The following is a 112,819-nucleotide window of genomic DNA, read 5'->3' on the forward strand; positions in this document are numbered from 1 at the left end:
ATGGCCTTGCGCAGCTTGCGCGGCAACAGCTCACGCAGCTTTGCGCCCGCCGCCGCGGCTTCCTCGCGCAGCGCCGGGGTGAGCACGTTGCGCTGGTAGTCGGTCATGGCCTGGAAGCGATGCGCCAGCAGCGCCTTCAGGGTCTCCGCATCGGGCATGTGGATGTTCGGACGCAGGCGCAGGGTGGGCGCCACCCGCAGCACCCGCGCCAGACGCAGCGCGGCCAGCAGCCGGATCACCGCCCAGCCGATGTCGAACTCGAACCGACGCAGCGCGAACTTCGCGCTCGAAGGAAACGCATGGTGGTTGTTGTGCAGCTCCTCGCCGCCGATCCACACCGCCCACGGCGTGAGGTTGGTGGCGGTGTCGGTGGTCTCGAAGTTGCGATAGCCCCACCAGTGGCCGAGGCCGTTGATGACGCCGGCCGCCCAGAACGGGATCCACGCCATCTGGATCGCCCACACGGCCACGCCCTTGAAACCGAACAGCACGAAGCTGACGATCAACAGCAGCGCGACGCCGGCATTGGCGAAGCGCGTGTAGAGATGGCGCTCGATCCAGTCGTCCGGGCAGCCCTTGCCGTACTGCGCGATGTCCTCGCGGTTCAGGCGCGCGGCGCGGTAGAGGTCGGCGCCGCGCCAGAACACGGTGCCGATGCCCTTGTGCATGGGGCTGTGCGGGTCGTCCTCGGTCTCGCACTTGGCGTGGTGCTTGCGGTGGATCGCCGTCCACTCGCGGGTCACCATCGAGGTGGTCAGCCACGACCAGAAGCGGAAGAAGTGCGCGACCACCGGGTGGAAATCCACGCCGCGGTGGGCCTGGCTGCGGTGCAGGTACAGGGTGACGGTGAAGATGGTGAGCTGGGTGACCACCAGCAGGTACAGCAGCATCTCGCCCCAGCCGAACTGGAGCAGGCCGCCGGCGAGGAAATCAATCATGGACGTGGACATCGGATGGCTCGTGGGACATGGGCGCGGATGCGCCAGCGCATGATGCCACGGCATGGCTGTACGCCGCCCGGCGCGGCATCATGGCCCCATGCCCGAGCTCCCCGAAGTCGAAACCACCCGCCGCGGGCTGCTGCCGCACGTGGCCGGGCGCCGCATCGAACACGTGCGCCTGCGTCGCGCCGACCTGCGCTGGCCGATCCCGCGCCAAGTGGAGGACCTGCTGCCGGGCCAGCGGATCGACGCCATCCGCCGGCGCGCCAAGTATCTGCTGCTGGACACCGCCGCCGGCAGCGCGCTGCTGCACCTGGGCATGTCGGGCAGCCTGCGGGTGCTGCCATCCGACACCCCGCTGCGCGCGCACGACCACGTGGACCTCGCGCTGGAGGACGGCCGCGTGCTGCGCTTCAACGACCCGCGCCGGTTTGGCTGCCTGCTGTGGCAGGCGCCGGGCACGCTGCACCCGCTGCTGGCCGGGCTCGGCCCGGAGCCACTGGAGGACGGCTTCGACGGCGACTACCTGTTCGCGCGCAGCCGCGGCCGCAGCGCCCCGGTCAAGGCCTTCCTGATGGACCAGGCGGTGGTGGTCGGAGTCGGCAACATCTACGCCACCGAGGCGCTGTTCCGGGCCGGGATCTCGCCGCTGCGCGCGGCCGGCAAGGTGTCGCGCGAGCGCTACGCCGCGCTGGCACGGGAAGTGAAGGCGATCCTCGCGCATGCGATCGCGCGCGGCGGCACCACCCTGCGCGACTTCCTCAGCCCCGACGGCGCGCCCGGCTACTTCGAACAGGAACTGCTGGCCTACGGGCGCGGTGGACAGCCCTGCCCGCGCTGCGGCCGCGCCCTGAAACAGGCCAGCATCGGTCAGCGCACCACCGCCTGGTGCGCGCATTGCCAGCGGTAAGCACGCCGGGACGCGGTGGCGGCGTGCGCGATGGGCGCTGCGCGCCGCGCACACCTGCCATTCGCTATAGTGCCGGCGTCCCCCGACACCCTCTGTTCATACAACCGACGATGACCCAAGCCGGCGATATCACCGTCCTGCTGGATGCCGCGCGCGATGGCGACCGCGCGGCGATGGACCGCGTGCTCGCCACGCTGTACCAGGAACTGCACGGCATGGCCCGGCGCCAGCTGGCCGGCCAGCACCACGGCCACACCCTGGACGCCACCGCGCTGGTGCACGAGGCCTACCTCAAGCTGGTCGGGCGCGGCAACGCCCGCTTCGACGACCGCGGTCATTTCTTCGCCTACGCCGCCTCTGCGATGCGCTCGGTGATCGTGGATTACGCACGCCAGCGCCTGGCGCAGAAGCGCGGCGGCGATCTGCACCGGGTCACCGACCTGCCGGAGGACCTCGAAGGCGGGCTGCGGGTGGACGAGGACATGCTGGCGCTGGACGCCGCCCTGCAACGCCTGTCGGCGCTGGACCCACGCCTGACCCAGGTGGTGGAGCTGCGCTATTTCGCGGGGCTATCGGAGCTCGAAATCGCCTCGCTGATGCAGCGCTCTGAGCGCAGCGTGCGCCGCGACTGGCAGAAAGCGCGGATGTTCCTGCTATCCGCACTGCAGGAGACGCCTCCGGCCTGACCGCGAGGTCGGGCAGGCGGTCACCGCGATGGACGCGCTGCGCTGGCAACGGATCTCGCCGCTGCTGGACGCCCTGCTGGACATGGCGCCGGACGCGCGCGCCGAGCATCTGGCGACCCTGCGCGCCGAGGATCCGGCGCTGGCCGATGAGCTGCAGCGTCTGCTTGCGCTGGAGGATGCACAGGACAGCCTGCTCGATACGCCGGCGCTGCAGCTGCCGCACGCCCCCATGGCAGGCGCCCGGCTGGGGCCGTACCGGCTGTTGCGGCTGCTCGGCGAGGGCGGCATGGGCCAGGTCTGGCTGGCCGCGCGCGCCGACGGGCTATACGAGCGCAAGGTCGCGCTCAAGCTGCTGCGCCCGGGCCTGGCCGATCCACAGCTGCGGCAGCGCTTCGACCGTGAGCGCGAAATCCTGGCACGCCTGGCGCATCCGTTCATCGCCCGTCTGCTGGACGCCGGCATCGACCAGAACGGGCAGCCCTATCTGGCGCTGGAATACGTCGAAGGCGAGCCGATCACCCACTGGTGCCAGGTGCGCCAGCTGGATCTGGCCGCGCGCCTGGACCTGTTCCGCCAGGTCTGCGAGGCGGTCAGCCACGCGCATGCCAACCTGATCGTGCACCGCGACCTGAAGCCGTCCAACATCCTGGTGACCCCGGCCGGGCACGTGCGGCTGCTGGATTTCGGGATCGCCAAGCTGCTCGACGTGCAGCCGCTGCCGGTGGAGCAGACGCGCACCGGGGTGCGCGCCTTCACCCTGCACTACGCCGCGCCGGAGCAGATCCGCGGCGAGCCGGTCACCACCATGACCGACGTGTACTCGCTGGGCGTGGTGCTGTACGAGCTGCTGACCGGCAGCAAGCCTTATCGGATCAAGCGCCAGACCGATGCCGAATGGGAAGAGGCGATCCTCGCCGGCGAGCCGGTCAGGCCCTCGCAGGCCGCAGCGCAAGCCGATCCCGAGCGCATCCGCCCGTACACCCCGGCGCGCCTGGCGCGCGTGCTGGCCGGCGATCTCGACAACATCGTGCTGAAGGCGCTGGCAAAACAGCCGGAGCAGCGCTACGTCTCGGCCGAAGCGCTCTCGCAGGACCTGCTGTGCCACCTGCGCGGGCGCCCGGTCTCGGCGCGCGGCCAGCGCATGGGCTACCGCCTGCGCAAATACCTGCACCGCCACCGCTGGGGCATCGCCGCTGCCAGCAGCGTGCTGCTGGTGCTGCTGACGGCGTTGGCGGTGGTCGGCTGGCAGGCCCAGCGTGCGCTGCGCGAGGCCGCGCGCGCGCAGGCGATGCAGCGGTTCGTGGCCGAGCTGTTCCAGGACGCCGGCGCTTCGGCCAAAAACTCGATCGATCTGCGCAGCCTGCTGGAGATGGGCATCCTGCGCGGCGAACGCAGCCTGGCGCGGCAGCCACAGGCGCGCGCCGAGCTGTACGGGGTGGTGGCGCGGCTGCGGCTGGAGCTGGGCGACTATCGCGAAGCAGACGCATTGCTGCAGCGCCAGGCGCACCTGCTGGCAGGGCTGCCGGAGGCCCCGGCCAGCCTGCGCCTGGAATCGGCGACCCTGCGCGGCAGCGCGCGCCAGCAGCTCGGCGATCCGGCAGGCTGTGTGCGCCAGATGCAGCCGCAGGAGGCGCTGGCCGCGCAAGAGCAGCAGCGCCTGCCGCTGCCGGCCGCCGAGTTCTTCGGCCAGCTCGGCCGCTGTCAGCATGCGCTGGGCGAGGATGCCGCCGCGCAGCGGCTGTTCGCCCGCGCGCTGGAGCTGCGGCGCCACGAAGGCGACGATGCCGGGGTCGCCGCCACCACCCTCGACCAGGCCCTGTTGCAGGCCGATGCCGGCCACCAGGCCCAGGCGCTGCACACCTTGCGGCAGGGCCTGGCGCACCTGCAGAAAGTGGCTGGCCCGCAGCATCCGCAGGCCATCGAAATGCTGCGCACCGTCTGCGCGATCGAGCGCGGCCTGGATGATCTCGACTCCGCGGTACACGACTGCCGCGCTGCGCTACGGCTAGCACAGGCACTGCACGGCGACGACCATCGCGCCAGCGTCGACGCCAAACGCCAGCTGGCGGCGCTGTACCTGGACCTCGGGCGACTGTCGGAGGCCGAGACGCTTTTCCTGGAAACCACCGCCTGGCTGCGCGCGCGCCTCGATCCGGATCACCCGGACCTGGCGCGCGCCTACAACAGCCTGGCGATCGCTGCCTGGGAGCGTGACGACGTCCAGCGCGCGCTGGCGCTACAGCAGCACGCCGTGACCGGCTGGCGCAAGTCCGGCAATCCCGCTCTGCTCGCCAGCGGGCTGTTCAACCAGGCGCTGATCCTGCACAGCGCGGGCCGCGACGACGAGGCCCTGGCACCGGCGCGCGAGGCGCTGCGCCTGCGCCAGGCCGGCGCCCAGCAGGCGCTGGTGGGCGACAGCCAGCGCCTGCTGGGCGAGATCCTGTGGGCACGCGGCGAGCGCGATGCCGCGCTGGTCGCCCTGCAGGCGGCGGTGCGCGCCACCCGCGCCGGTTTCGGCCCCGGGCATTCGCACACCCGCCGTGCCGAGATTGCGCTGGCACGCGCGCAAGCACAGCAGGGCGCACCGGAGGCCGTACTGCGGCTGCGGCGGCTGGCGCAGGCGCATAGCGACAGCCTGGAACAACGCAAGGCCACGTGGCTGGCGCGTGCCTACGCGGCCGCGCTGGACTGCGCGCAGCAACCTCGGCAGGCGCGCCTGGGGCTGGACGCCACCCTGACCGACATGCAGCTGGCGCTGCCCGAGGGCGGCGCGCTGCCGCGCGAAGTGGAGCAGCTGCGCACCCGCTGCGGAACGCCTGGCACCGACTGAAAATCGAACGCCGCGGCGACGACCGGCGAAACCTCCGCCCCTTTCATGCCGCCGACCTACAGCGGTAGCGGCGCCTGCAGCGGCGCGATGCTGCCCTCGCCGCGCATCACCTTCTTGAACTCCTTACGCGACACCGAGACGTAGCGCTCGTTGCCGCCGATCTCCACCTGCGGTCCGTCCTGCAGCGCGCGGCCGGCCTCGTCCACGCGCACGGTCATGGTCGCCTTGCTGCCGCTGTGGCAGATCGTCTTGATCTCCTGCAGCTCATCCGCCCAGGCCAGCAGATATTGGCTGCCTTCGAACAGCTCGCCGCGGAAATCGGTGCGCAGGCCGTAGCAGAGCACCGGGACGCGCAGCGCATCCACCACCTCGGACAGCTGCCAGACCTGCGGCCGGGTCAGAAACTGCGCCTCATCGACCAGCACGCAGTGCAACGGGCCGTGACTGGCGATGTCGAGTTCCACCAGATGCTGCAGATCGGCGTGATGATCGAACGCCAGCCCTTCGGCGCGCAGGCCGATGCGCGAAGCCACGATGCCGCTGCCGGCGCGCACGTCCAGCCTGGGAGTGAGGATGAGCACCCGCATCCCACGCTCGCGGTAGTTGTAGGCCGATTGCAGCAGGGTCGTGGTCTTCCCCGCGTTCATCGCGGAGTAGTAGAAGTAGAGCTTGGCCATGCACGGATTCTACCGGCGCACAAGGCTGGCATCGGACGCGGCCGGGCCGGACAATGGCGCCGATGTCTCGCGATCCTCTTCATGGCCTCAATCCCCCGCAACGCGCGGCGGTCCTGCATACCGAAGGCCCGCTGCTGGTGCTGGCCGGCGCTGGCAGCGGCAAGACCCGGGTGATCGTGGAGAAGATCGCGCACCTGGTGCAGAGCGGGCGCTACCCGGCGCGCCGGATCGCCGCGATCACCTTCACCAACAAATCCGCGCGCGAGATGCGCGAGCGCGTCGGCAAGCGCCTGAAGGGCGATGCCGCGCAGGCGCTGACCGTCTGCACCTTCCACGCGCTGGGGCTGAAGATCGTGCAGACCGACCACGCCCGGCTTGGCCTGCGGCGTGGCTTTTCGATCTTCGATGCCGACGATTCCGCCGCCCAGATCAAAGACCTGCTGCCGCCTGGACACAAACCCGACGCAGTGGCGGCGATGCAGCAGCTGATCAGCCGCGCAAAGAACGCCTGTCTGTCCCCGGAGCAGGCAGCACAGGCCGCGCGCAGCACCCGCGAGCGCGAGGCCGCGGCGCTGTACGCGCGCTATCAGCAGCGCCTGGTGGCATTCAACGCGGTGGATTTCGACGACCTGATCCGGCTGCCGGTGCAGCTGCTGGAGAACGACGAAGACGCGCGGATGAGCTGGCGCGAGCGCATCGGCTACCTGCTGGTGGACGAGGCACAGGACACCAACGACGCGCAATACCGGCTGCTGAAGGCGATCGCCGGCGCGGCCGGGCAGTTCACCTGCGTGGGTGACGACGACCAGAGCATCTACGCCTGGCGCGGCGCCAATCCGGACAATCTGCTCGCCTTGAGCCACGATTACCCGGCGCTGAAAGTCATCAAGCTGGAGCAGAACTACCGCTGCCCCGGCCGCGTGCTGCGCGCTGCCAACGCGCTGATCGCCCACAACCCGCACGAGCACCCCAAAACGCTGTGGAGCCAGGCCGCCGACGGCGAGCGCATCCGCGTGTGGGAATGCCGCGATGCCGCGCATGAAGCCGAGCGGGTAGCCGCCGAGATCCAGTTCATCGGCAAGCAGCTCGCCAGCCCCGAGCGTCCACCGCCGTGGGGCGAGTTCTGCATCCTGTTCCGCGGCAACCACCAGAGCCGCGCGCTGGAAAAGGCGCTGCAGCTGCTGCGCATTCCGTATCACCTCAGCGGCGGCACCGCCTTCCTCGATCGCGGGGAGGTGAAAGATGCGCTGGCCTGGCTGCGCCTGCTGGCCAATCCCGACGACGACGCCGCTTTCCTGCGCGCGGTGCAGGCGCCCAATCGTGGCGTTGGCGCCGGCACCCTGGCCAGGCTTGGCGAGCTGGCCCAGCAGAGGCATCTGTCCCTGGCGCGCGCCGCGGAGTCGCTAGCGGTGGCGCAGCAGCTGCCGGCACGCGCCGCGAACGCGCTGCAGGGCTTCTCGGCGATCGTCCAGGGCCTGCGTGCGGACGCACACACGCTGCCGCCGGCCGAGCTGGTCCGCCGTCTCAACGAACGTTCCGGCCTGTTGGCTGCGCTGCGCGCCAGCTGCAAGGACGAGGCCCAGTTCCAGATGCGGCGACGCAACCTGGACGAGCTGGCGGACTGGTTCGACGGCCCGAAAACCAGCGGCCCCGGCGAGCTGGCCGCCGCGCTGGCGCTGCTCTCGCATGCCGACAAAGGCGAGGCCGGCAATCAGGTGCGGCTGATGTCACTGCACGCGGCCAAGGGCCTGGAGTTCCGCTTCGTGTTCATCGTCGGAGTGGAAGACGGCAATCTGCCGCACGAGGCCAGCCTCGAAGAAGGCCGGCTCGACGAGGAACGGCGGCTGTTCTATGTCGGCATCACCCGCGCCAAGGAGCGACTGTGGCTGTCGTATGCGAAGGAAGCCCAGCGCTGGGGCGAGCGGCTGCGCCTGTCGCCCAGCCGCTTCCTGGACGAGCTGCCTGCGGACGACCTGCTGCGGGACGGCGCCGATCCCGAGGCGGAGGCCGCGCACAAAGCCGCACGCCGCCGCGCCAGCCTGGCCGAGATCCAGGCGCTGCTGGCGGACGACTGACGAGAGCTCGACGAACGCCGGCGCCTGCCGACATCGCCACGCCATGCGGCAGTCTTAGAATCGCCGTCTTCCTCTGTTTGGAGCCCTGCATGCGTCGTTCCGATCTCCTCTCCGCGCTGGCCGTCGCGCTGGCGCTGTCTGCCTGCCAGAGCATGCCGCACGCCGCGCAGGCGCCCGTCGCCGCACCGGCACCCACCGCAGCGGCCCCTGCCGCGCCCGCGCCGGCACCTGCCGCGCTGCCCAACGACAACCTCAACGCCACGGTATGGATGCAGCAGACGGTGGAATACGCGGCCGTCACCCAGACCGTGTACCGCGCGGCCGAGGCGCGTCTAGATCAAGCATTGAAGGACAAGACCTGGGATGCGCTGGTGCCGGAGGAGCGCGAAAAGCCGGCCGCGAACCTGCCGCCCGCGGTCATCGTGGACGTGGACGAGACCGTGCTCGACAACTCGCCCTACCAGGCGCGGCTGGTGCGCAGCGGTGGTGACTACGACGAAGCGAGCTGGGCAGCCTGGGTGAACGAACGCAGGGCGCGCGCGATTCCCGGCGCGGTGGCCTTCGCCCAGGCCGCGGCGGCGCGCGGCATCACCGTGCTCTACATCTCCAACCGGGCGGTGGATCTGGATCAGGCAACCATCGACAACCTGAAGTCGGAAGGCTTTCCGGTCAAGGACGCCAGCGTGTTCATGGGCCTGGGCACGTTCGTGCCCGGCTGCGAACAGAACGGCACCGAGAAGGACTGCCGGCGCCGTCTGGCCAGCCGCCACTACCGCATCCTGCTGCAGGTGGGCGACCAGCTGGGCGATTTCGTGCAGATCATCAGCAACACCCCGGAAGGCCGCGCCGCGCTGTTCAGGCAGTATCAGACCTGGTTCGGCCAGCGCTGGTTCATGCTGCCCAATCCGTCCTACGGTAGCTGGGAGCCGGCGCTCTTCAACAACGACTGGACCCAGCCGGCCGACGTGCGCCGCAAGGCCAAGCAGGACGCGCTGCGAACCGACTGAATCGCGGCATGCGGCCGGCGCGCGCATGCACAGCGCGCCCGGCGATCAGCGGCGCGCAGATGGCGGCTCGCGCCCGCGCCGCGGCGGCGTCAGCGCTCCAGGATCGCCGCCACGCCCATGCCGCCGGCCGTGCAGATCGAGATCAGGCAGCGCCCATGGCCGCGCTGCCTGAGCTCCTTGGCGGCCGTGGCGACGATGCGCGCGCCGGTGGCCGCGAACGGATGACCGGTCGCCAGCGAAGAGCCGTTCGGGTTGATCCGGTTGGGGTCGATCCGCCCCAGCGGGGCGGCGAGCCCCAAGCGGTCGCGGCAGTAATCGGCACTCTCCCAGGCGCGCAGGGTGCACAGCACCTGGGCCGCGAACGCCTCGTGGATTTCGTAGAAATCGAAGTCTTGCAGGGATAGCCCATTGCGCGCCAGCAGCTCGGCGACGGCCACCGTGGGCGCCATCAGCAGCCCTTCGCCGTGCATGAAATCCACCGCCGCCACCTGCGCGTCGCGGATGTGGCACAACACCTCGTGGCCATGCGCATTGGCCCAGTCGTCGCTGGCCAGCAGGCAGGCGGCCGCGCCATCGGTGAGCGGGGTGGAATTGCCGGCGGTCAGGGTGCCGCGTCCGGAGGTCTTGTCGAACGCGGGCTTGAGCGTGGCCAGCTTCTCGATGCTGGTGTCCGGGCGCAGGATGTTGTCGCGCGACACGCCGCGGAAGCTCACCACCAGATCGTCGAAGAACCCGCGCGCATAGGCAGCGGCCAGCTTGTGGTGGGAATCGGCGGCCAGCGCATCCTGCGCTTCGCGCGAGATGTTCCATTCCTTCGCCATGTCCTCGCAATGCTGGCCCATCGACTTGCCGGTGCGCGGCTCGGCCACGCCGGGGAACTCCGGCTTCAGTTCGGACGGGCGGAAGCCCTTGAACGCCGCCAGCTTCTGGCCGAAGGTCTTGGCCGCGGCCGCGCGCAGCAGGCGCTGGCGCAGGGTCTTGCCGTACACGATCGGCACGTCCGAGGTGGTGTCGGAGCCGCCCCCGATGCCGGCCTCGATCTGGCCCGTCGCGATCTTCCCGGCGATCAATAGCAGGCTGTCCAGCGAGGTGCCGCAGGCGCGCTGCAGGGTGATCCCGGGCGTGCGCGGCGACAGCCCGGAGGACAGCGTAGCCTCGCGCGCCAGGTTCCAGTCCGAGGAGTGCTTGATCACCGCGCCCATCGCCACCTCGCCCAGCTGCTGCCCGTGCAGGCCGAACTTCTCGACCAGCGCGCCCAGGGTGCGCACCGACAGGCCAAGATTGCCGACATCGGCATAGGCGGTGTTCTGGCGGCAGAACGGGATGCGGACGCCACCCAGCACGGCGACGGGACGACCATGTTGCATGCTTCACCTCGAGGACGCGCCCGCGGCGCGGGCATAATGGCAAGTGTAGCGTTGCCTCGCCGAGCCCGGACTCCACATGCCATTCGACGCCTCAGACCGCGCCGCATTCCGCGGCGTGATCGCCCTGGAACTGCGCGACGGCGCGCCGCCGGCGCGCGCCGCGCTGGACGCCGCCGGCGCCGGCGACGTGGCCGAGCGCCTCGGCCGCGACCTCGCCAAGCTGGTGCCGGAGGTGGCCGTCTGCGAACTGGCCCTGCTCGGCGCCCATTTCGACCCGGCCGAGGCCCTGCGCCCCGGCTGGCCGCTGCACCGGCGCGCGCTGGAACTGCTGCAACGCGCGCCAGGCAAGGCGCAGGGCGCGCGCATCGTCGGCTTCGGCGCGGACGCGCAGGGCGCAGTGCCGCTGCCCCTGCAAGCCGACCCCGCGCTCACCGGCGGCAGCCTGCGGGTGCTGCCGTTCGTGCTGCGCGGCGAGGCCGCGGAAGGCGTCGGCGAGGCGCTGGAGGCGCTGCTGCTGGACCGCGGGATGGCCGCCGCCGATACCGCGCTGGCGCTGCAGGACGGCCTGGGCGCAACGCTCGAGCACGCCCGCTACCTGAGCCTGCACGACCTGCTGGCGATGATGGCGCTGCAGTACCAGAACGTCGGCCTCGACGGGCTGTGGTCGCTGCTGGAGACCGCGCTGCTGGACCCGAGCGGCACCCGTCTGCTGGACGCACCGCCGGAGCCGCTGGCGCGCTATGCCGACGGCGAGGTGCGGATCGCCCTGCTCGACCCTGCCGCCTGGCGCCGGCGCAACCTGCCTGACGCAGCGGACGGCGCGCGCCTGGAGCGCGGCTTCGCCCTGTTCCAAGCCCGCCAGCGGCAGTACGCCGCAGTGCTGGGCGCGCACGCCATCGACGTCACCTTCGTGCACTGCGGCGACGGCGACCCCGCCTGCCTGCACTGAACCGGCGCCCCCGCGCGGAAGCGCCGTCAGCGGGTGACGCGGATCACCCCGCAGGCGATGCGCGCGCCGGCGTTGCCGGCGGGCTGGCTGCGGTAGTCGTCGGGCGCGACATGGACGACGATCGCGCGGCCGGCGATGTCGTTGGCCGCGCCGGTGCCGAGGCTGACGCCGGAGAGATGCACATCCACCCGCGCCACGCCGTTGCCATCGGCCGCCAGATTGTCGGCATCGCCGGCGTGGTGGGCGCCGTGGCCGGCGCGCCCGTGCGGCTGCGCGTCGGGGTTGAAATGGCCGCCCGCGCTGCTGGCATCCATCGCGCTGCAATCGCCTGTTTCGTGGATATGGAAACCGTGCTGACTGCCGGGCGTCAGACCACCGATCGTTCCCGTGATGTGCACACCATCGCCCATCGGCGCCAGCACCAGGCGCCCACTGACCAGGCTGCCGGAGGCCGCCGCGAGATTGGCCACGGCCTCGGGCGCGCTGCCGGCCGGGGCAACCACGGCCTGCGCCGGCGCGGGCGACGGCGCGCTGGCGCAGGCACCCAGAAGAACGCTGCAGGCGGCGGCAAATGAACTCGCAATCGGCTTCATGGGGAATCCTCCGCGAATGGGTCGCATCACTCTACCCGCACGCGCTGGAAACCGGCATGACGCCGAGGATCAGCGCCGAAAGCGCGACGGGCCCAACTTGCGGGTCAGGGTATTGCGGCTCAGGCCCAGCGCCTGCGCAGCCTCGCCACGATGGCCCTGGTGCAGTTCCAGCGCGGCTTTGAGCAGCACGCGGTCGAAGCGCTCGCGCGCCTGCGCGTGCAGATCGGGAGTCCCGGCCGCCAACTGCGCGCGCGCCCAGGCCGCCAGCGGCCGCGTCCAGTCCTCATCAGCCTCGTCCGCATGCGCGCCGACGGCACCCGGCAGCGCCTGCGTCAGATCTGCCGGGGTGATGGTTTCTCCCGGCGCCAACGCCGCCAGGCGCCAGCACACGTTTTCCAGTTCGCGCACGTTGCCCGGCCACGCGTGCGCGCGCAGGCGCTCCTGCGCAGGCGCGGACAGCCGCTTGGGCGGCAGCCCCAGGGTACGCGCGGCGTCCTGCAGAAACCGCGCAGCCAGCAGCGGGATGTCCTCGCGCCGCTCGCGCAGCGGCGGCAGCTGCAAACGCACCACGTCCAGCCGGTGCAGCAGGTCGGCGCGGAAGCGGCCCTGTTCCACCAGCGCTTCCAGCGGTTGGTGGGTGGCGGCGATCACGCGCACGTCCACCCGGATCAGCTCACGCCCGCCGACCCGGAAGAACTCGCCCTCCGCCAGCACGCGCAGCAGGCGCGTCTGCAGCGCCGCGGGCATGTCGCCGATCTCGTCGAGGAACAGGGTGCCGCCGTTGGCCTGCTCGAAGCGCCCGAGCTGGCGCCGGGTCGCGCCGGTAAAAGCGCCGGCCTCGTGCCCGAACAGTTCCGACTCCAGCAGCTCGGCCGGGATCGCGGCCGTATTGAGTGCGATGAACGGCTTGTGCGCGCGCGGCGATTCGTGATGCAGGGCGCGCGCCACCAACTCCTTGCCGGTGCCGGTCTCGCCGGTGATGAGCACCGACAGCGGCACCTGCGCCAGGCGGCCGATCGCCCGGAACAGCGCGCGCATCGCAGCCGACTGGCCGAGCAGGGCCGGCCCCTGCTCGAACCGCGCGGGCACGGGTGGCGGCGTGGGCGCGGTCTGTAGCACGCGCTGGACCAGTGCCACCGCCTCGTCCATGTCGAACGGCTTGGACAGGAACTCCTGCGCGCCGCCGCGGAACGCACCGGCGGTGCTGGCGATGTCGGTATGCGCCGACATCACGATCACCGGCAGCTGCGGATGCGCCGCCTTCAGCCTGTCCAGCAGCACCAGCCCGCTGTCGCCGGGCATGCGCACGTCGGTCAGCAGCAGGTCGGGACGCTGCCCGTCGGCCAGCGCCGCCAGCACCTCCGCAGCATTGGAAAACGCGGTGACGCGATAGCCGGCCTCGCCCAGCGCCGCGGCCAATACGAAACGCACCGAACGGTCGTCGTCCACGATCCAGATCTGCGCCGCCTCAGCCATCGGCGTGCTCCGTTGCGCCGCCCAGCGGCAGCATCAGGGTGAACACGGTATGTCCCGGACGCGAGCGCCAGGTCAGCGCCCCGCGATGCTCGCGCGCCACCTGCTGGGCCAGCGCCAGGCCCAGCCCGGTGCCGTCGGCGCGCCCGCTGACCAGCGGCAGCAGCACGTGTTCGGCCAGCTCCGGCGGCACGCCGCGACCGTCGTCGATCACGTCCAACCGCAGCGCCAGCGTTGGCGGCGCGCTGCCGATCCGCGCCGCGTGCTCGGCGCGGGTGCGCAGGGTGACGCTGCCGGCACCGGCCTCGATCGCATTGCGCACCAGATTCCAGACCGCCTGCGCGAGTCGATCGGGATCTGCGGGAAACTCCGGCAGCGAGGGGTCGTAATCGCGCTGCAAACGCACGGCCCAGCCGGCATCGCTCTCGGCCAGCCGCAACACGCGCTCCAGCACGGCGTGGATGTTGACCGGCGCGAACGGGCGCGGCGGCGCCGGGCTGAGCAACTGGTCCACCAGCGCCGACAGTCGCCCGACCTCGCTTTCGATGATGGCGGTCAGCTCACGGCCCTCCGCATCGATCCGCCGCGCCAGCAGCTGCGCCGCGCCCTTGATGCCCAGCAGCGGATTGCGCAGCTCGTGCGCCAGCCCTTTCAGCGAGGCCGCCAGCGCCGATGGCAGCAGCTGCGCCGGGTCCTCGCCGGGAAACTCGTCCACTGGATGCGCTTCCAGCCATAGCCCGCCATCCACCGGGCTCAGCCAGAGGTCGGCGAACTGCGGCCGCGCGCCTCCCGGCAGCGCCAGCCCGACCCGGCGCAGCCGCAGCGGGGCCTCCAGCCCACGCGCCAGCCCCGTGGCGAGCTGCTGACCGTCCTGCTCCAGCGCGGCCGCCTGCAAGCCCTGCAGGCGCCGCTGGCTCACGCCCAGCCAGCGCGCGATCGCCAGATTGGCGAAAGTCACCACGCCCCCCGCATCCAGCCGCAGCAGCGGCGTGGCCAGGGCATTGAGCAAGGCAGTGTCCGAAGGGTTGGCCATTTGCACTAATCTAGTGCAAACCCGATCGCCGCGCCGATTCAGTGGCGGCATTGGCTGCCGACAATACTGAAACCGGACCCCCGACGAGCCCTGCATGTCCTCTCCCTCGCGCCGGCCCGACGCGTCACCCGATCCGTTTGCCGCCGGTCGGCGGCGCCGGCTGCGGCAGGTGCTGTGGCTCCTGACCGGGGCCTTCGCGCTGGTCATCGGGCTGAATCTGGCCGATGCGGCGTACGCCACTGCCGGCCTGGAGGGAGCGATCATCGGCCTGCTGCTGCTCGCGCTGTGGCTCCAGCGTCGGCACTTCCACGATGCGGTGACGCTGACGGCGGCTTCGCTGCTTCTGGGCCTGGGCGTTCTGGTGGCGCACAACCAGGGCCTGTACGACGAAGCCGTGCTCGCGTTCCCCGCGCTGTTGCTGTTCGCGGGCATGTTCGGCTCGCGCCGGTTGCTGCTCGGGCTGATCGTCGCCGTGCTGGCCGCCCTCCTCGTCCTGTTCTGGCTGCATCAGTCCGGCCGCCTGCCGAGCGTCCCGAAAGTTCCAATGGACTGGCGGCGGCCGTTCGTGATCGGCCTGATCATGACCGTCACCGGGCTGTTCGTATGGATGGTCGTACGCGACCTCGAGGCCATCCTGCGCCAGCTGGAAGAGGAGAAAGCCGCGCTGGAACAATCGCACGCGCAGATCGAGATCCTCGCCCAGCGCGACAGCCTGACCGACTTGCCCAACCGCGCGCTGGCCAAGGATCGGCTCACCCACCTGCTGACCCAGGCCCGACGCAACGGCCGGATGGTGGCAGTGATGTTCCTGGACCTGGACAACTTCAAGACCATCAACGACTCGCTCGGACATATCGCCGGCGATGCGCTGCTGTGCCAGGTCGCCGACACCCTGCGCAGCTGCGTGCGCGAATCCGACACCGTGGCGCGGCTATCGGGCGACGAGTTTCTGATCCTGCTCGGGGATCTCCCGGATGAAGACGCGATCATCGCCGCCGTGGCCAATCTGACCCATCGGCTGGGGCAGGCGTTCCAGGTGGAGGGCGTGGACGTGCTGGTGACCGCCTCGCTGGGGATCGCGGTGGCGCCGCGCGACGGCAGCGATACCGACACCCTGCTCAAGCACGCCGACATGGCGATGTACCGGGCCAAGGATGCGGGCCGCAACACCTTCCGCTTCTTCGACCCGAGCATGAATGCCAACCTGGTCGAGGAACTGCATCTGACCGCCGCCCTGCGCTCGGCGCTGGGCAGCGAGCAGCTGATGCTGCATTACCAGCCGCAAATCGAACTGGCGAGCGGCCGCATCGTCGGCGCCGAGGCCCTGCTGCGCTGGAAACACCCGGAATACGGCTGGATCTCCCCCGCCAGGTTCATCCCGATCGCAGAGCGCAGCGGCCTGATCCACGAGCTCGGCGCCTGGGTGCTGCGGCAGGCCTGCCTGGACGCGCAATCCTGGCGCGAGCGGGGCCTGGGCGAGCTGGGCGTGGCGGTGAACGTCTCGGCCGCCCAGTTCCGACGCGAGAGCCTCGAGCACGACATCGCCCGTGCCCTTGCCGCCAGTGGTCTGCCGGCGCAGGCGCTGGAGCTGGAACTGACCGAATCCCTGCTGATGGCCGATGCCCGCCATCTCGCCAACGTGCTGCAGCGGCTCAGCGCCAGCGGCGTGAAGATCGCCATTGACGACTTCGGCACCGGCTATTCCAACCTCGGCTATCTGCGCAACTTCGCGGTTGACCGGCTGAAAGTGGATCAGTCATTCGTGCGCCAGATGACCCGCGATTCGCACGCGCAGGGACTGGTACGCGCGATCATCGAAATGGGCCACTGCCTTGGCCTGCAGGTGGTGGCCGAAGGCGTGGAAGACGCGCAGACGCTGGCGGGCCTGGTCGATGCCGGCTGCGAACGCGGCCAGGGCTTCCACTGGTCGCCGGCATTGCCGCCACAGGATTTCATCGCGTTCGTGCAGGGCCACCAAGCCCGCGGCTGAGCGTGGGTGGAGCTGCGCAGAACACGCCAGCGAAGATGGCGCGCCCGGAGGGGTGAGCGGACGCGCCTGCGAAGCGCCAGCTTCGCGCGGACGCGAACGCCCGTGCGCCTGCGGCGCATGGGCCGGGAATCACGGAAGAAGCGCCATCGAAGATGGCGCGCCTGGAGGGGTGAGCGGACGCGCCTGCGAAGCGCCAGCTTCGCGCGGACGCGAACGCCCATGCGCCTGCGGCGCATGGGCCGGGAATCACGGAAGAAGCGCCATCGAAGATGGCGCGCCTGGAGGGGTGAGCGGACGCGCCTGCGAAGCGCCAGCTTCGCGCGGACGCGAACGCCCGTGCGCCTGCGGCGCATGGGCCGGGAATCACGGAAGAAGCGCCATCGGAGATGGCGCGCCTGGAGGGGTGAGCGGACGCGCCTGCGAAACGCCAGCTTCGCGCGGACGCGAACGCCCATGCGCCTGCGGCGCGTGGGCCGGGAATCACGGAAGAAGCGCCATCGAAGATGGCGCGCCTGGAGGGATTCGAACCCCCGACCAACGGCTTCGGAAGCCGCTACTCTATCCGGCTGAGCTACAGGCGCGCAGAGGGCGATGGCGGGCATCGCGGTGCGCATTTTCGCACGATTGCGGCCGTTTGTGCCGCTGGTACGCTTTCTGAATGCCTATCCGATTGTCCACCTCGCCCCAACCCGCTCACTGGCGCCAGCGCCTGCGCCAGTACTGGCAACTGGTGCGCGGCGACCGCCCGATCGGCTGGCTGTTGCTGCTGTGGCCAACCTGGTGGGGGCTGTGGATGGCGGCCAAGGGCGTGCCGCCGGCATGGCCGCTGCTGGTGTTCACCCTGGGCGTGTGGCTGACCCGCTCGGCCGGATGCGTCATCAACGACTACGCCGACCGCTGGCTGGACGGCAGCGTGGAGCGCACCCGCCAGCGGCCGCTGGTGACCGGCGCGGTGTCCGCGCGCGAGGCGCTGGCCGTGTTCGCCGTGCTGATGCTGGTCGCGTTCGCGCTCGTGCTCACACTCAACCGGCTGACGGTGTGGATGAGCGTGGTCGGGGCGTTTCTGGCTGCCACCTACCCCTACCTCAAGCGCTACACCTACCTGCCGCAGGTGTACCTGGGGATGGCCTTCGGCTGGGGCATTCCGATGGCGTTCGCCGCGCTGACCGGCCACGTGCCGCCGCTGGCGTGGTTGCTGTACGTGGCCAACATCTTCTGGGCCACCGCCTACGACACCTGGTATGCGATGGTGGACCGCGAGGACGATATCCGCATGGGCGCGAAGTCCACCGCGATCCTGTTCGGCGAGCTGGATCTCATCGCGCAGGGCGTGCTGTACGCCGGCATGTTCCTGGCGCTGGCGCTGGCCGGCCGCAGCGCGGACATGGGGCCGTGGTACTGGGCGGGCCTGGGCGTGGCCGTGGCGCTGGTGGTCTGGGAGTTCGGGCTGGCGCGCACGCGCACGCGCGCGGACTGTTTCCGCGCCTTCCTGCACAACCAGTGGGTCGGAATGGCGGTATTCGCCGGGATCGCACTCGATCTCGCGCTGCGCGCGAAGGCGCTCGCCGTCTGATTTCGCACACCGCTCACGTCAACCGTCACACCACCCGCGCGCACACCCACGCCTCCACCCGCATCACCCCGGCCGCGCGCAGGGCGGCAGCGGCCGCGTGCAGGGTGGCGCCGGTGGTCATCACATCGTCCAGCAGCACCACGTGCTGCGGCAGCGGCGCGTGCGCGCTGACCACGAATGCCCCCTGCAGGTTGCGGCGGCGGGCATCGGCGTCGAGCCGGGTCTGCGCCGCGGTCGCGCGGCGGCGGTGCAGCAGGTCGGTGCGCAGCGGCAACCCGAGCGCACGCGCCAGCGGCCGCGCCAGCTCCAGCGTCTGGTCGTAGCCGCGCTGGCGCAGGCGCGCAGAGTGCAGCGGGACCGGCAACAGCGCCTGCGGCGCGGGCGCCGCGGCAAAGTGCGCGGCCATGCACGCTGCCAAGACCCGACCGGCAGCGAAATCCGCGTGGAACTTCAGGCGCGGCAGCAGCGCATCCAGCGGAAAGGCGTAGGCGAACACGGCCTGCACGCGCGCCAGCGGAAAATCGGGCGCGATCCGGCGACAGGCCGGGCACAGCGCGCCGTCGCCACGCGCACGCGCGCAGCGCGGACAGGCCTGACGCGCCGGCGGCAGCATGGCCAGGCACTGCGCGCACAGATCGCATTCCCGCACTCCGCGCGCGCCGCAGATCACGCAGCGCGGCGGCAGCAGCCAGCTCAGCAGGACGGCGTCAACTTTTGCAAGACGGAATCGGTTGACGGAGATCGGCATGCCCCCCAGACTGCCGGCCTGCCCGTCGTCCATTCAGTCGGTAAACCCCCATGCCTGAAGTCGCCGATTTCCCCATCCGCCACGACTGGAGCCGCGCCGAGGTCGAGGCGCTGTTTGCGCTGCCGTTCCCCGAGCTGCTGCATCGCGCTGCCTGCGCGCATCGCCAGCATTTCGATCCGACCCAGGTACAGGTGTCCACGCTGCTGTCGGTCAAGACCGGCGGCTGTCCGGAGGATTGCGGCTACTGCCCGCAGGCAGCGCGCTATCACACCGGGGTGGAAGCCACCAAGCTGATGGAAACTGCGGCGGTGGTCGAACGCGCGCGCCAGGCCAAGGCTGCCGGCGCTACCCGTTTCTGCATGGGCGCGGCCTGGCGCAGTCCGAAGGACCGTGACATCCCGAAGGTGGCGGCGATGATCCGCGAGGTGAAGGCGCTGGGGCTGGAAACCTGCGCCACCTTGGGCATGCTCAGCAGCGCGCAGGCGCAGGCGCTGAAAGACGCCGGGCTGGACTACTACAACCACAACCTCGACACCGATCCCGAGTATTACGGCGACATCATCCACACGCGCCAGGTGCAGGACCGCCTGGACACCCTGGCGCACGTGCGCGCGGCCGGCCTGAAGACCTGCTGCGGCGGGATCGTGGGCATGGGCGAATCGCGCCGCCAGCGCGCCGGCCTGCTGCAAACCCTGGCCAACCTGCCGGCGCATCCAGACTCGGTGCCGATCAACCGCCTGGTGCAGGTGGAAGGCACGCCGCTGCACGGCACGGTGGAGCTGGATCCGTTCGAGTTCGTCCGCACCATCGCCGTGGCCCGCATCCTGATGCCGAAATCGATGGTGCGCCTGTCGGCCGGGCGTGAAACCATGAGCGACGAGCTGCAGGCGCTGTGCTTCCTGGCCGGCGCCAACTCGATCTTCTACGGCGAAAAGCTGCTGACCACCGGCAACCCCGACACCGCGCACGATCAGGCCCTGTTCGCCCGCCTCGGCCTGACCCCGATGCCGGTAGCCGAGGCGCACGACGATTCGATCAGCGCCTGCGTCACCACGGTCCACGCCGGCATCACCGAAGCCACCTGAGCCGGTATGCCGCGGCCGCTGCTGACCGCCCGCGTCGCCGCGCTGCGCCAGCAGCGCATCGCGCAGCAACGTCTGCGCGTGCGGCGCGACGTGCTGCGCCGCGACGGCATGCGCTGCGAGGTGCGCCTGGCCGATGGCTCCACCCGCTGGCTGCTGGACTTCTGCGGCAATGACTACTTGGGCCTGGCGCGGCATTACAGCGTCAGCAGCACGCTGCAGGACGAAGCGGCACGTAGCGGCGCCGGTGGCGTGGCCTCGCACCTGGTCTGCGGCCACCACGCCGCGCACACCGCGCTGGAGCAGGCGGTGGCGGACTGGCTGCAAGCGCCGGCGGCACTGCTGCTGGGCAGCGGTTATCTGGCCAATCTGGCGGTGATCCAGGGGCTGCTGGGCAAGGACGACGTGTGTGTGCAGGACCGCCTCAACCATGCCAGCCTGATCGACGGCGCGCGTCTGGCCGGCTGCACGCTGCGTCGCTATCCGCATGCCGACCCCGAGGGCGCGCTGCGCCAGCTGCGGGCCGCGCCCGACGGCGCCGCGCTGCTCGCCAGCGACGGCGTCTTCAGCATGGACGGCGATGTCGCACCGCTGCGTGCGCTGGCGCTGATCGCGCGCGCGCAGCGCGCCACGCTCTATATCGACGAGGCGCATGCCACTGGGGTGCTCGGCGAGGAGGGCCGCGGCAGCGTGGCCGCCGCCGGGCTCGACCATACGGCGGTTCCGCTGCGGCTGGTGACGCTGGGCAAGGCGCTGGGCGGCTATGGCGCGCTGGTGGTCGGCGATGCCGACCTGGTGCGGCATCTGGCGGAGACCGCACGCCCCTACATCTACACCACCGCGCTGCCGCCGGCGCTGGCCGCGGCTTCGCTGGCGGCGGTCCAGCGCGCGCGCCGCGACGGCTGGCGGCGCACGCGGCTGGCGGAGCTGATCGCCACCTTCCGCGCCGGCGCGCGCCGGCTCGGGCTGCCGCTGCTCGATTCCGACACTCCGATCCAGCCGCTGCACTGCGGCGACGACGCCAGCGCGCTGGCGCTGGCGCAGGCGCTTGAAGCGCAGGGCATCTGGGTCGGCGCGATCCGTCCGCCGACCGTGCCGGAGGGCCGCGCGCGCCTGCGCATCACGCTGTCGGCGGCACACACCGAAGCCCACTTGCGCACCCTGCTGGACGCGCTGGCGCGCGTCCATGACCTGCTCGCTGGGGCTACAGCCCGCCCAGGCACAGATATTTGATCGACGTGTAGTCGTCCAGCCCGTGCTGCGAGCCTTCGCGCCCGAAGCCGGACTGCTTGATCCCGCCAAACGGCGCGACCTCGGTGGAGATCAGCCCGGTGTTCAGCCCGACCATCCCGCACTCCAGCGCCTCGGACACCCGCCAGGCGCGCGCCAGGTCGCGGGTGTAGAAATACCCGGCCAGGCCAAACTCGGTGGCGTTGGCCAGCGCAATCGCCTCGTCCTCCGTGTTGAAGCGCAGCAGCGGCGCCACCGGGCCGAAGGTTTCCTCCTGCGCCAGCCGCATGTCAGGCGTGGCGTCCAGCAGCACGGTGGGTTCGTAGAAGGTGCCGCCCAACGCATGCCGCCGGCCTCCCAGCGCCAGGCGCGCGCCCTTGGCCAGCGCGTCGGCCACGTGCGCCTCCACCTTGGCAAGCGCCTTGGTATCGATCAGCGGGCCCTGGTCGCTCTCGCCGGACAGGCCCGGGCCCACCCGCAGCTTGCGCGCCGCGGCGACGAGCTTTTCCGCGAAGGCATCGTAGATGCCCTCCTGCACCAGCAGCCGGTTGGCGCACACGCAGGTCTGGCCGCTGTTGCGGAACTTGCTCGCGATCGCGCCGGCGACCGCGGCATCGAGGTCGGCGTCATCGAACACGATGAACGGCGCGTTGCCGCCCAGCTCCAGCGAGATCCGCTTGAGATCGTCCGCGCACTGCGCCATCAGCCGCTTGCCGACCGCGGTGGAGCCGGTGAAGGTGAGCTTGCGCACCTGCGGATTGGCGGTCATCTCCTGGCCGATGGCCGCGGCATCCTGGCCGGTGACGATGTTGAGCACGCCCGGCGGCAGCCCCGCGCGCTCGGCGATCACGCCCAGCGCCAGCGCCGACAGCGGGGTCTGCAGCGCCGGCTTGCACACCACCGTGCAGCCGGCGGCGAGCGCCGCGCCGAGCTTGCGCCCCAGCATGGCGGAGGGGAAGTTCCACGGCGTGATCGCCGCCACCACGCCCACCGGCTGGCGCAGGGTGAGGATGCGCACGCCGTCCACGTGGCCGGGGATCACCTCGCCGTCCATGCGCTTGGCCTGCTCGCCGAACCACTCGAAATAGCTCGCCGAATAGGCGATCTCGGCGCGCGCCTCCTTCAGCGGCTTGCCCTGCTCGGCGGTCATCAGCCGCGCCAGGTCTTCCTGGTGCTGCAGCATCAGATCGGCGATCCGCCGCAGCACCTGCGCGCGCTGCCTGGCGGTCTTGGCCGCCCACGCCGGGAACGCCGCGTGCGCGGCGGCGATCGCGCGCCGGGTCTCGGCTGCGCCCATGTCCGGCACGCTGGCCAGCGGCAGGCCGTCGGCCGGGTCGCAAACCGTGCAGGTCCCCCCAGCATCGGCACCGCACCAGCGGCCATCGATCAACGCCTGCTGGCGATACAGATCGGGGTCGGCGAGCGCAAGGCGGGCCAAAGCGTCCATGGGTGTCCTCCGGGAACGATGACGATGCAGAAACGATACGCCGGCCGGCGTGAGCTTCGCGCGATAATGCGCGCTCGATTCAATCTCCCCCCATCCGCCGCGCACCGTCGCCGGCGGGACCACCCATGACCGATCCGATGGACGCATTGCACGTGGAGATCACGGGCGAAGGCCCGCCGCTGGTGCTGCTGCATGGCTGGGCCATGCACGGCGGCATCTTCGCGCCGCTGGTGCAGGCACTGCGCGCGCAGCGCACCCTGTATCTGGTGGATCTTCCCGGGCATGGCCACAGCCGCGACGCCGGCGTGCCGCTGGCGCTGGACGCCTGCGCGCAGGCAGTGCTGGATGCAGTGCCCGTCGCGCCGTGGTGCGGCTGGTCGCTGGGCGGACTGGTGGCGCTGCGCGCCGCGAGCCTGCAGCCGACGCGAGTGCCGGCGCTGGCGATGGTCTGCGCCACCCCGAAGTTCGTGCGCAGCGACGATTGGCCGCATGGAATGCCGGTGCAGGTGTTCTCCGAGTTCGCGCAGTCCCTGGCGCAGGACTGGCAGGGCACGGTCGAGCGCTTCATCGCGCTGGAGGCGTTCGGCTCCGATCACATGCGCGAGGAACTGCGCCTGCTGCGCGAGGCGGTGCTGGCGCGCGGTGCGCCGGCGCCGCAGGTGCTGGCCGCCGGCCTGCGCGTGCTGCAGGACGGCGATCTGCGCGCGGCGCTGCCGACGCTTTCGATGCCCAGCCTGTGGCTGGCGGGACGCCGCGATCGCCTGGTCAACCCGGCCGCACTGCAGGTCGCCGCCGCGCTGGCGCCGCAGGCGCGCTACGTGGAGGTGGCGCACGCCGGGCATGCGCCGTTCCTGACCCATGCCGACGCGGTGGCCACCGCGCTGCGCGATTTCCTCGACGGAGCATCGGCATGAGCGCGCCGCTGTTCGATACCCGCCAGGTGCGCCGCGCGTTCTCGCGCTCGGCCGCCAGCTACGACGCCGCCGCGCGCCTGCAGCGGCAAGTGGAGGCGCGCCTGCTGGAATCGCTGGACTACCTCGACGATCCCGCGCTCGACCGCGCGCCGCCGCAGGTGGTGCTGGACCTCGGCTGCGGCACCGGCCATGCCAGCGGCCTGCTGCAGCGGCGCTGGCCGAAGGCGCGCATCATCGCCCTCGACCTGGCGCTGCCGATGCTTCGCCACGCACGCGACGCGACTCGGCCCAGGCTGCCCGGGCTGCCGCTGCGCAATCCGTTCGCGGCCACCCCGCAGCCGGTGTGCGCGGATGCGCGCGCGCTGCCGCTGGCCGAGGCCAGCGTGGATGTGATCTTCTCGAACCTGTGCCTGCAGTGGGTCGAGGATCTGCCGGGAGTGCTGGCCGGCTTCCGCCGCGTGCTCAAACCGCATGGCCTGCTGCTGTTTTCCACTTTCGGCCCGGACACCCTGTGGCAGCTGCGCGCCGCGTTCGCACAGGCCGACGATGCGCCCCATGTCAGCCCGTTCCTGGACATCGCGGCCGTAGGCGATGCGCTGGTGGCTGCGGGCTTCTTCCAGCCGGTGGTGGAACGCGATCTGGAAACCACCTGGTATGCCGACCTGCCGGCCCTGATGCGCGAACTGCGTGCATTGGGCGCGACCAATGCGCTGGCCTCGCGCCGCCATGCGCTGACCGGGCGCCGCCGGTTCACCGCGGCGGCAGCGGCCTACGAAGCACACCGCGCGCCCAATGGCCTGCCCGCGGACTGGGAAATCATCAGCGCGATGGCCTGGGCGCCGGAGGCCGGCACCCCGATCCGCGAACACGGGATCGAACTGGCCGCGGTGCCGGTGGCGCGCATCCCGATCCGCCGGCGCAGGTGAGACAGCCTCACTCCTGGCGCGGCCTCACCCGAAAGATCACCCGTCCGTGATAGGGAGCTCCCAGCACCTCCGCCTGCCATCCCTGGCGCTCCAGCGCCGCCTGGACGGCAGGCAGATGCGATTGCGGGGTGTACCAGATCTGGTCTTGCTGAGGCTCGCGCAGATCCTCCGCCAGTGTCTGATCGTAAGGCGGATTGAACCTAGATTTGGAAGGCGTTGAAGCCAGCGCGATCTGCTCCACCGGCACGCCCAACGCCAGATGCAACCCGTAACGTGGCGCATCGTCCAGCGCATTGACCTCACTGATCGCGACCGGCGCACGCGCCTGGATCGCACGCGCCCAGGCCGCCGCGTCACGCCCGGTATCCAGACGCGCCGCCGTCAGCTTCAACCCCATCAGTGCCAGCGCCCAGAGCGCAATCCAGCCTCCCTGCGGAAGAGGGCGGCCGGCCGCCAGCCGCTGGCGCGCCACCAACAACGCCAACGGCAAAAATAGCGGCAACAAGTACAGCGGCAGGCGCGAACGCGCCAGGCAGAACACCAGCAGCGGCAACGACACCCAAAGCGCCAGCAGCAGCGCAGGATCTTGCGCGCGCGCCGATGCATCCCGCCGCCAGCTCCGCCATTGCCCCGGCAAGTCGCGCAGCCAGCCCCACAGCCAGGGCGTCCACGGAAGACTGCCGAGCAGCAACGTCGGCAGATAGACCTTGATCCAGCCATACCACTGGCCATTGCGCCCAAAATCGTCACTGGCCACGCGCGCCACGACTTCTTGGCCGAGGAAGTATTCGAGCAATCCGGGATGGCGGATCACCGCCACCACGTACCATGGCAGCGCGACCAGAGCGAACAGCAGGATCCCACTGGGCGCCAGCAACTGGCGCAAGCTATCGCGCCGAGGCTGCATCCCTTCGTATGCCAGCACCGCCAGCAACGGAAGCAGCCCCGGCGGCCCTTTGGTCAAGAATGCCAGGGCGAAACCGGCCCACATCTGCAGCATGCCCCGCCGTGCGGCTCTTGGCTCGAAGCGCGCGGCCACGTAGCCGGCCATCGCCACAGCTTGCGAGGCAGCCAGAAATGGGTCGGTGGTGATCAACTGCCCGCTGGCAAACGGGAGCAGCATGGTCGCATAGACCAGTGCCGCGACCTGCTCTCCTCCGGGCACAAGCCGCCGCGCGATCCGCGCGGCCATCCACACCAGCAGCAGGTATGCCAACGCGGAAGGAAGCCGCGCCGCGAACACGGTGTGCCCAAATACCGCCATGCTGGCGGCGAGCACCCAGTAAGTCAGCGGCGGCTTGGTCCAGTGCCCGACATCGGGATGTCGGTGTGGGTCGAGCCAGTCACCTGATGCCAGCATGTGCAGAGCGACATTGGTATAGCGCCCCTCATCCGGCTCCCACAGACCGCGCCAGCCGAGGCCGACCAAGGCCAGCGCGATGGTCAGCAGCGCAATCCAAATGAATGGCTGTCGCCACCGCGCAGTACCGGCAATCTCCAGCATGTCAGCGCACCTGCGCCAGCCAGTCTTCCAGGTTGTAGTAGTTACTGACCCGCGCGATGCGCCCATCGCGCAGGTCGAAGAACGCGCCGCCCGGCAGCAGGTAACGCTGACCGTGTGCAGGCGGCAGACCGGCATCCGTCTGCAGGTACTCGCCATGCACCACATACTCGGCCGCGGCGCGGGTGCCGTCCTCGCTGGCCAGCACCACTACGTCGCGCAGCTGCTCGCGGTAGCAGCGCGCCATCCGCTGCAGGAAGACGGCAAACGCCGCCTTGCCGGTCTCGCGCGGGCCCTGGTTGAGATCGTGCGCCACGTCCTCGGCCAGCAGCGCCAGCATGCCGTCCCAGTCGCCGCGGTTGAACGCGGCGTAGTAGGACAGCACCAGCTCGATCGCGCGATCGTGCGCGCGGCTACCGTCGATCTTCATACGGGTTCTCCAGCGATGGCGAACAGGCCAGGCAATGCGTCCAGATCGACGTTGCCGCCCGACAGTATGACCCCGACCCGCCGCCCCGCGAACAGCGCCGGATGCGCCAGCACCGCCGCCAGCGCGATCGCCGACGATGGTTCCACCAGCTGCTTGCTGCGCGTCCACAGCAGGCGCATCGCGGCGACGGTGCGCGCATCATCCACGGTCAGCACGCGCGCGCCCGATGCGCGCAGCAGGGCGAAGTTGGGCGCGCCCAGGGTGCCGCGCAGGCCGTCGCAGACGGTCTCGGGCACGCCGTCGTGGTCGAGCGCGCCGCGCGCGAACGAACGCGCGCCGTCAGCGGCGCCTTCGGGTTCGGCCAGGAACAACTCGCACCCCGGCGCCAGCGCGCGCACCGCCAGCGCAGCCCCGGCGGCCAGCCCGCCGCCGCCCAGTGGCACGACCACGGCGTCGAGGTCGGGCACCTCGCGCAGCAGCTCCAGCGCGGCGGTGCCCTGGCCTGCGATCACGCGCGCATCGGCATAGGGATGCACCACGCTGGCGCCGGTCGCTGCCTGCACCCGGGCGCAGGCGGCCTCGCGCGCGGCGATGGTGGGCGCGCAGGCGTGCAGCTGCGCGCCGTAGTGCGCGATCGCCGCCAGCTTGGCGCGCACCGCGCCCTCCGGCACCACCACGTGGCAGGGAATCCCGCGCAGGCGGGCGGCCAGCGCCAGCGCCGCGCCGTGGTTGCCGGAGGAATGCGTCACCACGCCGCGGGCGGCAGTGGCCTCATCCAGCGCGAACACCGCATTGCAGGCGCCGCGGAACTTGAACGCCCCGATGCGCTGCAGGTGCTCGGCCTTGAAATGGAGGCGCGCGCCGGCCTGGGCGTCGAGCGCGCGCGAAGTGAGCACCGGGGTGGCATGCGCGTGCGCGGCGATGCGCGCAGCGGCGTCGAGAACGTCGTCGAAGTCAGGCAGGGCCGCGTGCATCTGCCCATGCTAACCCGCGGCGGGTTGCGCAGCGCGGACGCCACTTTCGGCATGCCTCCGGACACAAGACGTGACGCAATCCGCAATTACGTCGAAAAACGTCGAAAGACTGACCGGATGCGTCACTTCGCGTCAAAACGCGTTAATCTAGTAGGGCCGGTGTCGGCAGGATTTCCCGGATCCCCCCTGTTCCGTCGTCCTGCCGGCACCGGCGCCTACGGGGCCAGCGCCGCCCGCTGCCGCAAGCGGGCAGGACTCCCACCGCGCGGAAGCGCGATTCGGCGTGCCGCGCGAAGATCGCCGATTCGCAAACGTTCGAAAAAAATCGAGGGCCGGCTGTCCCCCGACAACCGGCCCTCCCAGCATCCTCGCCCTGCGCAGAGTCGGCCCCTGTTCAGTCCGACCATCGCCTCACGGCGTGCCAGGGTGAGTGCCGGCCTGAATGAAGCAGGATGCGTGCCAAACCCGCGCCCTGCCCCGTCACGCCATAATGCCCTGCAAGATGAGCGACTCCTTCTACCGCTTCGACGTCATCGTGATCGGCGGCGGCCACGCCGGCACCGAGGCCGCGCTGGCATCCGCCCGCGCCGGCGCGCGCACCCTGCTTTTGACCCACAGCATCGAAACCGTGGGCGCGATGAGCTGCAACCCCGCGATCGGCGGCATCGGCAAGGGCCATCTGGTGAAGGAGATCGACGCGCTGGGCGGCATCATGGCGCGCGCCGCCGATGCTGCCGGCATCCAGTGGCGCGTGCTCAACGCCAGCAAAGGCCCGGCGGTGCGCGCCACCCGCTGCCAGGCCGACCGCGCGCTGTACCGCAGCTTCATCCGCCGCGCGGTGGAAACCCAGCCGAACCTCACCGTGTTTCAGGCGGCGGTGGATGATCTGGTCATCGAGCAGGAGGCCGTGCGCGGCGCGATCACCAACACCGGCCTGCGCTTCCATGCCCCGGCGGTGGTGCTGACCGCCGGCACCTTCCTGGCCGGCAAGATCCACATCGGCCAGACTCAGTACGCCGCCGGCCGCATGGGCGACCCGCCCTCCACCACACTGGCGCACAAGCTGCGCGAAGGCCGCTTCGCAGTGGGCCGCCTGAAGACCGGCACCCCGCCGCGGATCGACGGGCGCACGCTGGACTATTCGGTAATGGAGGAACAGCCCGGCGACGATCCGCGCCCGGTGATGTCGTTCCTGGGCAGCCCCGCCGACCACCCACGCCAGGTCAGCTGCTGGATCACCCACACCACCGAACGCACCCACGCCATCATCCGCGGCGCGCTCGACCGCTCGCCGCTGTACAGCGGCCAGATCGAGGGCATCGGCCCGCGCTATTGCCCGTCGATCGAGGACAAGGTGGTGCGCTTCGCCGACAAGCCCAGCCACCAGATCTTCGTCGAACCGGAAGGGCTGGACGTGGTGGAAATCTACCCGAACGGCATCTCCACCTCGCTGCCGTTCGACGTGCAGCTGGAGCTGGTGCGCTCGATCCGCGGCTTCGAGCATGCGCACATCACCCGCCCCGGCTATGCCATCGAATACGACTTCTTCGATCCGCGCGGGCTGAAGGCCTCGCTGGAGACCAAGGCGGTGGCCGGGCTGTTCTTCGCCGGCCAGATCAACGGCACCACCGGCTATGAGGAAGCCGCCGCGCAGGGCCTGCTGGCGGGGGTGAACGCCGCGCGCTATGTGCGGGATCAACCGCCGCTCACCCTGCGCCGCGACCAGGCCTACCTCGGCGTGCTGGTGGATGACCTGATCACCCACGGCACCAACGAGCCCTACCGCATGTTCACCAGCCGCGCCGAATACCGGCTGCAGCTGCGCGAGGACAACGCCGACGCACGGCTGACGCCGCTCGGGCGGGAGTTGGGACTGGTGGACGACGCGCGCTGGGCGCACTTCAGTCGCAAACAGGAGGCGATCGCCGCCGAACGCGCCCGCCTGGCGGCGCTATGGGCGGCGCCGAACAACGCGCTGGGCGCGGCGCTGGCGCGGCATCTCGGCCTCCAGGTCAGCCGCGAAAACAGCGCGCTCGACCTGCTGCGGCGGCCGGAGCTGGACTACGCCCGCCTGATGCAAGTGCCCGAGCTTGGCCCCGGCGTCGCGGATCCCAAGGTGGCCGAGCAGGTGGAAATCGAAGCCAAGTATGCCGGCTACCTCGAGCGCCAGCGCGAGGAGATCGCGCGCCAGCAGCGCAATGAAGCGACCGCGATCCCCGACGGCTTCGACTATGCGCAAGTGCGCGGGCTGTCCGCCGAAGTGCTGCAGAAGCTGCAGCAGGTGCGGCCGCAGACCATCGGCCAGGCCCAGCGCATCCCGGGCGTGACCCCGGCGGCGATCTCGCTGCTGCTGGTGCATCTGGAACGCGTCCGCCGCGAACGCGCCGCCTGAAGCCGCGGGCGCCCCGGCGCGGCGCAGTTGCGCGACAATCGGCGCTCACTGCCGGAGTGCCGACCATGCGCCTGCCCGCCCTCAGCTTCGCCGCTCTCGTCCTTCTGCTGTCCGCCTGCCAGCGCGCGCCTGCGCCGCCCAAACCCGGCAATGGCGACTACGCAGCGCAGACCTGGGTGCTGCCGGCCGACGCCGGCTCGATGGCGCCCGACCTGGTGGCCGGCCCCGGCGGACGCGTGCTGCTGGGCTGGATCAACCGCCGCGAAGGCCGCCGCAACGCGCTGCAGTTCGCGTCCTACAGCGAAGCCGACGGCTGGCAGAGCCAGCCGCGCACGATTGCCGTCGGCAACGCGCTGCAGGCGAACGCCGCCGACACCCCGCACCTGCTGGCCACGCCCGACGGCGCGCTGTGGGCGCAATGGGTGCAGGCGCAGCCGGACGCTGCCGGTGGCACCGACGTGGTGCTGGCGCGCTCGAAGGACGGCGGCATGACCTGGGCGCAGATCACCCGGGTCAACACCGACGGCATGCCTACCGAACACGGCTTCGCCGCGCTTTGGGCCGACGGCAGCGACGGCGCCGGCATCGCCTGGCTGGACGGCCGCGGCAAGCGCCCGGCACCCTTGCATGGCGGTACGGACGCGCATGAGGAAGGCGAAGGCGACATGCAGCTGCGCGCCAACCGCTTCACCCTGGACCTGGCGCGCGGCAGCGACGCGGTGGTGGATCCGCGCAGCTGCGACTGCTGCCAGGTCGCGGTGGCCATCACCAGCCGCGGCCCGCTGCTGGCGTGGCGCGGCCGCGACGCGAACGAGGTGCGCGACATCGCCACCGCGCGCTACCAGCAGGGCGCGTGGAGCGCGCCGCGGATCGCGCACGCCGATGGCTGGAAGGTGGAAGGCTGCCCGGTGAACGGCCCGGCGCTGGCCGCGCGCGACGCGGACGTGGCGCTGGCCTGGTACAGCGAAGGAAGCGGCCAGCCGGCCGTATACCTGGCCCGCAGCCAGGATGCGGGCGACCAGTTCGGTCCACCGGTGACGGTGGCCGCCGGCCCCAACGTGCTGGGGCGTCCCGCAGTGGCGCTGGACGCCCGCCAGGTGTGGGTGGCCTGGCTGGAGCAGACCGCCCGCGGCCAGCGCCTGCAGCTGGCACGCTACGCGCCGGATCTGTCGCGTCGCCTGCAGACCATCACTCTGGCTACCTTGGCGACCCGCGGCCTCGCCAGCGGCTACCCGCGCCTGCTCGCGGATGACGGCGGCGCGTGGGCGGCATGGACCGACGTGGACGCCAGCGGCATCACCCACCTCAAGGGCGCGCGGATCACCCGCTGACGGCGCAGACTAGCCTGCCCGGTGATGAGCCGGCCGGTCTGCGGCAATCGTCCGGGCGTTCGCCCATGGGCGGACCGAACCCGCATGCGCAGGCACTCGCGGTGCCGGCAGCCATCCGCATGATCCATGCCGGTGCGAAAATCACCCGGCAAGTCATCCGCTCATTCCGGCGCAAGCCACTCGCGCGGGCGCAGGTAGTCGGCCAGGCGGGCTTCCGGGCTGCCGGGTTCGGGGGCGTAGCCATATTCCCAGCGCACCAGCGGGGGCAGGCTCATCAGAATGGATTCGGTGCGGCCGCCGCTCTGCAGGCCGAACAGGGTGCCGCGGTCGAATACCAGGTTGAACTCCACGTAGCGCCCGCGGCGGTACAGCTGGAACTGGCGCTCACGCTCGCCGTAGGGCGTGTCCTTGCGGCGCGCGACGATCGGAAGATACGCCTGAAGGAATCCATCGCCCACGGCGCGCACATAGCCGAAATCGCGCTCGAAATCTTCGCTCAGGTCGTCGAAGAACAGCCCGCCCACGCCGCGGGTTTCGTTGCGATGTTTCAGGAAGAAATACTCGTCGCACCAGCGTTTGTGCGCCTGGTAGCGCGCCTGTCCGCCGAACGGCTCACACAGCGCGCGCGCGGTGCGGTGCCAGTGCAGCACATCCTCATCGAACGGATAGAACGGCGTCAGGTCGAAGCCGCCGCCGAACCACCACGCCACCGTTTCGCCGTCGCGCTCGGCGCGGAAGTGGCGCACGTTGGCGTGGGTGGTCGGCAGGTACGGGTTGCGCGGGTGGAACACCAGCGACACGCCGACCGCGCGCCAGGACGCGCCCGCGAGCTCGGGCCGATGGGCAGTCGCGGACGGCGGCAGGCGGTCGCCGGATACGTCGGAGAAGCCGATCCCGGCCTGCTCGAACACCGCGCCCTCGCGCAGCACGCGGGTGCGACCACCGCCGCGGATCGGCGAAGCGCCGGGCTCCTTCACCCACGCATCCTCACGGAAACGCGCCGCGCCATCGGCCGCTTCGATCGCCGCGCAGATGCGGTCTTGCAGACCAGTGAGGTAGTCGCGGACGGTGGCAAGCGGCGCAATGGCATTCATGCCGGCATTGTAGGGGCACGCGCGAGCCTGGCGTCACGCAACGGAAGCATTTGCGCGGATAATGTGCGCCGGAACCTTCTCCGCAGGGATCGCGGATCCGTCTCTGGGGAGAGAACTCACCATGCATCGCCGCAACCGGCGCAGGCTCGGGCTTGCCTGCGCGCTCGCTTTACTGTGCTCGTCCGTGATCGCGACCGATTTCGGGTTACCCGATCACTACGAGTTCAACGCCACGCTGTCGGTGCCGTTCCAGGTGCAGGCCGGCGGCTTCCCGATCCGGATCGACTTCGACTACCCCGGCGCGGGCGACGCCACCCGCGCTGCCTGGCTGGTCGAGGTGCTCTCGCCCACGGGCGAAGTGATCGGCAGCGACAGCGGCATCGCCGTCCTGGACCACGGGCGCGGCGTGCGCAGCGGACGCTGGAACGGCTTTGCCAGTGGCGGCCGCCGCCTGCCGGCGGGCTATTACACGGTGCGCCTGCGCGCGGTGCCGATGGTGGAGGTGCCCGCCGACGCGCGCCTGAGCGTGGATCAGCGCGTGCGCAAGGCGCTGGCGCTGTTTGCCGATGAAGTGGTGGAACAAACCTATGACGTGATGCTGGGGCAGGTACCGAAAGCGCGCCTGCGCGCGATGGCCCCACTGCCCACCGGCCAGATCAGCGCGCGCGCCACCGGCGCGCCGCTGCGCGCGCCGACGCTGGCCGCTGCCAGCGACGGCCTGCCCTACACCATCTACTACGGCAATCTGCACAGCCAGACCAACCACAGCGACGGCGGTACCCCGGTGGCCAGCTGCGGCGGCGCGGAAGTGCCGCAGGCCGGAACCTACGGGCCGGCTGACGCCTACGCGATGATGCAGACCCAAGCCGGCGGCGATTTCCTGCTCGCCTCCGAGCACAACCACATGTACGACGGCTCGACCGGCACCAACACCTCGGCCAGCCCCGCCACCGCCAACAACCTGTTCAACTCCGGCCTCGCCGCCGCGGCCAGCTACCGCAGCGCGCACCCGCAGTTCCTGGCGCTGTATGGCACCGAGTGGGGGGTGATCAGCAACGGCGGCCACCTCAACATCATCAATCCCGATGGCCTGGCCAGCTGGGAATACAACAGCAGCGGCCAGCTGATCGGCAGCGTCGCCACCACCAAGTCGGACTACGCGAGCCTGTACGCCACCATGAAAGCGCGCGGCTGGATCGGCCAGTTCAATCATCCGGCCAGCAGCGGCCAGTTCCAGATCAACGGCGTGTCGCTGGCGTACGACGCCAACGGCGCCGAGGTGATGGTGCTGGCGGAGGTGCTGAACAGCTCGGCATTCTCGACCAACACCACCATGACCGAGACCGGCCGCAGCAGCTATGAGGCCGCCTGGAACAAGCTGCTGGAAGCCGGCTACCGGCTCGCGCCTTCCAGCGACCAGGACAACCACTGCGCCAACTGGGGATTGAGCTTCACCAACCGCACCGGCGTGTTGCTGCCCAGCGGCACCGCGCTTACGCCGGCGGCGTTCTACGACGCCCTGCGCGCGCGCCGGGTGTTCGCCACCGAGGACCGCACCAGCCAGCTGGTGCTGACCGCGAACGGTCATGTGATGGGCGAGTCGTTCTCCAACACCGGCCCGGTGACGCTGATCGCGCACTACGCCAGCAGCAGCGGCCAGAGCGCGCAGCGGGTGCAGTTCTTCGAGGGCGTGCCCGGCCGCAACGGCACCGTCACCCAGCTGGCCGAAGGCAGCGGCAGCTACACCTTCACCCCCGCCGCCGGCAAGCACTTCTACTATGCGCAGGTGACCCAGGCCGACGGCCTGCGGCTGTGGTCGGCGCCGGTGTGGATCGATCAGGGCGGCGGCACACCCGCCGACACCACCCCGCCCACGGTCAGCGCCAGCGAATCCGGCAGCAGCGGCACCCTCACCCTGTCCGCTACGGCCAGCGACAACGTCGGCGTGAGCCGGGTGGAGTTTTTGATCGACGGCGTGCTGGTCGCCACCGATACCAGCGCCCCGTATGCGGTCGCCTTCGATTCCACCACCCTGTCCAACGGCAGCCATAGCCTGGTGGCGAAAGCCTATGACGCCGCCGGCAACGTGGGCACCTCCTCGGCGGTGAGCTTCAGCGTGAGCAATGCCGCCGCCGACACCACCCCGCCCACGGTCAGCGCCAGCGAATCCGGTAGCAGCGGCACCATCACCCTGTCCGCCACGGCCAGCGACAACGTCGGCGTGAGCAAGGTGGAGTTCTGGATCGACGGGCTGCTCAAAGGCACGGTATTGACACCGCCGTACACGCTGGCGCTGAACTCGACCACGCTCAGCGACGGCAGCCATACCCTGGTGGCCAAGGCCTATGACGCCGCCGGCAACGTCGGCACCTCCTCGGCGGTGGCCTTCAGCATCAGCAATGCCCCGGCCGCGGTGGAGCGGATCAGCAACGGCGGCTTCGAATCCGGCAGCACCGGCTGGACCGGCAGCAGCGGGGTGGTCACCAGCGATGCCACCTATCCGGCCAAGGCCGGCAGCTGGAAGGCCTGGCTGAACGGCTACGGCAGCAGTCACACCGATTCGCTGTACCAGACGGTGACGCTCCCCTCCACCGCCACCAGCGCGACCTTGAGCTTCTGGCTGCGGGTGGACAGCAGCGAGACCACCACCAGCCGCGCCTACGACACCCTGAAGGTGCAGATCCGCGACACCAGCGGCAACGTGCTCGCCACCCTGGCCACCTATTCCAACCTCAACAAGGGCAGCAGCTACGTGCAGCGCAGCTTCGACGTGAAGGCCTGGAAGGGCAAGACGGTGCGGGTGTACTTCCTCGGGGTGGAGGATTCCAGCCTGGCGACCTCGTTCCTGATCGACGAGGTGTCGCTGAAGACGCAGTGATGCAGGAAGGCGCGCCGGGGCGGCGTCACCGCCCCGGTTGCGCGATGAACGCGCATCGGCAGCCAGTGCACCGCGCATCCGGCGTGGGCCAGGCCGCCGCATGCTGCCTCGGCAACCGAGAAACCGCAAAGGGCACCGACATCGCGCAGTCTCGCATCGGGATCAGGACGGGATCAGGACGAGGCTTGCCGGCAACTCAGCCGCACAGCGCCGGAGGCCATGCGCGCAGCAGATCCGCGGGACGCGCGCTGGCGGCCAGCGCGATGCGGGTAAACCCATGTGCGCGCGCGACCTCGACCAGGCGCGCGCTGGCCGCAGCCACCGCGACAGCGCGCAAGCGCGGATCCTCCACCTGCGCCAGCAGCGCGGCCAGCGCCTCGCCGCTGCTCAGCGCCAGCAGCACCCGCTGCGGTCGCGTCAGCGCAGCCGCGAGCGCGGCCAACGGGTGCGCGCCCAGCATCACCGGCACCCGCGCATACACATCCGCGCGCCACACCTGTGCGCCGCGCGCCGCCAGCGCGGGCGCCAGATAGTCGCGCCCGCCCGGAGCGGTGACCAGCCCGATCGTGCGGCCACCCACGTCCGCCAGCGCCGGCAGCGCGAGCAGGCCCTCGCTGTCCATCCGCGCCGGGGCCTGCGCATTGATTCCCCGCCGCTGCAACGCGCGCCGGGTGCCGCTGCCCACGGCCAGCCAGTCCTGCCCACGGCACGGGCGCAGGGACGCCAGCGCCGCCGCCGCGCGCACCGCGTTCGGGCTGGTGAACAGCACCACCTCAGCGTCCAGGGCGGCGATCAGCGCGCGTCGGGTGGCATCGTCCTGGCGGATGGTGATCGCCTGGGTGGACAACGCCAGCACCCGCGCGCCGCGGCGGGCGGCGGCCGCGCGCAGGCCGCCGTGCTGGCCGCGCGGACGCAGCGAAAGCACGGTCCAGCCGTGCAGCGGCGGCGACGCGGACGACAGCCTGGGCGAGGGGACGCGCATGCGCCCAGCTTGGCACAGCCCCGTGCCTTGCGGCAGGCTTGGGCAATGGACGAGACCGCCTCGCGCAGCGTACTGGACGCCCTTTCCCGCCATCTGCACGGCATGCCGCCGGTGGCGGCCCTGCAACCGCGCATCCTCGCGTGGGAGGCGGGCCGGCTGCGCCTGGGCGCGCCGCTGGCGGCCAACGTCAACGACAAGGGCTGCGCGTTCGGCGGCAGCCTGGCTTCGCTGATGACGCTGGCGGCCTGGGGGCTGGTGACCCTGACCCTGGCCGAGGCCGGTTTGAGCGCGGAGGTGTTCGTGGCCGACAGCCACGTTCGCTATCTGCAGCCGGTGTTCGAAGATCTGGCCGTGGAGGCCACGTTCGAGGACCCCTCCGCCGCGGCCACGCTGGTGGCGGCGGTGCGCGACCACGGCCGCGCCAGCGTGCACCTCAAGGCGCAGGCGCGGCTGGCCGAGGGCGCGGTGGCGGCGACCTTCGCCGGGCGTTACGTGGCGATTGCGAAAACCACCGCCGCCGCCGGTTAGGATGACTGCCATCCGCCGCCCGCCGAGGATCCGCCGATGCCCCGTTTCCTGCTGCGCTGCCTGCTGCTGGTGCTGCTGCCGCTGCTGGCCTGGCCGGCGGGCGCCGCCAGCAGCCGCCGCGACGCGCTCGACCAGGCCCAGTACGCGTGGTCGGAGGCGATCCGCTGGGGCGATTTCGAGCGCGCCTGGGGCCAGGTCGATCCCGAGGTGCGCGCCGCGCACCCGCTGACCGACATCGATTTTTCGCGCTACAAGCAACTGCAGGTCGCCGGCTACCGCGACCTCGGCAGCAGTGTGGTCGGCGGCAGCCAGGTCCAGCGCCGGATCGAGATCACGGTGGTCAACCGCAATACCCAGCAGGTGCGCACCGTGCTGTTCCAGGAGCGCTGGCGCTTCGATCCGGCCAGCAAGACCTGGTGGCAGACCAGCGGCCTGCCCGACTTCTGGCAGGCGCAGGACTGACCACCGGCCGCGTGCCCGGCCACCCGCTACAATGGCGGCCCCGCTTCGACCGATATCAGCCGTGACCTTCGCCGAACTGGCCGCCTTCGCTGGCCGCAATCCTTTCCTGTCGCTGACCTTCGTCGGCCTGACCGTGGCCATCATCGCCAACGAGATCGCCAACCTGCTCAGCGGCATCAAGCGCATCAGTCCGGCCGAACTGACCGCGCTGATCAACCGCGACAACGCGCTGGTGATCGACCTGCGCGCCGCCGCGGATTTCGCCAAGGGCCACATCGCCGGTTCCAAGAACGTGCAGATGAGCCAGTTCGATCCTGAAAACAAGGCGCTGGCGCCGGCCAAGACATTGCCGGTGGTGCTGGTGTGCAACGTCGGCCAGACGGCGTCGATCGCCGCCAAGCGCCTGCGCAAGGCCGGGTTCACCCACGTAGCGGTGCTGGAAGGCGGCATCCGCGCCTGGCTGGCCGCCGAACTGCCGGTGGTCAAGGGCCGCTGAGCGGTCGCTCCCCGCGCCGTGCTTGGGGTTGCGAGCGTCTGCCCCAATCCCGCTGGGGTCGGCCCGGGATCGGTGCGATAATCCGGGCTTCTTTTCAATCGCCCGCCCCTTGCGGGCTCTCTGGAGTGTTCCATGTCCGATGAAACCCTGAACGGCGCTGCGCCGTCCGCCGATGCCCCGATGGGCCCGACCTTCACCGTGGAGAAGCTGTACGTGAAGGACGTGTCCTTCGAAGCGCCGCATGCCCCGCAGGTGTTCAACGAGCAGGGCCAGCCCGACCTGCAGATGAAGCTCAACCAGAAGGTGCAGCGCCTGGCCGAGACCGCCTTCGAAGTCAGCCTGGGCATCACTCTGACCTGCACCCTGAACGGCAAGACCGCCTACCTGGCGGAAGTGGAGCAGGCCGGGGTGTTCGGCCTGGCCGGTATGGACGAGCAGATGATGGACGCGATGCTCGGCATCCAGTGCCCCAACATCCTGTATCCCTATGCCGCCGCCGCCATCGGCCAGCTGATCACGGCCGGCGGTTTCCCGCCGTTCCCGCTGCAGCCGATCAACTTCGAGGCGCTCTATGCCGAGACCCTGCGCCAGCGCGCCGCGCAGCTGGGACAGGACGGCACCCTGCTGGCCGACGCCGAAACCGCCGGCAACGCCTGACCGTCGAGCATGGCGGCAACACCCAAGCCGACGGTTGCGGTTCTCGGCGCGGGCTCCTGGGGCACCGCGCTGGCCGCGCTGATCGCACGGCACGGCCACCCCACGGTGCTGTGGGGGCGCGATCCGGCGGTGACCTCCGCCATCGCCGACCGCCACGAGAACCCGCGCTATCTGCCGGGCATCGCCCTGCCGGAGGCGCTGCGCGCGACCACGCTGCTGACAGAGGCGCTGACCGCGGCTGATTTGGTGCTAGTGGTGGTGCCTTCGCACGCATTCGCTGAAACCCTGCGCGCGCTCGCCCCGCTGCGGCCGGCGCACGCCGGCGTGGCGTGGGCGACCAAGGGCTTCGAGCCGGGCAGCGGCCGCTTCCTGCACGAGGTCGCCGGCGAGCTGCTGGGCGACGGCGTGCCGCTGGCGGTGGTCACCGGCCCGTCGTTCGCACAGGAAGTGGCGCAAGGCCTGCCCACCGCACTGACCGTGCATTCCGACGACGCCGACTTCTGCCAGCAAGTCGCCGACGCGCTGCACGGCCCCGCGTTCCGCGCCTACACCGGCAACGACATGCGCGGCGCCGAGCTGGGCGGCGCGATGAAGAACGTGCTGGCGGTGGCCACCGGCGTTGCCGACGGCATGGGGCTGGGCCTGAACGCCCGCGCCGGCCTGATCACCCGCGGCCTCAACGAGATGCTGCGCCTGAACATCGCCCTCGGCGGCCGCCCGGAAACACTGATGGGCCTGGCCGGGCTGGGCGACCTGGTCTTGACCTGCACCGGCGATCTCTCGCGCAACCGCCGGCTGGGCTTGGCGCTCGGCCGCGGCGCGTCGATCGCGGACGCGGTGCGCGAGATCGGGCAGGTGGTGGAATCGCTGCAAACCGCCGACGAGGTGATGCGGCTGGCCAGCGCGCACGGCATCGAACTGCCGATCGCCGAAGGCGTGCGCGACGTGCTGCACGGCACAGTCACCCCGGCAGAGGGGCTGGCGCGGCTGATGGCGCGCGAGCGCAAAGCCGAATATCCGCAGTCGTTGTTCTGCTGACGGCGCATATCCTGCGCCGTGCTGCCCAAAGAAAACGCCCGGCGAATGCCGGGCGTTTGCATATCGCGGATGTGGCGGCGCTTACCAGGTGAAGCGCGGGCCGACGAACCACTGCTTGTCGCCGCCCTGGATCAGGCGCACGTCGGCGTTCAGGCCGAAGTTCTGGGTGAACATCACGTTCGCGCCCAGGCGGCCGTAGGCCTCACCGCTGGTCTTGTTGGTGTCCATGTAACCGACCTTGGCATAGCCTTCGACGTTCGGCATCAGCGCGCTGCGCACGCCGGTTTCGAGGCTGTAGCCCTCGGCCTTCGGGCCACCGTGCTTGACCTTGACCTGGTCATAGGCCACGTCGGCCACGAAGTCAGTGTTCTTGCCGATCGCGGTGTTGTAGCCGCCGCCGATGCGCCACTGGTCGAAGCCGGCGCTGGAATGCTTGACGTCCTGGTTGGTGTACTCGGCCAGCAGGTGGAAGTTCGGGCTGACGGCGATCGAGCCGTTCACGCCCCAACCGTCCGCATCCGGGCCGTTGGTGTTGGTGGCAACGTAGCCGCCCTGCACGTAGTTGTAGGTGATGCCGTCGGCCGCGGAAGCGGCGAAAGGCAGCGCAGCGGCCAGGGCCAGGGCAATGGCATGAAGCTTCATGGGGGATGACCTCCGTGTGTTTGTTGTTGTACGCCAGGCCGGTTTGGCCGGGCGTGGGGCCATTGTTGGCAGGCGCCCGCAACGCGGCCTGAATCCAGAGCTCTCCGGTACAGGAACCGTTCGGGAACGCAGGAGTAAACGCGCGCGCCCTTGCCGGGTGCGCGGCGCTCAACCGCCGCCGGCGAAACCGGCCTGGCGCCAGGCTTCGAACACCATCACCGCCACCGCGTTCGACAGGTTGAGGCTGCGGTTGTGCGGGCGCATCGGCAGGCGCAGCCGCTGCGCTTCGGGAATCGTCTCCAGCACGGCCTGCGGCAATCCGGCCGTCTCGCTGCCGAACAGAAACACGTCGTCGTCACGGTAGGCCGGCAGGTCGTAGCGCACGCGGCCGCGGGTGGACAGCGCGAACACCCGCGGCGGCGCGCCGATGTCAGCGGCGATTGCCGCCAGCGCGGCATCCAGATCGTCGTGCACCTGCATCCGCGCGTACTCGTGGTAATCCAGCCCGGCGCGCCTGAGCTGGCGGTCATCGAGGTCGAATCCGAGCGGACGCACCAGATGCAGCGACGCGCCGGTATTGGCGCACAGGCGGATGACGTTGCCGGTGTTCGGCGGGATTTCCGGGCGATGCAGGATGACGTGCGGCATCGCGGCATTGTAGGGCGGCCTACCAGGGCAGCGTCTGACCCTGCCAATCGAGGAACGTGCCGGACTGCGCAGGCGTGGCGCGCTCGATCACCCGTAGCAGCCCGGCCGCCGATTCCTGCACGCGCAACGGCGCCTGCGCGCCGCCCATGTCGGTCTGCACCCAGCCCGGGTGCAGCTGCAGCACCACGATGCCGCGCGGCGCCAGCGCCTGCGCCAGTTGCGCCCCGAGCATGTTCTGCGCGGCCTTGCCGGCGCAGTAGCTGGGCGTGCCGAAGCGGGTCACGCGCGCGATCGAGCCCAGCTGCGAGGAGAGGTTGGCGACGGTGGCACCGTCGCGCAGAAAGGCGGCCAATGCCTGGGTCAGCAGGAACGGGCCGATGGCGTTGACACGCAGGCTCTCCTCCAGCGCCGCCTGGGTCACCTGGCCGAAGCGTTCGCCGGAGTGCAGCACGCCGGCGTTGTTGAGCAACAGATCCAGCCGCGCCTCCCCCAGCACCAGCGGCAGCTCGCGCACCAGCTCGGCGCGCGAAGATTCGCTGCCCACGTCCAGCGGCAACACGTGCACACGGCCGGGATGCGCGCCGCCGAGTGCGTTCAGCGCCGTGGCTTTGCCGGGATGGCGGCAGGTTGCCACCACGTGCGCGCCCTGCGCCAGCAACTGCCGGGTGAGCTCCAGGCCCAGGCCGCGGTTGGCGCCGGTGACGAGGACGGTGCGAGACATGACGAAACCTCCCGAGTGGCTTTCGGCCTAGTGTAGGGCGTGCGGTGCGCGGCTATGATCCGGCGCTGATTTCCGTACTCCGAAGGAGATGTCGATGTCCTGGTTCCGTCCCGCCGCGCTGGCGCTTGCTCTGGCCGCCAGCCTGCCGATCGGCGGCTATGCGCCCTCGGCGCGCGCCGCCGCTGCCGCCACCGCCGCCTCGGTCGATATCCCCTACGAGACCTTCACCCTGCCCAACGGCCTGCGCGTGATCGTGCACACCGACCGCAAGGCCCCGATCGTCGCGGTCAACATCTGGTACCACGTGGGCAGCAAGGACGAACCGGCCGGCCGCACCGGCTTCGCGCACCTGTTCGAGCACCTGATGTTCAACGGCAGCGAGAACGCGCCGGGCGAGTTCTTCACCCCGTTCAAGGCGATCGGCGCCACCAACCAGAACGGCACCACCAACTCCGACCGCACCAACTACTTCGAGAACGTGCCCACCACCGCGCTCGACACCGCGCTGTGGATGGAATCCGACCGCATGGGCCACCTGCTCGGCGCGATCGACCAGAAGACCCTGGACGAGCAGCGCGGCGTGGTCCAGAACGAGAAGCGCCAGGGCGAGAACCAGCCCTATGGCCAGGTGTGGGACGTGCTGGGCAAGGCCATGTATCCGCCAGGCCATCCCTACCGGCACAGCACCATCGGCTCGATGAACGACCTCAACGCGGCCTCGCTGGAGGACGTGAAGACCTGGTTCCGCACCTGGTACGGCCCCAACAACGCGGTGCTGGTGCTGGCCGGCGACATCGACCTGGCCACCGCGAAGGAAAAGGTGGCCAAGTACTTCGGCGACATTCCGGCCGGCCCGACCATGGCCCAGCCCAAGGTGGACGTCGCCGCGCACACCGTCGATACCCGCAGCGAGATGACCGACAACGTGCCGCAGACGCGCATCTACCGCGTGTGGAACGTGGCCGAGTACGGCCAGCCCGACCTCGACCGCCTACAGCTGCTGGCACGCATTCTCGGCGGCGGCAAATCCTCACGCCTGGATCGCCGCCTGGTGCATCAGGACAAACTGGTGGACAGCGTCAGCGCCGGCGCCTACGGCGCGCAGCTCAGCAGCACCTTCCTGATCACGGCCACCATCAAGCAGGGCGTGGACGTGGCCAAGGTGGAAGCCGCAATCGATGAGGAACTGAAGAAGCTGCTCAAGGACGGCCCGAGCGCGGATGAAGTGGCGCGCGCGCGCACCGCGCTGGAAGCCTCCTGGATCCGCGGCATCGAGCGCATCGGCGGGTTCGGCGGCAAGGCCGACGTGCTGGCCGAATGCGCGGTCTATACCGGCAACCCCGGCTGCTTCCGCGCCAGCCTCAAGACCTTGGCCACGGCAACCCCGGCCACCCTGCGCGCGACCGGCAATACCTGGCTGGGCGCGGGCAAGGGCAGCCACACCCTGGTGGTCAAGCCCGGCAAGCGGGTTGCCCTGCCCGAGGATCCCAGCGTCACCCCGGCGCCGTTCAAAACGCCCAAACCAGATCCCAAGTACACGACCCTGCCGAGCGCGGTGGACCGTAAGGCCGGGGTGCCGATGCCGACCCGCTTCCCGGATCTGAAGTTCCCGCCGCTGCAACACGCCACCCTGCGCAACGGCACCAAGGTGATCCTGGCCGAGCGCCACGACGTGCCAGTGGTGCAGATGAGCTATGAGTTCCGCGGCGGCGCTGCTGCGAGCGCGCCCGGCCTGGCCAGCTTCGCGGCCGGGCTGCTGGACGAGGGGGCCGGCGATCTCGACGCGCTGGCCTTCGCCGACCGCGCCGAGGCGCTGGGCGCGCAGCTGGGCGCCAGTGCCGGCCTGGATTCCAGCAGCGCCTACCTGTCGGCACTGAAGCGGAACCTCGCCCCGTCGCTGGCGCTGTACGCCGACATGCTGCGCCGCCCGCGCTTCGCGCAGGCCGACATCGAGCGCGTGCGCGGGCAGTGGATCGCCGGCATCAAGCAGGAAAAGGCCAGCCCGAACGGGATCGTGCAGCGCGTGCTGCCGGGCCTGGTGTACGGCGCCGGGCACCCCTACGCGGCCCCGCGCAGCGGCAGCGAGGCCGAGATCGCGGCGCTGACCCGCGCCGATATCCAGCGCTGGCACGACACCGCCCTGCGCCCGCAGGACGCCACCCTGGTGGTGGTCGGCGACACCACCCTGGCGGAAATCCTGCCGCTGCTGGAGCAGACCTTCGGCGACTGGACGGCCGCCCCGGAGGCGGCCAGTGCGCCCGCAATCCCGCAGGTATCACCGCCACCCAAGCCGCGGGTATTCCTGGTGGATCAGCCGGGCGCGGTGCAGGCCAACATCGTCGCAGCCACGCTGCTGCCGTCCAGCACCGACCCGAAGACGGTCGAGTACGACATGGCCAACATGGTGCTGGGCGGTGATTTCACCGCGCGCCTGAACATGAACCTGCGCGAAGACAAGCACTGGTCCTACGGCGCACGCAGCGGCGCCGGCGGTGCCCTCGGCCAGCGCCTGTGGACCGCCTCGGCCCCGGTGCAGATCGACAAGACCGGCGAGGCGGCGGCGGAGATGCAGCGCGAGATCGCCGAGTACGCCGGTGGCCAACGCCCGGCCAGCGCCGACGAAGTGGACGGCATGAAGAAAGTGCTGACCCTGACCCTGCCTGGTGCCTACGAGACCGCTGCCGCGGTGATGAGCACCATCGCCAGCAACACGCTGTACGGCCGGCCCGACGACTACGTGTTCCTGCGCAAGGCGCAGATCGAGACGATGACCCCGGCGCAGGTGAACGCGGCCGCCAAGGCGCTGGATCCCCGCCATCTGACCTGGGTGGTGGTCGGCGATCTGTCCAAGACCGAGGCGCCCGTGCGCGCGCTCAATCTGGGCGAGGTGACCGTGATCGACGCCGACGGCAAGCCGGTGGCGAAGAAGTAAACCCCGGCCGGTCGCCGCGTCCGACGCGACAGCGGGCACGGCGACCGACTCCGCTTTTGCGCGATTCAGACGCGCCGGGCCACAATCCGGCGCGTTCCGCCTTTTCAAGGAGCTTGCGCATGCCTTTGCCGACCCGCGTTGCCACCCTTCTGCTGGTGCTGGCCCTGCCGGCCTGCACCTTCGTGAAGATGGCCCCGGGGGCACAGCAGGTGAAGGTGCTGGCGGCCGCCCCGGCCGGCTGCGAGGCGCGCGGCGAGGTGGTGGTCTCGGTGACCCACAAGGTGGGCTTCTACGAGCGCGACGCCCTGCGCGTGCGCGATGAGTTGGAGGTCCTGGCGCGCAACGAGGCGCCGCGCCTGGCGGCCAACCGGATCAGCCCGCTCGGTCCGCCGGCCGACGGCGAGCAGCGCTGGGCGATGTGGCGCTGCCGCTGAGACGGACGGCGCCCCGGCCGAACCGCCACGGCAATACGCAAGCGTACGGAAGCGAAAACCGCTATCCTAAGCGGTTCCGGCGCCGTCCCGGCGCCCGTGCGAGTGCTCTGCCATGTTGTTTCAACACGTTGCCATCGCCGGCCTGGCCCATATCGACGCACCGCGCCGGTTGACCTCCGAAGAGATCAATGCGCGCCTGAAGCCGACCCTCGATCGGCTCGGCATCCGGATCGACGTGCTCGGCGACGTGGCCGGGGTGCGCGCCCGCCGTCTGTGGGAAGGCAACGTGCAGGCCTCGGATGCCGCCACCCTGGCCGGAGTGAAGGCGCTGGCGGATGCCGGCATCGACCCCGACAAGGTGGGCCTGCTGGTCAACACCTCGGTCAGCCGCGACTATCTGGAGCCCTCCACCGCTTCGATCGTCGCCGGCAACCTGGGCCTGCCCGACACCTGCCAGAACTTCGACGTGGCCAACGCCTGCCTGGCCTTCATCAACGGCATGGACATCGCCGCGCGCATGATCGAGCGCGGCGAGATCGAATACGCCCTGGTGGTGGACGGCGAGACCGCCAACCTCGCCTACGAGAAGACACTCGAGCGCATGACCCGCGCCGACGTCACCGAGGAAGACTTCAAGAACGAGCTGGCCACCCTCACCCTCGGCTCCGGCGCTGCCGCGATGGTGCTGGCGCGCGCCGAACTGGCCCCGGGCGCGCCGCGCTACAAGGGCGGGGTGACGCGCGCCGCCACCGAATGGAACAAGCTCTGCCGCGGCAACATCGACGGCATGATCACCGACACCCGCACCCTGCTGGTGGAGGGCATCAAGCTGGCCACCAAGACCTTCGAGGTCGCCAAGCAGAAGCTGGGATGGGTCGTCTCCGAACTGGACGAATTCGTCATCCACCAGGTCAGCAAGGTGCATACCGCCGCCTTCACCAAGGCGATGGGCATCGACCCCAAGAAGGTCATGACCATCTTCGCCGAGCACGGCAACATCGGTCCGGCCAGCGTGCCGATCGTGCTGTCCAAGCTGCGCGAGATGGGCCGCCTGAAGAAGGGCAGCCGGGTCGCCCTGCTCGGGATCGGCTCCGGCCTGAACTGCTCGATGGCCGAAGTGGAGTGGTGAGTCCCGCGCAGGCGCACTGCAGCGCGCCCCTGCGCTGATCTCACACGGTTGATCACACGCCCCGCCCGGCTCAGCGGCGACGCAGCAGCGCCAGCGGGAAATGCAGCCAGATCGCGGCGAACACCAGGCCACGCTGCCAGCCCGCGCGGCGCGGCGCCTCGAAGCGACGGAAGTAGCGCCAGAGCCCGCGGTGTTTGTGCCATTCCACGAACAGCCGGCGGCCGCGCGAGGATACGCCGCGCAGGTGCACGGCCTGCACGTCGTTCGCGCAGGCGACCTGGATCCCGGCCAGGCGCGCGCGCCGGCACAGGTCGAGGTCTTCCACGTGCAGGCGATAGCCGGGGTCGAAACCGCCCAGCCGCGCGAACGCCGCGCGCGGCAGCAGCATCAGCGCGCCGGAGACGGCCTCCACCGGCTGCAGCGCGCGCTGCGTGTCCACCGCAACGCCCAGGCGCGCGCGCCGCAGGTCGCGCAGCATCGCCACGAAATCCGGATCGCGCCGGCGCGCGGCTGGGTCGCGGCGGCCGTCGGCATCCACCAGATCGGCACCGACCAGCGCGCCGCCTGCGGCCTGCGCATGCGCGCGCAGGCGGACCAGCGCGTCGGGCGGCAGGAAGCAGTCGGGATTGAGAAAGGCCAGCCACGGGGCGTCGCAATCGGCCGCGCCCTGGTTGCAGGCCACCGCGAAACCGGGGTTGTCGGCATTGGCGATGAAGCGCACCCGCGCATCCGCCAGGGCGTGCCGCTGCACGATCGACAGGCTGCTGTCGGCGGAGCCGTTGTCCACCACCCGCACCTGCACCACGCCCTCCGCGGCGCGCACGCGCAGCAGGCATTCGTCGAGGGTTTCCTCGCTGTCGTGGCTGACCACCACCACCGCCACGCCGTCGCTCATACGCGATCCGCGAACAGATCCGGTTGCGGCGAGGCTTTCTCCAGCTCCACCAGCGCCGTATGCAGCCGCGCGCGCAGGGCATGCAGCGGATCCTGCATCAGGCAGTGCGCGATGCTGGCATGCCAGGTCGGCCAGCGCGCCGCGAGCAGGTCGCCGTCGCCGGGATGCGGCGCGCCCTCGCGCTCGCGCAGTACGAACGCGGTCGGGCACAGCACATTGCGGCCGCCAAGTCCCGCCAGGCGCAGGGAGAGGTCGGCCAGCGCCGCCGGCCAGCCGCGATAGCTCTCGCCATCCACCCCGCCAGCAGCGACCCGTGCGCGCCCACGCAGCAGCACCGCATGCGAAACCGCGGCCGGCAGCGTCGGACAGGGACCCGGCAGCGTCGCACAAGCCTGCGCCAGCCGCGCCGGCGGGATTTGCAGCGGAACGATCTCACCGATGCGCGGCCACGCTGCGACTTCGCCGGCATTGCACCAGGGCGTGGCCGTGACGATGGCAGGATCCTGCGCCAGACAGTCCGCCAGATGCTCCAGCCAGCCGGGTGTCGGCTGCGCATCGCTGGCCAGCACCACCACGTCCGCCTCGCCGCAGGCACGTAGTGCGTCCGCCACGTGCGCGGCTTCGCCCACGGCCGCCTTGCGGCGGGTATGCGCGGCCTGCAGCCGGGTCTGCGTCAGCCAGCGCTGGATGATCGCCAGCCCGCGCGGGCCGGCCTGGGCATCGTCGGCCAGCCACACCCGGGTCCCCGCCGGCGTGGCGGCCTCGAGCGCCGCCAGGCATGCATCCAGGGCGTCCTCGTCGGTGCCCACCGGCACCAGCACGATCGGCAGGGCGGCGCCCGCTTGGCTCATTGCTTCTTCGGCGCGTAGATCGGTTCCAGCGCGCGGAAGCGGCGGCCGTATTCGTCGGTCAGGTTGCGCGCCTCCAGCGGATTGCGCACCACCGTCGGGGTGATCAGCACCACCAGCTCGTCGCGGGTCTTCTGGCTGCCCTGCTGGCCGAACAGGCTGCCCACGATCGGAATCCGGCTCAGCCCCGGCACCCCGGTGGAACTGCGGTTGCTGCCATCGCTGATCAGGCCGGCCAGCACGATGGTCTCGCCGCTGGGCGCCACCGCGGTAGTGGTGACCTTGCTGGTGTCGATCCGCACGTTGCCGTTGGCATCCGCGGTGCCGGTGGGCTTGCTCACCTCCTGCACGATGTCGAGGAACACCATGCCGTCGCGGGTGATGCGCGGGCGCACCTTGAGGATGATGCCGGTGTCCAGATACTGCACCTGGCTGTAGGTGCCGTTGCTGCCGCCGGCCGGGTTGAAGCTGACCGAGGCCACCGGGATGCGCTGGCCGACGTTGAGCACGGCCTCCTTGTTGTTCTGGGTGAACACGCTCGGCGAGGACAGCGTGCGCACGTCGGTGACGTTGTCCAGCGCCTGGATGATGGCCGCCGCGCTGCTGCCGAGGAAGGTCCAGCTGAGCAGGTTGCCGCCGCCATTCGCCAGCGGGCCGAGGCTTCCGCTGTAGCTGCCGTAGCTGTGGCGGCCGGTCGGATACGGCAGGCCCTGGCCGGTCAGCGCATTGTCGAAGTACCAGCTCACGCCATACTGCAGCGCGCCCTTGAGCGCCACGCTGATGACCTGCGCCTCGATCTGCACCTGCATCGGCATCACGTCCAGGCGCTCGATCACTTCCTTGATCGACTTCCACTGCGCCGGGCTGGCGCGTACCAGCAGCGAGTTGGTGTCCTCCACTGCCGACACCCCGACCTCGGCGCCACCAACCTTGAGCGTCACCCGGCCGTTGCCGGCGCGCGCCTGCGGCAGCGGCGCCCCTTGCCCAAGGCCGCCGGCGGAGGCGGAATCACCGCGGGGTTCGGGCGCGTCGCGCAGATCGGCCGCCTGCACACCCGGCATCAGCGCGGTGGCCTCGTCGCGCCCGCCGCCACTGCCGCCGAACACTTCGGCCAGGCGGTCGGCCAGATCGCGCGCCTTGATGTATTTCAGCTCATACGAGAACAGCTGGTTGTCGCCGCTGCCGCCCTCGATGCGGTCGATCCACTGGCGGATCTCGTCGAGATAGCTGGCCTGCGGGGTGATCACCATCACCGCATTGGTGGACTCCAGCGGCATGAAGCGGAACATCCCCGCCACCGGGGTCTTGCCCTGTTCGCCGAAGATGCGCTCCAGGTCCTGCACCACGTCCACCGCGCGCCCGCTCTGCAGCGGAAACACGCCGACCGACATGCTGGCCATCCAGTCCACGTCGAACACCTGGATGGTGCGCAGGTAGTTCTCCAGCTCGGCGCGGCTGCCGGCGATCGTGATCAGGTTGCGCGCGCCGTCCACGCTGACGATCGCGCCCGGGCGCGCGTACGGCTTGAGGATCTTCTCCATCTCGCCGGCGGCGATGTAACGCAGCGGCACCACCCGCGATTCGAAGCCGCGTGCCAGCGCGGGCGGAGCCGTACGCGGCACTACTCCGCTTTGCAGCGCCTGGTCGGCCGGCACGATGTTGTAGCGACCGTCGCTGTACACCATGCGCGCGCCGTTCTGCGCCAGCACCTGCTCCAGCAGCGCCAGCGCGCCGGCCGCGCCCACCGGCTTCTGGGTCGCCAGCGTCACCGTGCCCTGCACGCCCGGCGCGATGCTGTAGCTCTGGCCGAGCATGTCGCCCAGGATCGCCTTCACCACCGCCTGCAGCGATTCGCCCTCGAAGTTGAAGCTGGCCTGGCCGCTGCTGGCGATGGTCGGCGGTGGCGCGCTGGCCGCGGCGCGGTTGATGACCTCGCCGCTGCCGCGCCGGATCACCGGCTGCGGGCCGCTGTTGCCGAGCTCCTGCAGCACCTCGCTGCGCAGATCCTGCGCGGGCGCGGCTGGCACCTGCGCGGCGCGATGCAGCTGCGGCTGCGGGACGCTGGCACAGGCCGCCAGCAGCCCGGCCGCCAGGGCCAGCAGGAATGCGCGCGTGGAAGGAAACGACGGCTTGTGGTTCATGGGCAGAGGGTCTTCGTTCGTCATTTGCCGGGGCCGGACAGCGGCCGGGCGGAGCCGGCGTCGGCATCGGCCGGAGGGGATTGCTGCTGCAGCTGCGCGCGGCGGGCCTCGATCCGCCGACGCAGATCGTCCAGACGCTGCTGGTCGGCGGGCGCGTCGGCCCCGTCAGAGACCGGCGCCACCGAAGGCTCCGGCTTGTCGACGCCGGGCGGCGGCGCAGGCGCGCCGAACACCCGCAGCTCCAGCGTCACCTGCCCGCCGGGGCCATCGAACACTGCGCGTCGCGGCTGCAGCTCGACCAGCCGCCAGCCGGCCGCGCCCTCCGGCGCGGCGCCTTCGCGCACGCGCAGGGAGGCCCCGCCATTGCCCGGCTGCAATATCGCCAGACGCGCCTGCGGGCTGATCAGCACGCCGGTCAGCACATAGTCGAACGCACTGCCGCCAACGCCAGCGTCGGGGTCGACCGCATTCGCGATGAAGGCGCGCGGCCGCCGGTCCTCGGTGAACAGCGGGCGGGCCGCCGCCTCCGCATATTGCGCAAGGGGACCGATGCGGTCCGGTGCAGGCGCGACCGGCGGCGGCAACGGCCCCGGCGGCTGCGCGGCGGGCGCCTGCAGACGCCCGCCCATCCCGAGCGCCGCGCCCAGCCACAGCAGCAGCGCCCAGGCGCAGGCCGCGGCCAGCAGCCAGGTGCCGACACCGGCGCGGCGGAAGCGCTGCAGCAAGCCCTGCTCAAGCGCCATGGCGCCCTCCCGCCTGCGGCCGCAGGTAGCCGGACAGGTTGAAGCTCACATCCAGCCCGCCTTCCTGCGGCTGGTTGCTGCCGGGCACTGCGAAGTAGCGCTGCGCGGTGATGCTGAGCGCATCCACGAACAGATAGGGCCGCGCCGATTCCAGCGCGTGCAGCACCGCCAGAGTCTCGGCGTTGCCGCAGCGCAGCCGCACCTGCACGGTCACCCGCCGGTAGCGCCCGGGCTGGCTGGCATCGTCCAGCGGCGTGCGGTTGACCAGTGCGCAGCCGCGCCCGCCGGGACTGGCCTGGGCGACCACCGTTTCCAGCTGCTGCACCAGCGCCGCGGTCGCCAGTTCCGCGGTCGGCTCCAGCAGGAACTCCGGCTGGCCGCCGCCGCGCGCGTCCAGCGCCGCCAGCCGCTGTTCCACCTGGGCACGCTGCTGCAGCAGGCCGCGCAGGCGGGCATCGCGCGCTTGCAGATCAGCGATGCGCGCGTTCACCGCCTGCAGCGGGGTGCCCAGCAGCGGCCACAGCAGCGCCAACACGAGCACCAGCAGACCCAGCAGCAGCGCCAGCGCCAGCCAGCGGTCGCGCTGCGTCGGCGTCAGGTGCCTACCCGGCACGGCGCTCATGGCGCGCCTCCCGCCGGAGTGGCCGGCGCGCCATTCGGCGGCGCCTGCCGCCGCAGCTGCGCGACCAGGGTGAAGCGATCCATGCGCGTGCGCGAATCCTGCTGCAGCGCGCCGCTGAGCGCCGGCGCGCTCCACTGCGGCGCGCCCTCCAGCTTGCCGACCAGCGCCGCGGCCTGGTTGGACAGGCCGATCAGGGTGAGCTGGTCGCCGTCGATCGCGAGTTTCTCGAGGTAAGTGCCGTCCGGCAGCCGCTGCGCCAGCGCATCCATCACCTCCACCGCAGAGGGACGGCCGTTGCGCTGGGCGCGCAGCCAGGCGCCGCCTTCCACCGCATCCAGCAGGCGCTGGCGCTGCGCGGCCACCACCTGCGCCTGCGCCGCGCGGCGGGCGACCTCGGCCTGCAGGCGGGCGGCCGCGGCACGGCGGTTGTCCAGCACCTGCGCGAGCCCCAGCAGCAGCGCCAGCAGGGCCACTGCGGTCAGCGCCAGATTCCACGACCGCCAGCGATCGCGCGGCATCTGCCGCTGCGCGGGCGGCAGCAGGTTCACGCCCAGCGGCGCGCCGCCCGCGTCCACCAGATCCAGCCCGGCCAGACCGACCGCAGCAGCCCCGAGCTGCGCCAGCGCCGCCTGGTAGTCGCGGCGCGGCAGCACCACCAGCTCCACCTGCAGGCGGCCATCCTCCTGCACCTGCAGCAGGCGGCCGTCATGCAGGGCCTCGCCGGCAGCGAACGGGGTCTGGCGCTCGATCTCGAACGCCAACACGTCGCGCAGGCGTTCGCGCGCCGCCGCCGGCAGTAACAACGGACGGCGCAGACCGCGTCGCGCCGGCAGCAGCAGCCAGCGCGGCCACTCGGCCACGTCCTCGCGCAACAGGCGCGCCAGCGGATCCACCTCGCCTTCCAGCGGCAGCGGCAGCACCGCCAGCTCGCGCAGGGTGCCGGCGCTGGCCGCCTGCACCCGCAGCCGATCGTCCTCCACCTGCAGCAGCAGGCGATTCCCTCCGGCCAGGGCCTGGCGCAGGCGCGGCGGCAGCCAAGCCATCAGGCCCGCCCGCCACCATGCGAGGAAGCCACGCCAGCCGTGCACGGATCGCGCCCATGCTGATATCCGCGCCGCCTGCGCGCTCACGGCATCGCTCCTTCCGCCTGCCAGCGCAGCGGCGTGTACGTCGAACCCGGCAAACCACTTCCCCCCAAGCGAATGACCACGTCCAGCCCAGCGCTGCGTCCATCCGCGAGCCGGGCCCGGCTGTCGATACTATACGTGCCGCTGCCGGGCAGCGGCGGCGCATCCGGCGCCTGCGGCTCCGGCCGTGGCGGCAGCCCCAGCGCACGCCGCACCAGCGGATCGGCAAAGCGTGCGTCCGGCGTCCCCTGCCCGGAATACACGGTGAGATGCGGGGCGGCGCGCGCATACAGCGCCGGCGTCATGCCCAGCACCTGCTGCAGCTCGGACAGGTCCTCGAACGGCGCATCCTTGGCCCCCCAGGCCAGCCCGGCGGCGGCGTAATCGGCATCCTCGGCGCCACCCATCGGCTGGGTCAGGCTGTCGGGGTCGCGGAAATCCACCACCGCGCCGGCCAGGCGCGCGGCCGCCTGCGGCGCCTCGCCGAGGGCGATGAAGAAATCCCGCAGCAGTTCTGGCGAGGCGGCGTTGAGGTCGATCCTGGCGGCTTCATCGCGCACCCGCACCTGCACCTGCGCGCCGGCGAAATCGAAGCGCTGCACGCGACCATCCACCGGCCAGCGCCGCGCCGGGTCGGGGTCGAGCAGGCGATACACCGCGTACTCGATCCCGGCACGCGCCGCCTCGCGCGCGGCGAGCTGGCGCGCCACGCCATTGCCCTGCAGCGACTCGATCCGCGCGCTCAGGGCGTAGCCGGCCACCAGCGTGCCGAGCAGCAGCACGATCCACAGCACCAGCAGCAGCGCCGCGCCTGTGTGCGTCCGCCTCATGGCGACGCACCTCCGGCGGCGGCGGCGCTCGCCAGCGGCAGCGCCACCACCAGCTCCGGCCATTCACCGCCGGCATCCGCGATTCGCACCCGCACCTGCAGCGGCAGCGCCTCCGGGGTCTCCCAGCGCGACTGCCAGGGCGTCCAGCGCCCCTGCGCATCCAGCGTGCGGTAGCCCAGCTCGAACCGCCGCAGCCCCTGCGCCAGCGGCTCCGGCGCGCGCAGCGGCGGCCCCGCCTCGCCCGCCTGCAGCGGCCGGAACTCCACCATCAACGCCTTGCCGCCGGCCTCCTCGCGCAGCGCCAGCTGGTGCACCTGCGGGCCACCGCGGCCGAGATAGGCCGGCATCTCCGCCACGAACCGCAGCGCCTGCGGGCCGCCCTCGAAGCGCAGCGAGCGCCCGCTGCGCGGATCCAGCGCGAACACCATCGGCAGCGCGCCGCCGATGCGGCTGCGCAGAAAGCCCAAGACCGCGCGCACGTGCTCGTTGCGCGCGCTCATCAGCTCGCCGCGGGTCACCGTGGCCGAGGCCGCGCGCAGCACGCCGAAGGCCAGCGCCAGCGCCGCCGCCAGCAGCGTGGTGGCCAGCAGCACCTCCATCAGGGTGAACCCGCGCGCGGCCCGCCTCATGGCGCACCTCCGTCGTCGCCCGGCAGCGTCAGGCGCAGGCTGTCGATGCGCAGCCGCTGCGCCGGCCCGCCTTCGCCCCAGGCCACCTCCAGGCGCACCCGCAGCAGCCGCGCGGCGCGCGGATCGGCGTCCTGCGCCGCACGCTGGCGCGGGTCCTGCCAGGGCGTGATCTGCAACTGCCAGCGGTAGCGGCCGCCCTCGAACTGCCCCTGCGCCTGCTGCGGCTGGCGCGGCAGCAGCGCGCGCTCGGCCAGCAGCGATTGCGCATACAGCGCGGCGGTGCCGGCATCGCCGCCCTGGCGCAGCTGGCGGCTGGCGCCGGACAGGGCGCCCAGCAGCAGGGTCAGGCCAAGCGCGAGGATGCCGAAGGCGACCAGGAGCTCGATCAAGGTGAAGCCGGCCGCGGCGCGTTTCACGGTGCCTCCCCGATCCGGTGCAGGCGCACCTCGCCGGTCAGCCAGGCCACGTCCACGTCCCAGCCGCCGCCGGCCGCCGCCAGCCGCAGCTGGCCGCCGGTGGCCGCGCCGTCGGGGAAGAATCGCACGATGCCACGCGCGCGTGCGTCAGGCCCGCTCGAGAACTGCGCTGCGGACGCACCGTGAAAGCGCAGCTCGCCGACCTCCGGCAGCTGCCCGTGGCGGCCGCGCGGCGCCTGCCAGCGGCGGCTGCGGACATCCAGCACGAAGTCCTGCGGCTGCCCGCTGCTGATCGCCAGGGCGCGGGTGAAACGCAGCTGCGCCGCCACGTCCTTGGCCGCCGCGCGCAGGCGCATGCCGGGCAGTCCGCCGCTGAAGGCCGCCATCGCCAGCGCCATCGCCGCGGCGATCAGCACCAGCACCAGCAGCATCTCCAGCAGGGAAAAGCCCGCCGTGCGCGCGCGCATGCCCGCCCCGCGCCGCTGCTTACTCGTACTTGAGGTCGGCGTTGACGCTGTCGCCGCCCGGGCGGCCATCGGCGCCATCGCTGCTGAGTTCGAACGGACGCCCACCCTCGCCCGGCACCTTGTAGTGCAGCGGATGCATCCAGGCGTCGTTGAGATCACTGGGCTTGGCATACGGACCGAGCCAGCCGGACACCCCGGCCGGGGCGGTCACCAGCGCATCGAGGGTCGGCGGCAGCTGTCCGGTATCCATTTGATACTGCTGGATCTTTTCGGCCACGGTCTGCAGCTGCGCCTGGGTGAGCTTGACCTTGGCGCGATCGCCGCCGCCGAGGATGCGCGACGCCGCGAACGCCACGATGCCGCCGATCAGGACCACCACCACGATGATCTCGATCAGCGAGAAGCCGCGTTGGGCCGATTTCGACAGGGGACGCAAGAAGCGAGGCTGGGTCATGACAAGGTTCCGCTGGAGATGGGATCCGACCATGGTGCCTGCACGCACGTCAGGACACCACGTTGGTGAGATCGTAGATCGGCGCGAGCACCGAGAGGATCACCGCGCCCACCACCAGCGCCAGCACCAGCGTCACCGCCGGCACCAGGGCCGCCAGCAGGCGGTCGATCGCGGCCTGGGTGTCCTGGTCGAAGGTGTCCGCCGCCTTGAGCAGCATGCCATCCAGCGCGCCGGACTCCTCACCGACCTGGATCATCTGCACGGCCAGGCGCGGGAAGCGCTTGCCGCGCGCCAGCGCGGCCGCCAGCCCGAGACCGTTCTTCACCGCCTCGGCGGCGGCGTCCACGTCCTCGATCAGCAGGCGGTTGGTGAGCACGTTGCGCGCAATCCCCAGCGCCGTCAGCAGCGGCACGCCATTGCGCAGCAGGGTGCCGAGCGTGCGCGTCAGGCGCGCGGTCTCCAGCTTGGCCAGCAGCGGCCCCAACAGGCGGCGCTGCAGCAGCCAGCCGTCCAGCCGGCGCATGAAGGCCGGGTCGCGGCGCAGGCGCTCGAACCCGAGCAGGGCCAGCAGCGGCAGCGCCAGCAGCACGAACCACCACGCGCGCACGAACTCGCCGACCGCCAGCACGCTGCGCGAGAACCACGGCAGCTCGGCATTCAGGCTGGCATACATCGCCGCGAACTGCGGCACCACGTAGGCCAGCAGGAACAGCAGCGACAGCCCGACCATCGCCAGCAGGATGGCTGGATACACCAGCGCATTGACCACCCGCGTGCGCAGCGCGCGCGAGCGCTCCAGGTAGTCGGCCAGCCGCTGCAGGGTCGGGGCCAGGCTGCCGCCGGCCTCGCCCGCGCGCACCATGTTCACGTACAGCCGCCCGAACGCGCCGTGCTGGCGCTCCAGCGCCACCGACAGCGGCGCGCCGCCGCGCACGGCCTCGCGCACGTCGGCCACGATCCGGCGCGCGGCAGGGTCTTCCGGCAGCTCCATGAGGATGCCCAGCGCGCGATCCAGCGGCTGCCCGGCCGCGAGCAGGGTGGCCAGCTGCTGGGTGAACTGCACCAGGCGATCGCCGGAAAACGGCGGCGGCCGCAGCAGCGCGCGCAGCGCCGGCAGGCCGGCCTCGCCGGCATCCAGCCGTGCCTCCATCGGCAGATGCCCCTGCTCTTGCAGCCGCGCGACCACCTCGGCCTCGGCGGACGCCTCCATCCGGCCTTCCAGCAGTTCGCCGCGCGCGTTCAGCGCCTTGTAGCGGTAGATCGGCATCGGCTCAGGCGTCCTCGGTCACGCGCAGGACTTCCTCGATCGTGGTCTCGCCGCGCAGCGCCTTGGCGATCCCGACCTCGTACATGGTCGCCATGCCCGCCTGCCGCGCAAGCCGCTCGAGCTCGTCCATCCCGGCGTGGCGCATCACCGCGCGCCGCAGCGTATCGTCCATCACCAGCAGCTCCATGATGGTGGTGCGGCCGAGATAGCCGGTGGGCGACAGCGGCGAGGGCACCGGCCGGTACAGGAAGATCTCACCCTGCGGCTGGAAGCGGCGCAGGCCGAACTTCTCGATCTCCTCTGGGCTTGCCGGATAGCGCTGGGCGTGGGTCGGCTCCAGCCGGCGCACCAGGCGCTGGGCGAGGATGCCGTTGACGGTGGAAGTGAGCAGATAGTCCTCCACCCCCATGTCCAGCAGGCGGGTGATGCCGCCGGCGGCGTTGTTGGTGTGCAGGGTGCTCAGCACCAGGTGCCCGGTGAGCGCGGACTGGATCGCGATGCGCGCGGTCTCGAGGTCGCGCATCTCGCCGATCATGATGATGTCCGGGTCCTGGCGCACGATGCTGCGCAGGGCGCTGGCGAAATCCAGCCCGATCGCCGGCCGCGCCTGGATCTGGTTGATGCCCTCGATCTGGTACTCCACCGGGTCTTCGACGGTGATGATCTTGACCTTCGGGGTATTGAGCCTGGACAGCGCGGTGTAGAGCGTCGTGGTCTTGCCCGAACCGGTGGGACCGGTCACCAGCAGGATGCCGTGCGGCTGCTCCAGCACCTTGAGGAAGCGCGGCATGAACGCCGGGCCGAAACCGAGCCGCTCGAAGTCCAGCACCACCGTCTCGCGATCGAGCAGGCGCATCACCACCGATTCACCGTGCGCGGTCGGCAGCGTGCTCACGCGCAGGTCCAGCTCCCTGCCCTGGACGCGCATGACGATGCGGCCGTCCTGCGGCAGCCGGCGTTCGGCGATGTTGAGCTTGGCCATGATCTTGATGCGGCTGACGATGGCGGCGGCGAGATTGCGCGGCGGGCTCTCGCCTTCCTCCAGCACGCCGTCGATGCGATAGCGCAGCTTCAGCCGGGTTTCGAACGGCTCGATGTGGATATCGGAGGCGCGCAGCTCCACCGCGCGCTGGATGATCAGATTGACCAGCCGGATCACCGGCGCTTCCGAGGCCAGATCGCGCAGGTGCTCGATATCGTCGAGATCGCCCTCGCCCTCAGCCACTTCGACGATGCCTTCCATCGCGCTGCGGCCCTGGCCATACCAGCGTTCGATCAGCTCGTCGATCTCGCTGCGCAACGCCACTGCCGGGCGCAATGGGCGCCCCAGCGCCAGCTGCACCGCCTCGAGCACGTAGGCGTCCTGCGGATCCGCCAGCAGCACGTCCACCCCGTCGGGGTCGGCCGCGACCGCGACCACGTGGTGCTGCTTCATGAACTTCAGGCTGAGCGAGATCTCGTCCGGCGGCAGCTCGGGCAGCTCGCGCGTGCTGCGCAGCGGCAGCCCCAGCGCGGCCGCGCAGGCCTCGGCGTGGTCGCGCTCGGCCACCAGCCCCAGCCGCCCCAACAGCACCAGCAGATCGCCGCCGTCCTGCTCCTTGAGCCGGCGCGCGCGCGCCAGGTCGGCGTCCTTCAGCTTCTCGCGCTGCAGCAGCAACGCCACGATGCGGTCTTCGGCATCACGCTCGACGGATTCCTGTTGGGTGGCTACGGCATTCACGCGCACGACTCCTGCGATCCGCCGCGGACTTTAGCAGGCTGTGCGGATGCCGGAATGCCCGCTTTGGGCAGGCATCGCCCCGACGGCGCGCAGCTCGTCAGGCCGATGCGGCTTTCCGGCTCGCCCCACGCACCGGCCCGCTCACCCCAGCCAGACCCGGGCGTTGCGGAACATGCGCAGCCACGGCGAGTCCTCCGGCCAGTCGGCCGGAGCCCAGCTGAAGTTCACCTTGCGCAGGGTGCGCTCGGGATGCGGCATCAGAATGGTGACGCGGCCGTCGCGGCTGGTGACGCCAGCGATGCCGGCAGGCGAGCCGTTCGGATTGGCCGGATAGACCTCGGCGATGCGGTCGCCGTCCATGTAGCGCGCGGCCACGTCCACCGCGCCCTGGTCGATCGCGTCCGCGAACACCGCGCGACCCTCGCCGTGCGCCACCGCCACCGGGATCCGCGATCCCGCCATGCCGCGCAGGAACACCGACGGCGACTCACCCACCTCCAGCAGGGCCAGCCGCGCCTCGTACTGCTCGCTGACATTGCGCTGGAAGGTCGGCCAGTGCTCGGCGCCGGGAATGATCGCGCGCAGCTGCGCCAGCATCTGGCAACCATTGCAGATGCCCAGCGCGAGGCTGTCGCCGCGCGCGAAGAACGCGGCGAACATCTCGCGCAGCATGGTGCGCTCGAGAATGGACGTCGCCCAGCCGCGACCGGCGCCGAGCACGTCGCCATAGCTGAAGCCGCCGCAGGCGGCCAGCGCATGGAAATCCTTCAGATCGAAGCGGCCGGCGATGAGGTCGCTCATGTGCACGTCGTACGCGGCGAAGCCGGCGCGATCGAAGGCATAGGCCATCTCCAGCTGGCTGTTGACGCCCTGCTCGCGCAGGATCGCCACCTGCGGGCGCGCGCCGGTGGCGATGAAGGGCGCGGCGACGTCCTCGCCTGGATCGAAACTCAGCCGTGGCTGCAGCCCTGGCGCGTCGAACCGGCGCGCGGACGCGCGCTCGGCATCGGCGCAATCCGGGTTGTCGCGCAGCCGCTGCATGGCATGCGTCACCGACCACCAGGCATCGAACAGTTCCTCCCAGCGCCACTCCGCCAGCACGTCGTCGCCATCCGCGACCCGCACCACCGGCGCGGTGGTCGGCATCGCGATCCGCTGCGCGCATTCGACCAGGCCGTGGCGCGCGACCAGGTCGGCGAACGCCGCGCGCTCCGCCACCGGCACCTGCACCACCGCGCCCAGCTCCTCGTTGAACAGCGCGCGCAGCGGGTCGTCGCTGCGGCCATCGCCCCAGCCATCGAGGCGGATCTCCAGCCCAAGGTGGGAAGCAAACGCCATCTCGCACAGGGCGGCGAACACGCCGCCGTCGGAACGGTCGTGGTAGGCCAGCAGCAGCCCTTCCGCACGCGCCTCGCGCACCAGCTCGAACAAGGCGCGCAGGCGCTGCGGGTCGTCGAGGTCGGGGACTTCGCCGCCGAACGCCGGCAGCGCGCTGCCGTGATTGGCCTGCGGGTGGCACTGGGCCAGCACCGAGCCGCCCATGCGCTGGCGCCCGCCGCCGAGGCCGATCAGCCACAGCTCCGACTCCACGTCGCGCCGCAGCAGCGGGGTGAGCTGGCCGCGCACATCCTCGACCGGCGCAAACGCCGACACCACCGGCGACACCGGCGCCACGACCTTGTGCACCCCCGCAGCGTCCTGCCACTGCGCCTGCATCGACAGCGAATCCTTGCCGACCGGAATGCCGAGTTCCAGCGCCGGGCACAGCTCCAGCCCGATCGCCTTGACCGCGTCGAACAGGCGCGCGTCCTCGCCTGGATGGCCGGCCGCGGCCATCCAGTTGGCGGACAGCTTGATGCGATCGAGCGATGCGACCGGCGCTGCCAGCAGATTGGTGATCGCCTCGCCCACGGCCATGCGCGCCGCCGCCGCCGCATCCAGCAGCGCCAGCGGGGTGCGCTCGCCGATCGCCATCGCCTCGCCGGCGAAACCATCGAAGCCCGTGAGCGTGATCGCGCAGTCGGCCACTGGCAGCTGCCAGGGCCCGACCATCTGGTCGCGTGCGGTCAGGCCACCGACGCTGCGGTCGCCGATGGTGACCAGAAACGACTTCGCCGCGACCGTGGGATGCGCCAGCACGCGCAATGCGGCTTCGCGCAGATCGATCGCCGCGGTCTCCACCGGCGCCCAGCGCGGCGGCGCCGGATGCGCGGTGTCGCGGTGCATCTTCGGCGGCTTGCCGAACAGCACATCCATCGGCAGATCGATCGCCGGCCTCTGGCCGGCGCTACGCGCCACCAGCCGCTGCTCGGCGGTGGCCACGCCCACCACCGCGAACGGGCAGCGCTCGCGCGCGCACAGCGCGGCGAACTCGGCCACCCGCGCCTGCGGGATGCCCAGCACGTAGCGCTCCTGCGACTCGTTGCACCACAGCTGCATCGGCGACAGCGAGGGGTCATCGCGCGGGATCGCGTCCAGATCGATCACGCCGCCCACGCCCGAGTCGTGCAACAGCTCGGGAATGGCGTTGGACAGGCCGCCGGCGCCGACGTCGTGGATCGCCAGGATCGGATTGTCCGCGCCCAGCGCCACGCAGCGATCGATGACCTCCTGCGCGCGCCGCTGCATCTCCGGGTTGTCGCGCTGCACCGAGGCGAAGTCGAGCTCCTCGGCGGAATCGCCGGAGGCGACCGAACTGGCGGCGCCGCCGCCGAGGCCGATCAGCATCGCCGGCCCGCCGAGCACGATCACCGCGTCACCCGGCGAGAGCCGACGCTTCTCCACCTGGAGACGATCGATCACACCGAGCCCACCGGCGAGCATGATCGGCTTGTCGTAGCCGCGGGTCAGGCCGTCGGCCTCGTGCAACTCGAAGCTGCGGAAATACCCGGCGAGATTGGGGCGACCGAACTCGTTGTTGAACGCGGCCGCGCCCAGCGGGCCGTCGCGCATGATCTCCAGCGCAGAAGCCATGCGCGGGTTGAGCGCGCGCGCGCGCTCCCACGGCTGCGGCAGGGCCGGAATACGCAGGTGCGAGACCGAGAACCCGACCAGGCCCGCCTTGGGCCGGCCGCCGCGGCCGGTGGCGCCCTCGTCGCGGATCTCGCCGCCGGCGCCGGTGGACGCGCCCGGGAACGGCGCGATCGCGGTCGGGTGGTTGTGGGTCTCGACCTTGATGCAGAACGCCGAGTCGGACACCGGCTCGCTGCGGTAGCGCTGGGTCGCCGGGTCCGGGCGCCAGCGCGACGCCGGGTAGCCCTCCACCACCGCGGCGTTGTCGCTGTAGGCCGACAGCACGTGCTGCGGCGTGCGCGCCTGGGTGTGCTTGATCATGCGGAACAGCGAGGTCGTCTGCGCCTGGCCGTCGATGGTCCAGCTGGCGTTGAAGATCTTGTGCCGGCAGTGCTCGGAATTGGCCTGCGCGAACATCATCAGCTCGACGTCGTGCGGGTCGCGCCCGAGTTCGGCGTAGCGCGCGCGCAGGTACTCGATCTCGTCCGCGGCCAGGGCCAGGCCCAGACGCGCATTGGCCTCTTCCAGCCGCGCCAGCGGCACCACTTCCAGCGCTCCCGCGGGCGGCGCCGCGAACAGCGCCGCGCCGTCCGCGCGCGCCTGCAGCAGCGACTGCGTCATCGGATCGTGCAGCAGCCTGCCCAGGGCCGCGGCAGCGGCGGGCTCGCTAGGCCAGCCGGCGAGGTCGAGGCGCATCCCGCGCTCGACCCGGCGCACCGGCAAGCCGGCGCCACGCAGCAGTTCGGTGGCCTTGCTGGCCCACGGCGAGAGCGTGCCCAGGCGCGGCACCACGAAACGGGTGACGGCCCCCGGCGCGGGTTCGGCGAAGCCCTCACCGGCCTGCAGGATGCGGCGCAGCGCGTCCATGTCCGGGGTCGCGCCTGGTTCGGGATCGACCCAATAGCCATACCAGGTGCCCGTGATGCGCAGGCCGGGGGCAACGGCCTGAAGGCGGTCTTGCAGACGCTCGCGGCGGAACGGCGACAGGGCGGGCGCGCCCTCGAGGACGATCATGTCCGGCAATCGATGTGAACGGCCCGTCATTGTAGCCGAGCCGCGGCGCCGGCCTCAGCCGCCCTGCGCTTCCATCGCCTGCAGCCGCTGCAGCAGCCGCTCCGGGGGCAGATAGCCGCCGACCAGACGCCCATCCGAAGTCAGGATCATCGGCGTGCCTTCCAGCCCCATCCGCTGCCCGGCGCGGTACTGCATGTCCACCGGCGTGCGCGTGCAGGTCGAAGACAGCGGCACCGGGCGGTCGTTCTTGGCGTCGGTCAGCGCCTTGCGGCGATCAGGCGCGCACCAGACCGCGACCATCTTGCGGTAGTCGTCGCTGCCCAGGCCGGCGCGCGGGAAGGCCAGGTATTCGACCCGGATGCCGAGCGCGTTGTAGCGGCCGATCTCGGAGTGGAACTTGCGGCAATAGCCGCATTCGACGTCGGTCAGCACCACCACCGTGTAGCGCGGCGTGCCTTTGGGCGTGAACACGATGCGGTCGGCCTCCGGCAACGCCGCCAGGATGTCCTTGCGCACCTGCGCCATCGCGACTTCGCTCAGATCCCGGCGCTTGGCCACATCCACCAGACCGCCCTGGAACAGGTATTTGCCATCGTCGCTGACGTACAGCACGGTGCCGCCGGCCACCACCTGACGAAAGCCGGGAAGCGGGGCCGGGCCGATGCGCTCGATCGGCACGTCCCCGCCCAGCGCCAGCACCGCCGCGCGCGCGCGCGCCTCCGGGCTGCCGGCGGGGATGGCGTCCAGCTTCGCAGGCGGCACGTCGGCATCGGGCTTGGCGGACGGCGCGGCCGCACTGCCTCCGGACTGCGCGCAGGCGGACAGACTAAGGCCCAGCAACAGGGCGAGCACACAGGATTTCATCGATACTCCAAAGAATGGCGGGCGCAATCGACAAACGCCCATCAGCGGGGCATTGTCGCACGTCGTCTCAGGCGCGCGGGTGATGCTGCGCGTGCAGCTGGCGCAGGCGGTCGCGCGCGATCAGGGTGTAGATCTGGGTAGTGGACAGCGCGCTGTGGCCCAGCAGCATCTGCAGCGCGCGCAGGTCGGCGCCGTGATTGAGCAGATGGGTGGCGAAACTGTGGCGCAGCCCGTGCGGGCTGATCCGGGCCGGATCGATCCCGGCCAGCGCCGCATACCGCTTCACCAGCGCCCAGAACCCTTGCCGGCTGAGCGGGGCGCCGGTCGGCGCGAGAAACAGCCACGTGACCGCGGCTGGGGCGCGCGCGCCGGCCAGCAGCGCCGGCCGTGCCTGGTGCAGATAGCGCTCCAGCCAGTGCCGGGACTCCTCGCCCAGCGGCACCAGGCGCTCGCGGTCACCCTTGCCGCGCACCCGCACCAGACCCTGGCGCAGATTGACCGCGGCGCCCGGCAAGTTGACCAGCTCACTCACGCGCAAACCGCAGGCATACATCAGCTCCAGCATCGCGCGATCGCGCAGGCCCACGGGAGTGGCTACATCCGGCGCTTCCAGCAGCGCGGCCACCTGCGCCTCGGACAGCGCCTTCGGCAGCAGCCTCGGCAGCGTCGGCGATTGCAGCAGCGCGCTGGGATCGTCCTGACGCAGCCCGCTGCGGCAGGCGTGCGCATAGAACGCATGCAGGCAGGCCAGCAGGCGCGCCGTGCTGCGCGCCGCGTATCCGGCCTGCGCGCGCATCGCCAGATAATCGAACAGCGCCGCGCGATCGGCCTGCAGCAACGCAGGGCGTGCGGTCGCGCGCAGCCAGCGCGCCAGCGCCTGCAGGTCGGCGCGGTAGGCGGCCAGGGTGGCCGCGGCCAGCCCGCGCTCGGCCCACAGCGCGTCCAGGAAGCGCTCGATCGCCTGCGCATCCTCCGTCTCCAGCGGCGGCAGGCGATGAACATGGCGACGGCGGTCTGCGGCGGTCGGCATCGTGCGACAGCGTAGCGGCAAGCGCGCACGCCGTCTGTATCCTGTGCCTATGCAAGACCGTCTGCCGCCACTGATTGGCTGGCGCCTGCTGGCGCTGCTGTACGACTTGTTCCCAGTGCTGGGGCTGTGGTTCGTGGTCGCCGCGCTGTTCACCGCCCTGCATGGCGACGCGGTGCGCGGCGGGGCGCTGGGGCTGCTGGAGTTCGCCGCGCTGTGGCTGGTGGCGGGGCTGTACGCGACCTGGAGCTGGCGCCGCGGCGGGCAGACCCTCGGCATGCGGCCGTGGCGGCTACGCCTGGTCGCCATCGACGGCGACCGCCCGGGCTGGCGCGCGCTGTGGCTGCGCTATCTGCTCGGCGGGCTGTCGCTGCTGGCCGGCGGGCTCGGGTTCTGGTGGGCCTGGCTGGATCGCGACGGCCTGACCTGGCACGACCGCGCCAGCCACACGCGCCTGCTGCGCGGCCCGCCGCCATCGGCGCAATGAGCCCGTTGCAGCGCGCCTCAATCGCTGCGCCGGCGCAACAGCCACCACGACACCGCCAGCATGATGACGGGCGGCATCGCATAGGCGATGCGATAGTCCATACGAAACACGCCGGCAATTTGCACTGCCATCTTCTGCAGAATGAAGAACCCCAGCGCGAACACCATGCCGAGGAACAAGCGCTTGCCGTAGCCGCCACTGCGCAGCGAGCCGAACGCGAACGGCAACGCCGCCAGACACAGCGCCAGCACATTGAACGGGTAGAACCAGCGGCTCCAGTAGACGTTTTCGAACTCGGCCGCATCCAGCTGGTTGCGCCGCCGATAGTCGATGCTGGCACGCAGCTCGCGGCTGCTCATGTTGCCGGGGCGGGTGATGCTGGAAGCCAGCGCCGACTGGTCCAGCTTCGAATCCCAGCGCTCCTGTGCGATCCGCTGGCGCTGCACCGACTTGGCACCGAACACCGTCCGCTCGACTCCGTAGAGCCACCACTGCCCGCGGCGATGCTCGGCCCTGTCCACGCTGGCGATCGAGGCCAGGCGACCGTCGGGCGCGAACTCGAACATGCGCACCCCGCGCAGCTCCAGCCAGCGATCGTTGCCACGCTGCTTTTCCTCGCCGCCGTGGGCATTCAGGAACATGTCGCCCTCGCGCGCCCACAAGCCGCTATAGCGCGATACCGCCAGGTTGCGATGGCGGATGGCCTTGATCGCCTGCGCGCGCTCGTCGCCCCACGGCGCCAGGGTCTCGCCCGTGACCACCATCAGCACGGTCAACAGCGCCAGCGTTCCCAGCACCGACGCCGCCAGCTGCGCGCGCGACAGCCCGACCGCGCGCAGCACGGTCAGCTCCGAGTTGGCGGCCAGTTGGCCCAGCCCCAGCAGCATGCCAATCACCGCCGCGGTCGGAAACAGCATGTACATGCGGCTGGGAATGGTCAGCCCGGTGGCGGCGATGGCGTGGTTGATGGTGTAGCCGCCGCGCCCCAGCTCGTCCAGCTCGCCGACGAAGGCGAGCATCACGTCCAGCCCCAGCAGCACGCCCCAGGCCAGCAGCACGCTGACCAGCACGGCGCGCCCCAGATAGACATCGTGCACCCGCGGCCAGCGCCTCATCGCCGCCCCCCGGGCCGCGTCAGGCGACCATCGCGCGCGTACCTGAAGGCGGCCAGCGCCAGCAGCGGCAACAGCAGCCACCACAGCCCGGCCGCGGCAGGGATCCGCCCTTCGGCCAGCCATTGGGTCCCCAGCACCATCAGGAACAGGCTCACCAGATAGACCAGGAAGGCCAGCAGCATCGCGCCATGGCGCGACTGCCGCGGCCCGGTGCGGGCCAGCGGCACCGCCAGCAGCGCCAGCGCCAGCGCCAGCAGCGGCGGCGCGATCCGCCAGTGCAGCTCGGCCTGCGCCGCCGGGGCCGGGTTGCCCAGCAGGGCCGGAGTCGGCAGCAGCTCGGGATCATCCAGCCGTGGGGTATCACCGGAGGACGGCAGCTCCATCTCGTTGCGGCGGTAGCGCATCAGCCGATAGTCGAGATCGGGGCCGGCCGCCGGGCCTTCGACCCGGAATCCGTCCACCAGCGCCAGCATGCGCGCGCCGTGGTCGCGGTACAGCTCGCCGCTGCGCGCGGTGACCACGTCGAGGCGATCGGCGCGCTCGTGAAACATGAACACCCGCGCCAGCTGGGTGCCGTCATTCGACATCTGGCCGACATAGGCCACCCCGCCGTTCGCGAGCGGGGTGAAACGGCCGGGCTCCAGCCCCGCCACCAGCAGGTTCTTGTTGGCCTCGATCACCATCCCACGCGCCAGCCGGTTGGCCCAAGGCCCCAGCCATAGCGAGCAGACCGCCACCACCAGCAGCACCGGCAGCGTCACCACCGCCAGCGCCGGCAACACGCGCGCCGGGCCGACGCCGACCGCTGCCAGCGCGTACATCTCCGAATCCCGGTACAGCCGCCCCACCCCGAGCAGCAGCCCAAGCAGCAGGGCGAGCGGCAGGATCAGCGGCAGATAGCCAAGCAAACGCAGCCCCAGCTGCGACAGTAGCAGTACCGGCGGCACCTTGCCGCGCGCCATCTCGCCGATCAGGTCGGCGAACAGGCCGCCCAGGCTGACCATGACCAGCACCACCAGCGCCGCCACCACGGCACGGCTGAATTCGGCACTCAGGTAGCGGTCCAGCTTCGGCATCGGGCCCGGTTGCTTTAAAATCGACGATCCACTCTCGCGCGGCCTCGCCGCCCGAATGCAGGCCGCGCATTGTATGCCACACCGCCTGCGCTTCTTGCCCCCGGCACACCGGCCGGGCCCGCACCTGCCACAACGGATACGCTGATCGATGAGCCTCGAATTTCGCCTGAACCAAACCGCCCCTGCCGCAGCCAGCGTCGATTGCGTGGTCGTCGGCGCCTTCGCCGACGGCCGCCTGACCCCTGCCGGCCAGCAGCTGGATGCCGCCTGCGGTGGCCGCCTGGCGGCACTGATCGCACGCGGCGACATCGAGGGCAAGGCCGGCAAGACCGCGCTGCTGCACGATCTGCCCGGCATCGCCGCGCCGCGGGTGCTGGTGGTTGGCCTCGGCGAGGCCGGGAAGTTCGGCGCGGCGCAGTACCTGAAGGCGGTGAGCGCGGCCGCGCGCACGCTGAAGACCGGCCCGGCGGCCAGCGCGCTGCTGACCCTGACCGAGCTGGCGGTGAAGGACCGCGACGCCGCCTGGGCAGTCCGCCAGGCGGTGATCACCGCCGACCACGCCTGCTACCGCTACACCGCCACCCTCGGCACCGACAGCCCCAAGCGCAAGCACACCGGCCTGAGCCGGCTGGAACTGGCTGGCAGCGATGACACCGCGCTGGCGCGCGGGATTGCCATCGCCAAGGGCGTGGCCTTCACCCGCGAACTGGGCAACCTGCCGCCCAACATCTGCACCCCGGCGTATCTGGCCGAGCAGGCGCAGGCCTTGGCTGCGGCCCATCCCGGCGTGGAATGCGAAGTGCTGGACGAGCAAGCGATGCAGGCGCTGGGGATGGGCGCGCTGCTGGCAGTCGCGCGCGGCAGCGCGCAGCGTCCGCGCCTGATCGTGCTCAAGTACTCCAACGGCGGCGACGCCAAGCCCTACGTGCTGGTCGGCAAGGGCATCACCTTCGACACCGGCGGCGTCAACCTCAAGGTGCAGGGCGGCATCGAGGAAATGAAGTACGACATGTGCGGCGCCGGCAGCGTGCTCGGCACCTTCCTCGCCGCAGTCGAGATGCAGCTGCCGGTCAATCTGGTGTGCATCGCCGCGGCGGTGGAGAACGCCATCGACGGCAACAGCTACCGCCCGTCCGATGTGATCACCAGCATGTCCGGCAAGACCATCGAGGTCGGCAACACCGATGCCGAAGGGCGCCTGATCCTGTGCGATGCGCTGACCTATGCGCAGCGCTTCCAGCCGGCAGCGCTGATCGACGTGGCCACCCTGACCGGCGCCTGCATGATCGCGCTGGGCAAACATGCCACCGGGGTGATGACCAAGGACAGCGACGATCTCGCCCGCGAGCTGCTCGCGGCCGGCGAGATCGCGCACGACCGCGGCTGGCAGCTGCCGCTGTGGGACGACTACCAGCCGCTGCTGGATTCCGCCTTCGCCGACGTCTACAACATCGGCGGCCGCTGGGCCGGCGCGATCACCGCCGGCTGCTTCCTGTCGCGCTTCACCGAGGGCCAGCGCTGGGTGCATCTGGACATCGCCGGCCCGGCCTCCGAGGACGGCAAGATGGGCATGGCCACCGGGCGCCCGGTCGGCATGCTCAGCCAGTGGCTGCTGGACCGGGTTGCGTAAGCGCCGATGCCGCGCGCCGATTTCTACCTGATCGACAAGCCGCGCTTCCGCGCGCAGCCGCTGCTGCTGGTGTGCGAGCTGGCGCGCAAGGCGCATGCCAGCGGCCAGCCCACCCTCATCCTGGCGCGCAACCAGGCCCAGGCCGAGACGCTGGACGATCTGCTGTGGGCGTTCGATCCGGACGAATACCTGCCGCACCAGATCGCCGGGCTGGACGAGGACGAAGACGAAGCGCCGATCCTGATCGCCCCGCCGGAGATCGACGCGCCGCTGCGCCCGCTGCTGATCAACCTGCGCGACGACCCGCCGCAAGGCGCGTTCGAGCGCGTGCTGGAAGTGGTGCCGGCCGATCCGGCCGCGCGCGGCCCGCTGCGCGCGCGCTGGAAGCACTACCAGGCGCTCGGCTTCCAGCTCAACAAATACGACATGTAATCCCGCTCCGATGACCACCCTCGCCCCCGGTTACGACCCCAAGTCCTTCGAATCCCGCCTGTACGCGCAGTGGGAGGCCAGCGGCGCGTTCGCGCCGCAGGGCGATGGCCCGGCCTACACCATCCTGCTGCCGCCGCCGAACGTCACCGGCACCCTGCACATGGGCCACGCGTTCCAGCACACCCTGCAGGACGCCTTGATCCGCTACCACCGCATGCGCGGCTACCGCACGCTGTGGCAGATGGGCACCGACCATGCCGGCATCGCCACCGAGATGGTGGTGAGCCGCAACCTGGCGATCGAGGGCAAGGGCGAGACCCGCGATTCGCTGGGTCGCGAGAAGTTCATCGAAAAGGTGTGGGAGTGGAAGCAGCACTCCGGCGACACCATCGAGCGCCAGATGCGCCGCCTTGGCGCGTCCGGCGACTGGTCGCGCAGCGTGTTCACCATGGACCCGATGGCCAGCGCGGCGGTCACCGAGGCGTTCGTGCGCCTGTATGAAGAGGGTCTGATCTACCGCGGCCAGCGCCTGGTCAACTGGGATCCGGTGCTGAAGACCGCGATCTCCGATCTCGAGGTGGTCAACGAGGAAGAGAACGGCCACCTGTGGTCGATCCGCTACCCGCTGGCCGACGGCGCCGCCTTCGAATACGTCGAGCACGACGCCGACGGCAACGAGGTCCTGCGCGAGGTGCGCGACTACGTGGTGGTGGCCACCACCCGCCCAGAAACGATGCTGGGCGACACCGCGGTGATGGTGCACCCGGAAGACCCGCGCTACCGCGACCTGCATGGCAAGGCCATCCAGCTGCCGCTGACCGGCCGCCGCATCCCGGTCATCACCGACGCCTACGTGGACCGCGCGTTCGGCACCGGCGTGGTGAAGGTGACCCCGGCGCATGACTTCAACGACTATGCGGTCGGCCAGCGCCACGGCCTGCCGCTGATCAACGTGTTCACCGACGAGGCGAAGATCGTCGCCACCCGCGCAGACATTCCCGCGCAATACCATGGCCTGGATCGCTTCGACGCGCGCAAAGCGATCGTGGCCGACCTCGAGGCTGCCGGCCTGCTGGTGGAGGTCGCGCCACACAAACTGCAGGTGCCGCGCGGCGACCGCAGCGGGCAGGTGATCGAGCCCTTCCTCACTGACCAGTGGTTCGTGAAGATGGACGACCTGGCCCGCCGCGGCCTGGAACTCGTCGAGTCGGGCGAGGTGAAGTTCGTCCCGCCGAACTGGATCAACACCTACCGCCACTGGCTGGAGAACATCCAGGACTGGACGATCAGCCGCCAGCTCTGGTGGGGCCACCGTATCCCGGCGTGGTTCGATGACGAAGGCCGGGTCTATGTCGGTCGCAGCGAAGCCGAAGTGCGTGCCCGCCACGGCCTGGGCGATGCGCCGCTGCGGCAGGATCCAGACGTGCTGGAGACCTGGTTCTCCTCCGCGCTGTTCCCGTTCTCGACCATGGGCTGGCCGGATGCGCAGAACATGCAGGCGCGCGGCTTCGACACCTTCCTGCCGACCGCCGTGCTGGTCACCGGCTTCGACATCATCTTCTTCTGGGTGGCGCGCATGATCATGCTGACCGACCACCTGGTCGGGCGCGTGCCATTCCGCGATGTCTACATCACCGGCCTGGTGCGCGACAAAGACGGGCAGAAGATGTCGAAGTCGAAGGGCAACATCCTCGACCCGCTGGACATCATCGACGGGATCGATCTGGAGACGCTGGTCGCCAAGCGCACCACCGGATTGATGCAGCCGAAGATGGCCGAGAAGATCGAGAAGGCCACCCGCAAGGAGTTCCCAGAGGGCATCAAACCGCACGGCGCCGACGCGCTGCGCTTCACCATGGCCGCGCTGGCCGGTCCCGGCCGCGACATCAAGTTCGACCTCGCGCGCGCCGAAGGCTACAAGAACTTCTGCAACAAGCTGTGGAACGCGACCCGCTTCGCGCTGATGAACGTGGGCGAGGCCAGCTTCGACGGCGCGCCGCAGCCGCAGACCGACGCCGAGCGCTGGATCCTGGCCCAGCTCGACCGCACCTGTCGCGAAGCCGCCGAACACTTCGCCAGCTACCGCTTCGACCTGCTGGCGCAATGCCTGTACGAGTTTGCCTGGAACCAGGTGTGCGACTGGTTCATCGAGCTGGCCAAGCCGGCATTGGGCGGCGCGGAGGCCAGCACCGCGGCCAGCACCCGCCACACCCTGCTGTACGTGCTGGACGCGCTGCTGCGCCTGCTGCACCCGCTGATCCCGTTCATCACCGAGGAACTGTGGCAGGCGGTGGCGCCGCGGCTCGGCAAGTCCGGCAGCATCATGCTGCAGCCATACCCGCAGGCGGGCGCGATCGATGCCGACGCCTACACCCAGGCCGCAGCCGACATCGAGTGGCTGCAGGCGATGGTGACCGCGCTGCGCCGCATCCGCAGCGAACTCGGCGTCTCGCCAGCCAAACAGATCGCGCTGCTCCTGCGCGGCGGCAGCGCCGAGGACGCGGCGCGCATCGCGCGCTTCGACGCGCAGCTGCGCTTTTTGTGCAAGCTGGAGCGGATCGAGGCGATCACCGGCGAGCCGCCGGCCGCCGCGCCGGCGGTGGTGGGCGAGCTGCAGCTGTTCGTGCCGCTGCAAGGGCTGGTGGACCTCGACGCCGAGCGCGCGCGCCTGGACAAGGAGCTGGCCAAGGTCGGCGCGGAGAAAGCCAAGAGCGAGGCCAAGCTGGCCAAGTTCGGCCCCGGCGTGCCGGCCGCGGTGGTGGAACAGGAGCGCCAGCGCCTGGCCGATTGGAGCAGCAAACTCGCCGCGCTCACCGCGCAGCGCGCGCGGCTGGGGTGAGCGCGCGCGCCGCCGGCGCCCGTCACTCCGGCAGCAGCTCCATCGCCATCACGATCGCATCCTCGCGGGCATTGCCGGGCGCCGGGTAATAGCGCGGGCGGCGGCCGATCTCGTTGAAGCCGCTGCGCTGGTACAGCGCGAGCGCGCGCGGGTTGGACGGGCGCACCTCCAGGAACACCCGCTGCGCGCCGTGCCCGCGCGCGATTTTCAACAGCGCCTGCAGCATGCGCCGGCCCAGGCCGCGGCCTTCGAACTCCGGAGCCGTGCACAGGTTCAGCACATGCGCCTCATCGGCGGCGACGCTGAGCACGCCATATCCGGCCAGACGGCCATCGGGCAGCTCCTGCACCCACATCGCATAGCCGGCGCGCAGGCAGTCGCGGAAGATGCCGGGCGTCCATGGAAAGGCATAGGCGCGACGCTCGATCGCCATCACCGCCTCGAGATCGGCCTCGCGCATCGGCCGCAGCCGCGGCTGCACCGCGCTGGCATAGGCGTCGAGCGCGGTGCTCACGGGCGACCTCGACGCAGCGCGCGCAGGCGCGGCCACAACGCACGCTTGGCGGCCGGATCGTCGCGCAGGCGCGGCAGCAGGTCGGCGATCCCGGCCTGCTGTGCCAGCAACGCCTGCGGCGACAGCCGCGCCGCCAGCGCCAGCTTCGCCAGCAAGGCCGCATCACGCGCGTCCGGAGCCGCCTGCAGCGGTGCGACGGCGTGCTCCAGCGCGCGCTCGGGAGCGGCATTCGCCACCGCCGCGATCACCCGATACGGGACGTGGCCGAGCTCGGCCAGCACCAGGCGCTGGAACGGATCCCAGCTCAACCGGCGACCTCCGCCGGCAGACGCCGGCGCCTGAACCACAGCAGCGGACCGGACAGGGCATACAGGGTGCTGGCGCCGAGCAGGGTGATCGCCGGCGCGATCCACAGCGCGATCAGCCCCGCCAATACCAGCACCAGCGCAAAGAACGGCACGCGATCGGCCTTCGCCCCCTCGCGCCCACCCTTGAAGCTGTTGTAGCGGATGCGGCTGACCATCAGCAGGCCCGCGACCACCGTGATCGCCAGCGCGACGTAGCGCAGCTCTGGCCCCGGCCAGCCAAACTCATGGCAGACCCAGACGAAGCTGGCCACCAGCCCGGCGGCGGCCGGGCTGGCCAGGCCGATGAACCAGCGCTTGTCCACCATGCCCACCTGGCTGTTGAAGCGGGCCAGCCGCAGCGCCGCGCAGGCCGCGTACAGGAACGCGCCCAGCCAGCCGATCTTGCCCAGGGTGGGCCCGTCCAGCTTCAGCGACACCAGCGACCAGTGGTACATCAGCATCGCCGGCGCCATGCCGAAGCTGATCAGGTCGGACAGCGAGTCGTACTGCACCCCGAACTCGCTCTGGGTGTTGGTCAGCCGCGCCACCCGCCCATCCAAGCCGTCCAGCACCGCGGAAATGAAGATCGCGATGCAGGCCGCCTCGAAGTGCCCCTGCGAGGCGGCGATGATCGAGTAGAACCCGCCGAACAACGCGCCGGTGGTGAACAGGTTGGGCAGCAGATAGATGCCATGGCCGCGCGGACGCGGCGAAGGTTCCAGATTTTCGTTCATGGCCCCAGTTTACGGGGTTGCAGTGGAGACGGCGCGGTGCTGGAATCGGCCGGCATTCCCCCGGAGCCTGCCATGACCTTCAGCCGCATCCTCGCACTGTCCGTACTCGCCGCCGCGCTCGCCGCACCGGCTGCGGCCCAGCAACAGCAGCGCGTCTATCAGTGGAAGGACGCCAACGGCGTCACCCACTACACCGACACTCCGCCATCCGGCCGCCATCAAACGCGCGACATCGACGTGCGCACCGGCACCACCGCCCCCAGCGAACCCAAGCAGGCCGCCGAGAGCGAGCAGTGCACCAACGCGCGCGCCAATCTCAAGCGCCTGCAGAGCAATGAGCCGATCGGCTTCGACAGCAACGGCGACGGCAAGCCCGACCGCAACCTCACCGCCGACGAGCGCAAGGCGCAGACCGAACTGAACGCGGCCGCGGTCAAGGCGTTCTGCCCTCCAGGAAAATCCTGAGGACGCCGTGAGGCAGTGGATCTGGCTGGTGCTGCTGGCGCTTGCGGCCGCCGCCGCGGCCCGCTGGTGGTACACGGTGGAGAGGCCGCGCCGCGCGCTGGAGCAACAGGCCGCCGCCGAGGCGGCGGCGATCCGCGCCGAACGCGCCAACACCCTTTACCGCTGGCGCGACGCTGACGGCATCCTGCACGTCAGCGACACCCCGCCCAAGCACCATCGCTACGAGCGTATCCCCAAGCTGCCCAAGGCCGACCGCGCGAGCGACGAATCGCGCTAAGGACCCTCTGATCAACTCAGAGGGTCCCGTCGGCCATGGATGGCCGGCTGACAACGCCTGGATGGCGTTGTTCAGACCTTCCCTAAAAAGCGCGGCGGTCGGCGCGCGCACTCCCGGATCAGCGCCCGCCCTGCCCGCGCATGGCAGAATGCACGCTTCGTCCAGATTCGAAACGCCTGCATGCGCCTGTCGCAGTTCCATCTCCATACCGAAAAGGAAACCCCGGCGGAAGCCGAGATCGTCAGCCACAAGCTGATGCTCAAAGCCGGCATGATCCGCAAGCTGGCCGCCGGCCTGTACACCTGGTCGCCGCTGGGCCTGCGCGTGTTGCGCAAAGTCGAAGCGGTGGTGCGCGAGGAAATGAACCGCGCCGGCGCGATCGAAATGGCGATGCCCTCGGTGCAACCGAGGGAGTTGTGGGAAGAGACCGGGCGCTGGGCCAAGTTTGGCCCGCAGCTGCTGAAGATCCGCGACCGCAAGGAGCAGGAATACTGCTTCACCCCGACCGCGGAGGAAGCCGTCACCGATTTCTTCCGCCAGGAGTTTTCCAGCTACAAGCAGCTGCCGGTGAATCTGTACCAGATCACCACCAAGTTCCGCGACGAGATCCGCCCGCGCTTCGGAGTGATGCGCGCGCGCGAGTTTTTGATGAAGGATGCCTATTCCTTCCACATCGACGACGATTCGCTGCGGGCGGAATACCGCAACATGTATGACGCCTACACCCGCATTTTCACCCGGCTGGGCCTGAAGTTCCGCGCGGTGGCCGCAGACACCGGCGCGATCGGCGGCACGGCCTCGCACGAGTTCCAGGTGCTGGCCGATTCCGGCGAGGATGCGCTGGCCTATTCCGATGCATCCGATTACGCCGCCAACGTGGAACTGGCCGAGGCGATCGCGCCCGGCCCGCGCGCGGCCGCCACCGAACCTCTGCGCGAAGTCGCCACCCCGACCCAGAAAACCTGCGAGGACGTCGCCGCGCTGCTGGGCATCCCGCTGGCGCGCACGGTGAAATCGGTGGCGGTGATGGGTGTCGACGCCGCTGGCCAGCCGCAGTTCACCCTGGCGCTGGTGCGCGGCGATCACGTAGTGAATGAAATCAAGCTGGCCAAGCTGCCCGGGCTTGCAGAGTATCGCCTGGCCAGCGAGGCGGAGATTCTCGAATATCTCGGCAGCGAGCCGGGCTTCCTCGGCCCGCGGCATCCGCGCAAACCGATCCGGGTGATCGCCGACCGCACGGTGGCGGCGATGGCCGATTTCGTCGTCGGCGCCAACAAATCCGGCTTCCACCTTGCCGGCGTCAACTGGGGCCGCGACCTGCCCGAACCGGAAGTGGCGGACATCCGCAACGTGGTCGAAGGCGACCCCTCGCCGGATGGCAAGGGCACGCTGCGCATGGCGCGCGGGATCGAAGTCGGCCACGTGTTCGCGCTCGGCCGTAAATATTCCGAGGCGATGCGCTGCACCGTGCTGGACGCCAGCGGCAAGGCCGTACATCCGGCGATGGGCTGCTATGGCATCGGCATTTCGCGCATCGTCGCTGCCGCCATCGAGCAGCATCACGACGAGGCCGGGATCTGCTGGCCGCCGGCGATGGCGCCGTGGCAGGTCGCGGTGTGCGTGATCAACCCGAAGAACGACGCGGCCGTCACCGCCGCCGCCGAAGCGCTGTATGCCGAACTCGTGGCCGCCGGCATCGATGTCGCGCTCGACGATCGCGGCCTGCGCCCGGGAGCGATGTTCGCGGATATCGAGCTGATCGGCATTCCGCACCGGGTGGTGGTGTCCGCGCGCGGGCTCGAAGCCGGTACGTTCGAATATCGCGGGCGCACTGCCCGCGAATCCGAGCACCTGGATCGTGCCGCGCTGCTGGAAAAACTCCGCGCATGAACGAATCCTGGCGAAATCCCTCCCGCAAATACTCATCCATGAAATGAATGGAGTATGATCGACCAATCCAAGGGACTGGATACCCCTCCATTCCAAATAGCAGAAACCAACCATGAGCCTGAATATCGACGATCTCAGTCCGCAGGAGCTGGCCGCCCTGATCGCCCGCGCCAACAAGCGCAAGAAGCTGCTGGCCAAGCGTAAGCCCGCGGCGCAGGTCAAGGCCGCCGTGGCCAAGCTGCTCAAGAGCGCCGGCTGGACCTTTGAAGAGCTGTACGGCAAATCCGCCGGCGGTGGTAGCGCCACGCCGAAGAAACCACGCAAGGCCGCCGTCAAGCGCAGCGCCGGCAAGGTGCCGCCGAAGTACCGCAATCCGGCGAATGAAAAGGAAACCTGGACCGGGCGCGGGCGCCCGCCGCGCTGGCTGGCGGCGGAGCTGGCCGCCGGGCGCAAGCTGGAAGAGTTCCTGATCCAGCAGTAATCCCGCCTGCCACCCGGTGGCACGCGTAAAAACGCCGGCAGCCGCCGGCGTTTTTGTTGCTCACGCGCAACCCCGAAACTCGTATTCGATCACGCACGCCCAGGAGGTGCCGCCGACGAGTTTCGACGTCACAGATTGCGGCGCGCGCTCACCAGCAGATTTCCAAACAGGAGCCCGGCCAGCAGCGCCATCAGGGTATTCAACGCGGCCAGCGCGGCCTCCTGCCCGGCGCCCAGATCCTGCGCCTGGACCAGGGTGATCACCCCGCGCAGGGCCACGCTGCCCGGTACCAGCATGATCAGCCCCGGCAGCCGGACCAGCGCGCCCGGGCGGTTGAACCTGCGCCCGTAGAGATTGCCGGCGGCGGTGGTCAGCAGCGCCGCCAGGAACAGCCCGGCCTGTGGCCCGAACCATTCGCCGCCATAGCGCGAAATCAAATAGCCGGAAACCGCCGCCGCCATCACCAGCGGGTAGTCGCGGCGGTGCGCGCGGAACGACACCGCGAACGCGAACGCGCCCAGCGCCAGCGCTGTCCACATCACCCAGTCCGGCTGCGGGCGCAGGGCGCGCACCTGCGGCGTGATTCCCAGCTGCTGGGCCAGGCCAAGGGCGATCGCGGTGCCGATGGTGAGCTTGAGGATGGTGGTCAGCGCGCCGGCGAAGCGCGCGGTGCCCGACACCAGATGGTGGCTGGTCAGCTCGTTCATCGCGTTGGTCAGCGCCATGCCAGGCAGCAGCACGATCAGCGAGGCGATGATCACGGTATTGAGATTGAGCGGCCCGATCCAGACCGACGCCGCGATCGCCAGCGCGCCGGCCACCAGCCCGCAGATGGCCTCGAACGCCTCTCCCAGCTGCGGTCGCGCCTGCACCGCCAGCTCCAGCAGGCCGATCACCAGCCCGATCACGGCGGCGGTGCCGATGTCCAGCCACGGCAGCCGCAGCAGGCCCGCCACCGCGGTCGATGCCAGGGCAAACGCCAACACCTGCATCAGCCGCCCGCGGCGTCCGGCCACCCGCTGCAGCGCGCGCAGGGCCTGCCGTCCCTCCGCGATCTGCATGCGCCCGGCCAGCACGTCCTCGGCGATGCGGTCGGCCTCGCACAGCTTGTACAGGTTGGTGTCGCCGCCACCGAGCCGGATCACGCGGGTGGTCTCGGTCTCGCCCGGCGCGCGGCGCGGATCGCTGAACGCCAGGATCATGCCGGTGGGATTCACCCACGGCTCGCAGTCCAGCCCCAGCCGTTTGGCCACGCCCACGATCGCGCCCTCCAGACGCTGCGCGGTAGTGCCATAGGCGTGCAGGTGCTCGGCCAGCTCCACCACGAAGGCGACACGCTCGGTATAGGAAACGGCATCGTGACAGGCAGGTGTGCGCATCGTGCAAGCATGACATGCGCGCGCGGCATTCACACCCGCATCACGGCTTTGCGTATGCTTGTCCGCGCATGAGCCGCGCGCCTGACTCCCAGATGCCCACCGCGCGTCCCGATCCCGACGACCCGCAGGTCCTGCGCCTGGGCGGCCGCTGGACGCTGCCCTTTGCCACTGAAATCAGTGCGGCCTTGCGCGCGGTGCCCGCGGGCATCACCTGCATCGACGCGCGCGGCGTGGAACGCCTGGATTCGCTGGGCGTGCTGCAGCTTTTGCGCTGCGCCGACCGCCACGGCCTGACGTTCGACCGCTTCCGCTTCCGCGACGAGCACCAGGCGCTGATCAGCGCGATCGAGGATGTCCGCGACGACCGCCCCAAGGGCCGCCGCGACACCGGCTTCATCGCCGCGCTGGAGCGCCTGGGGCGCGCGATCGCGGGCAATGCGCGCGAGGTGCTGGCGCTGGTGGCCTTCCTCGGCGAGGTGCTGGTCAAGCTCTTGCGCCTACTGAAGGAGCCGCGCCGGCTGCGGATCACCGCGACCGTGCACCACATGGAGCAGGTGGGGCTGGACGCGGTGCCGCTGGTGGCGCTGCTGTCGTTCATGGTGGGCGCGGTGATCGCGTTCCTGGGCGCCACCGTGCTGGCCGATTTCGGCGCCACCCTCTACGTGGTGCAGCTGGTCACCATCGCGTTCCTGCGTGAATTCGGGGTGCTGCTGGCGGCGATCCTGCTGGCCGGGCGCACCGCCAGCGCGTTCACCGCGCAGATCGGGATGATGGTCAATCGCGAGGAAGTGGACGCGATCCGGGTGCTCGGGCTCGATCCGATCGACCTGCTGGTGATCCCGCGGGTATTGGCGCTGCTGGCGATGCTGCCGCTGCTCGCGTTCATCGCGATGATGGCCGGCCTGTTGGGCGGGATGGCGGTCGGCGCGCTGGCGCTGGACATCCCGGCCGCCGCCTATCTCACCCGCATGCAGGAGACCATGAACATCCACCATTTCGTGGTCGGCATGGCCAAGGCGCCGTTTTTCGCACTCACCATCGCGCTGATCGGCTGCCTCGAAGGCCTGCAGGTCCAGGGCACGGCGCAGTCGCTGGGCGAGCGCACCACCTCCAGCGTGGTGCAGGCGATCTCGCTGGTGATCGTGCTGGATGCGCTGGCCGCGCTGTGGTTCATGGAGATCGACTTCTGAACGCGCACGCCGCCAGCGAAGAGCGCACGGCCGCGCGGGATGTCGTCGCCGACGCGGACGCACCGATCATCCGCGTGCGCGGCCTGGTGAACCGATTCGGTCGCCAGCTGGTGCACGACGGGCTGGATCTGGACGTGCGCCGCGGCGAGATCCTGGGCGTGGTCGGCGGCTCCGGCAGCGGCAAGTCGGTGCTGATGCGCACCCTGCTCGGGCTGCTCACCCCGAGCGCAGGCGCGATCGACATCCTGGGCGCGGATGCGCGTTCGCCAGACCCTTCCGTGCGTCGGCATATCCGGCGCAACATCGGCGTCCTGTTCCAGGACGGCGCGCTGTTTTCCTCGCTCACGGTCGGCGAGAACGTGCAGGTCCCGCTGAAGGAGTACTACCCCGAGCTGCCCGACTCGCTGCGCTACGAGCTGGCGCTGCTGAAGGTGAAGCTGGCCGGGCTGCCGGCGGATGCGCTGGACAAGCTGCCCGCGCAGCTGTCGGGCGGCATGCGCAAACGCGCCGCGCTGGCGCGCGCGCTGGCGCTGGATCCGCCGCTGCTGTTCCTGGACGAGCCCACCGCGGGGCTGGACCCGATCAGCGCGGCCGCGTTCGACCAGCTCCTGCACACCCTGCGTGCGGCGCTGGGGCTGACCGTGTTTCTGATCACCCACGACCTCGACACCCTGTACGCGATCTGCGACCGGGTGGCGGTGCTGGCCGACCGCAAGATCGTCGCGGTGGCGCCGCTGTCCGAGCTGGAGAAGCTCGACCATCCGTGGGTGCAGGACTACTTCAACGGGCCGCGCGGACGCGCAGCACGCGCCGCCCGGACGTGAGCCGCATGCACGCCCCGCACACACCCATGCCGTAAAGTCAGAACCATGGAAACCCGCGCCAACTACGTGCTGATCGGAAGCTTCGCCCTGCTGGCGACGGTGTTCCTGCTGCTGTTCGTGCTGTGGGCCACCAAGTTCGGCGCAGACCGCAGCTGGCAGCGCTACCAGGTGGTGTTCACCGAGCCGGTGGTGGGCCTGACCGAAGGCGGCGGCGTGCAGTACAACGGCATCTCGGTCGGCACCGTGGACAAGCTCAGCCTGGACCCGGCCGACCCGCGCCGGGTGGTGGCGCTGCTGAAGCTGAAGGCGGATATCCCGGTCAAGGTGGATACCCGCGCCAAGCTCTCGCAGCAGGGCATCACCGGGGTGCCGTTCATCCTGCTCAGCGGCGGCAGCCCGAATGCCCCGCTGCTGCAGCCGCCGCCCGGCAGCGACATCGCGGTGATCCGCACCGAGCCTTCCGCGCTGCAGAACATCGCCGACAGCGCGAACCGGCTGGTGGCGCGGCTGGACGAGCTGCTGAGCGAGGACAACATCCAGCACATCAACGCCACCCTGGCCAACCTCGAGCAGACCAGCGCCGCCCTGGCCGCGCGCCGGCAGGACATCGAACGGCTGATCGTCAACGCGCGCGATGCCAGCGCCGCGATGAAGACCACCCTCGATACCGCCAACGGCACCCTGCAGGGCCTCGACCGCAATCTCGTGCAGCGGCTGCCGGCGGTGCTGGACAGGCTCGACGCCAGTATCGCCAAGCTCGATGCGGCGGCTGGCAATGCCAATGCGATGATTGCCGAAAACCGCCCGGCGCTGCGCAGCTTCACCCACGACGGCCTGCCGCAGCTGGAGCCGACCCTGGTGGAACTGCGCGGCCTGGCGCGCGACCTGCGCGCGCTGTCCGGCCGCCTGCAGAGCAACCCCGCGCGCTACCTGCTGGGGCGCGACGCACCCAAGGAGTACGAACCGAAATGAACGCCCCAGGCCGCGCCCCGCGCGTTCTCCTTGCCCTGCTGGCCGGGCTGCTGGCCGGCTGCAGTAGCCTGCTGGGCGGTGCCCCGCGCCAGGCCACCCGGGTGTACGACCCCGCGCCGGCGCTGCAGCCGGCGGACCCGGCCTGGCCGTCGGTGGGCTGGTCGCTGTCGCTGACCGCCAGCAGCGACTCCGCGCTGCTGGACGGCCAGCGCCTGCTGGTCAGCCCCGGTGGCGAGGAGCTGCAACCCTATCGCGGCGTGGCCTGGGCGCGCGCGCCGACGGCCATGGTGGAATCCGCGGTGCTGCGCACGCTGGAGGACAGCGGCAAGATCCTGGCGGTGGCGCGCTCCGGCAGCGGCCAGGCCGCCGAGTACCGCCTGCTGCTGGAGGTGCGCCGCTTCCAGGCCGAGGTCGCCGGCGGCCCAAGCGTGCGCATCGAGGTCGGCGCCAAGCTGCTGAAGGTGGACGCAATGGCGATCGCCGGCAGCCGCAGCTTCGAGGTCCGCCAGGCCGCCGCCAGCGACCACGCCGACGCGCTGGCCGCCGCGTTCGCATCCGCGCTGGGCAGGCTCGGCCACGACATCGCCGGCTGGACGCTGGCCACCGGGCAGGCGCCCTCCGCGCCACTGCGCTGATCGCGCGCGCAGCGCGCCATACGCCGGCGGATTGCCCGCCTCCGGCAAACCTCGGACAATCGCAGGTTCGCCACAGGAGAATGCCGCATGAATGCCATCGCCCCGGAGAGCATCGAACGCGAATCGATGGACTACGACATCGTCGTGGTCGGCGCCGGTCCGGCCGGGCTGGCCTGTGCGATCCGCCTCAAGCAGCTGGCCGCCGCGGGCGGGCGCGAGGTCTCGGTGTGCGTGCTGGAGAAGGGTTCCGAGCCGGGCGCGCACATCCTCTCCGGCGCGATCATGGATCCGCGCGCGCTCACCGAGCTGTTTCCGGACTGGCGCGAACGCGGCGCGCCGCTCAGGCAGGCCGTCACCCGCGACGAGTTCCTGTTCCTGAGTGAAACCGGCGCCAGGGCCACCCCGCACTGGCTGCTGCCGGACTGCTTCAAGAACGAGGGCAACTACATCGTCAGCCTGGGCGCGGTGACGCGCTGGCTGGCGCAGCAGGCCGAAGCGCTGGGCGTGGAGATCTTCCCCGGCTTTCCCGCCGCCGAAGTCCTCTACGACGACGCCGGCGCGGTGAAGGGCGTGGCCACCGGCGACATGGGCATCGGCAAGGACGGCCGGCCCACCGCGCAGTTCCAGCGCGGCATGGCGCTGCACGCCAAATACACGATCTTCGCCGAAGGCGCGCGCGGCCACCTCGGCCGGCAGCTGATCGCCCGCTACCAGCTCGACGCGGGCAAAGACCCGCAGAGCTACGGCATCGGCATCAAGGAGCTGTGGCAGGCCGATCCGGCCAGGCACCAGCCTGGCCTGGTGGTGCATACCGCCGGCTGGCCGCTGGATGCCGACACCTACGGCGGCTCGTTCCTGTACCACGCCGAGGACGGCAAGATCGCGGTCGGCTTCGTGGTCGGGCTGGACTACAAGAACCCCTGGCTGAGCCCGTTTGGCGAGTTCCAGCGCTTCAAGACCCATCCGGCGATCCGCAAGCACCTGGAGGGCGGCAAGCGCATCGGCTACGGCGCGCGCGCGATCACCGCCGGCGGCCTGCTGAGCCTGCCGAAGACGGTCTTCCCGGGCGGCGCGCTGGTGGGCTGCGAAGCCGGCTACCTCAACGCCAGCCGCATCAAGGGCAGCCATGCCGCGATCAAGACCGGCATGCTCGCGGCCGAAGCCGCGTTCGCGGCGCTGGGCGAGGGCCGCGCGCGCGACGAGCTCAGCGCCTATCCGGCGGCGTTCGAGGCAAGCTGGCTGCATGCCGAGCTGCTGCAGGCGAAGAACTTCAAGCAGTGGTTCAAGAAGGGCCGGCGCGTCGCCACGGTGATGACCGGCATCGAGCAGTGGCTGCTGCCGAAGCTGGGCATCCGCAATCCGCCGTGGACGCTCCACCGGCAACAGCCCGACCACGCCTGCCTGCAACCGGCGGCGACCCAACCGAAGATCGAGTACCCCAAACCTGATGGCGTGCTGACCTTCGACCGCCTCAGCTCGGTGTTCCTCTCCAGCACCCACCACGACGAGAACCAGCCGGCGCACCTGACGCTGAAGAACCCGGCGATCCCGGTCGCGGTGAACCTGAAGGAATACGCCGGTCCCGAGGCGCGCTACTGCCCGGCGGGTGTGTACGAGTACGTTGGCGAGGCCGGCAGCGAGCGCCTGCAGATCAACGCCGCCAACTGCGTGCACTGCAAGACCTGCGACATCAAGGACCCGACCCAGAACATCGTCTGGGTCACCCCGCAGGGCGGCGGCGGGCCGAACTACCAGAACATGTGAGGCACGAAAAAGCCGCCTTGAAGGCGGCTTTTCGTCATTGGAGGCATCTGATGCGGGCGGGAAAATCCGCAGGGGCTGAGTCCCTTCCGCGGCTGCCCTCCGGCAGCGGGCTCGCCGCTGCCTCCTCTTCCTGATTCCGCTGCAGGAGCTCGCCTGCCGGCAGCGGCTGCGATGCCTCAGTGCAGCGGGACGCCGGTCTTTGCAACCACTTCCTCACGCGTCACGCCGTCTGCGAGCTCGACCAGCGTCAGGCCCTCCGGGGTCACGTCGAACACGCCCAGTTCGGTGATGATGCGATCGACCACACCCACGCCGGTCAGCGGCAGGGTGCACGCGGGCAGGATCTTCGGGGCGCCGGTCTTGGTGGTGTGCTCCATCAAGACCACCACGCGCTGCACGCCGGCCACCAGATCCATCGCGCCGCCCATGCCCTTTACCATCTTGCCGGGCACCATCCAGTTGGCCAGATCCCCCTTGTCGGTGACTTCCATCGCGCCGAGGATCGCCAGATCGATGTGCCCGCCGCGGATCATCGCGAACGAGTCATGGCTGCCGAAGAAGCTGGCGCCCGGCACCGCGGTGACGGTCTGCTTGCCGGCGTTGATCAGATCCGGATCGACCTCGTCCTCGGTCGGAAACGGGCCGATCCCGAGCAGGCCGTTCTCGCTCTGCAGCCAGACGTGCATGCCCTCGGGAATGTGGTTGGCCACCAGCGTGGGCAGGCCGATGCCGAGATTCACATAGGCGCCATCGGTGAGTTCGCGGGCGGCGCGCTGCGCCATCTGGTCACGGGTCCAGGCCATGTCAGTTACCCTCCGGCTGGCGAATGGTACGCTGTTCGATGCGCTTTTCTGGATGCGGGTTGTGCACGATCCGGTCCACATAGATGCCGGGCAGATGCACATGGTCGGGATCGATCTGACCGATCTCCACCACCTCCTCCACTTCCGCCACGCACACCTTGCCGGCCATCGCGCAAACCGGGTTGAAGTTGCGCGCGGTCTTGCGGAACACCAGGTTGCCCGCTTTGTCGGCCTTCCACGCCTTGACCAGGGCGACATCCGCCTTGAGCGCGGTTTCCAGCACATACCAGCGGCCATCGATCTGGCGCGTTTCCTTGCCCTCGGCGACCACGGTGCCATAGCCGGTGGCGGTGAAGAACGCCGGGATCCCCGCGCCACCGGCGCGCAGACGCTCGGCCAACGTGCCCTGCGGATTGAACTCCAGTTCCAACTCGCCGGAAAGGTACTGGCGCTCGAACTCCTTGTTCTCGCCCACGTAGGACGAAATCATCTTGCGGATCTGCCGGGTCTCCAGCAGCAACCCCAAGCCGAAGCCATCCACCCCGGCATTGTTGGAGATCACGGTGAGATTCTTCACTCCCGAATCGCGCAGCGCCGCGATCAGGGCCTCCGGGATGCCGCACAGGCCGAAGCCGCCCACGGCGAGGGTCTGGCCATCGGCCACCAGCCCGGCGAGGGCGGCGGCGGCACTGTCGTACAGCTTGCTCTTGGCGGATGCCACGGACAGTTCCTCATACGACTGCAAATGGAGCCCGCATTCTAACGTTTCGTGCGACAACGCCCAGCGGACTTTCGGGCAATTGCCCGCCCACACCTTCGCGGCGGGCAGGGCCGACGCCCGTCCGCTAAAATACGCAGCCCGGCCATCAAGCCGCCCTCCGTTCCCCCAAGGACAACCGCACGATGAAGATCCTCGTCGGCTACAAGCGCGTGGTGGACTACAACGTCCGCATCCAGGTCAAGCCGGATGGCTCCGGCGTGGTCACCGACGGCGTCAAGCTGTCGCCCAACCCGTTCGACGACATCGCCCTGGAAGAAGCCTTACGCCTGCGCGACAAAGGCATCGCCAGCGAAGTGGTGGTCGCCACCATCGCCCCGGCTGATGCCCAGGCGCACCTGCGCAACGGCTTGGCCATGGGCGCCAACCGCGCCATCCACGTGGTCGCCGACCAGCCGCTGCAGCCGCTGACCGTCGCCCGCACCCTGCTCAAGCTGGTCGAGAAGGAGCAGCCGGACCTGGTGATCCTGGGCAAGCAGGCGATCGACGACGACGCCGGCCAGACCGGCCAGATGCTGGCCACGCTCTGGGGCCGCCCGCAGGCGACCTTCGCCTCCAAGCTCGACGTCAGCGATGGCAAGGCCACCGTGGTGCGCGAGGTGGATGCCGGCCTGGAGACGCTCGAGGTCGAGCTGCCGGCGGTGGTCACCACCGACCTGCGTCTGAACGAGCCGCGCTTCATCAAGCTGCCGGACATCATGAAGGCCAAGAGCAAGCCGCTGGAAACGCTGGCGCTGGCCGACCTGGGCGTGGAAGTGAACGACTCGCTCAAGACCACCCACTACGCCCCGCCTGCCCAGCGCAGCCGCGGGGTGATGGTGAAGGATGCGGCCGAGCTGGTGGCCGTGCTCAAGCAGAAGGGGCTCCTGTAATGGCCAAGATTCTCATCGTCGCCGAACACCAGGACGGCACGCTCAACCCCGCTACCGCCAAGTGCGTCTCCGCCGCGCAGGCGCTCGCGCCCGAGGCGATCGACATCGTCGTGCTGGCCGCAGAGCCCGCCGGGGTGGCCGCGCAAGCCGCGCAGATCGCCGGCGTGGCCAAGGTGCGCACCGTGGCCAATCCCGCCAACGCGCATCCCATCGCGCAGGTGCTGGCGCCACAGGTGGCCGCGCTCGCCAATGGCTATACCCATGTGTTCGGCCCGTCCACCACTTTCGGCAAGGATCTGATGCCGTGCGTGGCGGCCCTGCTCGGCGTGAACCAGATCTCCGACCTGATGGCGGTGGAAGGCCCCTACACCTTCAAACGCCCGATCTATGCCGGCAACGCCATCATCACCGTGCAGGCGCCGGTCGATCAGACCGTGGTCGCCACCGTGCGCATCGCGTCCTGGCCGGAAGCGCCGCGCGGCGGCAGCGCGCCGGTGGAAGCGGCGAACGTGGACGTGGCGCTGCCCACCCACACCCGCTACGTCGGCCTGGCGGCCGGCAAATCCGACCGCCCCGACCTGCAATCGGCGCGGCGCGTGGTCTCCGGCGGCCGCGGCGTGGGCTCGGAGGAGAACTTCCGCGTGATCTACAGCCTGGCCGACAAGCTGGGGGCCGCGGTCGGCGCCTCACGCGCCGCGGTGGACGCCGGCTACGTGCCGAACGAACTGCAGGTGGGCCAGACCGGCAAGATCATCGCGCCGGAGCTGTACATCGCCGTCGGCATCAGCGGCGCCATCCAGCACCTCACCGGCATCAAGGACGCCGGCACCATCGTCGCCATCAACAAGGACGCCGACGCGCCGATCTTCGAGGTCGCCGATATCGGCCTGGTCGGCGATCTGTTCCAGGTGCTGCCGGAACTGGAGCGCGCGCTGGGCTGACCCGTCCGCCACACCTCCCGCAATCTACGCCGAGGCCCGCCAGCATGCGGGCCTCGGCGCGTTCACGCCAGATGAACCGACAGTGCAGCAGTTGGCCGCGCGGAAAACACCGGCAGCCGGCTTCAGGGCTTCACCGGCCGTTTCCAGCCCTCCACCGTCTGCTGGCGGGCGCGGGCGACGGTGAGTTTGCCAGGCGGCGCGTCCTTGGCGATCACCGAGCCGGCGCCGATGGTCGCCTCCGCGCCGATCGTCACTGGCGCCACCAGCGCGCTGTTGGAGCCGATGAACGCGCCATCACCGATCACGGTCTGATGCTTGCGCGCGCCGTCGTAGTTGCAGGTGATGGTGCCGGCCCCGATGTTCACCCCGGCACCAATCACGGCATCGCCCAGGTAACTCAGATGGTTCGCCTTGCTGCCGCTGCCGATACGCGCGTTCTTGGTCTCCACGAAGTTGCCGATGTGCGCGCCGGCGGCGAGCTCGGTTCCTGGCCGCAGTCGCGCAAACGGCCCAACCTGCGCGCCTGCGCCGATCTGGCTGCCCTCGATGTCGCAGTGCGCGCGCACCTCCACGCCGGATGCGATGCGGGCGTCGCGGATGCGGCAAAACGGGCCGATGCGCACGCCGTCGCCGAGTTCGACCTCGCCTTCCAGCACCACGTCCACGTCGAGCTCGACATCCTGGCCGACGCGCACCGTACCGCGGATGTCCACGCGCGCCGGGTCCGCGATTCGCACGCCCTGGCGGCATAGCGCCTGCACCTGCCGCCGCTGGAACGCGCGCTCCAGCTGCGCCAGCTGCCAGGGATCGTTGGCACCTTCGATCTCGAGCGGATCTTCGACGATCACCACCTCGGCCGCCGCAAACTCGCGCGCGGCGGCGGCGAACACGTCGGTCAGGTAGTACTCGCCCTGCGCATTGTGGTTGCGCAGACCGGCGAGCCAGTGGCGCAGGGCGTCGCCCTCGGCGGCGATCACCCCGGAGTTGACCAGGCGGATACGGCGCTGCTCCTCGTCGGCATCTTTGTGCTCCACGATCGCCGCGACATGCCCTTCGGCATCGCGCACGATGCGGCCGTAACCGGTGGGGTCGTGCAGCTCCGCGGCCAGGACTGCGAGCGAGCGCGGCGCCTGCAGCAACTTGCGCAGGGTCGCATCGGTGAGCAGCGGCACATCGCCATACAGCACCAGCACGCGCGCTCCGCCGGGAATCCCCGGCATCGCCTGCTGCACCGCATGCCCGGTTCCCAGCGGCGGCGCCTGCCGCACCCAGTGCAGATCCGGCTGCTCGGCGAAGGCGGCGCGCACCTGCTCTCCGCCATGCCCATAGACCACGTGAATCCCCGCGGGAGCCAGCGCGCGCGCCGTTGCGATCACGTGGGCCAGCATCGGGCGGCCCGCGATGCGCTGCAGCACCTTGGGAATCGCCGAGCGCATGCGCTTGCCTTCCCCGGCCGCCAGGATCACGACATGCAGCGGTGCACTCATGCGCAACTCCATTCGAGGGTGGTGAGCGATTCTACTGTCTCCGGCGCCAGGCACCGCTGCGGCGACAGCCGACCGTCGCCGCGTGCAGGCGGATGCCGACGGCGTGCCAGCCGCCGCTCGGGCCTGCCGGCCCTCAGCCCGCTGCGAACGCCGCCCTGCGCGGCCGCCTGGCCAAGCGCTCGGCCAGGCGCGCTTCCAACGCACGCTGATCCGCAGCGAACTTGCGGATGCCTTCCGCCAGCTTGTCGCTGGCCATCGCATCCTCGTTGTGCTGCCAGCGGAAGTCGGCTTCTGCCAGCGCCGCCGGAGGCGCGATGGTCGTGTCCGGGACGCACAGCGCCCGCGGCACCTCGCCACGCGCGGCGGCCAGCGACGCGAGCAGTTCGGGCGCGATGGTGAGCCGATCGCAACCGGCCAGCGCCAGCACCTGTCCGGTGTTGCGGAAGCTGGCGCCCATCACCACGGTGCCATAGCCGTGCCGCTTGTAGTGGTGCCAGATGCGGGCCACCGACTGCACGCCGGGGTCGTCCTGCGGCGCGGCCGGAGGCGCCATGCCGTGGGCGAGATGCCAGTCGAGGATACGGCCGACGAAGGGCGAGATCAGGAACACCCCGGCGTCGGCGCAGGCGCGCGCCTGCGCGAAGGAGAACAGCAGGGTGAGGTTGCAGGCGATGCCTTCGCGCTCCAGCCGCTCGGCGGCGCGAATGCCCTCCCAGGTCGCCGCGATCTTGATCAACAGACGCTCGCGCCCGATCCCGGCCTCGGCATACAGCTGCACCAGCCGCTGCGCCTTGGCGATGGTGGCCTCGGTATCGAAGCTGAGCCGCGCATCGACCTCGGTGGACACCCGCCCCGGAATCAGCGTCAGGATTTCGCTGCCGATCAGCACGGCCAGACGGTCGCAGGCGTCGCCGACCTGATCCTCGCCGCTGGCCGCCGCCACCGCCGCCTCGATGTGCGGCGCATAGGCCGGCAATGCGGCCGCTTTCAGCAGCAGTGAAGGGTTGGTGGTGGCGTCCATCGGCGCGTAGCGGGCGATGGCCTCGATGTCGCCGGTGTCGGCGACCACCACGGAATGCTGGCGAAGCTGGTCGAGCTGAGAGATCACGGCACCATCCGGTGTGCTGGTGAGGACGACCATTGTCGCCGATGCACGGCTTCAGTACAGATCGACCGGATCGACGTCCAGCGACCAACGCACCCGACGCGCCGCAGGCAGGGCGTGCAGCGCCGGGAGTAGCGCGCCCAGCGCGGCATGCAGCGCGCGCCGCTGGCGGGCCATCAGCAGCAGCTGCATGCGCGCCTGCCCGGCGCGGCGCGGCATCGGAGCCGGCAGCGGATCGGACACCTGCAGCTCTGCCACGCGCTCCCGCAGCAGGTCGCGCGCCGCCTGCAGGAACTGCTGCGGTGATTCGGCGTGGCGCGCCTGCGCGCGCAGCAAGGCCAGGTGCGTGAACGGCGGCAGGCCGGCAGCCTGTCGTTGCGCCAACTCGGTCTCCGCGAAGGCGTGGTAGCCGCCGCGCAGCAAGACCTGCAGCAGCGGATGCTCGGGATGATGGGTCTGCAGCAGCACCTCGCCCGGCCGCTCTGCGCGTCCGGCGCGGCCCGCCACCTGCACCAGCAGCTGCGCGAGCTTCTCGCCGCTGCGGAAATCCACCGAGAACAGCCCTTCGTCGATCCCGACCACCACGACCAGGGTGAGTCCGGGCAGATCATGCCCCTTGGCCAGCATCTGGGTGCCGACCAGAATGCCCGGCTGCGTCCCCAAGGCGTGCAGGTGCTTTTGCAGGGCATCGCGCCCGCTGGTACTGCCGCGGTCGATGCGCAGCACCGGGACGGCGGGGAATGCCTGCTTGAGGATTTCCTCGATCCGCTCGGTGCCGTTGCCCTGCGGCTGCAGCGCCAGGCTGGCGCAGTCCGGGCAGGCCGGCGGCGATGGCTTGCGATAGCCGCAGTGATGGCATTGCAGGCGCTTGCCGTGCGCGTGCACGGTCATCGGCGTCGGCCGCTCCTCGCTGCTGCAGCGCGGACAATGCGCGTTCCAGCCGCAATCGTGGCAGAGCAGCACCGGCGCATAGCCGCGGCGGTTCCTGAACACCAGCACCTGCCCGCCTGCGCCCACGGCCTCGGCGATCGCCTGCCGCGCCATCTCCGACAGCCCGGCCTGCAGCGGACGCTTGCGCACGTCCACCACCCGCACGCTGGGTGGCTGCGCCAGACCCGCGCGCCGCGGCAGGCGCAGCATGCCAAATCGCCCGCTGCGCGCGTTGTGCAGCGATTCCAGCGAAGGGGTCGCGCTGCCCAATACGATCGGCACGTCCAGCGCGCGCGCACGCACGATGGCGAAGTCACGCGCGTGGTAGCGGATGCCGTCGAACTGCTTGAAGCTGGTGTCGTGCTCCTCATCCACCACGATCAACCCGGCGCGCGGCAGCGGCGTGAACACCGCCGAGCGGGTGCCGAGGATCACCCGCGCCTGCCCGCGCAGCGCGGCCGTCCAGGTCGCGGCGCGTTCGCCATCGCCCAAGCCGGAATGCAGAACGTGCACCGGCACGCCGAGGCGAGCCTGGAATCGCCCCAGCAACTGCGGGGTCAGCCCGATCTCCGGCACCAGCACCAGGGCCTGGCGATCCCGCGCCAGGCAATCGGCGATGGCCTGCAGATAGACCTCGGTCTTGCCGCTACCGGTGACGCCATCCAGCAGGAACGGCGCAAACCCGGTTGCGGCGCGAATCGCCATGATCGCTGCCTGCTGCTCGGGGTTGGGCGAAAACTCCGCCGCCTGCGGCGCCGGCACTGGCGCCTCCGCCAGCACCACCCGCTCGGCCAGGGCGCGTGCGCACAGACGGCGCAGCGGAGCACGCCAGCCGGGCAGAGCCGCGTCCAGCCAGCGCTCATCGCGCGCCTCACGCAACATCTCCGCCAGCTGCCGCGGCTTACCCGCACGCAACCGCGGCAGCGCGGTGCGCCCCGCCTCGGTCAGGCTCCAGCCGTGGCGGGCGGTGTCCGGCAACGGCTCGCCGCGCCGCAGCGCCGCTGGCAGTGCGGTGGCCAGCACTTCGCCCATCGGCGCATGCAGGTAGCCGGCCAGCCAGCGCAGGGAATCCAACAGTTCGCCCTGCAGCAACGGGCCGGCATCCAGCACTTCCAGCGCCGCGCGCAGCTCGACCCCGGGCGCGGCCTCGGCGTGGCCCAATACCACCCCGCACAGCTCACGGTTGCCGAACGGCACCCGCACGCGTTGGCCGACCGCCACCGAAGCCGCGGCGACGCCTGTGGGCGGCAGGTAATCGAACAGGCGCGGCAGCGGCACCGGCAGCGCCACCTGCAGGGTTGGAGTAGCAGCGGGCATCACCGCAGTCTAGGCCATGCCGGTGGCGCTGGCGCGGGCCGCATCCATGGACGCCGGCACTGCCCAAGTTATCGCCCACAGCTCCACCTCGCCTCATTAAATCCCCGTAATCCATTGTTTAGAAACGGGTTTGATCTTTATCCACACGCACTGTGGATAAGTGTGTGCATACCGTCCGGATGCCGCGCCGCAGGGCGCAACCCAACAAGCCCTACTGGCTTCTGGACAAAAAATCGTCATCCCGAAAAAATCAAGATAAATCATGCGCTTGCGCGTGAAACAGGACGCGCCTGAACGCACGTTCAGGCGTGAAACCGGGGGCGTGACGGGATTTTTACGCCTGTGCACAACCGATTTACCCACACCCCGCGCCACGGCTTGCGGAGCCGGGCGCCGACCCTGTGTCAAGCTCTGCTGCCGGCGCGGGCGGGGGTATGATGGGCCGTGCCCGCACGTCTGCCATGACTACGCCCGCCCCGTCACCGACCCCTGCGGCGGTCACCGCATTCCTGCGCGGAGTGGATCGGCGCGCGCGTCTGCTGGCGCGGGTCCAGACCGGCGATGCGCAGGCCGCCCAGCGCGCACTGGCAGTGGCCCATCGGGTCTTCGCCAGCGACGCCAGCGACTGGCCGATGTCGCAATGGCCGCTGCAGTTCTGGCGGCTGCTGCTGTCGGTTCCTGCCATGGGCCGCCACATCGCGCACCCGGCCGCCGGCCCGCTGCCGGCGATCGCGCGGCTGCCGCCTCCCGCGCGCGCCGCAGTGCTGCTGCACCTGGTGGCCGGCCTGGACGAGTCCGATGCGGCCGCCGCGCTTGGCATCTCCATCCCTGCCTACCACGAGCGCATCCGCAACGCACTGCCGCGCGACGCGCTCGGGCAACCGGATCTGGACGTCTGGCGCGCGTGGAGCGCGGCGGTCAAACGCTCGCTGGAGGCCCTGCCGGACGTCGCACCTGCCGCTGCCGACACGGTTGCGAAACAACAGACGCCGCACACGTCTCTTTTTTCACGCCGTCTGCGCTGGCTATGGCTTGGGGTTCTGCTATGCGCGCTGGCGCTGGCCGCCACCTTCTTGCTGGAACCCGCGCTACGCGCCCACCTCCATGACTGGCAGACGCACGTGCGGGTCGAGGCGCTGCCGCCAGCGAATCCGCCGCGCGCCCGCTTCGACCCGATGGACCCAGCCCTGCAGCCCGATCGGGCGCTGCTGGAGGATCCAGCCACGCTGATGCAGGCGCAGCGCCTGCCGCTGCTGGCGTGGCTGGCGGCAGAGGCCGTGCTGCCGGTGTCGGCGCAGACGCCCACCGTCATCACCGCTATGCCCACCACGGATGCCGCGCTCGCAGCGCGCGCGCAGGCATGGGAACGGCTGTCGCCCATGGCGCGCGCCCAGGCGCGCGCGGCCTGGGCCGAGTGGCAGACGCTGCCCGCCGCGGAACGTGACCAGCTGCGTGAAACTGCGAACCGCTTCGATGCGCTGCCGGCGCTCCAGCAGCAGGCCCTGCGCGCTCGCTTCCTGCAGCAACCGTTCGAGGCCCAGCGCGGCTGGCACCTCGGCCCCCGCCTGGGCCGCGCGTGGCCACGCATCGCGCCGCTGTTCGCCTTCGTCGATCCGCGCGAGCGCAGCGCGCTGCTCCAGTTGCTGCACGCGGCAAGTGACGGCGAGCTGGATTTGCTGGCGCGGCTGGCGCAGACCACGCCGCCGCAGTCTCGCGCCGCGCTGCGGCGCGCTCTCCTGACGCAACCGCCGACACAGCGCGCGGCCTGGCTGCAGGGGCAGCTGCAGCCGCCCCTGACGCTCGCGACCGCGCGCGCGCCGGGATGCCACGCTCAGCCCGAGGTGCGCTCCAGAAACGCGCGCATCAGCGGCACCAGGTCCTCGTGCTTGTCTTCCAGCACGTAGTGGCCGGCATCCGCATCGGCATGCACCTCCGCGTTCGGCAGCGCCTGGCGAAAGCCGTCGAGGAAGTGACGGTCGAACACGAAATCACGCAGCCCCCAGGCGATGAAGGCAGGCCGGTCCGCATAGTCGGGCAGCGCCCGTGCCATGGCCCGCACCAGCGGCATCGCACGGTCGTCCTCGTGCAGCGGAATGTCTTGCATGAAGCGCAGGGTGGCAATCGCGTTGTCCCAGCCGTCATACACGCCGGCATAGGCCGCGCGCACGTCCTTGGGCAACCAACGGCGCGTGCCGAGCCAGGCCGCACCGCGCGCGAACAGGTTGAAGCGGCGGATCAGCCAGCCGCCAATCCGCGAATCTCGCCCCAGCGCCAGCCGCCGCGGGAAGCGCTTGGCCGCAGGCAGCGGAAACGCGCCGGTATTGGTGATGAGCAATCGCCGCACCCGCGCCGGATCTCGCAGCGCCCAGCCAAAGCCAATCGCCCCGCCCCAATCGTGCACCGCCAGCGTCAACGGGCCGGCGATGCCAAGGTGCTTCAGCAGCGCATCGAGATCGTCGATCCGCGACTGCAAGGTGTAGTCGTAGCGCGGCTGCGCGGACACGCCATCGTCCGGGCGGTCGGACAGCCCCATGCCGACGTGGTCGGGCACGATGCAGCGGTATCTGTCGCGCAGACCCAGCACCAGGTGGCGCCAGTAATAGCTCCACGAAGGATTGCCGTGCAGCATGACGATCACCTCGCCATCGCGCGGCCCCTCGTCGAGGTAAGACATCGCAATGCCGGGGCGAACTTCGAAGCGGCGGGGAGCAAACGGATAGTCGGGAAAGCGCATCCGTGCATTGTAGGCGCTGCACCGTGATGAGCTGCGCACAGCTGGCAGGCTCTTGGCCTGAACGGCTGAATCACAAGACAGTTGCTGAGTTGACCAGCTGTTCCCAAGATCCGGGCCGCATTTCCCCGGACCTGGGAAATGAGACAAGAAAAAGCCCCGCAGCCAGGGGTGGGCTGCGGGGCCGGGGAAGGCCGGTTGGGGAGGACCGGTTGCCTTCCGGTTGATCACACCAGGGGAGGGGTTGTGATCGACACGACAGGCGTTGCACCTGTCGCGTGCTATATGACCACTGCGCGGCTTGATGGTTCGTGAAGATTTCAGTTAAAAAACCGTTCGGTTCAGGAATGATTCATTGCATTCCGACGGCTCTTGCCAAACGCCAGCGCAAGATCACGTTTTTCATGTGTCTGAGCGCTCAGTGCGCTTCATCCCAGTTGGCGCCCACGCCGCTGTCCACCACCAGCGGCACCCGCAGCGCGGCGGCGCCGGCCATCAGCGTGGGGACCTGCGCCAACAGCGTGGGCACGAAGTCTTCGTCGGCCTCGAACACCAGTTCGTCGTGTACCTGCAGGATCATCAGCGCGCGTGGCGCACCGGCGGCGGTGCGCTGGCCGTCCAGCCACGCATCCACCCGCACCATCGCGCGCTTGATGATGTCGGCCGCGGTGCCCTGCATCGGCGCGTTGATCGCCGCACGCTCGGCGCCGGCGCGCTGCGCGGCGTTGCGCGAATGGATCGCCTCCAGCCCCAGGCGCCGGCCGAACACGGTCTCGACGTAGCCCTGCTCGCGCGCCTGCGCGCGGGTGCGCTCCATATAGTCGCGCACCCCAGGATAGCGGCTGAAGTAGAGCGCGATGTAGTCCTGCGCCTGGCCGCGGTCGATCCCGAGCTGACGCGCCAACCCGTGCGCGCCCATGCCGTAGATCAGCCCGAAGTTGATCGCCTTGGCCGCGCGTCGCTCTTCGGCGGTGACCGCCTCCAGCGGCTTGCCCAGCACTTCGGCGGCGGTGGCGCGGTGGATATCGACGCCCTGCGCGAACGCGCGTAGCAGCGCCGGGTCCTCGGAAAGATGCGCCATGATCCGCAGCTCGATCTGCGAGTAGTCGAACGCGACGATCCTGCGCCCGGGCGGCGCGACGAACGCGGCGCGGATGCGCCGGCCCTCCTCGGTGCGCACCGGGATGTTCTGCAGGTTGGGATCGGACGAGGACAGCCGCCCGGTGGCAGCGCCGGCCTGGTGGTAGCTGGTGTGCACGCGCCCGGTGTCGGGGTTGACCATCTCCGGCAGCTTGTCGGTGTAGGTGCTGCGCAGCTTGGCCAGTCGCCGGTAGTCCAGGATCACCCGCGGCAGCTCGTGCAGGTCGGCGATCGCTTCCAGCGCCTCCTCGTTGGTCGAAGGCGCGCCGCCCGGGGTCTTCACCCGCGCCGGCAGCTTCAGTTCGTCGAACAGCAGCGCGCCCAGCTGCCTGGGTGACTCCAGGTTGAAGCTGCGCCCGGCCAGCTCGGTGGCCTTCTGCTGCAGGGCCAGCATGCGCCGGGAGAGCTGCGCCGACTGCCGGCGCAGCTCGTCGGCATCCACCAACACGCCGTTGGCTTCCACCCGCGCCAGCACCGGCACCAGCGGCATCTCGATGTCGCGATAGACCGATTGCAGGCGCGGCGCGGCCGCCAGCTTCGGCGCCAGCACGCGGTGCAGGCGCAGGGTGATGTCGGCGTCCTCGGCGGCATAGCGGGTGGCGACGTCGATCGTCACCTGCGAGAACGGGATCTGCTTGGCGCCTTTGCCGGCTACGTCCTCGTACTTGAGGGTGTCGTAGCCGAGGTGGCGCCTGGCCAGCGAATCCATGTCGTGGCGGGCGATGCCGGCATCCAGCACGAAGCTCTCCAGCATCGTATCGTCGGCATAGCCGCGCACGTCCACGCCGTGGCGGCGCAGCACGTGCAGGTCGTATTTGCCGTGCTGGCCGAGCTTCTTCCTGGCCGGGTCTTCCAGCAGCGGGCGCAGCGCCTCGAGCACGGCCGCGCGATCCAGCTGCGCCGGCGCATTCGGGTACGCGTGGCCGAGCGGGATGTAGCAGGCCTGGCCCGGCTCCACGCTGAAGCTGAGGCCGACCAGGTTGGCGCGCAGCGGATCGAGGCTGTCGGTCTCGCTGTCGAACGCAAACTCCTCCGCCGCGCGCAGGCGCGCGATCCAGTCGTCGAGCTGCGCTCGGGTCAGCACGGCCGCATACGCGCCGGGCGCGGCCAGCGCGGGATCGGCCTGCGACGCCGTGGTCGCGTGGGCAGCGGCCGCGGCGGGAGCGCCGGCGTCCAGCTCCTTCAGCGCCTGGTTGAAGCCGTAGCGGGTATAAAGCGCGCGCAGCGCGTCCACGTCGCGCGGACGCAGGGCGAGGTCGGCCGGCGCCACGTCCAGCGCCACGTCGGTCTTGATCGTGAGCAGCTCGCGGTTGAGCGGCAGGCGCGGCAGCGCGGCACGCAGGTTGTCGCCGATCTTGCCCGTGATGGCGCCCGCGTTTTCGATCACACCCGCCAGCGAGCCGTATTCGCCCAGCCACTTGGCCGCCGTCTTCGGCCCGCATTTCTCCACGCCCGGCACGTTGTCGATGCTGTCGCCCATCAGCGCCAGGTAATCGACGATCTGCTCCGGACGCACGCCGAACTTGGCGAGCACGGCCTCCTGCGAATCCAGCCGGCTGCCGCTCATGGTGTTCACCAGCGCGATGCCGGGCCGCACCAGCTGCGCAAAATCCTTGTCGCCGGTGGAGATGGTCACCTGCATGCCCTGCTGCGCCGCGCGCACGGCCAGGGTGCCGATCACGTCGTCGGCCTCCACGCCCGGCACGCGCAGGATCGGGATGCCCAGGGCCTGCACGATATCGAGCATCGGCGCGATCTGCGCGCGCAGGTCGTCCGGCATCGGCGGGCGGTTGGCCTTGTAGTCGGGGTACAGCGCGTCGCGGAAGGTCGGCCCCGGCGCATCTACCACGAAGGCGATGTGCTCGGGCTGCTCCTTCAGGTGGGCGCGCAGCATGTTGACCACCCCGAACAGTGCGCCGGTCGGCTCCCCGGCCGCGTTCGACAGCGGCGGCAGCGCGTGGAAGGCGCGGTACAGGTAGGAAGAACCGTCGATCAGGACCAGGCGTGTCATCCCGCGATTCTACGCAGCGCCGCCCGCCGGTGCCGGTGGAGGGATAATGACCGCCCCCACCCGCCACGCGAGTCCCGCCATGCCGCACGCCCCGCAGCTCCGCATTCCCGCCACCTACATGCGCGGTGGCACCTCGAAAGGCGTGTTCTTCCGGCTGCAGGACCTGCCGGTCGAAGCGCAGGTGCCGGGGCCGGCGCGGGATGCGCTGCTGATGCGGGTGATCGGCTCGCCCGACCCCTACGGCAAGCACACCGACGGCATGGGCGGCGCGACCTCGTCCACCTCCAAGTGCGTGATCATCTCCGCCAGCAGCCGACCCGACCACGACGTGGACTACCTGTACGGCCAGGTCAGCATCGACAGCGCGTTCGTGGACTGGTCCGGCAACTGCGGAAACCTGTCCACCGCGGTCGGCCCGTTCGCGGTCGCGGGTGGCTTCCTCCCGGCCGAACGCATCCCGCAGGACGGCACCGTCACCGTGCGCGTGTGGCAGGCCAACATCGGCAAGACCATCCTGGTGCACGTGCCCATCAGCGGCGGCCAGGTGCAGGAAACCGGCGACTTCGAACTGGACGGGGTGGCCTTCCCGGCGGCGGAAATCGTGCTGGAGTTCCTCGACCCGTCCGACGACGCAGGTGACGGCGGCGCGATGTTCCCCACCGGCAACCTGGTCGATACCCTCGACGTGCCCGGCGTCGGCCCCCTGCGGGCGACGCTGATCAATGCCGGCATCCCGACCGTATTCGTCAACGCCGCCGACCTCGGCTACGACGGTACCGAGCTGCAGCCGGCGATCAACGACGACAAGGCCGCGCTGGCCAAGCTGGAGGCGATCCGCATCGCCGGCGCGCTGCGCATGGGCCTGATCCGGTCCCCGGAAGAGGCTGCCACCCGCCAGCACACGCCCAAGGTGGCGTTCGTCGCGCCGCCGAAGGCCTACACGGCCTCCAGCGGCAAGCAGGTCGCGGTCGACGCGATCGACCTCAACGTGCGCGCGCTGTCGATGGGCAAGCTGCACCACGCGATGATGGGCACCGCCTCGGTGGCGATCGCCACCGCCGCCGCGGTGCCCGGCACGCTGGTGAACCTGGCCGCCGGCGGCGGCACCCGCGACGCGGTGCGCTTCGGGCATCCTTCCGGCACGCTGCGGGTGGGCGCCACGGTCGAGCAGCGCGACGGCCGCTGGACGGTGACGCGCGCGGTGATGAGCCGCAGCGCGCGGGTGCTGATGGAAGGCCACGTGCGGGTGCCGCGCACGTTCTGAGGCATGCCCCGCGCGGCCGCTGCCGGCGGCCGGCTCAGCCCTCGGGCGCGAACCCGGCCTTGCGCAGTTCGTGGCGGGCCTGATCGAACCCTTGCACCGGGACGAAGTCGCCGCTGCGGTCGGTGAGCTCGGCCCAGCGCGCCAGGATCTGCTCGGCGCTGGCGTCCTCGCCCAGATGAATGCCCTGGGTCAGCGCGACGTAGGCCAGCTCGAAGCTGCCGGCGCCGGCGCTGAGGATGGCACGGTTGGGCGCGTTCTCCGCCACCAGCGCCAGCAGCGCCGGGCTGACCAGTTCCGGCTTGAACCAGGCCAGCTGCTCCGGCGGCAGGATGCCCTCCAGCATCCGCGTGGCGGCCAGCGGGGCCAGGCAGTTGACCCGGATATCGTGCTTGGCGCCCTCGATCCCGAGGGTCTGCATCAACCCCACCAGCGCCATCTTGGCGGCCGCGTAGTTGGCCTGGCCGAAATTGCCGTACAGCCCGCTGCAGGAGGTGGTCATCACGATGCGCCCGTAGTTGCGCGCGCGCATGCCGTCCCAGACCGCCTTGGTGCAGTGCACTGCGCCCATCAGATGCACCTCGATCACCTGCCGGAACTCCTCCAGCGTCATCTTGGCGAAGCTGCGGTCGCGCAGGATGCCGGCGTTGTTGACCAGGATGTCCACCCTGCCCCAGTCCTGCTCGATGGTCCGCACCATCTCCTGCACCGCCGCGGCATCGTCCACCGCGCAGCGCATCGCGCGCGCCATGCCGCCGGCGGCACGGATCTCGGCAGCCACCAGGTCGGCATCCTCGCCCAGATCGTTCACCACCACGCTGGCGCCGCGGCTGGCCAGCAGCAGCGCGTGCGCGCGGCCCAGCCCGCCGCCGGCACCGGTGATGATCGCCACCCGGCCACTCAGATCGATCATGCCCGCACTCCCTGTTCGTCCATGGCCAGCAGTGTATCCAGCGTCGCCACCACTGACGGCAACCCCTCCAGCGCCGCCAGCCGGCGCAGGCGCGGATGCTCCGCGGCGACCTCGTGCGCGGCCTCGTGGCGCCAGGTGGTGTGATAGGGCACGTGCACGCCCCAGCCGCCCAGCGCCAGCACCGGCGCGATGTCCGAGCGCAGCGAATTGCCCACCATCAAGAAGCGCGCAGCCGGCACGCCGAATTCCTCCAGCAGCCGCGCATAGGTCGGCTCGTCCTTCTCGCTGACGATCTCGATCCGCCGGAACAGGTCGGACAGCCCGGACTGGCGCACCTTCGCCTCCTGGTGGAACAGATCGCCCTTGGTGATCAGCACCACCGGATGGGTGGCCGCCACCGCCTCCACCGCCGCGCGCACCCCCGGCAGCAGCTCCACCGGATGCCGCAGCAGCGCCTTGGCGATCGCCACGATGCGGTGGATGTCGGCGGCGCTGATGCGGCCCTCGGTGATCTCCACCGCCGCCTCCACCATCGACAGCGCCATCCCCTTCACGCCATAGCCGAAGAAGGCGATGTTGCGCGCCTCGTATTCGTACAGGCGCTGGCCGACGTCCTGCAGATCCACGTAGGCGGCGATGATGCGCTCGAACTCGGCCTGGGCCGCATCGAAATGATCCTGGCTGCGCCAGAGGGTGTCGTCGGCATCGAAGCCGACCAGCGCGAGGCCGCGCGCAGACGAAGGCGGGAAATCCATCGCCGCATTCTAAACAGGTGGCCACTGCGGCATGATGCGCCGTTGCTTCCTGCTGCCGTGCCACCACCGCCATGACCGACTGGACCCGCCTGCTGCGCGACATCCCCGACTTCCCCAAGGCCGGGATCCGGTTCAAGGACGTGATGCCGGTGCTGGCCGAGCCACGCGCCTTCGCCGCGGCGATCGCCGCGCTGGCCGCGCCGTGGCGCATTGCGCGGATCGATGCGGTACTGGCGATCGAGGCGCGCGGCTTCCTGCTCGGTGCCCCACTGGCGCATGCGCTCGGCGCCGGGCTGGTGCCGCTGCGCAAGCCCGGCAAGCTGCCCGGCGCCGTGCGCGAGGTGCGCTACGCGCTGGAATACGGCGAGGATGCCCTGCAGGTGCAGGCCGGTGCGCTGGCGCCGGGCGCACGGGTGTTGCTGGTGGACGACGTGCTGGCGACCGGCGGCACCCTGGCCGCGGCCTGCGCGCTGGCGCAGCAGCTGCAGGCCGAGATCGCCGGCGCCGGCGTGCTGCTGGAGCTGGCCGCGCTGGGTGGCCGCGCGCGTTGGCCGGTCGCCGCCCCGCTGCACGCCGCGCTGGTGGTGTGAGGCGAACTTTACCCCGCGCGTTCAGGCCTTCTTGACGAACTCCGACTTCAGGCCCATCGCGCCGATCCCGTCGATCTTGCAATCGATGTCGTGATCACCGTCCACCAGGCGGATGTTGCGCACCTTGGTGCCCACCTTCACCACCAGCGACGCCCCCTTCACCTTCAGGTCCTTGATGACGGTGACGGTATCGCCGTCCTGCAACACATTGCCGACGGCGTCCTTCACCACACGCACCACTTCGTCCTCGGCCGTCGGTTCGCCCACGCGCCACTCGTGGCCGCATTCTGGGCAGACAAGCTGTCCACCGTCTTCATAGGTGTACTCGGAAGCGCACTGGGGACAGGGTGGAAGCGACATCGGAATACCTGGAATGACACAACGGTCTGTTCATCATACCAAGCGCTTTCGATCAGGCTGCCGTGCGCCACAGTCGTCACTTCCGCCCCAATCAAGCATAATGCAGCGCGAGCGTTGCATAGCAGCGCTCACATTTGATTTCCGAGTTTCACTGTCAGCGTTCACGCCGCCAGTTCCGGCGGTGCGTTTTTTATCGCTCAGGGAGGGCATCATCATGCATTCTTGGTTCAAAGCCATCGCAGCTGCCGCGCTTCTGCTGTTTTCGTCTGCATCCTTCGCTGGAGAGACCGTTTCGGTTCCCGAAGGCACCGAGCTGCGACTGCGGCTGATGGACAAACTAGTGTCCGGGGTGGCCACCGAAGGGGAGCGTTTCAACCTCGAACTCGACACGCCGTTGATCATCGACGGCCACGTGGTGGCCGAGCCCGGCGCGAAAGCGGTTGGCACCGTCATCACCTCGAAGAAGAAGGGCTTCATGGGTAAGGGCGGCGAGCTCAACGTGATGGTCGATTACCTGCTGGTGAAGGGGCAGCGGATTAAGCTGCGTGCCGCGAAATCTGGCCATGGCGAAGACAAAGTCGGCGCCACTGTGGCTCTGACTGTGCTGTTCGGGCCTCTCGGGCTGCTCAAGCGCGGCCACAATATCGAGTTGAACCCGGGACTAATCATCCCTGCCTTCGTGGATCAGACGACCCAGATCACCCTATAAGTCCACTGCGCGCCGAGGGCGGAGCAAGTCCGGAACATCCGGCTTCCTCCGCCCTTTTCGCTGTTGTGCACTTCAGGCCAATGCTCACCTCCCGCGCACACCCATTCGACGTACCGGGCGCGCCTGAACGCTTTTCAGCAGCGGCGCAAAGGCGTCCGATTCTTCAGAACGACATGCCTACCACCGGAGTTTCGAGCCTCACCTCCGGACAGCGATCGGGATAGGACTCAAACAGGGCATCCACCTCCGGTGGCTGGTGCAGGAGATCCGGATTCCGTGTCGAGCCGAAAGTGAAGGGCACCTTCGCGCGGCAGGCGATAGGCACCCCCCTGAAGGCGTGCGGCACGACCGATTGGTGCAACGCCTTGCGCGATGCCTTGTCCAACCGCTCGCTGGTGGAATCCTGCGTGGTCGGATACATCCGCTGGATCTCCCGCGGAACACCGTCCTCTCCGAACAGGACGGCGTACACCAGAACCGCGTTGACGCCTGCCTTCGCCAGATCCGGCGGAAATCGTGGCGGCACCCACCGCGGGGCAGCCGCGCGGTCTGCGTCCGCACCGGCCGGCGCCGGGCTGGTGACCCCCACGATCCGCAGCGCGGTTGCCCCCTCGGAATGAGGCGTTGCTTCGACCTTGATCTGCTGGGCAATCCTCACTGGCACGGCATGCCCTTGCCAGCGTAGCGGCGTATAGCGCCAGGTGGCGACGCCTCGCTTCACCCGCGCCTGCATCGAGGCGGGCAGCGCCGGATCGGGCTGAACGTCGGCCACGCTGCCGTCTGCCTGCACGGTCGCCTCGACATCGATCTGCAGCAGGATCGAACGTCCCTCGTCTTGGGCGATGGCCTGTGGCACGCAGGCGATCGCCAGCATGCCGATCAGCGCCGCTGCTGCCCTGGATCTCATCGCTGCGCCGGATCCTCCGAAACCCTTCCACATCGCCCGGAAGTCAAAAGCGCGAGACACGCAACCCCAGCCGTCACCGCGCGATGGCGGAACGGAACGCGCTTCGTCGCTCACCCGCACTTGCTATACCCACAATTCAAGCAAGTCGCGCACCCGTCCATCAGCACGAGCGCCTTGGTGCTGCACTTGTGGCACATGGTGGCGCTGGGCGGGAAGCTGGCACCGTCACCAGTCACGGCGATGTCTTCCTGGTGGCTGCCGGAGCTGCTGTCGCCCAGGGCGCTGGCATCAGCGTTTTTTTTTGAGCGCGCCTCGAACTGCTTGCGCTTTTCGGCGATCAGCGCGCGCTGGTGCTCGCTCATCTCCGGGTCGTGCAGCAGGCCGATCGACTTCAGATGGTCTTCGACGATACAGCCAAGCTCGGCCACCAGCGACGGCATGTACACGCCGCCCGCCTTGAAGTAGCCGCCGCGTGGGTCGAACACCGCCTTCATTTCCTCGACCAGGAAGGTAACGTCGCCACCTTTGCGGAATACGGCGGACATGATGCGGGTGAGCGCCACGATCCACTGGAAATGCTCCATCGACTTGGAGTTGATGAAGATCTCGAACGGGCGGCGATGCTCATGCTCGGTGCCGGCGTTGAGCACGATGTCGTTGATGGTCACGTACATGGCGTGCTCCACCAGCGGCGATTTGATCTTGTAGGTGCTGCCGATCAGGACATCCGGGCGCTCGATGCGCTCGTGCATCTGGATCACGTTGTCCTCGGGCGCGGCCACCGGGGCAGCGGGCGCTGCAGCCTGGGCGCTCTCCTTCGCTTTGTCGTCCGGGGTGACGACGGCGTAGCCCTTGATTTTCTTATCGATCCTGACAGTCATGGTCCTGACTCTGGCTGGGTACTTGATCCGGATTACGCGCCCGCCCGGCCGCACCGGGCGGGCGCAAACTCAACGCCACTCACTTGCGGGCGGCTTTCTTGACGGCTTTCTTGACCGTTTTTTTCACGGCCGGCTTCTTGGCGACGGCTTTCTTGGCCGCGACCTTCTTCACGGCCTTCTTGGCTGCTTTCTTGGCAACCGCTTTTTTGACGGCGGCCTTCTTCACCACTTTCTTGGCCGCTTTCTTCGCTGCCGGCTTCTTGGCCACGGCCTTCTTTGCCGCCTTCTTGGCGACCGCCTTCTTGGTGGTGACCTTCTTCTTCAGCGCGGCCACCTCTTTCTTGGCGTCCTTGCTGGCCGCTTCGAGCTTCTTCTTGGCGACTGCAACGGTTTTCTTGACCGCCTTCTTCGCCTTGGCCACTTCGCGCTTGACTTTCTTTTCGGCCGTCTGCGCGGCCTTCTTCACCTTCGCCACGGTGGCGCTGGCCGTGGTGGCCACCGCATCGCCGACTTCCGCAACCTTCTCTTTCGCAGTTTCAACGGCTTCCGACAGGGTTGCCGTCACTCCATCTCCATTGCTCATAGGCCCTCCTCAAGGGCGTGGTTGGTGGATACCGCAGCGCGATCCTATACCCGAAAAGGGCACGCGTGCAGCACGCGCTCTCGGCTTCTGCACGCGCTTTCCTCCGGGCTCAGAACTTGCCGTAGTACCCCTCCTTGAGCGCGTCGAACAGGTTGGCGGCGGTGTGGATCTCGCCGTCGTATTCGATCTGCTCATTGCCCTTCACCTCGACCACGCTGCCGTCTTCCAGCTCGAAGCGGTAGATGGTGTTCTCGAGGTCGGCCTCTTTCACCAGCACGCCCTGGAACGCGGCCGGGTTGAAGCGGAAGGTGGTGCAGCCCTTCAACCCCTGCTGGTAGGCATAGCGGTAAATGTCCTTGAAGTCCTCATACGGATAGTCCGTGGGGACGTTCGCGGTCTTGGAGATGGAGGAGTCCACCCACTTCTGCGCCGCGGCCTGCACGTCCACGTGCTCCTTCGGGGTGATGTCGTCGGCCGCGATGAAGTAGTCCGGCAGCCGGGCGGCCGGGTCCTCGGCATAAGGCATCGCCTTCGGATTGACCAGCGCGCGGTAGGCCAAGAGCTCGAAGGAGAACACGTCCACCTTCTCCTTGGTTTTCTTGCCCTCGCGGATCACGTTGCGGCTGTAGTGATGGGCGAAGCTGGGCTCGATCCCGTTGGAGGCATTGTTGGCCAGGCTCAGCGAGATGGTGCCGGTGGGCGCGATGGAGCTGTGGTGGGTGAACCGCGCGCCAACCTCGGCCAGCTCGTCCACCAGTTCCGGCGCGACCTCGGCGATCTTCTGCATGTAGCGGCTGTAGCGCGCGTGCAGAACCTTGCCCTGGATCTTTTGGCCGACTTTCCAGCCATCGCGCGCCATCTCCGGACGCTTGCGCAGCATCTCGGCGGTGACGGTGAACACCTCCTCCATGATCGGGGCCGGGCCTTTCTCGCGGGCCAGCGCCAGCCCGGTTTCCCACCCCGCAATGGCCATTTCGCGGGCGACGCGCTCGGTGAACTCGCAGGATTCCGGGCTGCCGTACTTCATCTTGAGCATGGTCATGGCGCTGCCCAGGCCGAGGAAGCCCATGCCATGACGGCGCTTGCGCAGGATCTCGTCGCGCTGCTGCTGCAATGGCAGGCCGTTGATCTCCACCACGTTGTCGAGCATGCGGGTGAAGACGCGCACCACTTCCTTGTATTCCTCCCAGTCGAACTCGGCGCGGTCGGTGAAGGGGTGCTTGACGAACTTGGTCAGGTTGACCGAGCCCAGCAGACAGGCGCCATACGGCGGCAGCGGCTGCTCGCCGCAGGGGTTGGTGGCGCGGATGTTCTCGCACCACCAGTTGTTGTTCATTTCGTTGACGCGGTCGATCAGGATGAAGCCCGGCTCGGCGTAGTCGTACGTCGAGACCATGATCATGTCCCACAGGTGGCGGGCGCGGATGTGGCCATAGATCTTGCAGGCCACCAGGCCATCCTCGCGCACGATGTAGTTGCGGTGGGTGGGCCACTCGCGCCAGACCACTTGTTTGGGGTCGTTCAGATCGATGTCGTCCTGTTCCTTGATGTTCACCGGGAACACCAGCGGCCAGTCGGCATCACGCTCCACTGCCTGCATGAAGTCGTCGGTGATCAACAGCGACAGATTGAACTGGCGCAGCCGGCCATCCTCGCGCTTGGCGCGGATGAAATCCTTCACGTCCGGGTGTGACACGTCGAAGGTGCCCATCTGCGCGCCGCGGCGACCGCCGGCAGAGGACACGGTGAAGCACATCTTGTCGTAGATGTCCATGAACGACATCGGGCCGGAGGTGTAGGCGCCGGCGCCAGCCACGAACGCGCCGCGCGGGCGCAGGGTGGAAAACTCATAGCCGATGCCGCAGCCGGCCTTCAGGGTCAGGCCGGCCTCGTGGACTTTCTGCAGGATGCCGTCCATCGAGTCCTCGATGGTGCCGGAGACGGTGCAGTTGATGGTCGAGGTGGCGGGCTTGTGCTCCTGGGCGCCGGCATTGCTGGTGATGCGGCCGGCCGGAATGGCGCCACGGCGCAGCGCCCACAGGAAGCGCTCCTGCCAGTATTGCTGCAGCTCGACGGTGGGCTCGGCCTCGGCCAGCGCCTTGGCGACGCGCTGATAGGTGCCGTCGATGTCGGCATCCAGCGGCACCCCCTGCTTGGTCTTCAGGCGGTACTTCTTGTCCCAGATGTCCAGCGATGCGGGCTGCATCGGGATTTCCAAAGGTGCCTTCGTCGCCACTGCTTCCAGCCTCGCCGTGCTCATGTGTCTCGACTCTCCTGTGTCTAAATGGACCCGCGCCAGCGGGTTCGCAACTCATGCCATGCCCCGCGCGCACCGGGGGCGGTGATGCCGGCCGCGTGCGGCGCGCGCAGCCTCATGCCTCACTTGGTGGTGGCGTCGCCACCGGCCTTTGCTTCGTCACGCGCCGCTCCCCCGCAGACGTCGTTGCCCTCGGCCTGGCACCCCATGCCACTAGCCTTGGGATTTCCCGCAAAACCGACCACAAGATGTTGTGGCCAACCTTCAAGACCATAGCCACGCCTCCGGCCCAAGTCAACGCGAAAATTGCACGTCCCCGGCTTGCAATCCGGCGCCTCCGGCTGACCTCTACGAGCGATGCGGGTTTCACGCAATCCGGGGCATCGACGGCGTGGAACTGAATGCGCGGCAGGCCGGGGCTGCCGGCTGCTGCAGCGCAAAACGCGCTGCCGCGGCACCGCCCGCCTGCCCGCTTCAGCCGCGATTGCGGGCAACCTGACAAGACTCGGCAATACTTGTCGCCCGGCCAGAGACGCCCCAGGTTTAGCCGCATGAAAACTGCCACCAGAACCCTGCTCGCGCTGACCGCTGCTGCTGCGTTCGGCGGATTTGCCGCCACCAGCCTGAATCTGATGATGGATCGCCCGGCGCAGGCCGCCACCACGACACCCGCCGCCACGCCCATGACCAGCGGCACGCTGCCGCCCGCCACGGCGAGCACACCGATGCCCTCGTTGGCGCCGATGCTCAAGCGGGTATTGCCGGCCGTGGTCAGCGTGAACACCCGGCAGGTGGTACGGGTGAACACTCCGTTCGGCGACGACCCCATCTTTCGCCGCCTGTTCGGGATCCCGGCCGAACGCATCGCGCAGTCGCTGGGCTCGGGCGTGATCGTGGACGCCGCCCGCGGGCTGGTGCTGACCAACAACCACGTGATCGAGGACGCCGACGAAGTGCAGGTGACGCTGGCCGACGGGCGCACGCTGAATGCGCAGTTCGTCGGCAGCGATCCGGATACCGACATCGCGCTGATGCGGATCCCGGCGCAACACCTCACCGCGCTTCCGCTGGCCGACAGCGACCGCCTGCAGGTCGGCGACTTCGTGGTGGCGATCGGCAACCCCTTCGGCGTGGGGCAGACGGTGACCTCGGGCATCGTCTCGGCCGTCGGCCGCAACAACCTGCCCGGCGCCGGCTATCAAAACTTCATCCAGACCGATGCCAGCATCAATCCCGGCAACTCCGGCGGCGCGCTGGTCAACCTCAACGGCGAGCTGGTCGGAATCAACACCGCCAGCTTCAATCCACGCGGCTCGATGGCCGGCAACATCGGCTTGGGCTTTGCCATTCCGTCCAACCTCGCGCGGCGCATCATGGAGCAGCTGCTCACCAGCGGGGTCGTGCGCCGCGGCACGCTCGGGGTGGAGGCCCAGGACGTGGATGCCCGCATCGCCCAGGCGCTGGGGCTGCCGGCCGCGCGCGGCGCCATCATCACCCGCATCTACCCCGGCTCCGCCGGCGGTGCCGCGGGATTGCGCGTGGGCGACGTGATCGTCGCGGCCAACGGGCAGCCGATCGACAGCGCCGAGGCGCTGCGCAACTTCCAGGGGTTGCAGGCGCCTGCCACCAGCGTGACGCTGGAGGTGCGCCGTGACGGCCGCACGCTGCAGATCCGCAGCCAGCTGCAGGAGGCCCTCAAACAGCTGGACGGCGCCACGATCGACCCGCGCCTGGCCGGTGCCCGCTTTGCCGATCTCCCAGAGTCGCTGCGTCGCCAGGGCCTCAATGGCGTGCTGGTGGAAGCGGTGCAACGCGGCAGCCGCGCGGCCATGAACGGGCTGCAGCCGGGCGACGTGGTGCTGGCCACCAATGACGGCGATTTCAGCGACCTGACCGGGTTCCGCGCACTGCTGAGCCGGCCGACGTCTCCGCTCGTGCTGCGGGTGCTGCGCGGCAACGTCAACGGCCAACTGCTGATGCGCTGACGCGGCCGCGAGCGCATTCCGCGAGCCTATCCGTGGGATACTCCCACCCAAGCCTTTTCCGTCAAGCGGAGGACATGCGCCATGAACGAGCACACCGAAGCGGTCAAGAGCAATCTGGGCGAGGCCGGAGCGCACCTGAAGCAGGCGGCCAGCGTCGCCGGCGGGGCGGTCAAGAGTGCCGCCAGCGCCGCCGGTGACGAGCTGCGCCTGGGCAAGGCGCAGGTGAAGGCGGAACTGGCCGACGGCGCAGCGGCGGGCCTGGGCGCGGCCGAGCACCTGGGCGGCGCCGCCAGCGAGCAGATCAATGTCCTGATGGACAAGGGCCGCGACCTGTTGGACAGCGCGGCGGAACTGATTCGCGAGCGTCCGCTGGTGGCCTTCGGAGTGGCCTTCGCGGCCGGCTTCCTCCTGTCCAAGCTGGCCCGCAGCGACCGATAAGCCGCGCATGGCCGCAGGCGCACCGCGCGAACCCGCAGGCGAGGCAGCCGATGCAGCACCGGCCGATGCGGCGGCGGATGTCGCCGCCAGCCTGCATCGGCTGCACGTCAACGCCCGCGCCGTGCTGGGCTCCGCGCGCGACCACGTGAAGGGCCTGCGCCTGCTGCTGGCGGCCGACCTCGCGCTGGCGCGCGCGGCACTGATCCGCACGCTGGTCGCCGTCGCGCTGGCGGTGATCTTCGGCGGCTCGACCTGGCTGCTGCTGATGGCGGCGCTGATCGCCGCGCTCCGCGCGCTGGGGCTGTCGTGGCTGGCGGCCCTGCTGGCATGCGCGCTGCTCAGCCTGATCGCCACCGCTGCTTGCGCCCTCGCCGCGACGCATTACCTCGCGCACAGCCGCCTGCGCGCCACCCGCCGCCAGCTGGCACGCCTGGGCCTGGAGACGCTCGAGGAGCTCGACACGCTGCTGCAACGCGCGGCATCGGACACAACAGACGAGGCCGCGCCCGCCACCGCCGCCGGCGATCATCCGCACGAGACCGGAGGCACGCCGTCGCCATGAGCCTCGACCCCGGTTTCGATGCTCTGCTGCAGCGCGTGCAGCACGCCGAACACACGCTGAGCGTGAATGCGCAGCACACCCGCCAGCACTGGCAACAGCTGCGGCAATCCTGGCGCGCGGCATGGACCCCGGGGCGGATCGTGATCGTCGGCCTGGCCCTCGGGTTCGTCGCCGGACGGACGCAGCCGCAGCGCCTGACGGCAGGCGCAAGCGCGCTGCTCGGCGCCCTGCGCCTGTTCGCGCCGCTGCTGCAGACACTGCGCGCAGCCGCCGCGCCGCCATCCGAACCACCCGCACCCTGATCCGCCGCCAAGCCCCGCAGCGGCCTACAATGCACGCGTGAATCCGTCCATCCGCGCCCTGACCCTCGACCTCGACGACACCCTGTGGCCATTCGCCCCGATCGGGGAGCGCATCGAAAACGCGCTGCACGCCTGGTTCCTCGAGCACAGCCCGCGCACCGCCGAGCGCTTTCCGATCGAGGAGATGCGCGCGCTGCGCGCGCGGGTGTTCGCGGAGTTTCCCGAGCATGCGCATGACCTCGGGTTGCTGCGCCGGCTGACGATCGAGCGCGCCCTGCGCGAGAGCGGCGACGACCCCGCGCTGGCCAGCGCGGCATACGCCATCTTCTTCCGCGAGCGCAACCGGGTGGACTTCTACCCGGACGCGCTGGAAGGGCTGCGCCGGATCGCCGCGCGGTGGCCGATCGCCGCGCTGACCAACGGCAATGCGGACCTGGCGGTGATCGGCATCGCCGGGCTGTTCCGCTTCCAGCTCGGCGCGCGCGAGTACGGCGCGCCCAAACCGGACGCCGGCCTGTTCCAGGAGGCCTGCCGCCGACTCGGGTTCGCCCCGGAGGAGGTCATGCACGTGGGCGACCATCCGCAGATGGACATCGCCGGCGCCACCCATGCCGGGCTGCGCACCTGCTGGATCGACCGCGGCGACCACAGCTGGCCTGCGGATCTGCCGCCCGCCGATCTGCGCGTCACCACCCTCACCGCGCTGGCCGACTGGCTGGAGGCCGGCGCCCATCTCGAGCCCCGCCCATGAATCTGCCCGACGGCTACACCACCGACCTGACCGCTGCGCTGCCGCTGCACGCGGTGAACAAGGCCGCATTTCCGGCCTGGCTGCAGACCCAGTCCGCGCCAGTGCAGGCGTGGCTGGCAGCGCAACGCTTCGACGGCGCGCCCGGTCGCGCCTGCAGCTGGCCCGACGCCGACGGTCGCGTGGCCGGTGCGGTGCTGGGAGTGGAGGATGTGCGCGATCCGTTCGCCTGGGCGCACGCGCCGCGCGCGCTGCCCGCCGCCGACTGGCGCCTGCAGAGCCCCCTGGACGCGGACGCCCACGCCGCGCTCCAGCTCGGCTGGGGCCTGGGCCGCTACCGCTTCGCCCGCTACAAGACGCAGTCGGTCCCGACCGCGCGCCTGGCCGCGGACACCTTCGACGCCGAAACCTTCGACCTGCTCGCCGCCTGTGTGCGCGTGCGCGATCTGGTCAACACGCCCACCGAGCATATGGGCCCCGACGAGCTGGAAGCAGCCGCGCGCGAACTCGCGCAGGCGCACGGCGCGACGGTCGCGGTGGTCGCCGGCGACGAGTTGCTCGCGCAGAACTACCCGGCCATTCACGCGGTCGGCCGCGCCTCGCACCGCGCGCCGCGCATCATCGAACTCGCCTGGGGCGATGCGGCGCACCCGCACGTGGCGATCTGCGGCAAAGGCGTGTGCTTCGACACCGGCGGGCTGAATCTGAAAGGTGGCGCCGGCATGCGCCACATGAAGAAGGACATGGGCGGCGCCGCGCACGCGCTGGCGCTGGCCGGGCTGGTGATGGCGCGCAAGCTGCCGCTGCGCCTCACCCTACTGGTGGCCGCGGTGGAGAATGCCGTCGGCCCGAACGCGCTGCGCCCCGGCGAAGTCATCGCCACCCGCAAGGGCGTGAGCGTGGAGATCGACAACACCGACGCCGAAGGCCGGCTGATCCTCGCCGACGCCCTGGCCCGCGCCTGCGAACTCACGCCCGACCTGCTGCTGGATTTCGCCACCCTCACCGGCGCCGCGCGCATCGCGCTGGGCCCGGACCTGCCCGCGCTGTATGCCAACGACGAGGCGCTGGCGCAGGACTGGCTGGCCGCCGGCCAGCAGGTGCGCGATCCGCTGTGGCGGATGCCGCTGTGGCGGCCATACCTACGCTACCTCACCAGCGGCATCGCCGATCTTGCCAACAGCAGCAACACCACGATGGCCGGCAGCGTCACCGCCGCCCTGTTCCTGGAGCGCTTCGTCGAGGCAAGCGTGCGCTGGGGCCATGTGGACGTGTACGCCTGGAATGACAGCGATCGCCCGGGCAAGCCGGCCGGCGGCGAGGCGCAGGGCCTGCGCGCCGCCTACGCGCTGCTGAAGGCGCGCGCGGCGGGTTGAGCTACAGCCAGCCCTTCTGGCGCGCCAGCCGGTAGGCCTCGATGCGGTTGCCGACGCCGAGCTTGCCGATCGCCTCGGACAGGTAGTTGCGCACGGTGCCGTGCGAGAGGTTCAGGCGCTGCGCGATCTCGGCTGCGGACAGGCCCTCGCCGGCCAGGCGCAGGGCCTGGCGCTCGCGGTCGCTGAGCGGATCCGCCTCGCCCCAGGCTTCCAGCGCCAGCTGCGGGTCGATCGCGCGGCCGCCGCGATGCACGTTGCGCAGCGCCTGCGCCAGCTGCTCGGCCGGGGCGTCCTTCAGCAGATAGCCGCGCACCCCGGCCTCCAGCGCGCGCCGCAGATAGCCGGCGCGGGCGAAGGTGGTAATGACCACCACCTTCACCGGCAGTTCGTGGCGGGCGATCCGCTGCGCCAGCTCCAGCCCGGTCAGGCCGGGCATCTCGATGTCGGTCAGCAGCAGGTCGGGGCGATGCCGCTGCAGTTCGCGCCAGGCCGCCTCGCCGTCGCCCACCGCGGCCACCACTTCGAGGTCGGATTCCATCCCCAGCAGCGCCGCCAGCGCGCCGCGCAGCATGGTCTGGTCTTCGGCGAGCAGGATCCGGATCATCGCGCGGGCAGGCAACGGGAGCAGGCGGGAAGGGAGCCAGACCTTAGCAGGTCGGCGCGCCCGGAAGGGCCGCATTGGCCGCCAGCGGGAGGCGGATTTCCACGCAGGTGCCGGCTTGCGCGCTGCTGTCCAGCCGCAGGCGCCCGCCGAGCGCGCGCACGCGCTCGCGCATGCCGGACAGGCCATTGCCGGGGACCAGCTCGCCACCACGGCCGTCGTCGCGGATGCGCAGCAGCAGCTCGCCGGCGTCGCGCGTGAACAGCGCCTGCGCGCTGCGTGCGCGCGCATGCCGCTGGATGTTGGTGGCGGCCTCGCGCAGGCACATCGCCAGCGCAGTCTCGGCCGCGGCCGGCAGCGGCTGCGCGGAGAACGCCTCGTCCACGTGGTAGTCGAAGGCGATGCCGTCGCTTTCCAGCAGCAGCTTGGCGGCGGCCAGCTCGGCGGCGATCCCGGCCGCGCGGATGCCGCTGACCGCGCCGCGCACCTGCGCCAGCGCCTCGCGCGCGACCTGGCTGACCGCGGCGATCTCCGCCTGCGCCGCCTGCGGATCGCGCGCCAGCAGGCGGCCGGCGAGGTCGGACTTCAGCGCCACCATCGACAGCGTGTGCCCGAGCAGGTCGTGCAGG

Annotated in this window: 102 protein-coding genes and 1 tRNA gene (2 of these 103 running past the window's edge); 48 read left to right on the forward strand and 55 right to left on the reverse strand. The window is 70.3% G+C overall.

Annotated features, from left to right (window positions below; all coding sequences use genetic code 11):
• On the reverse strand, positions 1-950 hold the 5' portion of the coding sequence (locus ML342_RS03045) for a DesA family fatty acid desaturase (RefSeq protein WP_240125458.1). Its footprint begins 253 nt before the window's first position; the window shows 950 of its 1,203 coding nt (coding positions 1-950); the start codon lies at positions 948-950; the stop codon falls past the left edge of the window.
• Between the two features lie 88 nt (positions 951-1,038).
• Here ML342_RS03045 and mutM point away from each other — a divergent pair, with 88 nt between their 5' ends.
• From mutM to ML342_RS03060, 3 genes are all read left to right on the forward strand, one after another.
• Entirely contained in the window at positions 1,039-1,851 is an 813-nt protein-coding gene (gene mutM / locus ML342_RS03050; protein WP_240125459.1) for a bifunctional DNA-formamidopyrimidine glycosylase/DNA-(apurinic or apyrimidinic site) lyase, read from the forward strand.
• Between the two features lie 110 nt (positions 1,852-1,961).
• The gene (locus ML342_RS03055) at positions 1,962-2,537 is read left to right on the forward strand and encodes an ECF-type sigma factor (RefSeq protein ID WP_240125460.1); all 576 of its coding nucleotides are present in this window, start codon (positions 1,962-1,964) and stop codon (positions 2,535-2,537) included.
• Between the two features lie 28 nt (positions 2,538-2,565).
• A complete protein-coding gene (locus ML342_RS03060) occupies positions 2,566-5,367 on the forward strand; it encodes a serine/threonine-protein kinase (RefSeq protein ID WP_240125461.1) in 2,802 nt (933 codons plus the stop codon).
• A 56-nt stretch (positions 5,368-5,423) separates the two neighbouring features.
• Here ML342_RS03060 and ML342_RS03065 read toward each other — a convergent pair whose 3' ends face one another.
• Positions 5,424-6,044, reverse strand: coding sequence for a thymidine kinase (locus ML342_RS03065; RefSeq protein ID WP_240125462.1), 621 nt, complete (start codon positions 6,042-6,044; stop codon positions 5,424-5,426).
• Positions 6,045-6,106: 62 nt separating this feature from the next.
• Here ML342_RS03065 and ML342_RS03070 point away from each other — a divergent pair, with 62 nt between their 5' ends.
• Positions 6,107-8,119: a UvrD-helicase domain-containing protein gene (locus ML342_RS03070; RefSeq protein WP_240125463.1), complete on the forward strand. Its 2,013-nt coding sequence runs from the start codon at positions 6,107-6,109 to the stop codon at positions 8,117-8,119.
• Positions 8,120-8,208: 89 nt separating this feature from the next.
• The gene (locus ML342_RS03075; protein WP_240125464.1) at positions 8,209-9,126 is read left to right on the forward strand and encodes an HAD family acid phosphatase; all 918 of its coding nucleotides are present in this window, start codon (positions 8,209-8,211) and stop codon (positions 9,124-9,126) included.
• An 89-nt stretch (positions 9,127-9,215) separates the two neighbouring features.
• Here ML342_RS03075 and ML342_RS03080 read toward each other — a convergent pair whose 3' ends face one another.
• Entirely contained in the window at positions 9,216-10,493 is a 1,278-nt protein-coding gene (locus ML342_RS03080) for an acetyl-CoA C-acetyltransferase (protein WP_240125465.1), read from the reverse strand.
• A 76-nt stretch (positions 10,494-10,569) separates the two neighbouring features.
• Between ML342_RS03080 and ML342_RS03085 the strand changes: the two genes are divergently transcribed.
• Positions 10,570-11,442 carry a hypothetical protein gene (locus tag ML342_RS03085; protein WP_240125466.1) on the forward strand — a complete coding sequence of 291 codons (873 nt, stop codon included), beginning with the start codon at positions 10,570-10,572 and terminating at the stop codon, positions 11,440-11,442.
• A 26-nt stretch (positions 11,443-11,468) separates the two neighbouring features.
• On the opposite strand, the gene ML342_RS03090 is transcribed toward ML342_RS03085, so the two are convergent.
• The 3 genes from ML342_RS03090 to ML342_RS03100 all read right to left on the reverse strand — a co-directional run bounded on the left by ML342_RS03090 (position 11,469) and on the right by ML342_RS03100 (position 14,541).
• Positions 11,469-12,035 (reverse strand): superoxide dismutase family protein, encoded by a 567-nt coding sequence (locus ML342_RS03090; protein ID WP_240125467.1) that lies wholly within the window; start codon positions 12,033-12,035, stop codon positions 11,469-11,471.
• 69 nt (positions 12,036-12,104) lie between these two features.
• A complete protein-coding gene (gene ntrC, locus ML342_RS03095) occupies positions 12,105-13,511 on the reverse strand; it encodes a nitrogen regulation protein NR(I) (RefSeq protein WP_240125468.1) in 1,407 nt (468 codons plus the stop codon).
• Positions 13,504-14,541: a two-component system sensor histidine kinase NtrB gene (locus tag ML342_RS03100; RefSeq protein WP_240125469.1), complete on the reverse strand. Its 1,038-nt coding sequence runs from the start codon at positions 14,539-14,541 to the stop codon at positions 13,504-13,506. The genes ntrC and ML342_RS03100 overlap by 8 nt, the downstream gene beginning before the upstream one ends.
• Before the next feature lie 94 nt (positions 14,542-14,635).
• On the opposite strand from ML342_RS03100, the gene ML342_RS03105 reads away from it, so the two are divergent.
• Positions 14,636-16,531 carry a putative bifunctional diguanylate cyclase/phosphodiesterase gene (locus tag ML342_RS03105; RefSeq protein ID WP_240125470.1) on the forward strand — a complete coding sequence of 632 codons (1,896 nt, stop codon included), beginning with the start codon at positions 14,636-14,638 and terminating at the stop codon, positions 16,529-16,531.
• A 504-nt stretch (positions 16,532-17,035) separates the two neighbouring features.
• Here ML342_RS03105 and ML342_RS03110 read toward each other — a convergent pair.
• A tRNA-Arg gene (locus ML342_RS03110) sits at positions 17,036-17,112 on the reverse strand.
• 77 nt (positions 17,113-17,189) lie between these two features.
• On the opposite strand from ML342_RS03110, the gene ubiA reads away from it, so the two are divergent.
• Positions 17,190-18,104, forward strand: a complete 915-nt coding sequence (ubiA, locus tag ML342_RS03115; protein ID WP_240125471.1) for a 4-hydroxybenzoate octaprenyltransferase — start codon at positions 17,190-17,192, stop codon at positions 18,102-18,104.
• A gap of 25 nt (positions 18,105-18,129) precedes the next feature.
• Here the strand turns inward: ubiA and ML342_RS03120 are convergent, their stop codons facing one another.
• The gene (locus ML342_RS03120) at positions 18,130-18,852 is read right to left on the reverse strand and encodes a ComF family protein (protein WP_240125472.1); all 723 of its coding nucleotides are present in this window, start codon (positions 18,850-18,852) and stop codon (positions 18,130-18,132) included.
• Between the two features lie 50 nt (positions 18,853-18,902).
• Between ML342_RS03120 and bioB the strand changes: the two genes are divergently transcribed.
• Positions 18,903-19,937 (forward strand): biotin synthase BioB, encoded by a 1,035-nt coding sequence (gene bioB / locus ML342_RS03125; RefSeq protein WP_338064980.1) that lies wholly within the window; start codon positions 18,903-18,905, stop codon positions 19,935-19,937.
• A gap of 6 nt (positions 19,938-19,943) precedes the next feature.
• Positions 19,944-21,167: an 8-amino-7-oxononanoate synthase gene (gene bioF / locus ML342_RS03130; protein ID WP_240125473.1), complete on the forward strand. Its 1,224-nt coding sequence runs from the start codon at positions 19,944-19,946 to the stop codon at positions 21,165-21,167.
• Here the strand turns inward: bioF and ML342_RS03135 are convergent.
• A complete protein-coding gene (locus ML342_RS03135; protein WP_240125474.1) occupies positions 21,139-22,611 on the reverse strand; it encodes an NAD-dependent succinate-semialdehyde dehydrogenase in 1,473 nt (490 codons plus the stop codon). The two genes, bioF and ML342_RS03135, sit on opposite strands and share 29 nt — an antisense overlap.
• 146 nt (positions 22,612-22,757) lie before the next feature.
• Here ML342_RS03135 and bioH point away from each other — a divergent pair, with 146 nt between their 5' ends.
• Both bioH and bioC read left to right on the forward strand, forming a co-directional pair.
• The gene (bioH, locus tag ML342_RS03140) at positions 22,758-23,525 is read left to right on the forward strand and encodes a pimeloyl-ACP methyl ester esterase BioH (RefSeq protein WP_240125805.1); all 768 of its coding nucleotides are present in this window, start codon (positions 22,758-22,760) and stop codon (positions 23,523-23,525) included.
• Positions 23,522-24,451, forward strand: coding sequence for a malonyl-ACP O-methyltransferase BioC (gene bioC / locus ML342_RS03145; RefSeq protein WP_240125475.1), 930 nt, complete (start codon positions 23,522-23,524; stop codon positions 24,449-24,451). Before bioH ends, bioC begins: the two co-directional genes overlap by 4 nt.
• A 7-nt stretch (positions 24,452-24,458) precedes the next feature.
• Here the strand turns inward: bioC and ML342_RS03150 are convergent, their stop codons facing one another.
• The 3 genes from ML342_RS03150 to ML342_RS03160 are packed head-to-tail and all read right to left on the reverse strand — an operon-like array spanning position 24,459 to position 27,356.
• Positions 24,459-25,955, reverse strand: coding sequence for an ArnT family glycosyltransferase (locus ML342_RS03150; protein WP_240125476.1), 1,497 nt, complete (start codon positions 25,953-25,955; stop codon positions 24,459-24,461).
• Position 25,956: 1 nt separating this feature from the next.
• Positions 25,957-26,382 carry a nuclear transport factor 2 family protein gene (locus ML342_RS03155; RefSeq protein ID WP_240125477.1) on the reverse strand — a complete coding sequence of 142 codons (426 nt, stop codon included), beginning with the start codon at positions 26,380-26,382 and terminating at the stop codon, positions 25,957-25,959.
• Complete coding sequence (locus tag ML342_RS03160; RefSeq protein WP_240125478.1) at positions 26,379-27,356, reverse strand: pyridoxal-phosphate dependent enzyme; 978 nt, start codon at positions 27,354-27,356, stop codon at positions 26,379-26,381. The genes ML342_RS03155 and ML342_RS03160 overlap by 4 nt, the downstream gene beginning before the upstream one ends.
• Positions 27,357-27,858: 502 nt before the next feature.
• Here ML342_RS03160 and mnmG point away from each other — a divergent pair.
• Positions 27,859-29,748 (forward strand): tRNA uridine-5-carboxymethylaminomethyl(34) synthesis enzyme MnmG, encoded by a 1,890-nt coding sequence (mnmG, locus tag ML342_RS03165; RefSeq protein ID WP_240125479.1) that lies wholly within the window; start codon positions 27,859-27,861, stop codon positions 29,746-29,748.
• 65 nt (positions 29,749-29,813) lie between these two features.
• The gene (locus ML342_RS03170) at positions 29,814-31,079 is read left to right on the forward strand and encodes a sialidase family protein (RefSeq protein ID WP_240125480.1); all 1,266 of its coding nucleotides are present in this window, start codon (positions 29,814-29,816) and stop codon (positions 31,077-31,079) included.
• Between the two features lie 161 nt (positions 31,080-31,240).
• Here the strand turns inward: ML342_RS03170 and hemF are convergent, their stop codons facing one another.
• A complete protein-coding gene (gene hemF, locus ML342_RS03175; protein WP_240125481.1) occupies positions 31,241-32,173 on the reverse strand; it encodes an oxygen-dependent coproporphyrinogen oxidase in 933 nt (310 codons plus the stop codon).
• A gap of 184 nt (positions 32,174-32,357) precedes the next feature.
• Between hemF and ML342_RS03180 the strand changes: the two genes are divergently transcribed.
• Positions 32,358-35,051: an Ig-like domain-containing protein gene (locus ML342_RS03180; protein ID WP_240125482.1), complete on the forward strand. Its 2,694-nt coding sequence runs from the start codon at positions 32,358-32,360 to the stop codon at positions 35,049-35,051.
• Positions 35,052-35,247: 196 nt separating this feature from the next.
• On the opposite strand, the gene ML342_RS03185 is transcribed toward ML342_RS03180, so the two are convergent.
• Positions 35,248-36,033 (reverse strand): uroporphyrinogen-III synthase, encoded by a 786-nt coding sequence (locus tag ML342_RS03185; protein ID WP_240125483.1) that lies wholly within the window; start codon positions 36,031-36,033, stop codon positions 35,248-35,250.
• A gap of 45 nt (positions 36,034-36,078) precedes the next feature.
• On the opposite strand from ML342_RS03185, the gene ML342_RS03190 reads away from it, so the two are divergent.
• From ML342_RS03190 to ML342_RS03210, 5 genes are all read left to right on the forward strand, one after another.
• Entirely contained in the window at positions 36,079-36,561 is a 483-nt protein-coding gene (locus tag ML342_RS03190) for a YiiD C-terminal domain-containing protein (protein WP_240125484.1), read from the forward strand.
• 36 nt (positions 36,562-36,597) lie between these two features.
• Complete coding sequence (locus ML342_RS03195; protein WP_240125485.1) at positions 36,598-37,023, forward strand: hypothetical protein; 426 nt, start codon at positions 36,598-36,600, stop codon at positions 37,021-37,023.
• A 61-nt stretch (positions 37,024-37,084) separates the two neighbouring features.
• Positions 37,085-37,519: a rhodanese-like domain-containing protein gene (locus tag ML342_RS03200; RefSeq protein ID WP_240125486.1), complete on the forward strand. Its 435-nt coding sequence runs from the start codon at positions 37,085-37,087 to the stop codon at positions 37,517-37,519.
• Between the two features lie 132 nt (positions 37,520-37,651).
• Positions 37,652-38,176: a protein-export chaperone SecB gene (secB, locus tag ML342_RS03205; RefSeq protein WP_240125487.1), complete on the forward strand. Its 525-nt coding sequence runs from the start codon at positions 37,652-37,654 to the stop codon at positions 38,174-38,176.
• A 9-nt stretch (positions 38,177-38,185) separates the two neighbouring features.
• Complete coding sequence (locus ML342_RS03210) at positions 38,186-39,214, forward strand: NAD(P)H-dependent glycerol-3-phosphate dehydrogenase (protein WP_240125488.1); 1,029 nt, start codon at positions 38,186-38,188, stop codon at positions 39,212-39,214.
• A gap of 81 nt (positions 39,215-39,295) precedes the next feature.
• Here the strand turns inward: ML342_RS03210 and ML342_RS03215 are convergent, their stop codons facing one another.
• The 3 genes from ML342_RS03215 to ML342_RS03225 form a co-directional block, all read right to left on the reverse strand.
• Positions 39,296-39,856 (reverse strand): porin family protein, encoded by a 561-nt coding sequence (locus ML342_RS03215; protein ID WP_240125489.1) that lies wholly within the window; start codon positions 39,854-39,856, stop codon positions 39,296-39,298.
• 168 nt (positions 39,857-40,024) lie between these two features.
• Complete coding sequence (locus ML342_RS03220) at positions 40,025-40,504, reverse strand: tRNA (cytidine(34)-2'-O)-methyltransferase (RefSeq protein ID WP_240125490.1); 480 nt, start codon at positions 40,502-40,504, stop codon at positions 40,025-40,027.
• A 19-nt stretch (positions 40,505-40,523) separates the two neighbouring features.
• Positions 40,524-41,225 (reverse strand): SDR family oxidoreductase, encoded by a 702-nt coding sequence (locus tag ML342_RS03225; RefSeq protein WP_240125491.1) that lies wholly within the window; start codon positions 41,223-41,225, stop codon positions 40,524-40,526.
• A 94-nt stretch (positions 41,226-41,319) separates the two neighbouring features.
• Between ML342_RS03225 and ML342_RS03230 the strand changes: the two genes are divergently transcribed.
• The 3 genes from ML342_RS03230 to ML342_RS03240 all read left to right on the forward strand — a co-directional run bounded on the left by ML342_RS03230 (position 41,320) and on the right by ML342_RS03240 (position 45,720).
• A complete protein-coding gene (locus ML342_RS03230) occupies positions 41,320-44,157 on the forward strand; it encodes a M16 family metallopeptidase (protein ID WP_439655139.1) in 2,838 nt (945 codons plus the stop codon).
• A 119-nt stretch (positions 44,158-44,276) separates the two neighbouring features.
• On the forward strand, positions 44,277-44,591 hold the full coding sequence (locus tag ML342_RS03235) for a DUF4156 domain-containing protein (protein ID WP_240125493.1): 315 nt from the start codon (positions 44,277-44,279) through the stop codon (positions 44,589-44,591).
• Between the two features lie 112 nt (positions 44,592-44,703).
• Positions 44,704-45,720 carry a 3-oxoacyl-ACP synthase III gene (locus tag ML342_RS03240; RefSeq protein WP_240125494.1) on the forward strand — a complete coding sequence of 339 codons (1,017 nt, stop codon included), beginning with the start codon at positions 44,704-44,706 and terminating at the stop codon, positions 45,718-45,720.
• A gap of 70 nt (positions 45,721-45,790) precedes the next feature.
• Here the strand turns inward: ML342_RS03240 and ML342_RS03245 are convergent, their stop codons facing one another.
• The 16 genes from ML342_RS03245 to xerD form a co-directional block, all read right to left on the reverse strand.
• The gene (locus tag ML342_RS03245) at positions 45,791-46,615 is read right to left on the reverse strand and encodes a glycosyltransferase family 2 protein (RefSeq protein WP_240125495.1); all 825 of its coding nucleotides are present in this window, start codon (positions 46,613-46,615) and stop codon (positions 45,791-45,793) included.
• Positions 46,612-47,466 (reverse strand): glycosyltransferase family 2 protein, encoded by an 855-nt coding sequence (locus ML342_RS03250; RefSeq protein WP_240125496.1) that lies wholly within the window; start codon positions 47,464-47,466, stop codon positions 46,612-46,614. Before ML342_RS03250 ends, ML342_RS03245 begins: the two co-directional genes overlap by 4 nt.
• Positions 47,463-49,604 (reverse strand): type II secretion system secretin GspD, encoded by a 2,142-nt coding sequence (gene gspD, locus ML342_RS03255; RefSeq protein ID WP_240125497.1) that lies wholly within the window; start codon positions 49,602-49,604, stop codon positions 47,463-47,465. The genes ML342_RS03250 and gspD overlap by 4 nt, the downstream gene beginning before the upstream one ends.
• A gap of 20 nt (positions 49,605-49,624) precedes the next feature.
• The gene (locus ML342_RS03260; protein ID WP_240125498.1) at positions 49,625-50,347 is read right to left on the reverse strand and encodes a type II secretion system protein, XpsN-like; all 723 of its coding nucleotides are present in this window, start codon (positions 50,345-50,347) and stop codon (positions 49,625-49,627) included.
• Positions 50,337-50,969 (reverse strand): type II secretion system protein GspM, encoded by a 633-nt coding sequence (gene gspM / locus ML342_RS03265; RefSeq protein ID WP_240125499.1) that lies wholly within the window; start codon positions 50,967-50,969, stop codon positions 50,337-50,339. The genes ML342_RS03260 and gspM overlap by 11 nt, the downstream gene beginning before the upstream one ends.
• Positions 50,966-52,057 (reverse strand): PilN domain-containing protein, encoded by a 1,092-nt coding sequence (locus tag ML342_RS11980; RefSeq protein ID WP_240125500.1) that lies wholly within the window; start codon positions 52,055-52,057, stop codon positions 50,966-50,968. The genes gspM and ML342_RS11980 overlap by 4 nt, the downstream gene beginning before the upstream one ends.
• A gap of 38 nt (positions 52,058-52,095) precedes the next feature.
• Positions 52,096-52,926, reverse strand: coding sequence for a type II secretion system minor pseudopilin (locus ML342_RS03275; RefSeq protein ID WP_240125501.1), 831 nt, complete (start codon positions 52,924-52,926; stop codon positions 52,096-52,098).
• Positions 52,923-53,555, reverse strand: coding sequence for a prepilin-type N-terminal cleavage/methylation domain-containing protein (locus ML342_RS03280; protein ID WP_240125502.1), 633 nt, complete (start codon positions 53,553-53,555; stop codon positions 52,923-52,925). The genes ML342_RS03275 and ML342_RS03280 overlap by 4 nt, the downstream gene beginning before the upstream one ends.
• A complete protein-coding gene (gene xpsI / locus ML342_RS03285; RefSeq protein ID WP_240125503.1) occupies positions 53,552-53,971 on the reverse strand; it encodes a type II secretion system protein XpsI in 420 nt (139 codons plus the stop codon). The genes ML342_RS03280 and xpsI overlap by 4 nt, the downstream gene beginning before the upstream one ends.
• A complete protein-coding gene (xpsH, locus tag ML342_RS03290; RefSeq protein ID WP_240125504.1) occupies positions 53,968-54,438 on the reverse strand; it encodes a type II secretion system protein XpsH in 471 nt (156 codons plus the stop codon). The genes xpsI and xpsH overlap by 4 nt, the downstream gene beginning before the upstream one ends.
• A gap of 19 nt (positions 54,439-54,457) precedes the next feature.
• A complete protein-coding gene (locus ML342_RS03295; protein ID WP_240125505.1) occupies positions 54,458-54,892 on the reverse strand; it encodes a type II secretion system protein GspG in 435 nt (144 codons plus the stop codon).
• Positions 54,893-54,941: 49 nt separating this feature from the next.
• Positions 54,942-56,159, reverse strand: coding sequence for a type II secretion system protein XpsF (gene xpsF, locus ML342_RS03300; RefSeq protein ID WP_240125506.1), 1,218 nt, complete (start codon positions 56,157-56,159; stop codon positions 54,942-54,944).
• A gap of 4 nt (positions 56,160-56,163) precedes the next feature.
• On the reverse strand, positions 56,164-57,879 hold the full coding sequence (gspE, locus tag ML342_RS03305) for a type II secretion system ATPase GspE (protein WP_240125507.1): 1,716 nt from the start codon (positions 57,877-57,879) through the stop codon (positions 56,164-56,166).
• Between the two features lie 141 nt (positions 57,880-58,020).
• Positions 58,021-61,905: a phosphoribosylformylglycinamidine synthase gene (gene purL, locus ML342_RS03310; protein ID WP_240125508.1), complete on the reverse strand. Its 3,885-nt coding sequence runs from the start codon at positions 61,903-61,905 to the stop codon at positions 58,021-58,023.
• Between the two features lie 54 nt (positions 61,906-61,959).
• A complete protein-coding gene (locus ML342_RS03315) occupies positions 61,960-62,769 on the reverse strand; it encodes a DsbC family protein (RefSeq protein WP_240125509.1) in 810 nt (269 codons plus the stop codon).
• Positions 62,770-62,836: 67 nt separating this feature from the next.
• Positions 62,837-63,799, reverse strand: coding sequence for a site-specific tyrosine recombinase XerD (gene xerD / locus ML342_RS03320; RefSeq protein WP_240125510.1), 963 nt, complete (start codon positions 63,797-63,799; stop codon positions 62,837-62,839).
• Positions 63,800-63,848: 49 nt separating this feature from the next.
• On the opposite strand from xerD, the gene ML342_RS03325 reads away from it, so the two are divergent.
• Positions 63,849-64,283: an RDD family protein gene (locus tag ML342_RS03325; protein ID WP_240125511.1), complete on the forward strand. Its 435-nt coding sequence runs from the start codon at positions 63,849-63,851 to the stop codon at positions 64,281-64,283.
• Positions 64,284-64,300: 17 nt separating this feature from the next.
• Here ML342_RS03325 and lptG read toward each other — a convergent pair whose 3' ends face one another.
• Together lptG and lptF are read right to left on the reverse strand one after the other, a co-directional pair.
• Positions 64,301-65,398: an LPS export ABC transporter permease LptG gene (gene lptG, locus ML342_RS03330; protein WP_240125512.1), complete on the reverse strand. Its 1,098-nt coding sequence runs from the start codon at positions 65,396-65,398 to the stop codon at positions 64,301-64,303.
• A complete protein-coding gene (gene lptF, locus ML342_RS03335; RefSeq protein ID WP_240125513.1) occupies positions 65,395-66,474 on the reverse strand; it encodes an LPS export ABC transporter permease LptF in 1,080 nt (359 codons plus the stop codon). The genes lptG and lptF overlap by 4 nt, the downstream gene beginning before the upstream one ends.
• Before the next feature lie 148 nt (positions 66,475-66,622).
• Between lptF and ML342_RS03340 the strand changes: the two genes are divergently transcribed.
• Genes ML342_RS03340 through ML342_RS03350 form a run of 3 tightly spaced genes read left to right on the forward strand, consistent with a single transcriptional unit; the run spans position 66,623 to position 71,375 of the window.
• Positions 66,623-68,104 (forward strand): leucyl aminopeptidase, encoded by a 1,482-nt coding sequence (locus ML342_RS03340; RefSeq protein ID WP_240125514.1) that lies wholly within the window; start codon positions 66,623-66,625, stop codon positions 68,102-68,104.
• 6 nt (positions 68,105-68,110) lie between these two features.
• The gene (locus tag ML342_RS03345) at positions 68,111-68,536 is read left to right on the forward strand and encodes a DNA polymerase III subunit chi (protein ID WP_240125515.1); all 426 of its coding nucleotides are present in this window, start codon (positions 68,111-68,113) and stop codon (positions 68,534-68,536) included.
• Positions 68,537-68,546: 10 nt separating this feature from the next.
• Positions 68,547-71,375, forward strand: a complete 2,829-nt coding sequence (locus tag ML342_RS03350; protein ID WP_240125516.1) for a valine--tRNA ligase — start codon at positions 68,547-68,549, stop codon at positions 71,373-71,375.
• A 22-nt stretch (positions 71,376-71,397) separates the two neighbouring features.
• Here the strand turns inward: ML342_RS03350 and rimI are convergent, their stop codons facing one another.
• The 3 genes from rimI to pssA are packed head-to-tail and all read right to left on the reverse strand — an operon-like array spanning position 71,398 to position 72,970.
• Positions 71,398-71,835, reverse strand: coding sequence for a ribosomal protein S18-alanine N-acetyltransferase (rimI, locus tag ML342_RS03355; protein WP_240125806.1), 438 nt, complete (start codon positions 71,833-71,835; stop codon positions 71,398-71,400).
• 50 nt (positions 71,836-71,885) lie between these two features.
• Positions 71,886-72,197 (reverse strand): hypothetical protein, encoded by a 312-nt coding sequence (locus ML342_RS03360; RefSeq protein ID WP_240125517.1) that lies wholly within the window; start codon positions 72,195-72,197, stop codon positions 71,886-71,888.
• A complete protein-coding gene (gene pssA / locus ML342_RS03365) occupies positions 72,194-72,970 on the reverse strand; it encodes a CDP-diacylglycerol--serine O-phosphatidyltransferase (RefSeq protein WP_240125518.1) in 777 nt (258 codons plus the stop codon). Before pssA ends, ML342_RS03360 begins: the two co-directional genes overlap by 4 nt.
• Positions 72,971-73,042: 72 nt before the next feature.
• On the opposite strand from pssA, the gene ML342_RS11880 reads away from it, so the two are divergent.
• The 4 genes from ML342_RS11880 (at position 73,043) to ML342_RS03385 (ending at position 76,083) form a co-directional block, all read left to right on the forward strand.
• Positions 73,043-73,435: a DUF4124 domain-containing protein gene (locus ML342_RS11880; protein ID WP_275672370.1), complete on the forward strand. Its 393-nt coding sequence runs from the start codon at positions 73,043-73,045 to the stop codon at positions 73,433-73,435.
• Positions 73,436-73,442: 7 nt separating this feature from the next.
• Positions 73,443-73,712, forward strand: coding sequence for a DUF4124 domain-containing protein (locus ML342_RS03375; RefSeq protein WP_240125519.1), 270 nt, complete (start codon positions 73,443-73,445; stop codon positions 73,710-73,712).
• A 180-nt stretch (positions 73,713-73,892) separates the two neighbouring features.
• A complete protein-coding gene (locus ML342_RS03380) occupies positions 73,893-75,602 on the forward strand; it encodes a proline--tRNA ligase (protein ID WP_240125520.1) in 1,710 nt (569 codons plus the stop codon).
• 112 nt (positions 75,603-75,714) lie between these two features.
• Positions 75,715-76,083 (forward strand): H-NS histone family protein, encoded by a 369-nt coding sequence (locus tag ML342_RS03385; protein ID WP_240125521.1) that lies wholly within the window; start codon positions 75,715-75,717, stop codon positions 76,081-76,083.
• 128 nt (positions 76,084-76,211) lie between these two features.
• Here ML342_RS03385 and ML342_RS03390 read toward each other — a convergent pair whose 3' ends face one another.
• A complete protein-coding gene (locus tag ML342_RS03390) occupies positions 76,212-77,462 on the reverse strand; it encodes a threonine/serine exporter family protein (protein ID WP_240125522.1) in 1,251 nt (416 codons plus the stop codon).
• Between the two features lie 92 nt (positions 77,463-77,554).
• Here ML342_RS03390 and ML342_RS03395 point away from each other — a divergent pair, with 92 nt between their 5' ends.
• The 5 genes from ML342_RS03395 (at position 77,555) to ML342_RS03415 (ending at position 82,847) form a co-directional block, all read left to right on the forward strand.
• Entirely contained in the window at positions 77,555-78,652 is a 1,098-nt protein-coding gene (locus ML342_RS03395) for an ABC transporter permease (protein WP_439655153.1), read from the forward strand.
• Positions 78,653-78,717: 65 nt separating this feature from the next.
• Positions 78,718-79,476: an ABC transporter ATP-binding protein gene (locus tag ML342_RS03400; protein WP_240125807.1), complete on the forward strand. Its 759-nt coding sequence runs from the start codon at positions 78,718-78,720 to the stop codon at positions 79,474-79,476.
• A gap of 45 nt (positions 79,477-79,521) precedes the next feature.
• Positions 79,522-80,448, forward strand: a complete 927-nt coding sequence (locus ML342_RS03405; protein WP_240125524.1) for an MlaD family protein — start codon at positions 79,522-79,524, stop codon at positions 80,446-80,448.
• Positions 80,445-81,083: an ABC-type transport auxiliary lipoprotein family protein gene (locus ML342_RS03410; RefSeq protein WP_240125525.1), complete on the forward strand. Its 639-nt coding sequence runs from the start codon at positions 80,445-80,447 to the stop codon at positions 81,081-81,083. Before ML342_RS03405 ends, ML342_RS03410 begins: the two co-directional genes overlap by 4 nt.
• 87 nt (positions 81,084-81,170) lie before the next feature.
• Positions 81,171-82,847: an electron transfer flavoprotein-ubiquinone oxidoreductase gene (locus tag ML342_RS03415; protein WP_240125526.1), complete on the forward strand. Its 1,677-nt coding sequence runs from the start codon at positions 81,171-81,173 to the stop codon at positions 82,845-82,847.
• A 176-nt stretch (positions 82,848-83,023) separates the two neighbouring features.
• Here the strand turns inward: ML342_RS03415 and ML342_RS03420 are convergent, their stop codons facing one another.
• The gene (locus ML342_RS03420; RefSeq protein ID WP_240125527.1) at positions 83,024-83,650 is read right to left on the reverse strand and encodes a CoA transferase subunit B; all 627 of its coding nucleotides are present in this window, start codon (positions 83,648-83,650) and stop codon (positions 83,024-83,026) included.
• A gap of 1 nt (position 83,651) precedes the next feature.
• Positions 83,652-84,371: a CoA transferase subunit A gene (locus tag ML342_RS03425; protein ID WP_439655140.1), complete on the reverse strand. Its 720-nt coding sequence runs from the start codon at positions 84,369-84,371 to the stop codon at positions 83,652-83,654.
• Positions 84,372-84,553: 182 nt separating this feature from the next.
• Between ML342_RS03425 and ML342_RS03430 the strand changes: the two genes are divergently transcribed.
• Both ML342_RS03430 and ML342_RS03435 read left to right on the forward strand, forming a co-directional pair.
• Entirely contained in the window at positions 84,554-85,300 is a 747-nt protein-coding gene (locus ML342_RS03430) for an electron transfer flavoprotein subunit beta/FixA family protein (protein ID WP_240125528.1), read from the forward strand.
• A complete protein-coding gene (locus ML342_RS03435) occupies positions 85,300-86,241 on the forward strand; it encodes an electron transfer flavoprotein subunit alpha/FixB family protein (RefSeq protein ID WP_240125529.1) in 942 nt (313 codons plus the stop codon). Before ML342_RS03430 ends, ML342_RS03435 begins: the two co-directional genes overlap by 1 nt.
• A gap of 122 nt (positions 86,242-86,363) precedes the next feature.
• Here ML342_RS03435 and glmU read toward each other — a convergent pair whose 3' ends face one another.
• The 3 genes from glmU to ML342_RS03450 form a co-directional block, all read right to left on the reverse strand.
• Entirely contained in the window at positions 86,364-87,728 is a 1,365-nt protein-coding gene (gene glmU / locus ML342_RS03440) for a bifunctional UDP-N-acetylglucosamine diphosphorylase/glucosamine-1-phosphate N-acetyltransferase GlmU (RefSeq protein WP_240125530.1), read from the reverse strand.
• Between the two features lie 133 nt (positions 87,729-87,861).
• Entirely contained in the window at positions 87,862-88,869 is a 1,008-nt protein-coding gene (gene tal, locus ML342_RS03445) for a transaldolase (protein WP_275672371.1), read from the reverse strand.
• Between the two features lie 18 nt (positions 88,870-88,887).
• Positions 88,888-91,080: a primosomal protein N' gene (locus ML342_RS03450; protein WP_240125532.1), complete on the reverse strand. Its 2,193-nt coding sequence runs from the start codon at positions 91,078-91,080 to the stop codon at positions 88,888-88,890.
• A 461-nt stretch (positions 91,081-91,541) separates the two neighbouring features.
• On the opposite strand from ML342_RS03450, the gene ML342_RS03455 reads away from it, so the two are divergent.
• Positions 91,542-92,984 (forward strand): sigma-70 region 4 domain-containing protein, encoded by a 1,443-nt coding sequence (locus ML342_RS03455; RefSeq protein ID WP_240125533.1) that lies wholly within the window; start codon positions 91,542-91,544, stop codon positions 92,982-92,984.
• Here ML342_RS03455 and ML342_RS03460 read toward each other — a convergent pair.
• Positions 92,912-93,814: an alpha/beta fold hydrolase gene (locus ML342_RS03460; RefSeq protein WP_240125534.1), complete on the reverse strand. Its 903-nt coding sequence runs from the start codon at positions 93,812-93,814 to the stop codon at positions 92,912-92,914. The two genes, ML342_RS03455 and ML342_RS03460, sit on opposite strands and share 73 nt — an antisense overlap.
• A gap of 415 nt (positions 93,815-94,229) precedes the next feature.
• On the reverse strand, positions 94,230-96,962 hold the full coding sequence (gene polA, locus ML342_RS03465) for a DNA polymerase I (protein ID WP_240125535.1): 2,733 nt from the start codon (positions 96,960-96,962) through the stop codon (positions 94,230-94,232).
• A 79-nt stretch (positions 96,963-97,041) separates the two neighbouring features.
• Here polA and prpF point away from each other — a divergent pair, with 79 nt between their 5' ends.
• Positions 97,042-98,226, forward strand: coding sequence for a 2-methylaconitate cis-trans isomerase PrpF (gene prpF / locus ML342_RS03470; RefSeq protein ID WP_240125809.1), 1,185 nt, complete (start codon positions 97,042-97,044; stop codon positions 98,224-98,226).
• 34 nt (positions 98,227-98,260) lie between these two features.
• On the opposite strand, the gene ML342_RS03475 is transcribed toward prpF, so the two are convergent.
• Both ML342_RS03475 and ML342_RS03480 read right to left on the reverse strand, forming a co-directional pair.
• The gene (locus tag ML342_RS03475; RefSeq protein ID WP_240125536.1) at positions 98,261-99,136 is read right to left on the reverse strand and encodes an SDR family NAD(P)-dependent oxidoreductase; all 876 of its coding nucleotides are present in this window, start codon (positions 99,134-99,136) and stop codon (positions 98,261-98,263) included.
• A complete protein-coding gene (locus tag ML342_RS03480) occupies positions 99,133-99,891 on the reverse strand; it encodes an HAD family hydrolase (RefSeq protein WP_240125537.1) in 759 nt (252 codons plus the stop codon). The genes ML342_RS03475 and ML342_RS03480 overlap by 4 nt, the downstream gene beginning before the upstream one ends.
• A gap of 71 nt (positions 99,892-99,962) precedes the next feature.
• Here ML342_RS03480 and ML342_RS03485 point away from each other — a divergent pair, with 71 nt between their 5' ends.
• Positions 99,963-100,481, forward strand: a complete 519-nt coding sequence (locus ML342_RS03485) for an adenine phosphoribosyltransferase (protein WP_240125538.1) — start codon at positions 99,963-99,965, stop codon at positions 100,479-100,481.
• 21 nt (positions 100,482-100,502) lie between these two features.
• Here the strand turns inward: ML342_RS03485 and ML342_RS03490 are convergent, their stop codons facing one another.
• Positions 100,503-100,841 carry a zinc ribbon domain-containing protein YjdM gene (locus ML342_RS03490; RefSeq protein ID WP_240125539.1) on the reverse strand — a complete coding sequence of 113 codons (339 nt, stop codon included), beginning with the start codon at positions 100,839-100,841 and terminating at the stop codon, positions 100,503-100,505.
• Between the two features lie 100 nt (positions 100,842-100,941).
• Between ML342_RS03490 and ML342_RS03495 the strand changes: the two genes are divergently transcribed.
• Positions 100,942-101,550 carry a hypothetical protein gene (locus tag ML342_RS03495; protein ID WP_240125540.1) on the forward strand — a complete coding sequence of 203 codons (609 nt, stop codon included), beginning with the start codon at positions 100,942-100,944 and terminating at the stop codon, positions 101,548-101,550.
• A 163-nt stretch (positions 101,551-101,713) separates the two neighbouring features.
• Here the strand turns inward: ML342_RS03495 and ML342_RS03500 are convergent, their stop codons facing one another.
• The 4 genes from ML342_RS03500 to ML342_RS03515 all read right to left on the reverse strand — a co-directional run bounded on the left by ML342_RS03500 (position 101,714) and on the right by ML342_RS03515 (position 106,181).
• Positions 101,714-102,571: an energy transducer TonB gene (locus ML342_RS03500; protein ID WP_240125541.1), complete on the reverse strand. Its 858-nt coding sequence runs from the start codon at positions 102,569-102,571 to the stop codon at positions 101,714-101,716.
• Positions 102,568-103,338 carry a TSCPD domain-containing protein gene (locus tag ML342_RS03505; protein WP_240125542.1) on the reverse strand — a complete coding sequence of 257 codons (771 nt, stop codon included), beginning with the start codon at positions 103,336-103,338 and terminating at the stop codon, positions 102,568-102,570. The genes ML342_RS03500 and ML342_RS03505 overlap by 4 nt, the downstream gene beginning before the upstream one ends.
• Positions 103,339-103,417: 79 nt before the next feature.
• Positions 103,418-103,921: a hypothetical protein gene (locus ML342_RS03510; protein ID WP_240125543.1), complete on the reverse strand. Its 504-nt coding sequence runs from the start codon at positions 103,919-103,921 to the stop codon at positions 103,418-103,420.
• A 109-nt stretch (positions 103,922-104,030) separates the two neighbouring features.
• Positions 104,031-106,181, reverse strand: a complete 2,151-nt coding sequence (locus tag ML342_RS03515) for an adenosylcobalamin-dependent ribonucleoside-diphosphate reductase (protein WP_240125544.1) — start codon at positions 106,179-106,181, stop codon at positions 104,031-104,033.
• A 548-nt stretch (positions 106,182-106,729) separates the two neighbouring features.
• Between ML342_RS03515 and ML342_RS03520 the strand changes: the two genes are divergently transcribed.
• From ML342_RS03520 to ML342_RS03545, 6 genes are all read left to right on the forward strand, one after another.
• Entirely contained in the window at positions 106,730-108,163 is a 1,434-nt protein-coding gene (locus ML342_RS03520; protein ID WP_240125545.1) for a Do family serine endopeptidase, read from the forward strand.
• 81 nt (positions 108,164-108,244) lie between these two features.
• Positions 108,245-108,601: a hypothetical protein gene (locus tag ML342_RS03525; RefSeq protein ID WP_240125546.1), complete on the forward strand. Its 357-nt coding sequence runs from the start codon at positions 108,245-108,247 to the stop codon at positions 108,599-108,601.
• Positions 108,602-108,608: 7 nt separating this feature from the next.
• Positions 108,609-109,163, forward strand: a complete 555-nt coding sequence (locus tag ML342_RS03530) for a phage holin family protein (RefSeq protein ID WP_240125547.1) — start codon at positions 108,609-108,611, stop codon at positions 109,161-109,163.
• Positions 109,160-109,465 carry a hypothetical protein gene (locus ML342_RS03535; protein WP_240125548.1) on the forward strand — a complete coding sequence of 102 codons (306 nt, stop codon included), beginning with the start codon at positions 109,160-109,162 and terminating at the stop codon, positions 109,463-109,465. The genes ML342_RS03530 and ML342_RS03535 overlap by 4 nt, the downstream gene beginning before the upstream one ends.
• Positions 109,466-109,502: 37 nt before the next feature.
• On the forward strand, positions 109,503-110,216 hold the full coding sequence (locus ML342_RS03540; protein WP_240125549.1) for an HAD family hydrolase: 714 nt from the start codon (positions 109,503-109,505) through the stop codon (positions 110,214-110,216).
• Positions 110,213-111,589 (forward strand): leucyl aminopeptidase family protein, encoded by a 1,377-nt coding sequence (locus tag ML342_RS03545; protein ID WP_240125550.1) that lies wholly within the window; start codon positions 110,213-110,215, stop codon positions 111,587-111,589. The genes ML342_RS03540 and ML342_RS03545 overlap by 4 nt, the downstream gene beginning before the upstream one ends.
• Before the next feature lies 1 nt (position 111,590).
• On the opposite strand, the gene ML342_RS03550 is transcribed toward ML342_RS03545, so the two are convergent.
• Both ML342_RS03550 and ML342_RS03555 read right to left on the reverse strand, forming a co-directional pair.
• Positions 111,591-112,193 (reverse strand): response regulator transcription factor, encoded by a 603-nt coding sequence (locus ML342_RS03550; RefSeq protein ID WP_114959377.1) that lies wholly within the window; start codon positions 112,191-112,193, stop codon positions 111,591-111,593.
• A gap of 43 nt (positions 112,194-112,236) precedes the next feature.
• Positions 112,237-112,819: the 3' end of a sensor histidine kinase gene (locus ML342_RS03555; protein ID WP_240125551.1), read on the reverse strand. Its footprint extends 647 nt past the window's final position; 583 of the gene's 1,230 nt are visible here — the last part of the coding sequence; its start codon lies off the right edge, out of view; its stop codon occupies positions 112,237-112,239.

This window comes from Thermomonas alba, from assembly GCF_022419205.1.
GTDB classification, from domain to species: domain Bacteria; phylum Pseudomonadota; class Gammaproteobacteria; order Xanthomonadales; family Xanthomonadaceae; genus Thermomonas; species Thermomonas alba.

Bases quoted from the DNA above. Each gene is read 5' to 3' on its own strand.
- mutM (WP_240125459.1), top strand. From the start codon at position 1,039: ATGCCCGAGCTCCCCGAAGTCGAAACCACCCGCCGCGGGCTGCTGCCG.
- ML342_RS03055 (WP_240125460.1), top strand. From the start codon at position 1,962: ATGACCCAAGCCGGCGATATCACCGTCCTGCTGGATGCCGCGCGCGAT.
- ML342_RS03060 (WP_240125461.1), top strand. From the start codon at position 2,566: ATGGACGCGCTGCGCTGGCAACGGATCTCGCCGCTGCTGGACGCCCTG.
- ML342_RS03065 (WP_240125462.1), bottom strand. From the start codon at position 6,044: ATGGCCAAGCTCTACTTCTACTACTCCGCGATGAACGCGGGGAAGACC.
- ML342_RS03070 (WP_240125463.1), top strand. From the start codon at position 6,107: ATGTCTCGCGATCCTCTTCATGGCCTCAATCCCCCGCAACGCGCGGCG.
- ML342_RS03075 (WP_240125464.1), top strand. From the start codon at position 8,209: ATGCGTCGTTCCGATCTCCTCTCCGCGCTGGCCGTCGCGCTGGCGCTG.
- ML342_RS03080 (WP_240125465.1), bottom strand. From the start codon at position 10,493: ATGCAACATGGTCGTCCCGTCGCCGTGCTGGGTGGCGTCCGCATCCCG.
- ML342_RS03085 (WP_240125466.1), top strand. From the start codon at position 10,570: ATGCCATTCGACGCCTCAGACCGCGCCGCATTCCGCGGCGTGATCGCC.
- ML342_RS03090 (WP_240125467.1), bottom strand. From the start codon at position 12,035: ATGAAGCCGATTGCGAGTTCATTTGCCGCCGCCTGCAGCGTTCTTCTG.
- ntrC (WP_240125468.1), bottom strand. From the start codon at position 13,511: ATGGCTGAGGCGGCGCAGATCTGGATCGTGGACGACGACCGTTCGGTG.
- ML342_RS03100 (WP_240125469.1), bottom strand. From the start codon at position 14,541: ATGGCCAACCCTTCGGACACTGCCTTGCTCAATGCCCTGGCCACGCCG.
- ML342_RS03105 (WP_240125470.1), top strand. From the start codon at position 14,636: ATGTCCTCTCCCTCGCGCCGGCCCGACGCGTCACCCGATCCGTTTGCC.
- ubiA (WP_240125471.1), top strand. From the start codon at position 17,190: ATGCCTATCCGATTGTCCACCTCGCCCCAACCCGCTCACTGGCGCCAG.
- ML342_RS03120 (WP_240125472.1), bottom strand. From the start codon at position 18,852: ATGCCGATCTCCGTCAACCGATTCCGTCTTGCAAAAGTTGACGCCGTC.
- bioB (WP_338064980.1), top strand. From the start codon at position 18,903: ATGCCTGAAGTCGCCGATTTCCCCATCCGCCACGACTGGAGCCGCGCC.
- bioF (WP_240125473.1), top strand. From the start codon at position 19,944: ATGCCGCGGCCGCTGCTGACCGCCCGCGTCGCCGCGCTGCGCCAGCAG.
- ML342_RS03135 (WP_240125474.1), bottom strand. From the start codon at position 22,611: ATGGACGCTTTGGCCCGCCTTGCGCTCGCCGACCCCGATCTGTATCGC.
- bioC (WP_240125475.1), top strand. From the start codon at position 23,522: ATGAGCGCGCCGCTGTTCGATACCCGCCAGGTGCGCCGCGCGTTCTCG.
- ML342_RS03150 (WP_240125476.1), bottom strand. From the start codon at position 25,955: ATGCTGGAGATTGCCGGTACTGCGCGGTGGCGACAGCCATTCATTTGG.
- ML342_RS03155 (WP_240125477.1), bottom strand. From the start codon at position 26,382: ATGAAGATCGACGGTAGCCGCGCGCACGATCGCGCGATCGAGCTGGTG.
- ML342_RS03160 (WP_240125478.1), bottom strand. From the start codon at position 27,356: ATGCACGCGGCCCTGCCTGACTTCGACGACGTTCTCGACGCCGCTGCG.
- mnmG (WP_240125479.1), top strand. From the start codon at position 27,859: ATGAGCGACTCCTTCTACCGCTTCGACGTCATCGTGATCGGCGGCGGC.
- ML342_RS03170 (WP_240125480.1), top strand. From the start codon at position 29,814: ATGCGCCTGCCCGCCCTCAGCTTCGCCGCTCTCGTCCTTCTGCTGTCC.
- hemF (WP_240125481.1), bottom strand. From the start codon at position 32,173: ATGAATGCCATTGCGCCGCTTGCCACCGTCCGCGACTACCTCACTGGT.
- ML342_RS03185 (WP_240125483.1), bottom strand. From the start codon at position 36,033: ATGCGCGTCCCCTCGCCCAGGCTGTCGTCCGCGTCGCCGCCGCTGCAC.
- ML342_RS03190 (WP_240125484.1), top strand. From the start codon at position 36,079: ATGGACGAGACCGCCTCGCGCAGCGTACTGGACGCCCTTTCCCGCCAT.
- ML342_RS03195 (WP_240125485.1), top strand. From the start codon at position 36,598: ATGCCCCGTTTCCTGCTGCGCTGCCTGCTGCTGGTGCTGCTGCCGCTG.
- secB (WP_240125487.1), top strand. From the start codon at position 37,652: ATGTCCGATGAAACCCTGAACGGCGCTGCGCCGTCCGCCGATGCCCCG.
- ML342_RS03210 (WP_240125488.1), top strand. From the start codon at position 38,186: ATGGCGGCAACACCCAAGCCGACGGTTGCGGTTCTCGGCGCGGGCTCC.
- ML342_RS03215 (WP_240125489.1), bottom strand. From the start codon at position 39,856: ATGAAGCTTCATGCCATTGCCCTGGCCCTGGCCGCTGCGCTGCCTTTC.
- ML342_RS03220 (WP_240125490.1), bottom strand. From the start codon at position 40,504: ATGCCGCACGTCATCCTGCATCGCCCGGAAATCCCGCCGAACACCGGC.
- ML342_RS03225 (WP_240125491.1), bottom strand. From the start codon at position 41,225: ATGTCTCGCACCGTCCTCGTCACCGGCGCCAACCGCGGCCTGGGCCTG.
- ML342_RS03230 (WP_439655139.1), top strand. From the start codon at position 41,320: ATGTCCTGGTTCCGTCCCGCCGCGCTGGCGCTTGCTCTGGCCGCCAGC.
- ML342_RS03235 (WP_240125493.1), top strand. From the start codon at position 44,277: ATGCCTTTGCCGACCCGCGTTGCCACCCTTCTGCTGGTGCTGGCCCTG.
- ML342_RS03240 (WP_240125494.1), top strand. From the start codon at position 44,704: ATGTTGTTTCAACACGTTGCCATCGCCGGCCTGGCCCATATCGACGCA.
- ML342_RS03245 (WP_240125495.1), bottom strand. From the start codon at position 46,615: ATGAGCGACGGCGTGGCGGTGGTGGTGGTCAGCCACGACAGCGAGGAA.
- ML342_RS03250 (WP_240125496.1), bottom strand. From the start codon at position 47,466: ATGAGCCAAGCGGGCGCCGCCCTGCCGATCGTGCTGGTGCCGGTGGGC.
- gspD (WP_240125497.1), bottom strand. From the start codon at position 49,604: ATGAACCACAAGCCGTCGTTTCCTTCCACGCGCGCATTCCTGCTGGCC.
- ML342_RS03260 (WP_240125498.1), bottom strand. From the start codon at position 50,347: ATGGCGCTTGAGCAGGGCTTGCTGCAGCGCTTCCGCCGCGCCGGTGTC.
- gspM (WP_240125499.1), bottom strand. From the start codon at position 50,969: ATGAGCGCCGTGCCGGGTAGGCACCTGACGCCGACGCAGCGCGACCGC.
- ML342_RS03275 (WP_240125501.1), bottom strand. From the start codon at position 52,926: ATGAGGCGGACGCACACAGGCGCGGCGCTGCTGCTGGTGCTGTGGATC.
- ML342_RS03280 (WP_240125502.1), bottom strand. From the start codon at position 53,555: ATGAGGCGGGCCGCGCGCGGGTTCACCCTGATGGAGGTGCTGCTGGCC.
- xpsH (WP_240125504.1), bottom strand. From the start codon at position 54,438: ATGCGCGCGCGCACGGCGGGCTTTTCCCTGCTGGAGATGCTGCTGGTG.
- ML342_RS03295 (WP_240125505.1), bottom strand. From the start codon at position 54,892: ATGACCCAGCCTCGCTTCTTGCGTCCCCTGTCGAAATCGGCCCAACGC.
- xpsF (WP_240125506.1), bottom strand. From the start codon at position 56,159: ATGCCGATCTACCGCTACAAGGCGCTGAACGCGCGCGGCGAACTGCTG.
- purL (WP_240125508.1), bottom strand. From the start codon at position 61,905: ATGATCGTCCTCGAGGGCGCGCCCGCCCTGTCGCCGTTCCGCCGCGAG.
- ML342_RS03315 (WP_240125509.1), bottom strand. From the start codon at position 62,769: ATGAAATCCTGTGTGCTCGCCCTGTTGCTGGGCCTTAGTCTGTCCGCC.
- xerD (WP_240125510.1), bottom strand. From the start codon at position 63,799: ATGCCGACCGCCGCAGACCGCCGTCGCCATGTTCATCGCCTGCCGCCG.
- ML342_RS03325 (WP_240125511.1), top strand. From the start codon at position 63,849: ATGCAAGACCGTCTGCCGCCACTGATTGGCTGGCGCCTGCTGGCGCTG.
- lptG (WP_240125512.1), bottom strand. From the start codon at position 65,398: ATGAGGCGCTGGCCGCGGGTGCACGATGTCTATCTGGGGCGCGCCGTG.
- lptF (WP_240125513.1), bottom strand. From the start codon at position 66,474: ATGCCGAAGCTGGACCGCTACCTGAGTGCCGAATTCAGCCGTGCCGTG.
- ML342_RS03340 (WP_240125514.1), top strand. From the start codon at position 66,623: ATGAGCCTCGAATTTCGCCTGAACCAAACCGCCCCTGCCGCAGCCAGC.
- ML342_RS03345 (WP_240125515.1), top strand. From the start codon at position 68,111: ATGCCGCGCGCCGATTTCTACCTGATCGACAAGCCGCGCTTCCGCGCG.
- ML342_RS03350 (WP_240125516.1), top strand. From the start codon at position 68,547: ATGACCACCCTCGCCCCCGGTTACGACCCCAAGTCCTTCGAATCCCGC.
- rimI (WP_240125806.1), bottom strand. From the start codon at position 71,835: ATGCGCGAGGCCGATCTCGAGGCGGTGATGGCGATCGAGCGTCGCGCC.
- pssA (WP_240125518.1), bottom strand. From the start codon at position 72,970: ATGAACGAAAATCTGGAACCTTCGCCGCGTCCGCGCGGCCATGGCATC.
- ML342_RS11880 (WP_275672370.1), top strand. From the start codon at position 73,043: ATGACCTTCAGCCGCATCCTCGCACTGTCCGTACTCGCCGCCGCGCTC.
- ML342_RS03380 (WP_240125520.1), top strand. From the start codon at position 73,893: ATGCGCCTGTCGCAGTTCCATCTCCATACCGAAAAGGAAACCCCGGCG.
- ML342_RS03385 (WP_240125521.1), top strand. From the start codon at position 75,715: ATGAGCCTGAATATCGACGATCTCAGTCCGCAGGAGCTGGCCGCCCTG.
- ML342_RS03390 (WP_240125522.1), bottom strand. From the start codon at position 77,462: ATGCGCACACCTGCCTGTCACGATGCCGTTTCCTATACCGAGCGTGTC.
- ML342_RS03395 (WP_439655153.1), top strand. From the start codon at position 77,555: ATGCCCACCGCGCGTCCCGATCCCGACGACCCGCAGGTCCTGCGCCTG.
- ML342_RS03405 (WP_240125524.1), top strand. From the start codon at position 79,522: ATGGAAACCCGCGCCAACTACGTGCTGATCGGAAGCTTCGCCCTGCTG.
- ML342_RS03410 (WP_240125525.1), top strand. From the start codon at position 80,445: ATGAACGCCCCAGGCCGCGCCCCGCGCGTTCTCCTTGCCCTGCTGGCC.
- ML342_RS03415 (WP_240125526.1), top strand. From the start codon at position 81,171: ATGAATGCCATCGCCCCGGAGAGCATCGAACGCGAATCGATGGACTAC.
- ML342_RS03420 (WP_240125527.1), bottom strand. From the start codon at position 83,650: ATGGCCTGGACCCGTGACCAGATGGCGCAGCGCGCCGCCCGCGAACTC.
- ML342_RS03430 (WP_240125528.1), top strand. From the start codon at position 84,554: ATGAAGATCCTCGTCGGCTACAAGCGCGTGGTGGACTACAACGTCCGC.
- ML342_RS03435 (WP_240125529.1), top strand. From the start codon at position 85,300: ATGGCCAAGATTCTCATCGTCGCCGAACACCAGGACGGCACGCTCAAC.
- glmU (WP_240125530.1), bottom strand. From the start codon at position 87,728: ATGAGTGCACCGCTGCATGTCGTGATCCTGGCGGCCGGGGAAGGCAAG.
- tal (WP_275672371.1), bottom strand. From the start codon at position 88,869: ATGGTCGTCCTCACCAGCACACCGGATGGTGCCGTGATCTCTCAGCTC.
- ML342_RS03450 (WP_240125532.1), bottom strand. From the start codon at position 91,080: ATGCCCGCTGCTACTCCAACCCTGCAGGTGGCGCTGCCGGTGCCGCTG.
- ML342_RS03455 (WP_240125533.1), top strand. From the start codon at position 91,542: ATGACTACGCCCGCCCCGTCACCGACCCCTGCGGCGGTCACCGCATTC.
- ML342_RS03460 (WP_240125534.1), bottom strand. From the start codon at position 93,814: ATGCGCTTTCCCGACTATCCGTTTGCTCCCCGCCGCTTCGAAGTTCGC.
- polA (WP_240125535.1), bottom strand. From the start codon at position 96,962: ATGACACGCCTGGTCCTGATCGACGGTTCTTCCTACCTGTACCGCGCC.
- prpF (WP_240125809.1), top strand. From the start codon at position 97,042: ATGCCGCACGCCCCGCAGCTCCGCATTCCCGCCACCTACATGCGCGGT.
- ML342_RS03475 (WP_240125536.1), bottom strand. From the start codon at position 99,136: ATGATCGATCTGAGTGGCCGGGTGGCGATCATCACCGGTGCCGGCGGC.
- ML342_RS03480 (WP_240125537.1), bottom strand. From the start codon at position 99,891: ATGGATTTCCCGCCTTCGTCTGCGCGCGGCCTCGCGCTGGTCGGCTTC.
- ML342_RS03485 (WP_240125538.1), top strand. From the start codon at position 99,963: ATGACCGACTGGACCCGCCTGCTGCGCGACATCCCCGACTTCCCCAAG.
- ML342_RS03490 (WP_240125539.1), bottom strand. From the start codon at position 100,841: ATGTCGCTTCCACCCTGTCCCCAGTGCGCTTCCGAGTACACCTATGAA.
- ML342_RS03495 (WP_240125540.1), top strand. From the start codon at position 100,942: ATGCAGCGCGAGCGTTGCATAGCAGCGCTCACATTTGATTTCCGAGTT.
- ML342_RS03505 (WP_240125542.1), bottom strand. From the start codon at position 103,338: ATGACTGTCAGGATCGATAAGAAAATCAAGGGCTACGCCGTCGTCACC.
- ML342_RS03510 (WP_240125543.1), bottom strand. From the start codon at position 103,921: ATGAGCAATGGAGATGGAGTGACGGCAACCCTGTCGGAAGCCGTTGAA.
- ML342_RS03515 (WP_240125544.1), bottom strand. From the start codon at position 106,181: ATGAGCACGGCGAGGCTGGAAGCAGTGGCGACGAAGGCACCTTTGGAA.
- ML342_RS03520 (WP_240125545.1), top strand. From the start codon at position 106,730: ATGAAAACTGCCACCAGAACCCTGCTCGCGCTGACCGCTGCTGCTGCG.
- ML342_RS03525 (WP_240125546.1), top strand. From the start codon at position 108,245: ATGAACGAGCACACCGAAGCGGTCAAGAGCAATCTGGGCGAGGCCGGA.
- ML342_RS03530 (WP_240125547.1), top strand. From the start codon at position 108,609: ATGGCCGCAGGCGCACCGCGCGAACCCGCAGGCGAGGCAGCCGATGCA.
- ML342_RS03535 (WP_240125548.1), top strand. From the start codon at position 109,160: ATGAGCCTCGACCCCGGTTTCGATGCTCTGCTGCAGCGCGTGCAGCAC.
- ML342_RS03545 (WP_240125550.1), top strand. From the start codon at position 110,213: ATGAATCTGCCCGACGGCTACACCACCGACCTGACCGCTGCGCTGCCG.
- ML342_RS03550 (WP_114959377.1), bottom strand. From the start codon at position 112,193: ATGATCCGGATCCTGCTCGCCGAAGACCAGACCATGCTGCGCGGCGCG.